The 83,322-nt window shown below is 53.2% G+C and carries 58 protein-coding genes and 1 pseudogene (1 of these 59 cut by a window edge); 30 read left to right on the top strand and 29 right to left on the bottom strand.

Translation table 11 applies throughout. From position 1 onward, the window contains the following. From G604_RS0106625 to G604_RS0106565, 11 genes are all read left to right on the top strand, one after another. Positions 1-337 (top strand): transposase (locus tag G604_RS0106625; protein ID WP_028909889.1); only part of this gene is annotated, 337 nt, incomplete at its 5' end. A gap of 142 nt (positions 338-479) precedes the next feature. After that, positions 480-2,687 carry a substrate-binding domain-containing protein gene (locus G604_RS0106615; protein WP_028909888.1) on the top strand — a complete coding sequence of 736 codons (2,208 nt, stop codon included), beginning with the start codon at positions 480-482 and terminating at the stop codon, positions 2,685-2,687. 158 nt (positions 2,688-2,845) lie between these two features. Beyond that, complete coding sequence (locus G604_RS0106610; RefSeq protein WP_028909887.1) at positions 2,846-4,033, top strand: MFS transporter; 1,188 nt, start codon at positions 2,846-2,848, stop codon at positions 4,031-4,033. A gap of 11 nt (positions 4,034-4,044) precedes the next feature. Beyond that, positions 4,045-4,926 (top strand): carbohydrate kinase family protein, encoded by an 882-nt coding sequence (locus G604_RS0106605; protein WP_028909886.1) that lies wholly within the window; start codon positions 4,045-4,047, stop codon positions 4,924-4,926. Between the two features lie 94 nt (positions 4,927-5,020). Further along, positions 5,021-8,215: a pectinesterase family protein gene (locus G604_RS14740; protein ID WP_081657687.1), complete on the top strand. Its 3,195-nt coding sequence runs from the start codon at positions 5,021-5,023 to the stop codon at positions 8,213-8,215. 148 nt (positions 8,216-8,363) lie between these two features. Next, positions 8,364-11,606, top strand: a complete 3,243-nt coding sequence (locus tag G604_RS0106595) for a SusC/RagA family TonB-linked outer membrane protein (protein WP_028909885.1) — start codon at positions 8,364-8,366, stop codon at positions 11,604-11,606. Positions 11,607-11,619: 13 nt separating this feature from the next. Next, on the top strand, positions 11,620-13,668 hold the full coding sequence (locus G604_RS0106590) for a RagB/SusD family nutrient uptake outer membrane protein (protein WP_036904782.1): 2,049 nt from the start codon (positions 11,620-11,622) through the stop codon (positions 13,666-13,668). 4 nt (positions 13,669-13,672) lie between these two features. Then, a complete protein-coding gene (locus tag G604_RS0106585; RefSeq protein WP_028909883.1) occupies positions 13,673-15,286 on the top strand; it encodes a DUF5123 domain-containing protein in 1,614 nt (537 codons plus the stop codon). Between the two features lie 148 nt (positions 15,287-15,434). Beyond that, positions 15,435-17,390 (top strand): glycoside hydrolase family 28 protein, encoded by a 1,956-nt coding sequence (locus G604_RS0106580; RefSeq protein ID WP_036904778.1) that lies wholly within the window; start codon positions 15,435-15,437, stop codon positions 17,388-17,390. A gap of 12 nt (positions 17,391-17,402) precedes the next feature. Continuing rightward, entirely contained in the window at positions 17,403-18,773 is a 1,371-nt protein-coding gene (locus G604_RS0106575) for a glycoside hydrolase family 28 protein (protein ID WP_081657684.1), read from the top strand. Between the two features lie 196 nt (positions 18,774-18,969). Further along, positions 18,970-19,560, top strand: a complete 591-nt coding sequence (locus G604_RS0106565) for a sigma-70 family RNA polymerase sigma factor (RefSeq protein WP_028909880.1) — start codon at positions 18,970-18,972, stop codon at positions 19,558-19,560. Positions 19,561-19,666: 106 nt separating this feature from the next. On the opposite strand, the gene rpe is transcribed toward G604_RS0106565, so the two are convergent. The 3 genes and pseudogenes from rpe to G604_RS15515 form a co-directional block, all read right to left on the bottom strand. Continuing rightward, entirely contained in the window at positions 19,667-20,323 is a 657-nt protein-coding gene (rpe, locus tag G604_RS0106560) for a ribulose-phosphate 3-epimerase (RefSeq protein ID WP_028909879.1), read from the bottom strand. A 928-nt stretch (positions 20,324-21,251) separates the two neighbouring features. After that, on the bottom strand, positions 21,252-22,268 hold the full coding sequence (locus G604_RS15520) for a glycoside hydrolase family 26 protein (protein WP_255347079.1): 1,017 nt from the start codon (positions 22,266-22,268) through the stop codon (positions 21,252-21,254). A gap of 36 nt (positions 22,269-22,304) precedes the next feature. Then, positions 22,305-23,549, bottom strand: a pseudogene (locus tag G604_RS15515) (glycoside hydrolase 5 family protein); the annotation flags it as partial. A 234-nt stretch (positions 23,550-23,783) separates the two neighbouring features. Here G604_RS15515 and G604_RS0106545 point away from each other — a divergent pair. The 6 genes from G604_RS0106545 to G604_RS0106520 are packed head-to-tail and all read left to right on the top strand — an operon-like array spanning position 23,784 to position 30,757. Beyond that, on the top strand, positions 23,784-26,291 hold the full coding sequence (locus tag G604_RS0106545) for a mechanosensitive ion channel family protein (RefSeq protein WP_028909877.1): 2,508 nt from the start codon (positions 23,784-23,786) through the stop codon (positions 26,289-26,291). Beyond that, entirely contained in the window at positions 26,284-27,042 is a 759-nt protein-coding gene (kdsA, locus tag G604_RS0106540) for a 3-deoxy-8-phosphooctulonate synthase (protein WP_081657683.1), read from the top strand. The genes G604_RS0106545 and kdsA overlap by 8 nt, the downstream gene beginning before the upstream one ends. After that, a complete protein-coding gene (locus tag G604_RS0106535) occupies positions 27,042-28,001 on the top strand; it encodes an SIS domain-containing protein (RefSeq protein ID WP_051220258.1) in 960 nt (319 codons plus the stop codon). The genes kdsA and G604_RS0106535 overlap by 1 nt, the downstream gene beginning before the upstream one ends. A 2-nt stretch (positions 28,002-28,003) precedes the next feature. After that, a complete protein-coding gene (locus G604_RS0106530) occupies positions 28,004-29,290 on the top strand; it encodes a phospholipase D-like domain-containing protein (RefSeq protein ID WP_081657690.1) in 1,287 nt (428 codons plus the stop codon). Position 29,291: 1 nt separating this feature from the next. Then, positions 29,292-29,888, top strand: a complete 597-nt coding sequence (locus tag G604_RS0106525) for a response regulator transcription factor (RefSeq protein WP_028909873.1) — start codon at positions 29,292-29,294, stop codon at positions 29,886-29,888. Positions 29,889-29,935: 47 nt separating this feature from the next. Beyond that, positions 29,936-30,757 (top strand): patatin-like phospholipase family protein, encoded by an 822-nt coding sequence (locus G604_RS0106520; protein ID WP_028909872.1) that lies wholly within the window; start codon positions 29,936-29,938, stop codon positions 30,755-30,757. A gap of 146 nt (positions 30,758-30,903) precedes the next feature. On the opposite strand, the gene G604_RS13725 is transcribed toward G604_RS0106520, so the two are convergent. The 3 genes from G604_RS13725 to G604_RS0106505 are packed head-to-tail and all read right to left on the bottom strand — an operon-like array spanning position 30,904 to position 35,570. After that, positions 30,904-32,061, bottom strand: coding sequence for a penicillin-binding transpeptidase domain-containing protein (locus G604_RS13725; protein ID WP_051220257.1), 1,158 nt, complete (start codon positions 32,059-32,061; stop codon positions 30,904-30,906). Continuing rightward, positions 32,048-34,879, bottom strand: coding sequence for an excinuclease ABC subunit UvrA (gene uvrA / locus G604_RS0106510; protein WP_028909871.1), 2,832 nt, complete (start codon positions 34,877-34,879; stop codon positions 32,048-32,050). Before uvrA ends, G604_RS13725 begins: the two co-directional genes overlap by 14 nt. Position 34,880: 1 nt before the next feature. Next, positions 34,881-35,570 carry a gliding motility-associated C-terminal domain-containing protein gene (locus G604_RS0106505; protein WP_036904769.1) on the bottom strand — a complete coding sequence of 230 codons (690 nt, stop codon included), beginning with the start codon at positions 35,568-35,570 and terminating at the stop codon, positions 34,881-34,883. Positions 35,571-35,692: 122 nt separating this feature from the next. Between G604_RS0106505 and G604_RS0106500 the strand changes: the two genes are divergently transcribed. After that, positions 35,693-37,087, top strand: a complete 1,395-nt coding sequence (locus G604_RS0106500) for a LysM peptidoglycan-binding domain-containing protein (protein ID WP_028909869.1) — start codon at positions 35,693-35,695, stop codon at positions 37,085-37,087. Between the two features lie 66 nt (positions 37,088-37,153). Further along, complete coding sequence (locus G604_RS0106495; protein ID WP_028909868.1) at positions 37,154-37,900, top strand: porin family protein; 747 nt, start codon at positions 37,154-37,156, stop codon at positions 37,898-37,900. Between the two features lie 109 nt (positions 37,901-38,009). Here the strand turns inward: G604_RS0106495 and G604_RS0106490 are convergent, their stop codons facing one another. Next, the gene (locus tag G604_RS0106490; protein ID WP_028909867.1) at positions 38,010-39,476 is read right to left on the bottom strand and encodes an alkaline phosphatase family protein; all 1,467 of its coding nucleotides are present in this window, start codon (positions 39,474-39,476) and stop codon (positions 38,010-38,012) included. A 115-nt stretch (positions 39,477-39,591) separates the two neighbouring features. Here G604_RS0106490 and G604_RS0106485 point away from each other — a divergent pair, with 115 nt between their 5' ends. Next, the gene (locus G604_RS0106485) at positions 39,592-41,127 is read left to right on the top strand and encodes a peptide MFS transporter (protein WP_028909866.1); all 1,536 of its coding nucleotides are present in this window, start codon (positions 39,592-39,594) and stop codon (positions 41,125-41,127) included. 300 nt (positions 41,128-41,427) lie between these two features. Then, the gene (locus G604_RS15630) at positions 41,428-41,553 is read left to right on the top strand and encodes a hypothetical protein (protein ID WP_255347078.1); all 126 of its coding nucleotides are present in this window, start codon (positions 41,428-41,430) and stop codon (positions 41,551-41,553) included. A gap of 113 nt (positions 41,554-41,666) precedes the next feature. On the opposite strand, the gene G604_RS0106475 is transcribed toward G604_RS15630, so the two are convergent. After that, complete coding sequence (locus G604_RS0106475) at positions 41,667-42,128, bottom strand: DUF805 domain-containing protein (protein WP_028909865.1); 462 nt, start codon at positions 42,126-42,128, stop codon at positions 41,667-41,669. Positions 42,129-42,186: 58 nt separating this feature from the next. Further along, a complete protein-coding gene (trmD, locus tag G604_RS0106470; RefSeq protein WP_028909864.1) occupies positions 42,187-42,864 on the bottom strand; it encodes a tRNA (guanosine(37)-N1)-methyltransferase TrmD in 678 nt (225 codons plus the stop codon). A 99-nt stretch (positions 42,865-42,963) separates the two neighbouring features. Between trmD and ligA the strand changes: the two genes are divergently transcribed. The 3 genes from ligA to G604_RS0106455 all read left to right on the top strand — a co-directional run bounded on the left by ligA (position 42,964) and on the right by G604_RS0106455 (position 47,024). After that, complete coding sequence (gene ligA, locus G604_RS0106465) at positions 42,964-45,030, top strand: NAD-dependent DNA ligase LigA (RefSeq protein ID WP_028909863.1); 2,067 nt, start codon at positions 42,964-42,966, stop codon at positions 45,028-45,030. Between the two features lie 35 nt (positions 45,031-45,065). Beyond that, a complete protein-coding gene (gene coaW / locus G604_RS0106460; RefSeq protein WP_036904765.1) occupies positions 45,066-45,908 on the top strand; it encodes a type II pantothenate kinase in 843 nt (280 codons plus the stop codon). Between the two features lie 90 nt (positions 45,909-45,998). Next, the gene (locus G604_RS0106455) at positions 45,999-47,024 is read left to right on the top strand and encodes a LacI family DNA-binding transcriptional regulator (protein ID WP_028909861.1); all 1,026 of its coding nucleotides are present in this window, start codon (positions 45,999-46,001) and stop codon (positions 47,022-47,024) included. A gap of 433 nt (positions 47,025-47,457) precedes the next feature. Here G604_RS0106455 and G604_RS0106450 read toward each other — a convergent pair whose 3' ends face one another. From G604_RS0106450 to hisG, 9 genes are all read right to left on the bottom strand, one after another. Beyond that, entirely contained in the window at positions 47,458-49,557 is a 2,100-nt protein-coding gene (locus G604_RS0106450) for a glycoside hydrolase family 3 C-terminal domain-containing protein (RefSeq protein ID WP_028909860.1), read from the bottom strand. A 128-nt stretch (positions 49,558-49,685) separates the two neighbouring features. After that, positions 49,686-51,035 carry an alanine/glycine:cation symporter family protein gene (locus tag G604_RS0106445; RefSeq protein WP_028909859.1) on the bottom strand — a complete coding sequence of 450 codons (1,350 nt, stop codon included), beginning with the start codon at positions 51,033-51,035 and terminating at the stop codon, positions 49,686-49,688. Between the two features lie 6 nt (positions 51,036-51,041). Next, positions 51,042-51,620 (bottom strand): DUF4230 domain-containing protein, encoded by a 579-nt coding sequence (locus tag G604_RS13720; protein WP_036904763.1) that lies wholly within the window; start codon positions 51,618-51,620, stop codon positions 51,042-51,044. Between the two features lie 6 nt (positions 51,621-51,626). Further along, positions 51,627-52,283, bottom strand: a complete 657-nt coding sequence (locus tag G604_RS0106435) for a DUF4230 domain-containing protein (RefSeq protein WP_028909858.1) — start codon at positions 52,281-52,283, stop codon at positions 51,627-51,629. 168 nt (positions 52,284-52,451) lie between these two features. Then, positions 52,452-53,738: a serine dehydratase subunit alpha family protein gene (locus tag G604_RS0106430; RefSeq protein ID WP_028909857.1), complete on the bottom strand. Its 1,287-nt coding sequence runs from the start codon at positions 53,736-53,738 to the stop codon at positions 52,452-52,454. A 171-nt stretch (positions 53,739-53,909) separates the two neighbouring features. Then, positions 53,910-56,006, bottom strand: a complete 2,097-nt coding sequence (locus tag G604_RS0106425; RefSeq protein ID WP_028909856.1) for a protein-disulfide reductase DsbD family protein — start codon at positions 56,004-56,006, stop codon at positions 53,910-53,912. Between the two features lie 261 nt (positions 56,007-56,267). After that, positions 56,268-57,305 (bottom strand): histidinol-phosphate transaminase, encoded by a 1,038-nt coding sequence (gene hisC / locus G604_RS0106420; protein ID WP_028909855.1) that lies wholly within the window; start codon positions 57,303-57,305, stop codon positions 56,268-56,270. Positions 57,306-57,372: 67 nt separating this feature from the next. Beyond that, positions 57,373-58,656 (bottom strand): histidinol dehydrogenase, encoded by a 1,284-nt coding sequence (gene hisD / locus G604_RS0106415; RefSeq protein WP_028909854.1) that lies wholly within the window; start codon positions 58,654-58,656, stop codon positions 57,373-57,375. Between the two features lie 3 nt (positions 58,657-58,659). Next, entirely contained in the window at positions 58,660-59,511 is an 852-nt protein-coding gene (hisG, locus tag G604_RS0106410) for an ATP phosphoribosyltransferase (protein ID WP_028909853.1), read from the bottom strand. Between the two features lie 94 nt (positions 59,512-59,605). Here hisG and G604_RS13715 point away from each other — a divergent pair, with 94 nt between their 5' ends. Next, the gene (locus G604_RS13715) at positions 59,606-60,724 is read left to right on the top strand and encodes a transglycosylase SLT domain-containing protein (protein WP_196801096.1); all 1,119 of its coding nucleotides are present in this window, start codon (positions 59,606-59,608) and stop codon (positions 60,722-60,724) included. A 103-nt stretch (positions 60,725-60,827) separates the two neighbouring features. On the opposite strand, the gene serB is transcribed toward G604_RS13715, so the two are convergent. Together serB and G604_RS0106395 are read right to left on the bottom strand one after the other, a co-directional pair. Further along, positions 60,828-62,054, bottom strand: coding sequence for a phosphoserine phosphatase SerB (serB, locus tag G604_RS0106400; protein ID WP_028909852.1), 1,227 nt, complete (start codon positions 62,052-62,054; stop codon positions 60,828-60,830). A gap of 3 nt (positions 62,055-62,057) precedes the next feature. Further along, positions 62,058-62,522, bottom strand: coding sequence for a MaoC family dehydratase (locus G604_RS0106395; protein ID WP_028909851.1), 465 nt, complete (start codon positions 62,520-62,522; stop codon positions 62,058-62,060). A 91-nt stretch (positions 62,523-62,613) separates the two neighbouring features. On the opposite strand from G604_RS0106395, the gene G604_RS15510 reads away from it, so the two are divergent. Continuing rightward, entirely contained in the window at positions 62,614-64,266 is a 1,653-nt protein-coding gene (locus tag G604_RS15510) for a GH25 family lysozyme (RefSeq protein ID WP_231376072.1), read from the top strand. A gap of 128 nt (positions 64,267-64,394) precedes the next feature. On the opposite strand, the gene G604_RS0106385 is transcribed toward G604_RS15510, so the two are convergent. The 4 genes from G604_RS0106385 to G604_RS0106370 are packed head-to-tail and all read right to left on the bottom strand — an operon-like array spanning position 64,395 to position 71,579. Beyond that, the gene (locus tag G604_RS0106385) at positions 64,395-65,798 is read right to left on the bottom strand and encodes an MFS transporter (RefSeq protein ID WP_028909849.1); all 1,404 of its coding nucleotides are present in this window, start codon (positions 65,796-65,798) and stop codon (positions 64,395-64,397) included. A 27-nt stretch (positions 65,799-65,825) separates the two neighbouring features. Next, the gene (locus G604_RS0106380) at positions 65,826-68,009 is read right to left on the bottom strand and encodes an alpha/beta hydrolase family protein (RefSeq protein ID WP_028909848.1); all 2,184 of its coding nucleotides are present in this window, start codon (positions 68,007-68,009) and stop codon (positions 65,826-65,828) included. Then, positions 68,010-69,944, bottom strand: coding sequence for a membrane protein insertase YidC (yidC, locus tag G604_RS0106375; RefSeq protein WP_028909847.1), 1,935 nt, complete (start codon positions 69,942-69,944; stop codon positions 68,010-68,012). Between the two features lie 24 nt (positions 69,945-69,968). After that, positions 69,969-71,579 carry a CTP synthase gene (locus G604_RS0106370; protein WP_028909846.1) on the bottom strand — a complete coding sequence of 537 codons (1,611 nt, stop codon included), beginning with the start codon at positions 71,577-71,579 and terminating at the stop codon, positions 69,969-69,971. A gap of 130 nt (positions 71,580-71,709) precedes the next feature. Here G604_RS0106370 and G604_RS13710 point away from each other — a divergent pair, with 130 nt between their 5' ends. After that, on the top strand, positions 71,710-72,966 hold the full coding sequence (locus G604_RS13710; RefSeq protein WP_051220255.1) for a DUF3078 domain-containing protein: 1,257 nt from the start codon (positions 71,710-71,712) through the stop codon (positions 72,964-72,966). Positions 72,967-73,033: 67 nt separating this feature from the next. Here the strand turns inward: G604_RS13710 and G604_RS0106360 are convergent, their stop codons facing one another. The 4 genes from G604_RS0106360 to proS form a co-directional block, all read right to left on the bottom strand. After that, positions 73,034-73,252 (bottom strand): hypothetical protein, encoded by a 219-nt coding sequence (locus tag G604_RS0106360; protein ID WP_028909845.1) that lies wholly within the window; start codon positions 73,250-73,252, stop codon positions 73,034-73,036. Positions 73,253-73,275: 23 nt separating this feature from the next. Next, positions 73,276-74,409, bottom strand: a complete 1,134-nt coding sequence (locus G604_RS0106355; RefSeq protein WP_028909844.1) for a porin — start codon at positions 74,407-74,409, stop codon at positions 73,276-73,278. 144 nt (positions 74,410-74,553) lie between these two features. Next, complete coding sequence (gene rpsA / locus G604_RS0106350) at positions 74,554-76,335, bottom strand: 30S ribosomal protein S1 (protein WP_028909843.1); 1,782 nt, start codon at positions 76,333-76,335, stop codon at positions 74,554-74,556. A 278-nt stretch (positions 76,336-76,613) separates the two neighbouring features. Continuing rightward, on the bottom strand, positions 76,614-78,098 hold the full coding sequence (gene proS / locus G604_RS0106345) for a proline--tRNA ligase (RefSeq protein WP_028909842.1): 1,485 nt from the start codon (positions 78,096-78,098) through the stop codon (positions 76,614-76,616). A gap of 192 nt (positions 78,099-78,290) precedes the next feature. On the opposite strand from proS, the gene G604_RS0106340 reads away from it, so the two are divergent. The 3 genes from G604_RS0106340 to G604_RS0106330 are packed head-to-tail and all read left to right on the top strand — an operon-like array spanning position 78,291 to position 82,227. After that, positions 78,291-78,980, top strand: a complete 690-nt coding sequence (locus G604_RS0106340; protein ID WP_028909841.1) for an OmpA family protein — start codon at positions 78,291-78,293, stop codon at positions 78,978-78,980. Continuing rightward, a complete protein-coding gene (gene mtgA, locus G604_RS0106335; RefSeq protein WP_028909840.1) occupies positions 78,980-79,711 on the top strand; it encodes a monofunctional biosynthetic peptidoglycan transglycosylase in 732 nt (243 codons plus the stop codon). Before G604_RS0106340 ends, mtgA begins: the two co-directional genes overlap by 1 nt. A 41-nt stretch (positions 79,712-79,752) precedes the next feature. Beyond that, positions 79,753-82,227, top strand: a complete 2,475-nt coding sequence (locus G604_RS0106330) for an ATP-dependent helicase (RefSeq protein WP_028909839.1) — start codon at positions 79,753-79,755, stop codon at positions 82,225-82,227. Positions 82,228-82,623: 396 nt separating this feature from the next. Here G604_RS0106330 and G604_RS0106320 read toward each other — a convergent pair whose 3' ends face one another. Continuing rightward, on the bottom strand, positions 82,624-83,322 hold the 3' portion of the coding sequence (locus G604_RS0106320; protein ID WP_036904758.1) for a M48 family metallopeptidase. It continues 36 nt past the right edge of the window; the window shows 699 of its 735 coding nt (coding positions 37-735); the start codon falls outside the window, past its right edge; it ends in the stop codon at positions 82,624-82,626.

Here is an 83,322-nt window from a genome sequence, read left to right as displayed (position 1 = left end):
GATCTTGTTCCGGCTTTTCCCGAAACTGAAGGAGGCGTATTGGCTGATAAACGATCTCCGAGCAATCTTTCGTACGAAGTCTAGCACCAAGGAGACTGCGAAGAAAGCGCTTGAAGGATGGTACAAGAAGGTCACCAAGTCTACCCTTAGAGAGATTAAATCCGTAAAACAGTCTATCCAGCACTACGAGGACGAGATACTCAATTACTTTATCAACAGAGACACTAATGCTTCTGCAGAATCGCTCAACTCCAAGATGAAAGCCTTTAGGTCATGCCTGAAGGGAATAAGGGATATACCCTTCTTTTTCTATAGATGTGTTACTGTCTTTGGTTAGGCAGCGGCATCTGCCCGCCACGGACAATCCCCCTTGGGCCACCTTTTTTTGAAAAAACTCAAGAAAAACATTTCTTGTTTTTTGTCAGTTTCCCCGTTTTTCACTATATTTGCAAACAGAACCATAAACCCTCTATTTGCATATGAAACCGACGACCTTATTTCGTTGCCTATTATTTCTCCTTATTTGCCTGTTGTCAGGCTGCTCGGGTGGTAAAGACTACCGGTGGCATATTGGTGTGTCCCAATGCGTAGGAGGTAAATGGCGGGATAAGGTGAATCAGGAGATGCTGACGGCCCAACACCTATATAATAAAGAGGTGAAGGTGGATATCGCGAATGCGGATAATGACTCCCGTAGGCAGATTCAGCAGATCGACAGCTTGGTAGCGTCTGGAATTGATCTTTTGATCGTAGCGCCGAACAGTTATGAGGAGATCTCGCCGGCTATCGACCGTGCCTACAGGGCCGGAGTTCCCGTGATCCTTTTCGACCGGAAGGCGCAGGGAAGTAACTATACGGCGTATATTGGTGGAGATAATGTGGAGGCCGGAAAAGCCATGGGCCATTATACCCTTTCTCTGCTTCGTGACCGCAGCTATGACCACCGCCCACGGATTCTGGAGATTACCGGGGGCACAGTCTCCTCGCCCGCTCGTGACCGTCATCATGGTTTTCAGTCGGTCATGCGCTCGCATACTGATATCGATTATTCCTTTGTCAATACCGATTGGACCAATGAAGCTGTCTATGCGGCGATGAAGCAATGGTTGAAAACGCATGATACGCCCGATTTCGTGTTCTGCCATAGTGACCTCGCCGCGTTTTGGGCCCGTCGTGCCGTCAAGGATGTCCGTGGGAATGTTGGCGACATCCGTTTCCTGGGCATTGACGGTTTGCCAGGACCCGGAGAAGGTATCGATGCCGTAGAGAAAGGAGAACTCGCCGGTACCTATATCTATCCCACCCATGGCGACCAGATCATCCGGCTGGCCCTCGACATTCTGCAGAAGAAGCCTTATCAGAAGACGACAATCATGAAGAGTGTCATTGTCACGCCCGATAATGCGCCCATCCTCATGCAGAGCAGTATGGAACTGCAACGGCAGACCAATGACTTGCTCGTGTTGCAGAATAAATTGGAGGATTATTTCGGCCTCTATCATACGCAGCGTATGGTGAGCATCACGGCCCTCATTGCCATCGTCCTGCTCGTCGTCGCTTTGATCTTGATCTGGCGTGCCGTCGTCCAGCTGCGTCGTGCCGGTAGGAAGATCAAGGAACTCAGTAGGGAGCAGACACTCTTTTATACCAATGCCCGTCATCAGTTGCGCACGCCGCTGACGTTGATAGAGGGCCCTTTGAGACAGCTCGCTGGCAGTGAGACACTGAAGGATGCAGATCGGCAATTGGTGGATATCCTTCAACGTAATGTCTCCCAGCTCAGCCGTATTGTATATGACGTGCTCAACTTCCGAAAGGAAGTGCCACCCACAGTCGATGACTATTCTGTCGCAATCCGGGAAGAAAGGCAGAACGTGGAGGACGCTGTACAGAAGGGTAGGGTGGAACTGCTGAAGAATGACCGTGAGGGGCTGGCGTCTATTCTCATCGTTGATGACAATGAGGATATGCGTAACTATCTCCATACGCTGCTCTGTGACCGCTATCATGTCGTGGAGGCTGCTGACGGGGAGAGCGGGCTGACACTGGCGCGGGAGAGCGTGCCCGATCTGATCGTCTCCGACGTGATGATGCCCGTGATGGATGGTCTGCAGTTCTGCAAGAAAATCAAGGAGAACGAGGTGACGAGCCATATCCCCGTCATCCTCCTCACGGCCCGCAGTACCGATGAGCAGCAGATGGAGGGACTGGGCTCCGGCGCTGATGCTTACATGACCAAGCCTTTCAATGCCTACCTCCTCCTGGCGCGCATCGATAATCTTCTCAAATCCCGCCGTCAGCTCCGCCGACTTTTCATGGCTCATTCCTTTGATTCCAAGGAGGAGGAGAAACAACTGAAGACGGTGGATAAGAGATTCATTAATCAGCTTCGTCAGACCATCCTCAAGAGAATGGGAGAGAGTGATCTGAAGATGGATGACCTGGGAACGGAGCTGGGCATGAGTCGTGTACAACTGTACCGGAAGGTGAAGGCGCTCACGGGACTGTCACCCGTGGAGCTGCTTCGGGAAATGCGGTTGCAACGGGCGCATAAGCTTCTGGAGACAACGGATCTCACCGTGTCGCAGGTGGCCTATGATGTCGGTTTCAGCACGCCGGGTTATTTCACTACTTGTTTCAAAAAGCAGTTTGGAAAGTATCCCACGGAGCTCAAGGAGAAAGCGTAGTCACACAAGACGGATGAAAAAAATCGTTCATTCTCTTTCACTATGGTTACATGAAACAACATTTGGATAGGATGAACTGAAAATAGACGTAAGAAATCAACAAATACAATAATTTTGCCCAGCGAAACAATTCAAGGACAAGTAAAAACCTAACCATAATGGACAATAAAAAAGTTAATGCGTTGGCACTGTCATCTGTGATGCTCTGCTTCTTTGCCATGGGATTCGTCGATCTCGTGGGTATCGCTTCCAACTACGTGAAGCATGACCTCGGACTCTCTGACTCCATGGCCAACTCACTGCCGGGACTCGTGTTCTTCTGGTTTCTGATCTTCTCCGTGCCTACGGGCGTGCTGATGAACAAGATCGGACGGAAGAAGACCGTGCTCCTCTCCCTCGTCGTCACCGTCTTCTCCCTGTTGCTGCCGATCTTCTCGGAGAACTTCTACGTGATGCTCATCTCTTTCTCACTCCTCGGTATCGGCAACGCCCTCATGCAGACCTCGCTGAACCCGTTGGTGTCTACCGTCGTGCAGGGCGGTCATCTCGCCTCCACGCTGACCTTCGGACAGTTCATCAAGGCCATCGCCTCTTTCATGGCACCGTATATCGCTATGTGGGGCTCCGTCAACGACATCCCGAACTTCGGCCTCGGATGGCGCGTCCTCTTCCCGATCTATATGATCATCGGTATCGCCGCCTCCCTCTTCCTCCTCTCCACGCCCATAGAGGAACCGGAGCTGAAGGAACATCGTCAACTGCCGAGTGTCGGTCATCAGTTCATCGCCTGCTTCAAGCTCCTCGGCACGCCGATCGTCCTGCTGAGTTTCATCGGCATCATGTGCCACGTCGGTATCGATGTCGGTACGAATACCACGGCACCGAAGATCCTCATGGAACGCCTGAGCATGACGCTCGACGAGGCCGCCTTTGCCACCTCTTTATATTTTATCTTCCGTACCATCGGCTGTTTCACCGGAACGATCATCCTGCGTGTCCTTAACAACCGGTTGTTCTTTGCCATTTCTATCCTCTTCATGGCTCTGTCGATGTGCGGCCTGTTCTTCGGACATGAGAAATGGATCCTTTATACGAGTATCGCCCTCGTGGGCTACGGCAACAGTAACGTCTTCTCCCTCGTCTTCGCCCAGGCGCTGAAGAGTGAGCCGGAGAAACAGAACGAGGTCAGCGGACTGATGATCATGGGCCTCTTCGGTGGTACCGTCTTCCCGATGGTCATGGGCTGGGCGACGGATGCCGCCCATACCGTTGCTGCCGCCGTTGCCGTCATGGCCGTCGGTGTCGTCTATTTGGCTACTTATATCGGAAAAATTAAAGAAAACTAAAAACTAACGATATGAATAAGATCATTGTAGGACTGGGAGAGGCACTGTGGGATTGCCTCCCCGAAGGAAAGAAATTAGGAGGTGCACCGGCAAACTTCGCATACCATGCCAGTCAGTTTGGTTTTGATGCCCGTGCCGTCAGTGCCGTAGGCAAGGATGCCCTCGGTGATGAGACGCTGAAGGAGTTTGACGCCAAAGGTTTGAAGTATGTCATGCCGCATGTCGACTTCCCCACGGGTACCGTAGCTGTCACGCTTGATGCAGAGGGCGTACCAACTTATGACATCAAGCAGAATGTAGCGTGGGATAATATCCCCTTCACCCCGGAGATCGAGGAGGCTGCCCATCACTGCGAGGCTGTCTGCTTCGGTTCTCTCGCTCAGCGTAGTGAAGTATCCCGGAAGACGATTTATCAGTTCCTCGACAGTACGCCGGCCAGTTGTCTGAAGATCTTCGACATCAACCTCCGTCAGAACTTCTATTCTAAGGAGGTCATCCAGGAAAGTCTGAAGCGTTGTGATATTCTGAAGATCAATGATGAGGAACTCGTGACTATCGGACGTATGTTCGGTTATCCCGGCTTGGATATCGAGAACAAGTGCTGGCTGATCCTCGGCAAATACAACCTCCGCATGCTCGTCCTCACCTGTGGCACGAATGGCAGTTATGTCTTCACCCCCGGCGAGTTGTCGTTCCAGGAGACACCGAAGGTGAAGGTCGCCGATACCGTCGGCGCCGGCGACAGTTTCACCGGCTCTTTCACGGCGGCAATCCTCAACGGAATGCCTGTGAAGAAAGCCCATGAGCTTGCCGTGAAGGTCAGTGCTTTCGTCTGCACGCAGGACGGCGCAATGCCGAAGTTGCCGGAGGAGTTCACGAAGAATAACCAGTAATTTTATTTTTTATAAAAAAAGTCCGATAGAAATTTTGTCTCTATCGGATTTTTTTGTATTTTTGCGGCGTTTTATACTAAAAACTAACACTACAATGAACAAATTATTCTACTTCTTAGGATTGTTGTGTATCCTCTTGTTGCCGCAACGCATGTCGGCACAGGATGTCACGGCACAATGGGATTTCCAGAACGGAATCCCGTCGACGATCACGTCAGTGGCCGTTCAGGGCAGGACGGGTGTTGTCGCTTCCGATGTTGACGGCATTTTACTTACGGTAGATGCCACAAATGGTAAATTGGCAGCCCGTTCTAATGGTGACGCACAGTTTAACAGTGGCACAATCATCCAGGTCCCTGTCAAGCATGCTAAGGATGAGGTGACTGTTGTCAGTGATGGTGCAGCTTATACAAACTACACCATTGGTGGCATTGAAGCCACGGAAGTAACGACGACCCATATCGCTACTGCTGCTGAGGCTAAAGCGGGTTATGTAGAGATCATCGGTACGGGCAGTTCCTATCTCCGACGTATCGTCGTTGTACAAAAGGACCCTCGTCAGGAGAAGGCGTTGTACACCACTGATTTCACCGACTGGCCGTCTATTGACCGCAAAGCCAATAATGAGACTCCCACGACGCAGTCCGTGACGACCCTTTACAGTAATGAGACGCTCACGTTTACCCTTTGTGGTGTCGGCGTCGATCCTGCCGGTAAGAATGACGCGAAATTCACGACTCCGACTTTCACGGGCTACATGCAGAGCGCGAAATATACAGCAGAGGTACAAGCCAATGAGCCTTATGCGATGATCTCTGCGATCAAGAATCTCACGAAGATTGTCTTCCATCAGGCAGCCACGGGTGGTAGACGTGGTTGGGCCGTTGCCGCACGAAAGGCCGGAACGACCGAATGGACCACCCTCTTCAACCAGTCCATCACCACGACAACGGGTGAGAACGACACCATCGCCATCCCTGCCGATCTGCAGGAAAATGTGGAGGTGAAGTTTTATAACTTTAATTTGAATCAGAACGCTTACATGTCCGACCTCGCCCTCTATGGTTTGGTCGATCTGAGTAATACCCCGATGTTGGAGTCTTTGACCGTCAATGGTCAGGCTTATTCCGCCATTGATATCTTCTCCGAGGCCAAGGATGGCAGTCAGACGGCTACCCTCGAAGTCAGCAAGAGCGCGAAGATGCCGAGTGCTGACAACCCTGTGACGGCTGTCGCTTCCAATGGTACTGTGGGTACGGTCACGTATACCACGAAGGATGATATGACGGTTGTCACGATCCCTGTCACCCTGAATGGTCTCACGACGAATTATATTGCTACCTTCGTTTGGAAACCCGACTACACCCTTACTTATTATGCTTCTGACGGCACGACGGTCCTTGGAACACAGACTGTAGAGAAGGATGCCGCCATCTCTTCTTTCGCTGTCGCTGATCCTTCTGTTGAAGACGGGTATAAGTTCCGTGGCTGGACGGCGCAGGCCGGAAAGGGTAAGAAATATACCACTTCCGACGTCGTCACTTCCGATCTCAGCCTCTATGCGCTTGTCACTGCTATCGAGACGGCCAATGATACGGCCCGTTACGACTATTCCCTCTGTGATGAGTTTTTCGATCCCGCCGATCATGAGGCCTTTACCGTCTCCGGCACTGGAAAGTTCCATGATGCGAACCATGGTTGGGTGTTCAACAATGGAGATAAGATTCAGTTGCTGCTGGGTGCGAAGGGTTATATCAAACTGACACTCTGCAAATATACCAATGTGGCATCCACAATTGACTTACTCGACAGTAAGGGAAATACGATTGCCACGACCCAGGCACAGAGTACTTCCGATGGTGATATCGCTATCCTGAACTATTCGGGTGAAGTGGGTACTTATACGCTCTCTTTCAATGGCAGTGCCTACCTCCATGCCCTCTCTATTGTCAATCTCGGTAAGGTGCCGTTCACGCAGACCGGCAACTGGTATGTCGTGAAGAGCGGTGATGCCACTGGATTGCTGACTGCTCTGGAGTGTGCCGGTACGAATACCGATGAGCGTAAATTCATCTTCCTGCCCAATGGCACTTATGACTTTGGCAATAAGGTCCTGAACCGTGTCAGTGGTAAGAATATCTCCCTCATCGGTGAGAGTGAGGATGGAGTTGTCCTCGTCAACAAGCCGGAAACGGAAGGTATCAATGTCACCGCCACCTTATATAATAAGTCCACGGGACTCTATCTGCAGGATCTGACGTTGAAGAACAACTATCCCTTCAACACCACTACAGGAGCTACGGGCCGTGCCGTCTGTCTCCAGGATGAGGGCACGCAGACGATCTGCAAGAATGTGAAGATGCTCTCTTTCCAGGATACTTACTATAGTCATAACAACAGTAAGGGCCAGTATTATTTCGAGAACAGTGAGATCCACGGTATTGTCGACTATCTCTGTGGTGATGGTGATGCTTATTTCAAGAATTGTGTCCTCTTCAACGAGGCCGGAAAGAGTGCCCATATCACGGCCAATGCCACGAGCAGTAACTACGGTTATGTCTTCGACGGCTGTACCGTGAAACTCGGCGGCGATGATCAGTATGACTTTGGTCGTGCCTGGAATGGTGCTGCCCGTGTGGCCTTCCTCAACACAACCCTCGCCGGTGCTGCTGCTACGAAGATCCGTGCTACCCGTTGGGAGCCGAATGGCATGAATGTGATGCCGCAGAACTTCTGGGAGTACAACAGTATGGATGAGAATGGTAATGTGATCTCTCCGGCATCGAATGTTGTGGACTTCACCTTTAACAACCAGACCTCTTCGAAGGAGACGATTCTCCCTGCCGATCAGGTGAGCAATTTCGCCCTCGACAAGGTCTTTACCAACTGGACACCGGCAGCCTTCACCCTACAGTGTGCCGCTCCCGTCGTCACACTGAACGGCGGCAGTCTGAGTTGGACGGCTGTTGACGGTGCCAGTACTTATCTCATCTTCCGCAATGGCAGCCTTGTCACGATCACAGAGGCTACAAGCTTTGACACCACCGCTGCTGCCACAACTTCTTCCGCCAAGGCAGCAACGACAACGCCAGACGTCTGGACCGTCCGTGCCGCCAATGTCATGGGCGGCCTCGGTACGGCAGGTACGGCTACGTTGGCAACGGCTATCCGTTCCATCACGGAGGACGGTAATCGGGCCGATACACCTTATTATAATATAGGTGGTCAGCGTGTGAGTCAAAATACATGTGGACTGTTGATACATAACGGTAAGAAAGTGATTAAATAAAAGAAGCGGCCGCAAGGCCGCTTCTTTTTTATCCTTTTACGTAAACGTTTGCGCAAGAAAATAGGAGAGGAGAGAGACGGATATAGAAAAAAATGCGTAACTTTGCGAAATCAAAGATAAATTTATCACTAATCTAAAAAGCAAATATATGTCTGGTTATTCGAAGAAGATGCGAATAGCGCTTATGGGCGGCATGATGCTCAGCGTCACGTCCCTCTCTGCGCAGACGGTCAAAGGAAATGTCACGGATGCCTCCGGCGAGCCCATTATTGGTGCTACCGTTATGGAGGACGGCACTGCCAGCAATGGTACAGTGACGGATATCGATGGTAATTTCTCCCTTGACCTGAAAGGATCGAAGAAGGTCCTGAAGATTACCTATGTAGGTATGAAGCCGAAGACCATCAAGGTCGGCGACAAGACCCAGTTTAAGGTTAAGATGGAGGATGATGCCAACAATCTCAATGATGTTGTCGTCATCGGTTATGGTACGGTCCGCAAGAAAGACTTGACGGGCTCCGTTGCCTCTATCGGCGCTGACAAGCTCGCTGATGTTCCTGTGAGCAATGTCGGTGAAGCTATGCAGGGTAAACTTGCCGGTGTGAACATCACGACGACCGAAGGTTCTCCCGATGCTGATGTGAAGATCCGTGTCCGTGGTGGTGGCTCTCTGTCGCAGGACAACTCTCCGTTGTATATCGTTGATGGCTTCCCCGTAAGTTCCATCAGTGATATCGCACCCTCCGAGATTGAGACGATCGATGTGTTGAAGGATGCTTCCTCCACGGCTATCTATGGTGCCCGTGGTGCCAATGGTGTCATCATCATCACGACGAAGAGCGGTAAGGAAGGCAAGACACAGGTCAGTATGAATGCCGCCTTGTCGTGGAAGAAGCTCACCAAGGAGATCAAAGTTATGGATCCCTATAACTATGTCGCTTATCAGCAGGAACTCGGTTCCACCGATTACGGTGACTATAGCGATATGGATATCTGGAAGAGCGTCAAGGGTGACGACTGGCAGGACGAGCTCTTCGGTCGTACGGGATTCCAGCAGCAGTACAACGCCAATGTCAGCGGTGGCTCGAAGGATATCAAGTACAATGTCAGCTTTGCCCATAATGACGAGAACAGCATCATGCGCAGTTCCGGTTACAAGAAAGACAATATCGGAACGAAGCTCAATGCTAAGCTGAACAAGTGGCTGAGCCTCGACTTCAATGCCCGTCTGGCTTACACGAAGATCGATGGTCTGAGTGGTGGCGCCGAGAGCAATCAGAGCAATGCCGCCAACTCTATCGTGGCCAATACCATCCGTTTCCGTCCCGTCGCTCCATTGACAGCCAATAGTGACGATGAGGAAAACAGCTCTTCAACATTGAAGGATCCGTTCGTCCGTCTGAATGCCACGAACCGTGTGCAGAAGCGTTTCCGTCAGGACTACAATGCCGGTTTGAACTGGAAGCCCTGGAAGCATGTCACCTTCCGCTCTGAGTTCGGCTACGGCTGGCGTTATGAGGATGACAACACCATCTGGCTCTCCGACGCTACCCAGAACTCCAAATATGGCTATAATGGTCAGCCGCAGCTCGACTATGAGCATACGGAGTATCAGAACTGGCGCAACGCGAATACGTTCACATACGACAACAACAAACTCTTCGGAGGCCGCGATCACATCAACTTCCTCTTGGGTCATGAGTGGAGCAGCACGAAGGAGACCACACATGAGAATACCGTCGTTGCCTTCCCGTCAACGATGAACTTCGAGGAGATCAAGAGTAATACGTCCGCAGGAACGGCACTGCCGTATCTGACGACGATTGCTGCCGATGATAACCTTCTCTCTTTCTTCACGCGTATCAACTATACGATGGCCGATAAGTATCTGGCTACCTTCACGCTTCGTGCCGATGGTTCCTCCAAGTTCGGTAAGGATCATCGTTGGGGCTATTTCCCCTCCCTGGCCCTCGCCTGGCGTATGAGTGAGGAGAACTGGCTGAAGAATGTGAAATGGCTCAGCAACCTCAAGGCACGTCTGAGCTTTGGTACCGCCGGTAACAACCGTATTCCTGCCGGTCAGTTGTATACCACTTACTCTATGGCCAGCAACGGCTCCAAGGCTCCGTTCTTCGATGAGACCCGTGGCTCACAGCTCGAGCGTGGCAGCTATCTTTATAATCCCGATTTGAAATGGGAGACCACGATCACCCGTAACTTCGGTATTGACTATGGCTTCCTCGGCGGACGTATCAACGGTACGTTGGATCTGTACTGGAACACGACAAAGGATCTGCTCATGCGTGCAGAGATTCCTTCCAATACCGGTTACAACTATCAGTATCAGAACTTCGGTAAGACCTCTAATAAGGGTATTGAGTTCACCCTCAACGGTGTCATTCTCGACAAGAAGGACTACTCCCTCAATGGTACGTTCAACATCTCCTGGAACCATAATAAGATTGACGAACTGAATAGTGACAATCCTTGGCAGAGCAGTAACTTCGCCGGTAGTACGATCTCTAAGTATGAGGACTTCGCTGTCGCTGAAGGTGGCCGCCTCGGTGAGGTATGGGGCTATAAGACCAATGGCTTCTTCACCGCTTATGATCCCGAGCTGAACCCCAATGGAGAGCTGATCTACAAGAGTGGTAAATGGGTGCTCCGTGATGGTCTGAAGGATAACAGTGCGACCCTTACCGGTGGTAAATATTATCCGGGTGGTTTGAAATATGTGGTTGACGAGAATGGCGATCCCATCAAGCAGAAGCTTGGCAATACCATTCCTACTGTCACCGGTGGTTTCGGCCTGAACGGTACATGGAAAGGTTTCGACTTCAATATCTTCTTTGATTACTCTTTGGGTAATAAGATTGTCAACGGTACGAAACTCGCCAATAGTTTCTATGCCGGCAGTGCGAAGGGTTACAACCTCGTTGCTGACTTCAATCTCAATAACCGTTATACATGGATTGATCCTGCTACAGGCGCCAACCTCGCCAATCCGAGTGCTGCCACGCTCGCCCAGTATGGTGGTACCGATGGTATCGCACATCGTCTCTGTGAGATCAACACGAACGCGAAGATCTACAATCCGGCCGGTGTCAGTACCATGTATATCAACGACTGGGCCGTGGAGGATGCTTCCTTCCTGCGTTTGAACACGCTGACCATTGGTTACACGCTGCCGAAGAACCTCGTCAAGAAGTTCTATCTCAACAGTCTGCGTGTCTACTTCACTGCTTACAACCTTGCGTGCATCACGAACTACAGTGGTTATGATCCCGAGGTGGATACGAGCAGTAAGAAGAACGCTATGTGCCCGGGCATCGATTATGCCGCTTATCCGAAGAGCCGTGCCTTCACCGCCGGTTTGAACATTACTTTTTAAGTAGAATAAAACAATGAAAAAGATATTATCTATTTGCGCCCTCGCTGCCGGACTGGTCTCCCTGACCTCCTGCTCTGATTTTCTGGACCAGCAGAGTCCGTCGGAGCAGAACGACGAGAGTGTATATCAGTCTATATATTATACTGGTCTCCGTGTCAACAAGATCTATGGCGACCTGACTTATGACGAGACCTATTCCCAGTATATGGGTATCGTATGGAACACGAACAGTGATATTGAGCTCATTGATGGTTTAGGTTCCGATGCCAATAATACCGGTAGTGAGCGTGGTAATATGAACTACAATCAGGATCCGGGATGGTCGAAGATCGCCAAACTCTGGGACCGCGCCTATAGCACCATTGAGGATGCCAATGACGTCGTCTCCGGTATAGAGAACTCGCCGTTGTTGACGAGTGGCAGTAAGAGCGATATAGCTACATTACGTCGTTATGAAGGTGAGGCGCTGACACTGCGTGCTATGGTCTATCTCGACATGGTTCGTTATTTCGGTGATATCCCCTTGAAGCTGGAGACTTCCAAGAGTGACCTGAGCAATGCTTATCTCACCAAGACGGACCGTGACTCTATCCTCGACAAGATGATGGATGACCTCGACAAGGCTATTGAATACTTGCCGTGGGCTGGTCAGAACAGCTACACCACCGAGCATGCCACGAAGGGTTATGCCCATGCCCTCTTGGCACAGATCGCGCTGACCCGTGCCGGCTATGCCATCCGCGAACAGGCTAAGGACGGTTATGAGACCGCCGCTTACAGTGATGCTACTTATCCTACCCAGCGCCCGGGTGCTGCAGAGCGCAAAGCGCTCTATGAGCGTGCGCTGAAGCATCTCTCTGCTGTTATCGAGAGCGGTCAGCACAGTCTGAACCCCTCTTTCTTCAACGAGTGGTATCTCGTCAACCAGCGTACCCTCGACACGCAGTATCGTGAGAACCTCTTTGAGGTACCGATGGGTCTGAGCACCGGTTCCGAGTTCGGTTATACCATCGGTGTCCGTATGAATGGTGTGACCTCTCTCTTCGGCTATGGTAACTCCTCCGGTAAGGTGAAGTTGACGGCTCCGTTCTTCTATAGCTATGACAAGAACGACCAGCGTCGCGACGTCACCTGCTCGAATATCCAATTCAAGGAGAATGACAACAAGTCTACCGATATGCAGATGCTCGGTAACACACCGTTCGGTATCTATGTAGGCAAATGGGATCCGCGTATGGAGAGTGGCATGGTCAACGATAAGAAGACCGCCATTGATATGACGAAGGCTCCTTCCGGTGACTGGTATACCGCTAATAAGGCTGCTTCTGCCAAGCAGCTCACGGGGATTAACTGCGTGAAGATGCGCTACAGTCAGGTACTCCTCATGTATGCTGAGGTGATGAATGAACTCGCCGGTCCTGATGGTCATTATACTGGTGATGCCGGTCTGACGGCCCGTCAGGCTCTTGCCCTCGTCCACAACCGTGCTTTCAGCAGTACGAACAAGAGTGAGGCAGAGACCTATATCAACAATATCGGCAGCAGCAAGGAAGCCATGTTCAATGCCATCGTCAATGAGGAAGGCTGGGAGCTCGCCGGTGAGGGTGTCCGCAAATGGGATCTCATCCGTTGGAACCTCCTTACCGAGAAGACGCTGGAGATGAAGCAGACCTATATCAACTATGTCAAGGAGGCAGAAGAGGCTCAGACGAACAAGACGACCTCTGCTCACTTCCAGAAGACCGTTTACTTCAACTATATTGATAAGGATCATCACTTCATCGATGAGAGTTCTATCACGTGGTATGGTCTGCCTGAGGGCAAGACAGCTGCCGACTATGCGGGAAGCGTTACTTCCTTCGGTGGCTCTAAGTGTGATGGCACCGATAAGCATGTCTACACCGAATTGCCGTCGATCTCCAACGGTCTTGTGGGTAATGCCCAGAGTCCTTCTGAGACACCGAATGTAACTGTGAAGAACCGTTATATCATGCCGATCGCTTCCACGACGATCTCCGCTTCCAACGGTCATTTGCATAATAGTTATGGATATAAGGATTAAAACAATGAAGAATTTCAAGAAAATAATAGGAACTGTCGGGTTGGCTGCCTTGACTCTGATGAGTCTGGCATCCTGTACCGATGATAACGACTGGACGGTGGACGAGCAGTATGACCGTCTGTTCCACTCCACGAGTTTCTCCGTAAGCCCACTTGATGACCGCGCCGCCATCAGTTTCACGAAGATGCCGAATACCGACTTCTATGTGGTGGAGTACTCAACGGACTCTCTGTATGATGACATCCCCATGGGCGGTACGGAGCACAGTGTCGTCGACTCGTCGTTCACCTCTTCCCCCGATACCATCTACAATCTCGAGGGTAGTACGAAATACTGGATCCGTATTAAGAGCCGTAACACTTCCGGAAAGGGCTCTACGTGGAAATATCTCGACGATTATAGTTTCACGACGAAGGCTGAGCAGATCATCACTGCTGTCACGCCGTACTCCCGTACTGCTGAAGTGACATTTACGAAGGGTAAGGCCCTCACGCAGGCCCGTGTCTATAAGGATGGCGACTCCATCGTACAGGATATCACGAAGGAGGAGATCGCTGCCGGTGCCCTGACGCTGAAGAACCTCACTCCGAACAGCAGCTATACGCTGAAACTATGGAATGGTAACAATGTCCGTGGTACGTATAAGTTCAAGACCACTGAGGCTTACCCCGACGGTTACAGTGTCATCACGCTCCAGGAAGGTGACGATCTGAATACGGTTCTGGCTAACGCCACTTCTGATAAGGTTGTCATCGTCTTCCCGCAGGGTATGAACTATGTTATGCCGAACAACGAGGAGAAAAACCCGAAGACACCTGTCATCCCGGCCAACATCAAGAGTGTCGTGTTCTGGGGCGCTGCTGGTGACTCGAAGCCTACCTTCCATGCCGTAGGTATGAATTTGGAGGCAAACACGCTCGATGTCGTGCGCTTCTACAACCTCAACCTCGTCAATGAGAGTTCGTCGGATAAGTACATTATGAATATCACCAATCCGGTGAATATCAACCAGCTGCAGATGGAGAAGTGTAACATCAGCAACACGCGTGGTGTTATCCGTTTCCAGTTGCTCACCGCTGCTTGTACGGTAAGCGAGGTAGACTTCACGAATGATGTCTTCACGAATATCGGCAGCTACGGTATCTTCAATGCCAAGGGACAGAAATTGCTCTCTACGAGTAAGATCAATGTCACCGACTGTACGCTGAACAATGTGGCCACTGCACAGAGTGCCGTGCTGAATACGAATCAGGCCGGTTGCGCCGTGACCTTCGACCACTGCACAATCTACAACATCATCATGGCCGGTAAGTCCATCGTTGATGTCAACAAACTTAAAGATGTCTCTGTAGCCTTCAACTCCTGCCTCATCGGTTACATCAACGGCTATGCTGACGGTGCTACCATCAAGGCCTGCAGCGAGAAGGGCCAGGCAACAGCTAGCAACACTTATATCACGAAGGATATGGGTTGGAGCAGTGGCTGTGAGGCTGGTGACCAGATAGAATATACCAGCGCAGAACTGTGGAAGAATCCCTCAAATGGCGACTTCACCATTCAGGATCTCTTGCAGAGCAAGTACGCTAGTCTCGGTGATCCGAGATGGATCGTACAATAAAGCCTCACCCCCTATCCCCTCCCCGAAAGGGGAGGGGAGTAATTACCGGGGCACGCCCTTTTTGACAATAAGACTATTTTAATATACAGGATTTTCATTTCTTATGCAATTAAGATATATGATTTGTAATGCCATGGTTGTTTCAGCCTTGGCATTTCCTATTTCTGCCCTCGCCGACAGTGACGTCACGGCAGAGACGGCGGCACAGAACACGCCGACGGGATGGACGGCAGTATCACTGCCCGTTATCCCCGCTATTACTTCTGACAATACTTTCAACATTACTGACTATGGCGCATTGACGACGGCGGACGACAACACCACGGCGATCCAGGCGGCCCTCAATGCCGTCCCCGCTACCGGTGGTATGGTCGTTATTCCTGCCGGCACGTGGCTCTGTGGTCCGTTGACGGTGAAGGCGAAGACCGTCCTTCATCTCGCAGCGGGCGCAACACTGAAGCTCTTGCCCTTTGGTACCTATCCCGGTACGACGGGGACGATCACATCATCGGTGACCCTCCAGGACTTTATCTCACCGAAGTCGAAGGCTGTAACCGACCTGATCATTGAGGGAGAGGACAAGAACACTTCCATCATTGACGGTCAGGGCCAGGACTGGTGGGAGTTGCGCGACAAGAGTAAAACCACGAAGACGATTTTCGATTATATCAAGCGTGGCGGTATTATCCGTTTCAACAACGGCTCTCGTTTCCTCGTCCGTAACCTGAAGATTCAGAATGCTCCCGGCACGAATATCACGGTAGGCCAGAGCGGCCGTGGCACGGACGTGACGATCCATGATGTCATCATCCGTGAGCCGGCATCGGAGATCAAGTACGATCCTGCCAACGGCAAGTATCCAAGTCATAACACTGATGGCATCCCTGTATGGTCCTCCCGCGTGAATATCTACAACTGTGATATCAGTAATGGCGACGATAATGTCGTCATTGATTCCAATGGCCAGTATGTCCATATCTGGGACTGCCAGTTTGGTACCGGTCATGGCGCTTCCGTAGGTAGTTTTACGGAGAATGTCAAACACGTTATCTTCGATAACATCACCATGAACGGCACTGCCGCCGGCGTACGCCTTAAGACGGGCATCAATTCTGACGGTACGCTCCGTGGCGGTGGCGAGGAGGACTTTACCTTCTCGAATATCACGATGACGAAGGTCGCCAATCCGTTCTCTATGGATTGCTATTATGATAAGCAATATACGACTCCCGAAACGGATAAAAAGAACGCCCGTACGCTCGACAGTACGACACCGACCTACAATGGTATCTTGTTGAAGAACATCAAGACGACGGATACGAGCAGTGGCTATGCCATCTTCCTCTATGGTCGTCCCGAGAGCCATATCAAGAATGTCACGTTGGATAACGTGCAGATCAGTGCCGCCAAGGGTATCTATACGGCTTTCGTCGACAACCTCGTCTTTAAGAATGACAGTAAGATTACTGTCTCCGGTGGGAATATTTGGGTGAAGAACTACGATACGACGTATTCTGACGAGTGCAATGCCACTTCATCGTCTACTGTCGTCACGGATGAAGGAACCTATACCCTTGATCCGTCTACCTTGAGTTCGACGACGGCAGGCAGTGGTATCTTCAGTAATGGCTTTACGATCACGAACGAGAAGAGCAAAACCTACGATAAGACTTCCGACGGCTATATCAAGTACAGTGCCATGCAGCATACGATCTCTATTCCTTCCGGGCTGAAGATCACGAAGATGGAGATCAAGGGCCGTAACAACTATACCGATGCTGCCGCCGGCATCTCCGAGGTGGGTGGCACGGAGGAGGATCCTACCGTCTATACCTTCCCCACGGACAAGAGTGCCGTGGACTATACGTTCCCGTTCTCCACACCCGTAGAGACATCACTGACGTTTACGGTGAAGGCGAAGCAGATTGCTGCCGACATCATTCTCTATACGTCTACGGCAACGGGCATCGAGTCGGTCGTCACGCTTCCTCTGTCCAAGGCTTCTGCTGTTTATGATCTCCAGGGCCGTCAGGTAGGTACCAGCCGGCAAGGACTTCCCGCAGGATTATATATTCAGGGAGGAAAGAAAATCATGGTCAAATAATCATTCCTTTTTATGCTGAACAAAACATTTTTTTCTGCTATACTCGCATTGACGGTTGCTGCTCCGGCGCTTGCCGACAGTGATGTTACGGCCGAGCGGGCAGCACAGAACACGCCCGAAGGATGGCCCGCCGTGGCCCTGCCGCAGATCGCTGCCATCACGAAGGCAAATACAATTGATATCACAGCGTATGGCGCGAAGACATCTTCCGCCGATAATACAAAAGCCATTCAGGCCGCCCTTGACGCTGTGCCTGATGGCGGAGGCATGGTCGTCGTGCCTGCCGGCACATGGCTCTGCGGACCGATCCGTATGAAATCGCATACCGTGCTCCATCTCGCCAAGGGTGCCATGCTGAAACTTCTGCCGATGGGACAGTATCCTGTAGACGAGAAAGGTAATGCCAACAAGAACTATTTCCTTAGTGGACAAAAGAATGCCACGGACCTGATCATTGAAGGTGAGGATAAGAACTGTTCTGTCATTGACGGACAAGGCGCTGCCTGGTGGGCAGCTGTCGACAGTGCCCGTGCCGTGAAGGAGAAAGGCCCGTCGCGTGCCCCGCTGATTCGTTTCGATGATGGCAGCCGTTTCCTCGTGCGTAATCTCACACTGCAGAACTCTCCCGGCGTGAACCTCACTATCGGCAGTGGCGGAAAGGGCAGTGACGGTACCGTCCATGACATCATTATCCGTGAGCCGTCGTCTTATCTGAAGACCGGCGCATCTCATAACACCGATGGCATCCCCATTTGGGCGCCGCGCGTGAATGTCTACAACTGTGACATCAGTAATGGTGATGATAATGTCGTCGTCGACTCCAACGGCCAGTACGTCCATGTGTGGAACTGCCAGTTTGGTGAAGGCCATGGCGCTTCCATCGGCAGTTATACCGTCAATGTCCATGATGTGCTGTGGGAGAACATCACCTTCAAAGGAACGGACAGTGGCTTCCGCCTGAAGAGTCAGCGAGGCCGCAGTGGCGACGTGTACAATATCACCATGCGCAACTGCACGATGACGGGCGTCCGCAATCCCGTGTATATCGAGTGCTGGTATGACAAGAGCAAGAAGCCGTTGCCGGAAGAGGCTGAGACAGCGCCTCTGGATGAGAAGACGCCGCGGTTCCATGACATCCTGATCCAGAATGTTCTCTCCGTCGGCACGAAGTATACGAAGAGCAAGAAGAATGGCTTCCCGATCTTTATCTATGGCTTGCCCGAGAGTCCGGTGAAGAATGTGACGCTCGACAATGTCCGCGTCTCAGCGGGCAAGGGCGCTTTCATGGCTTATTACGACAATGTGAAGTTCGTCAACGGTACGACGATCACAAATACCTCTGATCCTTCCAAGACTTTTGAGGTGAAGTATCCGGGGAAATAATCCATCATCGGGACATGAATATTCATGTCCCGATGTTGTTTTCCTTGTTAAATCTAAATTTTTTCCATGAAAAATTTGTTCGTTTCCAAGAAAAACATTACCTTTGTAGCATTATTTAACAAATTTGATACAATAAACGTAAATAAGAAAGCCTATCGGATAAAACATTTACTTCAAGAAACAAAATGATTAGAAAATGGAAATTCTCGAAGAAATGACTGACGAAGCGTTGGCCATGCGATATGTAGAGGGCAACGACCAGGCTTTCGACATTCTCCTCGAGCGTCATCAGGAGAAGGTTTATGCCTACATACTTTTTGTTGTCCATGACAGGGACAAGGCAGAAGATCTCTTTCAGGAGACCTTCGTACGCATTATCGTGAAAATGCGGCAACGTCATTATCAGCCTACCGGTACGTTCTCCGGTTGGTGTCTGCGTGTGGCCCATAATGTTGTCATGGATTGGTATCGTCGTTTGCGGGCCAGTAAGATCGTTGAACAGGAGAATGATAATGATCTGTCCCGGCTTGCTGGCGTGAATACCGAGCGGAACCGTGAGCATGAGCTCGTCAAGGAGCAGGTACTTGCTGACGTGAAGCGGATGATGTTTCTCCTGCCGCCGTCGCAGCGGGAGGTAGTCTATATGCGCTTCTATCAGGAGATGAGTTTTAAGGAGATCGCGGATGCTACGAATGTCAGTATCAATACCTCCCTCGGCCGTATGCGCTATGCCATCCTCAATCTCCGCCGGATGGCGAAGAAGAACGGTATCACGTTGGAATTATAACGACACCCTTGCAAGGGCCGCCGACTTTTAGGTCGGAGGTTGGGCATTTGCGCTTCTTTGCGCTTGCAAAGCGCAAGCACCCAACGGCAGGCCTTATCAAGCGGATCTATCCTTTCAGTTCTTTCAGTGCCGCAATGGTGCCTTTCGGGTCCGTACTCTTGAAGACGTAGGAGCCGGAGACGAGGACGTTGACGCCGGCCTTGACGAGGCGCGGCGCGGTCTCGGCCTGTACGCCACCGTCAACCTCGATGAGGGCATGGCTGTGGGCAGCATCGAGCATCTTCCTCAACCGTTGTACCTTGTCGATGGTGTGCTCAATGAATTTCTGTCCACCGAAGCCGGGGTTGACACTCATGATGAGCACCAAGTCGAGGTCCGTCAGCACGTCCTCTATCATACAGAGCGGCGTCGATGGGTTCAGGGCCACACCGGCTTTCATACCTGCGGCATGGATCTGCTGAAGTGTGCGGTGCAAGTGCGGACAGGTCTCCTGATGAACGGTCATCAGCATCGCGCCGGCATCAGCGGTATGCTGGATATAGCGTTCGGGGTGCTCGATCATGTAATGGACGTCGAGAGGCTTTTTGCAGTAGGCGCCGACGGCGTTGAGGACGGGGAAGCCGAACGAGATATTCGGCACGTAAGAGCCGTCCATGATATCCATGTGCAGCCAGTCGGCCTGACTGTCATTAATCATGTCGATCTCCTGCCGCAGGTCCAGGAAGTTGGCACTGAGCAGGGAAGGTGAAACGAGTGTTTTCATTTCTATGATTGTCCTTTCTTTCTTTTATTTTCGCGTTTTTCTAATTGAGATAGAGGTTTGAGGGTTGTCCTGCCTGGTCATAGGGGCGGTACAACCGAGCGAATTGTCTGATCAGCAGTAGGGTCTGTTCACTGGGACCTGACGGTACCATTTTTCTTACTGGGGTAAAAATTTTCATAGGCGTTTTCAATTTGTGTAAGGATAACGATTCCGGTTTGTGATTATTGTGAGAATCTGCGAAAAATTGATCTAGATCAAGAAAATACATACTGTTTGAAATTTTTGTTCTTCTCAAAGGTTGCACCTCCGTCTTTTTTCTTATATTTGTAACGTGTTTTTCATGGTATTAGATTATTAAGGTTTTTCAGCATTGGGAGTCGTGAGATTGCCAATGCTTTTTTTTAGTTAGTAGTTAGGAGATAGGAGTTAGGAGTTATCCGCGCACCATACGGAGGTAGTCAGAGCCTGACTGACACTTTTTTGCCCTAAGTATATGTTTATTTTCGGCACGGAAATCATCAAGTGGACAATTGGTCGCAAATTCGCGAAAAATGAAAGAGTTTTACATCTTATTGAAAATCAACGAGATAACATTTTGTGTGGCTTTCTGAACTTATTATTATGCATAAATAATCGCATAAAATCAGTATATAGGGGACAAAACTTAATGATTATGCAATTTTTGATCGTTGTTTTGGGGTCGTAAACATGGTATTTAGCCTCGTATCTTTCGTAGATAATTTTGTAAACACGATGTTTACTAAATTTTCTTTCGTGTTTTTCAGGATAATCGTCGTTTTTTGGAAAATTCTGCGCTAGAATTGAAGTTGAAACGCAATAAAAAAAGTGTCAAAAAACAGTCAGTAGGGACATGATTGATCATGTTCCGCCATTTCCCGTTTGCGGCGGAATATGATGAATCATGTCCCTACTTCAGGCAGCGCTTGTCGGCAAGGATCTTCTTGAAGTTCTCGGCGGCGGCAGAGCCGGGGACGGGACCGAAGTTCTCCTTCGGCTTGTCCCACGCGTTACGCCACAGCAGGACATAGGAGAGGGGATAGTTGCGGATCGTCGTCCACAGACTGTCATAGAACCAGTTGGCCTTCGGCGTGTTCTGATAGCCCGTCTCCGAGAAGCACATCAGTTTATGGTGCTGCTGCGCGACCTTCTTCACAACATCAAGGGTCGTCTTCACCTGATGGACATATTTCTCGGGACTCCAGGCATAGATATCCGTGCCGAGCATGGAGACATACTCGTCACCGGGATAGTATTTCATATAGTTCTCCACCGTCTCATCCTGATCGGCGACATTCGGAGAGTAACAGTAGAGGAGGTTGCGGACACCGAGCTCGGCGAACGTGTTGACCGTATACTGGAAGAGCTGTTTGTATTCACTCGGTGTGCAGTCGGTCTTTCCCCACCAGAACCAGCCACCGTTCATCTCATGCCAGGGGCGGAAGATGACGGGGATGGTCTGTCCCTGGGCCGTCTTCAGACTCTTCAGGAAGTTGGCCACGGTACCGAGCCACTCCTTGAACTTCTTATTCTGGGCACCGCCGGGGAGGATAGCCGTGACGGCATTGCCTTTGGCGTCCCACGCGTCGCCGCCGGTGACGGGGTTATGGGGATGCCACGAGAGGGTGACGATGCCACCGCGGGCCACCTGACGCTGGATCTCTTTAAACATCGTGGTAAAGGGGACACCGTCGATGTTATGATCCCAGCCGAGTTCCAGACCGCCGAGCTCACAGCCGAGGACAAGGGGTCGTACGCCGACGGCCTCAAGCATGTCACTGCGGCCCTCTTCAAATTTCCATGTCGTACCATAGAAGGGGTCGTCCTGATGGCCGATCATGATGCCCTGACGGCTGCGGGAGGCGAGGACGTTACGCAGCGCCCGGGGGGTTGTGGCGCGGAGGGCCTGACGTTTGAAGGGTGCCATCGTGGGCTGTGTGGGTTCGTTACCGATCTGTGCGAAGTTCTTCACTTCCTCTTTGACGATGGCAAGGGTTGTACTGTCAACGGCGAAGACACTGTTCAGTCCCTGCGCTTCCTGACTGGGGTCACCGCAATAGTCATCACCACGTTGCCACTGTTCATGGCGCGGCTTGGCGAAGCCGCCCCAGGCCCAGAAGTTACAACCGGCGAAGTAGCCGCCGTGGCGGGCATTGTCGGCCACGAGGGAGAACACATATTTATAATAGGTGTCACGGGCTGTCGTCGGTGAGCCCGGCGTATAGGTGAAGTTGTCACGGGGATAACCGAACTCTTCCATGACGAGGGGCTTATGGAGACGCTCGCAGATGGTGAGATGTTTGTCGATATAGTCTTTCGTATTCCGGCAGCTCCGGTCGATATCGTCGGAGAGATGGTCCTTACGCGCCCAGCCCCAGTTGTAAGGCCAGAGATGAATATTACAGTAATCGATGTTCTTGTCACTACAGATCTTCTCCCACGTGTCATAGGAGCCCTCGCAGCCCCAGGCGCCCTCGCTACCAACGGAGATGAGGTGGTTCGGATCAAGGCTGCGGATGAGCGCGGAGGCTTTGGCAAGCCATGTGGCGAAAGCGGGCAGTGCCTCTTTCTTGAAAGCCCGTGGCTCGTTGCCGATCTGCCAGCTCATGATGGCGGGATCATCCTTATAGGGACGGCCGGTATAACGGTTCGTACGGGAGAGGATGAAACGGACATGGTCGAAGAAGAGCTGCTGCGCTTTTTCATTCGTAGCAAACTGTGAGACATATTCCATGAATTTCGGATAACCGTCGACATCCGTCTGTGGTACCGGCCCACAGCCTGCCTGTTCGAGATAATAGCCGTAGCCGCCGCTCCATTCCCAGGAGTTGTTGAGATAGAGCACGGCAACCATGTCACGCTTGCCCATCTCAGCGAGGAGATAGTCTAGGCCGGCGAGGATGGTGTCGTTATACACTCCCGGTGCTAACTGCAGTGAGGGCTCCACTTTTGTGCGGATGCCCTCACGGCCGTCGGCACCGACAAGGATGCGCAGGTTATTGATACCATTGTGTTTCAGCAGGTCTAGTTCCCGACACAGACGGGCACGGTCACCGCCCCGCCCCTCACTACCGAGGATGGCGCCATACCACATGTTGGTACCGACAAAATAGTAGGGCTTTCCTCCCCGTTCGAAGTGTCCATTCTGGACACGAACGAGAGATGGCTGTGCGAAGATTTGGAACGGTGAGAACCATAAGGTTATCATCAGAGAGAGTATAAGAATAATTTTTTTCATTCCTATTGTTTTTGTGATTTTTTTACGGTTTCGTTAGTGAGTAAAACGGGTTCTGTATTTCCTTTTGCAAAGGTAGAGCGAAAATCTTGTTTTCATTACCTTTTTTTTGCTCAATACTTCTACAAATCTATAAAAAAAACAGGAGAATGGCCTACATACGGCGTTTTTTTCGTACTTTTGCAACGGAATTAGATGTTCACGACGATGAAGAAACGAATATTTTTGATCCTCATAGGTCTGTTGCTGGCTGTGCTGCCGTCGCATGGCGTGCTCAAGGAGGCCAATATCGATACTACCCTGTATATCCTTCGTGTGGAATTGACCAACTATCACCTTGACTTGGAGAAGCAGGCCAAGGCGCAGAAGGCGCAGAAGATGGCAATGATCACCGAGATCGGACAGATCATGAACCTGGCGAACCAGAATGCCGTCATGCTCTATTCCCAGCGCTCGGGGTATATCTTCGACCTCACCTATGCCTGTCATCAGGCCACGGAACAGTACAACCGTTTCCGTATGCGTACGGAGCCGTTCAAGCGGACCATCTACAACAAGCAGCTGGAGGTGGCGCGCTATGACTCCCTCATCGAAAACCTGACCTCTATGCCGACCATCTTCATGTCGAAGCGGGCGACAATAGACCGTAATGTCTGTCTGACTCTCGCCGTGAATATCCGTCGTCAGCTCAAGGAACAGCAGGAACAGCAACAGCAGTTCGTCAGATTCTATAATATGGCCGACGAACACCTGAAACATCTCAACGACTATGCCATCGCCCGGTATAATGATATTCAGAAGAGTCTCATCAGTAATGAGAATGGCAATTATTTCCGTACATTATTGAATCTTGGCAGTGATATCCATCAGGCCAAGGTCAGCGTGTCGGAGAAATACAAGCCTATCGGACGGCCGAACACGATCACCTCACAATGGGATGTGCGTATCATCTTCTTCCTTTTCTTCATCATCATCTTCTATGCCGTCATCGCCATGATTCTCAGTACGCTGAGCATCCGCGTCGTCCTCTCCTGGCTCTTCAAGAAAGGAAAGCTGAAACGCTTCTTCAGTGAGAACAACGGTCCGGCGACGCGTACCTTCAAGGCCATCCGCCCCTGTCTCGTCATGGTAGCCACGGTGGTGACCTTCGCGATCATCATCAATATCATCCGTATCACCGTGAGCCAAAACTTTATTGTCATGGCATCCTCTCTCCTGGCCAACTACGCCTGGCTGCTCGCCGTGATCCTCTTCTCGCTGATCCTGCGCTATACGAAACGGATCTACCGCCAGGAGCAGACCGTGGAACAGAAGGTGAAGAAGCGCGAGGGACTCGAGAACTTCTCCATCAAGGCGGCCTTTCAGATCTATACACCGCTGATCACGATGGGCTTCTTCGTCTTCACCGTACGTATCGTCCTCATTCCGAATGACCTCATCAACCTCATCTTCCCACCGCTGATGCTCCTCTGCTGGATCTGGCAGGGACGGGCGATCCATCGTCATAAGAAGGACGTGCTGCAGGAGGACAAGGTCTACGTGCGTGTCACCCTCGTCGTCTTCCTGGCCTCCGTCATCGCCTCCTGGCTTGGCTATACGCTCTTCTCCGTGGTGATGCTGATCTGGTGGATCATGCAGCTGAGTTGTATCCTCACCATCACCTGTGTCCGCGACTGGCTCGAGAGCTATGGCGAGCGCCGTAAGATGGATGAGCTGCCCCTGTCGAAGCGCTGGCTTTATTCCCTTGTGAAAGAGGTCCTCGTACCAACGGCTGCCGTGCTGACCATCCTCGTCTCCATCTATTGGGCCGCCGATGTCTTTAACCTCAGCGATACCGTATGGATGGTCTTCACCCACCACTATGTGGATATCAAGCAGATCTCCTTCTCACTCCTCGGCGTCTGCCAGGCCGTGATCCTCTATTTCCTCTTCTCCTTCATCAACCATACGGCGAAGGAGATGCTGAAACTCTACTACCTGAAGAAGGAGAGCGGTAACGGAAAGGTCATCAAGAAAGAACTCCTCCGGGAGAGCGCCTCGCGCAATGTCCTCGGCGCCAATGCCATCCAGGTCCTCGTCTGGGGCGTGTGGCTCCTCGTCGTCCTGGCCATGTTCCATGTCAGCAACTCGTGGATCCTCGTCATCTCCGGCGGTCTGTCTACCGGTGTCGGTTTCGCTATGAAGGATATCCTGGAGAATATCTACTATGGCATCTCACTGATGAGCGGTCGTGTGAAGATCGGCGACTATATCGTCTGTGACGGCATTCGTGGCCGTGTGAGCAATATCTCTTATACCTCTACGATGCTCGAGGCCATCGACGGTAGTGTCATCGCCTTCCAGAACTCGCAGCTCTTTACGAAGAACTATAAGAACATGACGAAGAACCACGGCTATGAGCTCGATATCCTTGATGTCGGCGTAGCCTATGGCACGAATATTAAAGCGGTGAAACAACTCCTCATCGATGCCATCCTCGCCATCCCCGATCTCGACGAGCACAGCATAGATCGCAAGAAGGGCGTGAATGTCGTGCTTAAGGAGTTTGGCGACAACAGTATCAACCTCAAGATCCTCGTGTGGGTCGACGTGCTGAAACAGTATTCCATCGACGGCCGTATCATGGAGTGTGTCTATGAGACGCTGAATAAGAACAACATCGAAATTCCATTCCCGCAGAGGGAAGTAACGATAAAGAATCAAAGCAATGAATGATTTGAAAATAATTGCCGGCCCCTGTGTCATTGAGAGCGCTGAATTGCTCGACACGGTGGCTCAGGAACTCGTGATGATCAACGCAGAACTTGGTACGGACATCATCTTCAAGGCCTCATTCGACAAGGCCAACCGTACGTCCATCCATTCCTTCCGTGGCCCCGGACTGGAGAAAGGCCTGCAGATGCTCGCCGACGTGAAAGAGAAATACGGCCTGCGCATCACCACCGATATCCATGAGTCCTGGCAGGCGAAGGCTGCCGGAGAAGTTTGTGATGTTCTGCAGATCCCCGCCTTCCTCTGCCGTCAGACGGACCTCCTCGTCGCTGCCGCGAAGACGGGGAAGATCGTGAATATCAAGAAGGCACAGTTTCTCTCCGGCCGTGATATGCGTTATCCTGTGGAGAAAGTCCTCGACAGTGGTGGCCAGGAGGTATGGCTCACGGAACGCGGCAACTGCTTCGGCTATAACAACCTCGTCGTCGACTTCCGCAATATCCCCGATATGAAGGAGATCGTGCCGACGGTGATTATGGACTGTACCCATAGTGTCCAGCGCCCCTCCGCCGGTGACGGTAAGACCGTCGGCGACCGGAAGTTCGTGCCCGCCATGGCCCTGGCAGCGAAAGCTTTCGGAGCAACGGGCTTTTTCTTTGAGGTACACCCCGATCCTGACCGTGGCCTCAGTGATGCGGCAAACATGTTGGCATTGAAAGATTTAAAACCATTGATCAAAAAAATATTAGCATAATGACAAACGAAGAGATTCTCGACTCTGCGAAACATAGTTTACAGGAGGAGGCACAGGCCGTCCTCGATCTGATCCCCCAGTTGGATGACAACTTCCCGCGTGCCGTGGAGATGATGTACCACTGTCATGGAAAGATTATCGTCACCGGCGTCGGTAAGTCGGGAAATGTCGGCGCGAAGATCGCCGCTACGCTCGCCTCTACGGGCACGCCGGCATTCTTCATCAATCCCCTCGATGTCTATCATGGCGATCTAGGCGTGATGACCTCTGATGATGTCGTGCTGGCCCTGAGCAACAGTGGGCAGACCGATGAGCTCCTGCGCTTCATCCCGATGGTGATCCACATGCATGTGCCGATCATCTCGTTGACGGGCAACGCACAGTCGTTACTCGCTAAATACAGTGATGTCCATATCACCGTGAAGGTGAAGAAGGAAGCCTGTCCGCTGAACCTCGCGCCGACGTCATCGACGACGGCAGCACTGGCCATGGGTGATGCCCTCGCCATTGCCTTGATGAAGGTCCGGGATTTCAAGCCCCGTGATTTCGCACAGTTCCATCCCGGTGGCGAACTCGGCAAACGGCTGCTGACGACGGCGGAGGATGTCATGCGGCGTGAGGATCTCCCCGTGATCCCGGAGGAGATGCATCTCGGTGAGGCCATCATCCATGTCAGTAAGGGGAAGCTCGGCCTCGGTGTCAGCCTCGATGGTGACGGCCGTGTGCAGGGACTCATCACCGATGGCGATATCCGTAGGGCCATGGAACACTGGCAGGCCGACTTCTTCAACCATACCGTCAGCGACATCATGACACGTACGCCGAAATGTGTGCTCCCGGAGACGAAGATCGCGGAAGTGCAGCGTATCATGAATGCCCATAAGATCCATAGTGTCCTCGTCGTCGACAGCAGCCGTCATCTCCTCGGTGTGGTAGACCATTATGCTTGTATGATTTAAACATGTTGCATTTGAAGAAAATAGCTACGCTCTTGCTCGGCTTCTTCCTCTTCCTGCCGCTGGCCCTCGGTGCGCAGACGGAGGAGGGCGCCGACAGTTGTATTGTACAAGTGCTGCGACAGAAAGGTATCCGCTTCTCCCATGACAACAGTGTGACACTGCTCATGAGTGGACAGGAGAAGTTCGACGACCTCTTCAAAGCCGTGGAACAGGCGAAGTCGTCGATCCACATGGAGTATTTCAATTTCCGCAATGACTCCATCAACCGGGAGCTGACACGGCGCCTGGCCGAGAAAGCTGCTGAGGGTGTGGAGGTGCGCTGTCTCTTCGACGGCTTCGGCAATGCCTCCAACAACCAGCCGATGCGCAAGGAGGATATCACGGCCATGCGGAGGATGGGCATACAGATCTATGAGTATAAGCCGATGCGGTTTCCATGGATCCATGACATCTTCAACCGTGACCACCGGAAGATTGTCGTCATCGACGGACGGGTCGCCTATACCGGTGGCATGAATGTCGCTGACTATTATATAAAAGGTACGCGCGAGGTCGGCTCGTGGCATGACATGCACTGTCGTATCGAGGGCTCGGAGGTGAATACGCTGCAGTGGATCTTCACGAGAATGTGGAAACGGGTCACGGGAGAGGAACTTCACGGACCGAAATACTATAGCGGCTCAACGAACACCGCTTATTTTAAGGGCTTGAAACCGGACACGACGGCAACGGCAGGCCATAAGATGGTGGGAATCATCAACCGCGAGCCCCATCGTACGCAGGATATTATCCGTACGTTCTATGTCCGTGCCATCGACTGTGCCCACGACAGTATCAAGATCATCAATCCCTATTTCACCCTCAGTCACAAACTGCTGAAGGCGCTGAAGAAGGCCGTGCGTCGTGGCGTGAAGGTGGATATCATGCTCTCCGTCCGTGGCGATGTGCCGTTCACGCCCGATGTCGGCTTCCATAATGCCCATAAACTCATGAAGGAAGGTTGTCATATCTGGCTTTTCAAGCCCGGCTTCCATCACACGAAGATCATCACCGTGGACGGGAAGTTCTGTACCGTCGGCAGCGCGAACCTTGACGGCCGCAGCCTCCGCTGGGATTATGAGTGTAATGCCGTCATCGTTGACGGACCGACAACGGCACAGCTCGACCGCTATTTCGCCATTAACCAGCGTGACTGTTTCCTCCTTACACCGGAGGAGTGGAAGAAATTCCGCAGTCCGTGGCAGAAATTCAAAGGGACGATAGGATCATTGATTAGAAATCTTCTTTAATATGGAACATAAAATACCACAGATTGCTATCTTGGACAACAACATGCTGGCGGCGTTAGGGCTGAAGCAGCTGTTGCAGACCGTCATGCCCGTGATGCAGGTCAGTATCTTTCATGACTTCAGTAGTTTTGAGGCTGCCGGACCGGATACGTTCTTCCATTATTTCGTCGCCGTCTCTATCGCCGTCTCTCATCGGGACTTCTTTTTGCGGTGGGTTCATAAGACGATCGTCCTCACGACGGCCGTTGATCCCAGTCAACAGCTCAGCGGGTTCCACTGTCTGAATCTGAACACATCGGAAGAGGAGCTTGTGCGTAATCTCCTCACGCTCGAGCAAATGGGACATAAGGGCGGCAAGAACTTCCCGGCATTGCCGAAGATCCTGTCGAAGAAAATCCTCTCCGACCGTGAGATAGAGGTGCTCAGTGAGGTGGCACAGGGAAAGATCAATAAAGAGATTGCTGCTGACCTGAATATCTCTATGACAACGGTCATCACCCACCGGAAGAATATCCAGGAGAAGTTGGGCTTGAAGACGGTCTCCGCCCTGACGATCTATGCCGTCATGCACGGTTACGTCGATATCAACAAGATATAATGTAGGGACATGATTTATCATGTTCCGCCGCACATGGATAAATGTTTATGAATATTCTGAATCTTTTCAAACATCATCAAAGAGAGGCGGAAACGCAGCCTCTGCCTCCGTCGAAGGATGTCGCCCTTGTCCTCGGTGGTGGCGGCGCCCGCGGCTATGCCCATATCGGAGCCATCCATGCCCTTGAGCAGGCGGGATATCATATCACGTCGGTCGCCGGCACATCAATGGGAGCCCTCGTCGGTGGCATCTATGCCGCCGGGAAACTGAAGATGTTGGAAGAGAAGGCACTGTCGCTCGACTGGCAGAAGACGCTGAAACTGCTGACGCCTAAGCCGGGACGTAACTTCCTGGCCAGTGGACATAACTTTCTGTCCCTCCTCGATGAGATTGTCGGTGATGAGAAGATAGAGGAATTGAACGTACCGTTCTGTTGTTGTGCCTCAGATGTCATCAGTGGTCAGGAGCATGTTTTTCATTCCGGTAGTCTGAAGACGGCCATCCGTTGCAGTGTCTCCATTCCCTGTGTCCTTGAACCCATAAAAATCGGTAACGCACAGTATGTTGACGGCAGTCTTCATAACACGCTGCCGTTGAACCGTGTGGCGCGCCATGCCGGCGATAAGCTCGTGGCGATCAATGTCAGTGGCAACTACCAGGCGGAGGCGCCGAAAGATAATCTCTGGTCGATGGCCGCCCGCTGTAACGAGATCATGGTCAGCGTGAACACGGATCTCAGCCTGCAACTCACGCCGCCCGATCTCTATCTCGAGATGCCGACGAATCTATGGTCGATCTTTGATTTTGACAAAGCGTCTGAGATCATCGACTGGGGCTTCCGACAGATGTTCAAGAAAATACACGCGTGATCCAATTGCAGGGGCCGTCCCTTGTGGCGGCCCGATGCCCGATAGGGCATTCTTAGAAGCAATGTGGATCATTCGGCGTTCCGCCGACGGGCCGCCACAAGGGACGGCCCCTGCAAAGGGGTGTCGGAACATAATAAATGATGTCCCTATAGGTCGTCGAAGTTGACGACCTGTTCTACCTTCGTAATCTTCACCGTTGTCTTCTCCCAGCCTCTCGCTCTGTATTCACTCTTCGCAGAGAGTTTGTGGTTGATAGCCTGTTCGATGATGAGACTAGCCAGGGGAGCAGCGAGATCAGCGCCGAAACCACCGTTCTCCACATAGACGGCGACGGCGACCTTCGGATAATCCATAGGAGCGAAACCCATGAAAATGCTGTGATCATGACCTTTGTTTTCTGCCGTTCCCGTCTTTCCACAAATCTTATACATCAGCGTGTTGATACTTTTGCACGTCCCGCTGAGCACGGCATTGCGCATCCCCTTGATGACGATAGGGTAGGCATCTGCATGCGCAAGGGCATGGTGCTTGACGAGATAGGTACTGTCGGGATGATTACTGACATGGGGAATATAATACCAGCCACGGTTGGCAATGATGGCGGCGAGGTTACAGAGTTGTAATGGGGTCGTACGTACCTCTCCTTGTCCCATGCCCACCCACATGATCGTTGTCCCGTTCCAGGCACCGTGGAGCTTGTCGAGCATGGCGGCATCGGGGATGCAGCCTGCGGCCTCTTCGGGGAGGTCGATGCCGAGCGGATGGCCGAGGCCGAGAGAACGCATAAAGCGCGCCCAGTCGTCGATGGCCGTACTCTTCACGGGGTATAACGTCCTGTCGTCGACAAACTCCTGGAAAGCTTTACAGAAATAGCTGTTACAGCTCTGTCCGATGGCTGGGATGAGGGTCAACGGCGAGTGATGGGGATGACAACCGATATGTACCTTATTATAATAGAAGCCCTTATGGCACGGATAGCTCTTCGTCATACTGAGGGCATGGAGCGACCAGAGGGTCAGCGTCTGTGCCGTCTTGAAGGTAGAGCCGGGGGAGTAGGTCATTGAGATGGCGCGGTTGATACCGTCGTCGACCTTATCCTTAGAGACCATACACAGCACCTTCCCGGTAGCGGGCTCAATGGCGATGATGCTGCCCTGCTTGTTGCGCAACAGTCGCTTGGCGAGGGTCTGCAGGTCGGCACGCAGCGTGGTGTGCTCGCCGGGCTCGGGGAATACCTGTGCGCTCACCGTGAGGGTGAGGAACAAACAGAGACATGCGCTTGCAAAGCGCTTAAGCTTTTCCATGGGCGAGCATCTTTTTGAGGAACTTCGGTGTGTAGCCGAGCGGGCTCTCCGCCACCTCTTCCGGCGTGCCCGTGGTGAGGATCTGGCCGCCGCCGCGTCCGCCCTCCGGGCCTACATCGATGATCCAGTCGGCGAGTTTGATGACGTCGAGGTTATGTTCGATGATGACGACGGTATTGCCGCGGTCGACAAGGGCCTGCAGGACATCCATGAGGATGCGGATATCCTCGAAATGAAGACCCGTCGTCGGCTCGTCGAGGATATAGAGCGTATGTCCCGTATCCTTCTTCGCCAGTTCCGTCGCCAGTTTCACACGCTGACTCTCTCCGCCGGAGAGTGTCGTCGAGCTCTGTCCGAGTTTGATATAGCCCAGTCCCACATTCTGCAGCGCCTTGATCTTCTGCAGGATCTGCGGCACATTCTCGAAGAACTCCACTGCCTGGTTGATGGTCATGTCGAGGACATCGGCAATGGACTTGCCACGGTAGCGTACCTCCAGCGTCTCGCGGTTGTACCGCTTGCCGTGGCAGACCTCACAAGGTACGTAGACATCGGGGAGGAAGTTCATCTCGATGGTCTTGTAGCCGTTGCCCTTACAAGCCTCGCAGCGGCCGCCTTTGACGTTAAAGGAGAAGCGGCCGGGCTTATAGCCGCGGATCTTCGCCTCCGGGAGTCCGACAAAGAGGTTTCGGATATCAGAGAAGACCCCTGTGTAGGTGGCAGGATTCGACCGTGGTGTCCGTCCGATAGGACTCTGGTCGACATTGACCACCTTATCTATATGATCTATTCCCTCGATTGACTCGTAGGGCATGGGCTTCTTCAGAGAACGGTAGAAATGGTGGGAGAGAATCGGCTGCAGTGTCTCGTTGATGAGTGTCGATTTGCCGGAGCCAGACACACCCGTGACGACGATGAGCTTGCCGAGTGGAAAGTCGACATCGACATGTTTGAGGTTGTTTCCCGTGCACCCGTGGAGGATGATATGCTTGCCGTTACCTTTGCGGCGGTGGGCGGGGATGGCAATCTCCCGTTCACCGTTGAGATATTGTGCCGTGAGGGTGTGCGTCTTCAGCATCTCCGCCGGCGTACCCTGAAAGACGACCTCGCCACCTTTGCGGCCGGCCTTCGGACCGATATCGATGATCCAGTCGGCGGCGCGCATCATATCCTCATCATGTTCGACGACGATAACGGTATTGCCAAGGTCACGGAGTTCTTTGAGCGAACGGATGAGACGGTCGTTGTCACGCTGGTGAAGACCGATGGACGGCTCGTCGAGAATATAGAGGACGTTGACGAGCTGGCTGCCGATCTGTGTGGCCAGACGAATACGCTGACTCTCACCACCGGAGAGGGTGGCACTCTGACGGTTCAGACAGAGATAATCGAGGCCGACCTCAAGGAGAAAGTCGACACGCGACCGCAGTTCTTTGACGATCTCATGGGCAATCTTCTGCTGTTGAGGCTCGAGATGTTCTTCGACATGGAGGAGCCATTCCTTCAGGTCGGTAATATCGAGGTTGGCAACTTCGGAGATATTCTTGTCCCAAATCTTATAGGACAACGACTCTTTCTTCAGTCGCTGGCCGTGGCATTCCGGACAGGTGACCTCGGCGAGAAACTGGTCAGCCCATTTCTTGCCGTCGGCGGAGTCATCATTTTCCATGACATCACGGAGATATTTCACCACACCGTCGAAGGCCACGAAGTAATCCCCACTCGTATGGACCTTCTCCTTCGGGATGCGTACCTTTTCCAGAGAGCCATAGAGAATCTCTCCCATGGCATCCTCGGGGATATCCTTGATGGGCGTCTTCAGCTTACAGTCGTATTTCTCCAGGATGGCCTCGATCTGCCAGAAGATCATCTGGTTCTTGTATTTCCCAAGGGGAACGATGCCGCCGTCATAGATTGTCGCCTCCTTCTTAGGCATGACCTTGTTGAGATCAATCTCATCGATGACGCCAAGGCCCTTACAGTGCGGACAGGCACCCTCGGGGGAGTTGAAAGAGAACATGTTTGGCGCGGGATCCTGGTAGGCGATACCCGTCACGGGATCCATGAGGCGCTTGGAGAAGGTACGCATTCCACCACTGTCCTTGTCAACGATGGCGATCATGCCGTCACCCTGACGCATGGCCGTGGCGACACTCTGCCGCAAACGGCTGTCTTCCTCACCATTGACGGCGAGCTTGTCGATGACGACTTCGATATTGTGGTTCTTATACCGGTCAACCTTCATGCCTTGCTTGATCTCCGTGATCTCACCATCGATGCGGATATAGAGATAGCCTTTACGGCGCATCGATTCGAAGAGTTCACGGTAGTGGCCTTTGCGTTGCCGCACGAGGGGGGCGAGGATGAAGATCCGCTTGCCGTTATATTCCGTGAGGATCATGGAGATGATTTGGTCCTCCGTATATTTCACCATCTTCTCGCCCGACCGGTAGCTGTAAGGCGTGGCGGCACGGGCATAGAGGAGGCGGAGATAATCGTAGATCTCCGTCGTCGTGCCCACGGTAGACCGTGGGTTCTTGTTCGTCGTCTTCTGTTCGATACTGATGACGGGGGAGAGACCTGTGATCTTGTCGACATCAGGACGTTCCATGTTCCCCAGGAAGTTGCGGGCATAGGCCGAGAAGGTCTCGATATAGCGGCGCTGACCTTCGGCGAAGATGGTGTCGAAAGCCAGGGAGGACTTACCGGAGCCCGAGAGACCGGTGATGACGGTCAGGGAGTTGCGGGGAATGGTGACATCGATATTCTTGAGGTTATGGACGCGGGCGCCATAGACCTCTATCTCATTTTTCTTCATTTTATTCTGTTGTCGTCGTACGCTCCGTATAGCCACGGAGGATATTTACGTCTTTTCGGATATTAAAGACCCGGCCGTCGGCACCTTTCGCCTTACAGAGGAGGAAATAGACACCGTCGGGTACCTGTTTGCCATGGGCCGTACCGTCCCAGCCACCGGCGGGGTTATCCCATTCATAGAGTTTCTGCCCCCACCGGTTGAAGATATAGGCGTGGAACTCCACGATACTTCTGTAGGTGGATTTGGCCTTATAGACATCATTGATACCGTCACCGTTGGGGGAGAAGGCGTTGGGAAACTCCAGGACACTCTCGGAGATGGAGACGGTGAAGGGATTGTCGGCATTATTATCAGTGATGACATCACCGTCCTTCGTGAATGTGGCATAGAGGATGATACGCCAGGTGCCGGCTTCGGAGAACGTGTAGTTGGTGTTCTCCTCATAGCGGATAATCTTCGGCACCGTATCGTTGTTGAGATAGAAGCGCCATTCGTAATGGGCACTGTAGCCGTCGGCATCACTGGGGTTGGCACTGTAGTTTGCCACCACGGGCGCTGATGCCGTGAGGTTCTCCTCTTCCGATGTCGTTCCGTCGGGCAGGGTATAGCTCACCGTCGGCGACACGCTCTGGGCGTGGAGCATCATGGTCCCCATGAATGCAAGTAGAATTGTTGAGAATATTTTGATCATTTTATCCTGTATTCTTAGTTGTGCAAAGTTACGGCAAAAAAAGGAAATCACAAAATTTCTTGATGTTGTTTTGCTAGGCTAATAGATTTTTTGTACTTTTGCCCTTGGAAAAAATAATCAGTATGAAAAAGATGCTTAGAGCAGTCCTGCTCCTCTGTGCGGCCCTGATGGTCTGTGGCGGAGCATGGGCTCAGTCGAATAAATGGCGGGATGTCTATAAGGCGAAGAAGAAGGACACCCTTTTCGGTATCGCCAACAAGTATGATATCTCCCTCCCGGAACTCATGGAGGCTAATCCGGAGATGAAGAAAGAAGGCTACACCCTTCAGCATAATGACTTTGTCTTTATTCCCTATACGAAGAACCATCCGTCACCGCAGGGTACGTGGCAGGTCAATCCTCCTGCCGCCGCTACAACGGCAGGTTCGGGCGTTCCGTCGGCACCGCAGCGCCGCAAGCAGAGCTCTACGTTGCGTGTCGGTGTGATGTTGCCCCTTCATGATGTTGATGGTGACGGTCGTCGTATGACGGAATATTACCGTGGAATCCTCATGGCCTGTGATGACTTGAAACGCAGCGGTTACAACATCGATATCCGTGCGTGGAACGTGCCCGTTGATGCCGATATCCGTAAGACACTCCTTGAACAGGGCGCCAACGACCGGGATATCATCTTTGGTCCGTTGTATACAAGTCAGGTGGCGCCGTTGGCTGATTTCTGTAAGGCCTACGACACGAAACTCGTCATCCCGTTCTCGATCTCCGGTGATGAGGTGGAGCGCAACAACCATATCTATCAGGTATACCAGAGCCCCTCAGCGTTGAACGACAAAGCCATCAATGCCTTTCTGGAGCGTTTCACCAATGTACATCCTGTATTTATCGATTGTAATGATACGACGTCACGGAAAGGTAATTTCACTTTTGGACTCCGAAAGAAACTCGAGGGGCGTGGCATCAAATATTCCATCACGAATGTGAAGAGTTCTGTCGCTGTACTGGCGAAGGCCTTCGACCGTTCCAAGCAGAATGTGGTCATCCTCAACACAGGCCGTTCTCCGCAGTTGAATGAGGTCATCACCAAGCTTGACGCGCTGACAGCCGCCAATCCCGGTATTGCGATCTCTCTCTATGGCTATAATGAGTGGCTGATGTATGCCCCTTATGATCTCGATAAGTTCTTCAAATATGATACTTATATTCCGACAAACTACTATGTCAACGAATCGAGTGCGAAGACCATCGACCTGCAGCGGGAGTACAAGCGATATTTTGGAAAGGATATGATCTATGCTCTGCCGCGTTTTGCCCTTACGGGTTACGACCAGGCGATGTTCTTCCTTCAGGGACTGAAGATGAAAGGGCAGACTTTCGACGGACAGAGAGGGCAGAGCAGTTATCAGCCCGTACAGACGCCGCTGAAATTCGTGAAGACGAAGAAGGGGGGCTATCGCAATGACAACTTCCAACTCATCCATTATACGCAGAATCGGAATATTGAGTCGATTGCTTACTAAAGCCTTACCCCCAACCCCTTCCGAAAGGGAGGGGAGTAATATGTCTGTTCCCATTTCTCCTATTTTATGAAAATGAAAATTCTTTTAGCAGCTTCCTTGTTGCTTCCTTCTATAACTGCCTCGGCGCAGATCGGCCAGCACCGGAACGTTTTTTCCGTCGGTGTCAACGGAGGCGTGTCGCTCTCGAAGATCGCTTTTCAGCCAGAGGTGACGCAGAGTCAGCACCTCGGCCCGACATTCGGTATTCTCTTCCGTTATACGCCGGAGAAATACTTCTCTACCATCTGTTCCATTCAGGCGGAAGTGAACTATACTGCTATGGGCTGGAAGGAACGCATCCTTGATGTCAACAATCAAGGAGTGCCTCTCTCCGATGGTTCCGGAATGCAGCACTATAGTCGTACGATCAGTTATGTCCAGGTACCGCTGCTGACGCATCTCGCCTGGGGTAAAGAGAAGAAAGGACTCCAGTTCTTCGTTAATCTTGGTCCTCAGTTCGGTTATAAGGTAGGGGAATCGACAGACTGCAACTTCAATGTCCGTGAAGAGATGCAGAAAGTGTCTACGGGAACGTCGTCACGTTCCAATGTCACGATGGCACAGGACACGATGTCCGTAGAACATGCCTTCGACTATGGTATTGCCGTCGGTGCCGGTTTCGAGTATGTCCATCCGAATATCGGTCGTTTCTTTATTGAGGGCCGTTATTATCTCGGTTTGGGAAATATCTACGGTTCTACAAAACGGGATTATTTCCAGCGCAGTGACTACAATAATATCTTGATAAAGGTAGGTTATATCAGGGATCTGTGAAAAAACAATCAGCCCTCTGTACAACGTCGTACAGAGGGCTGATCATTTTTCTCTATTCTACATTTTTGTTTTCTATTTTCCGTTATGATTTTGGAGCTATGCGCCAAAATCATCTCAGCGCTTCGCCTACACAGGAGTTCGGGCGCTGGATATGAAGCATGGCACAGACTGTTGGGGCGATATCTGTCATATACGTTGTGCGGTTCGTCTCTCCCGGCGTGATATGCCAGCCGAAGAAGATGCAGGGGATATGGGCATCATAGGGATTCCACTGTCCGTGCTGCGTACCCTTGTAGTTCGCACTCGTATCACTCGTTCCGAAATATTCGGCCCGGGGAATGATGGTGATCTCTCCACTGCGCTGACGGCAGTAGCCGTTGATGATCTTTGTCTTGATGGGCTCGGGGACGGTAGCTTCGGCGGCATGCTCGTTGTCGACGACGAAGAGGAAGTTGGGATCTTTCCGTAGTTCACTGATGGCATAGTCGACGACCTCCTGTTTCTTCACGCCATGGGCGGCGATGATACTGTCGTTGAGGAAGATCTGGTAGTTGTCCTCCGTGATGACGGGCTGGAAGCCGAACTTCTTCTGGATGGCAGTGCCGAGGTCCTCGGCGGTCTTGTTGTAGTCCCATCCTCCGGCGGCGATACGGTGAGCCTCAAGCTGGTTGAAGTTGTGAGCGGCACCGTGGTCAGCGGTGAGAAAGAGGAGATAGTTGCCTTTCCCGACTTTCGCGTCGAGATAGGAGAGGAAGGAGGCGAGTTCCTTGTCGAGCGTCATATAGACATCATGGTTCTCCTTACCACGTGTGGAGAACTTATGCCCGATGGCATCGGTGGAGGAGACACTGATGCAGAGCATGTCCGTCTGGTCATGCTGACCGAGTTGCTCACCGTCGATGGCGGCCTCGGCCATCTTGAAGGTATAGGTCACGCCGAGATTACTCGTCTTGATATTGAATTTCGATTTTGTATAATATTGTTTGTTGAAATCAGTGACCCATTTCGGCAAAGTCTGCATGTAGAATGTCGACGAGACGAAATGGCCCGCGTCAGTATCCCACCAGTAGGCGTCATCAGCACTGCGACCGGCGGGGAGAATGGCGGCACGGTCTTTCAGGGCCACGCCGATCACCTTACTCTTATAGTCGGTAGCGAGGTGCAACTGATCGCCGATGGTTGTGGCCCAGAGGTTCTTCGGACTCATCTGTCCGTCCTTGCCGTCTGAACCCACACTCTTCACGCTCGGGTCCGTACAGGCATAGACATACTTATCGTCGATACAGAAATAGTTACCGGCGATACCCGTCAAGGCTGGGACGGACCCCGTGTAGATACTGCTGTGGCCGACGGCGGTGACCGACGGGACATAGGGCAGCATACAATTCTGATAGTTGTAGCCTTCCTTGACGAGGCGTTTCAAGCCGCCTTCACCATACTCGTTCTCATAATAATAAAGGTAGTCCCAGCGCATCTGGTCTACGACGAGGCCGACGACGAGCTTCGGCCGTTCGGTCTGTGCCATTGCTGCCAGTGAGAGGCAGAACAGGAGGGCGAGAGAAAAGATTTTCTTCATAATCTGTTGAGTTGTTATTCTTCTGAGGTGCAAAAGTACGAAAATTGTTGCGAAGATTTTGCAATCTGACAAAAAATTCATAATTTTGCAACAATTATCAAAAAAAGATCTACTTATGTTTGAGAATCAACCAAAAGGACTTTACGCTTTGGCCCTCGCCAATACCGGTGAGCGCTTCGGTTATTACACGATGCTGGCTATCTTCGTGCTCTTCCTCCAGGCCAACTTCGGCTGGGGAGAAGGACTTGCCGGTACCGTTTATTCCACATTCCTCATGCTGGTCTATTTCCTGCCTATCGTCGGTGGCGCCGTCGCCGACAGGATCGGTTTCAGCAAGTGTGTCACCTTCGGCATCATCGTGATGTTCCTTGGCTACCTGCTCCTCGCCGTTCCTGCCGGAGCCGGTGCCTTTGCTATTGTCATGATGTCTGTCGCCTTGTTGCTCATCAGTGTCGGTACCTCTCTCTTCAAGGGTAACCTGCAGGTGATGGTCGGTAATCTCTATGATGATCCGAAATACAAGGATCAGCGTGATGCCGGCTTCTCCATCTTCTACATGGCTATCAACATCGGTGCCCTCTTCGCACCGACGGCAGCCACGAAACTTCACGCCTGGGCCATGAATTCCCTCGGCGCCTCTGAGGCTTCCGCCTATCATTATGCCTTCGGCGTGGCCTGTCTGTCGCTGGTCGTCTCCATGGCAATTTATTATGGTTTCAAATGGACCTTCAAACAGGTGATCACGGCCAAGAAGGAAACGGGAGCGGCCGCTGAGGCTACGACTGTAGAGGCCCATGAGGAGACGCCGGAGGAGAAGGCTGACACCCATAGTCGTCTTGTGGCCCTCTTCCTCGTCTTTGCTGTCGTGATTTTCTTCTGGATGGCGTTCCACCAGAATGGTCTGACGTTGACGTATTTCGCCCGTGACTTCACGCAGACGACGGCCCGGGGGCTTGTCGGCATGCTTTTCGACGTGACGAACCTCCTCGGTGTCATCGTCCTCGTCTATGCCCTCTTCGCCCTCTTCCAGGGAAAGACGGCCAAGGGAAAATCTATTGCTGGATTCGTTATTCTGGCATGCGCTGCCTTCCTCGGATATAAATATCAGGAGGCTGCCGGTCATGCGGTCAATGTCGACGTGCCCCTCTTCCAGCAGTTCAACCCTTGTTTCGTCGTGATGCTCACGCCGGTGAGCATGGCCCTCTTCGGCTGGCTGGCCAAGAAGCAGAAAGAGCCTTCCGCACCGCGGAAGATTGGCTATGGTATGCTCGTTGCCGGATTGGGCTATGTCATCATGATCGCCGCGTCTATCGGACTGAGCTATCATCTCAACGGTTATCCCGCCAATGATCCGCAGCGTGTCAGTCCTTTGTGGCTCGTCAGCACCTATCTCGTACTGACCTTCGCAGAGCTCCTCCTTTCGCCGATGGGTATCAGCTTTGTCAGTAAAGTAGCGCCGCAGAAATATCAGGGTGTGATGATGGGTTGCTGGTTCGGTGCCACGGCCATCGGTAACTTCCTCGTACAGATTCCCGCCTATCTGTGGAACAACATTCCGTTGGCCGGTGTGTGGGGCGTACTCGTCGGTCTCTGCCTCGCCTCCTTCATCTTCATCTTCTCCGTGATGAAGAAACTGGAGAAGGTTTGCTAGGACCGCACCCTACTGTCCGCTGTCGGTACGATTTGATGCATTTTATGCGAAGAAACAGATTATATCTCATCCTTATTGTCGTCGCCGTCTGTCTCATAGGCTTTCTCTTATGGGGCGGCCGGCGATGGTGGCATCTATCAGACAACTGACGAGGTCTATCCTTTCGAGAACCTCGATGCTGCGGCAGGGACGAGCTATGCTTACCATGTCTATTCCCTCCGTACCTATTATGACGAGCAGGCTGTCTCTGAGGCTTCCAACAAGATCAATGTTGACCTCACGGCAACGGGTATCGCCACGGTGAAGGATGATGAAGTTACCGGTACACGTGAGTGCTATGACCTCAGTGGTCGTCGTGTTGCTGCCAACGGGTATGGACTCTTTATCGTCCGTCAGAACGGAAAGGCTGTAAAAGTAATCAAGTAGGGAAATGATTCTTCATGTTCCGCTATGATATGAAAAAAGACAGAGTAACCGATTTTACATATACTGCGAAGTATAGGTTTGATCTGTTACCCTGTCTTTTTATGTGACCACAATTATTCTTTGCTACCCATGAGGCAGAAGATGAAGGTGGCGATGGATGTGATCGCGCAAATGGCGGCAGGAATAAAGAAAATGGGGAGTGCCATGATTGCTAGAAGTTCAGTCGGTGATGCCTGTCCGGAGGTGAAGAGCGCATAGTTGTCGGAGCTCATAATCCAGACATCGAGAAAGATGTTTGTCACGAAACTGATATATACCCACCAGGGGCTGTGACCGCCATCGTTGAGGCGGCGTGCGGTGACGGCAAGGAAGCACAGTGACCAGATGGTGTCGATCACCAAGCCCACAGTCGTTGAGGAGAACGGACTGAGGATGATACTTCCGATGATCATCACGAGGACGTTCCACCAGAACTCGCTCTTGTTGGCGCGGCCGGTGAAGTTTGTCAACTGGGTGAAGTTTCGTTTCACGGCCTCTGTGAAGCCGACGTAATGGTTGTTGTTGTTTTGTTCCATAGTAGTGATATTTGTTTATAGTGTGAAAAATCAAATGTGATCTTTTTACAGGGTGCGGCTATTTCTTCAGCAGGTCCGGTCTAAGGCGTTTCGTTCGCTCAATGGCTTGGTCGAGTTCCCACTGGCGGATTTTCGCCTCATTGCCCGAAAGGAGGATCTCCGGAACTTTCCAGCCTTTATAGTCGGCGGGCCGCGTATAGATTGGCGGGGCAAGGAGGTCGTCCTGGAAACAGTCGCTCAGCGCGCTCTGCTCGTCGCTGATACTCCCCGGGATGAGGCGGACAACAGCATCGGTGATGATGGCTGCGGGCAGTTCGCCACCCGTGAGGACATAGTCGCCGACGGAGATCTCGCGTGTGATGAGATGGTCGCGGACACGCTGGTCAATACCTTTATAATGTCCACAGAGGATAATCATATTCCCTTTCAGACTGAGGTCGTTGGCGATATGCTGGTCAAACTGTTCCCCGTCGGGAGAGACATAGATCACCTCGTCATAGTCACGCTCGGCCTTCAGAGCAGAGATGCAGCGGTCGATGGGCTCACACTGCATGACCATACCGGCGGAGCCGCCATAGGGGTAGTCGTCGACGCGCCGCCATTTGTCGAGGGTATAGTCACGGAGGTTATGGAGTTTGATCTCTACGAGGCCTTTTTTCTGTGCCCGTGCGAGGATACTCTCGTTGAGGAAGCCCTCAATCATCTCCGGCAGCACGGTGATAATATCTATTCTCATTGTCTTATTCTTGGTCTTATTCTCGTTGTTTTTTCTGATTACTGTTGCAAAGATACGCATTTTTTTGTATTTTTGCAAAAGTTTATTTGAAAATCAGATATGGCAAACGAGAAGATGAACGAGATGCGACAGATGGTTGACCAGCTCAACCGTGCTGCCGATGCCTATTATAATGGTCGTGGGGAACTCATGACTGACTTTGAATGGGATGCCCTCTTCGACCGGCTGAAACGGCTGGAGGCGGAGACTGGTGTTATCCTCGAAGACTCTCCGACGCATCATGTGTCGGCAGACACTGTCGTTGGTCAGAAGGAGCCCCATGAGTTTCCCGCGTTGTCCCTGGCAAAGACGAAGAACGTCGCTGATCTCGCCAAATGGTCTGAGGGACGTCCCGTATGGCTGTCGTGGAAACTCGATGGCCTGACGCTCGTCGTGACCTTTGATAACGGCCGACTGACGAAGGTCGTCACACGTGGTGACGGACATATCGGCACGAACATCACCCATCTTGCCGCTGCTATCGGCGGTATCCCACAGACGATCCCGTCGAAGGGACATATCGTCATCCGTGGCGAGTGTGTCATCTCCTACGCTGATTTTGAACAGTTCCTCCTGGAGAGTGACGAGGATTATGCCAATCCGCGTAACCTCGCCAGTGGTTCGTTGACATTGAAGGATATTGATGAGGTGCGTCAGCGCCATCTGCAGTGGATCCCCTTCACCCTCGTGCATGTCGATGAAGAAATCCCGACATGGGGCGTCCGCATGGACTTCATTAAGCAGAATGGCATGACGCCCGTGGAACATGAGTTGCTCACCGATCCTACCGTGGAGCATCTTCAGGAAGCTATCGACCGCTGGACGCTGCGTGTCACAGGCGGTAAGGACGGGCGGAAAGCCAAGGATCTCAATCCTTATCCCGTTGACGGCCTTGTCCTGGCTTACGACGACTATGCCTATTCACAGACGGGTTCCGTGACGGGCCATCATGCCACTCGTGCCGGTTATGCTTTCAAATGGGCCGACGAACAGGCGCCGACGACACTCGATCATGTGGAGTGGAGCTGTGCCGCCTCCACCATCTCCCCCGTGGCTGTCTTCAAGCCTGTGGATCTCGAAGGAACGGTGGTGAAGCGTGCCTCCCTGTGCAATATCTCCGAGTGTGAGCGCCTCGGCATCGGTGGCAAGGGCACTGAACTGCGTGTCATCAAGGCCAACAAGATCATTCCGAAGGTTATTGCCGTCACGCAGGCTGTCGGTGATTTGGATATACCCTCCGTTTGTCCCGTCTGCGGTGCGCCGACGAAGATCATGACGAGTGCTGTCAGTGGTACGAAAACCCTCCACTGTACCAACCCTGCATGTCCGGCGAAACAGTTGCGGAAGTTCACGCGTTTCGTTTCCAAGGCCGGCATGAATATCGACGGCATTAGTGAACAGACCATTGCCCGTTTCGTCAACTGCGGTTGGATCCGTGAGTATGCCGACTTCTACCGTCTGGGCAGTTACCGTCAGGAGATGGCGGCCATGGATGGTTTCGGTCAGAAGAGTGCGCTGAATATCCAGCGTGCCGTGGAGAAAAGCAGGGGAGAGGCGGAGGCCCGCCGTTTCCTCTATGCCTTGAATATCCCCCTCGTTGGTCAGGATGTCTGTAAGCGTCTCCTGGCACAGTATCCTCTTGAGAAACTCATCGCTATCGCTGCCGGACGCGCAGAAGAGAAGATGCCACAGTTGCAGTTTGAAGGATTGGAAGGTCATGAGGGTGTCTTTGCCACCATCCCCGGCATTGGTCCTGAGAAGAGTGCCGCTGTCGTCCGCTGGTTCTCCGATACCGACAACTACGCCATGGTGGAGCGCCTCGTGGAAGTTCTCGGCGGTTACGGCGCTATCAAGCAGGAGAGCGGGGAGCCGAAGGGGGCTCTTTGTCAAGGCCTTACCTTTGTTATCACGGGCGATGTCCATCATTACAGGAACCGCAATGCCTTGAAGGCTTATATTGAGTCGCAGGGCGGAAAATGTACGGGCAGCGTGTCGAAATCAACGTCTTTCTTGATTAATAATGATGTCAATTCTACATCAAGCAAGAATCAGAAAGCTCTTCAGTTGAATATACCTATTATTTCAGAGGATGAGTTCGTCCGCCGTTTTACGGAGGGACAGGAATAAATCCATATAATGAAACTTAAAACAGCATAGCAGTCATGAAAGCAGAACAAGTCCCGCATATCGTTATTGGTATCGACGTGGGCATCTCAACCACGAAGATCGTTGGCATCAGCCGTGCCGGGAAGGTGTTGTCACCATTCCGTATCCGTGCCACGGATCCTGTGACGTCGCTCTATGGCGCTTTTGGGAAATATCTCCACGACAACAGTATAGCCCTCTCCGAAGTCGATCATGTCGTTCTCACGGGAGTCGGGGCAGCCTATATCAACGAACCGATCTACGGTCTGCCGACGACGAAGGCTGAGGAGTTCCTCGCCGATGGTCTCGGAGCCCGTTATGAATCGCAGTTGGAACGGATGATCGTCGTCTCCATGGGAACGGGCACGAGTCTCGTATACTGTGACGGTGACGACATCCATCATATCGGTGGCATCGGTATCGGTGGCGGCACCCTCGCCGGTCTGGCCCGTATCATTCTTCAGACGGATGACATCAAGACCCTTGTCGGTCTGGCCATGAAGGGAGACGTGACGAATATCAACCTCCTCATCGGTGATATCAGTGCCAAGCCGCTGCCCGGTCTGCCGATGACGGCCACGGCATCGCTCTTCAGTAATGCCAAGGCCAATGCAAGCAGGGAGGATATCGCCATCGGGCTCATCCACATGGTCCTTCAGGCTATCGGGTCGGCGACGATCCTCAGCAGTAATGGCACGGGCATCCGTGACTTCGTCATGATCGGCAACCTCACGCTGTTGCCGCAGTGTCAGGAGGTATACCACTCGATGGAGAAGCTCTATCATGTGCGGTTCCATATTCCTAAATACAGTGAGTTCTGTACCGCCATCGGAGCGGCATTGACGGGAATCCACTCGTAGCGGCGCCCTTTACGGCGGCCCTAACGCCACGATTCCCCCGTTATGGCGGAACATGATGAATCATGTCCCTACAAGAAACAACAAAACAAAATGAAAGAGAAAAAACCACGGAAACGGACATCCTTAAAAGATCTGGCGGAGCGCCTCGGCGTGAGTATCGCCACGGTGTCGCGGGCACTGCGTAACAGCCACGAGGTCGGTGACGAACTCAAGGCGCGCGTGCAGGCCCTCGCTAAGGAACTCAACTATCGTCCGAATCCTTTTGCACAGAGTTTGCGTAAGGAAGCACCGCATATCATAGGTGTCATCGTGCCGAATCTCGTGACCCATTATTTCGCTGCCGTCCTCGATGGTATTGAGGACTATTGTCAGAACCTCGGCTATTCCGTGCTCAGCGCCAATAGTCATGAGAGTTATCTCAGGGAGTCTAAAGCGATCGACAATTTCATCGACATGCATGTAGAGGGTGTCATCTGTTGCTTGGCTCAGGATACCGTTGACTATACGCCCTTCGAGCATCTTCGTGAGATGGGGATCCCCCTCGTCTTCTTCGCCCGTACCTGTATGGAAGATGAATTTTCCCAGGTCGTTGGCAATGGGGATGTCGCCGCCCAGGAAGCCGTGCAGCATCTCATCGATGAGGGCGCCCGCCGTATCGCCTTCATCGGAGGACCGAACACGTTGAATATGGTCACGCGACGTAAGCATGGCTATCTCCAGGCGTTGCGGGATAACCGTATTCCCATTGATAGGAATCTCGTATGTTGTGATAAGATCGATTTCGACACGGCCCGAAACAACACCATCAAACTCCTGAAGAGTGAGCATCGGCCCGATGCCATACTAGCCTTCAATGATATCATCACCTATGCCGCCTTTGACGCCATCAAGGCATGTGGACTTCGTATACCCGATGATGTGGCCATCATTGGATTCACGGATGGTGACAGTGCGGCCTTTGTTACTCCACGACTCTCGGCGATCATGGACCAGGCCCGTGTACAGGGACTGAAGGCCGGGGAATTGCTTATGCGTGCCATCAACGGTGATCAGAAAGTCTATCGGGAGGTTGTTCCGATGATTCTCCGCACCCGTGAGAGCAGTGAGCGTGCGTAAACGTTTGCACATGTTGTGCAAACGTTTGCCTTTCTAAAAGTGCAAAAATCAGTATCTTTTTGCTTGAGGTATGAGATTCTTGTCGTACCTTTGCAACAGAAAACAAAAAGATATGACAATCGCGTCATAGATAGCCAATGCCTCTGAAACTTCAGTAGGTGTTAGTGCAAGTATAAAGGAAAAAGATTGTGACCTACATAGGTACAGTTCGCTAAGGTTAAGACAAGAAGATTGCTCAGGACGATAAATGGTTTTAAGATTTAGGTTTTAGGTTTTTAGATGTATTGTTAGTTTGTAGTTTGTGTTTTGGTATAAATGATTGTTAGGTAGAACAAAGGTCATAGAAAAAGATTTTAATTAGTTTTTGTTGATTTAGTGAGTATGAAAATCCCGGCTGCTGCTGAAGCACCCGGGATTTTTCGTATGTATTTGATCAATCATGTACCGACAACGGGAAAACGTTGTCACTCGACGTTCCTACGAAGAACTTGTAGGGTCCGGGCATCGGGCGCATGGTATTCGACTGTGGATCCCAAGAGGTGAAGGCATCGTCACTGAGGGGGATGGTGACGGTCTGGGTCTCTCCGGACTGCAGGGTGACACGGCGGAAGGCTTTCAGACTCTTGATAGGACCGTCGGTGTCGGCGGTGCGTTTCACGTAGACTTGGATGACCTCTGTACCTGCGCACTTGCCTGTATTGCTCACCATCACCCGGATATTACGGTCTTTGTATTCGGGTTTACTGAGACGGAACGTCGTGTAGCTCAGCCCGTGGCCGAAGGCGAAGAGAGGCTTTCCTTTGAAGTAGCGGTAGGTGCGGCCCTTCATGTGATAATCGGTGAAAGGGGGCAACTGACGGTCATCACGATAGAATGTCACGGGGAGTTTTCCGGAGGGATTGACCTTACCAAAGAGAATCTCTGCGACAGCACGTCCTCCTTCCTCACCGGGATACCAGGCCTGGAGGATGGCAGCACAGTGTTTACTCTCGGGAACGAGACCTACGGCACTGCCGGAGCAGTTGACGAGGATGACGGGTTTCCCCATGGCGGTGAGGCGGCGGATGGCGGCACGCTGAGCCTCGGGGAGTTCGATGGTCGTACGGTCACCGCCATTGAATCCCGGTGCGTTGACTTTCATCTCTTCGCCTTCGAGACGAGGAGAGAGGCCACCGACGAAGATGATGGCATCTGCATGCCGGGCTTCTTGACCGATAGCCTCCCAGGATGCGGAATCTTTCACGAGACCACAACCTCCGATGAAGACCGTCTGTGGAGCGAGGGATTGAATTCCTTGCAGTATCGTCGTGGTATGCGAGGGTATCCCGTTGTAGTTACCCCATTGCATCGTGGAGTCGGTGGCATTAGCCCCGACGACGAGGAACTGCTGCTGAGGATTGAGGGGAAGGATATTCTTTTTGTTTTGTAAGAGAACAATGGTCTCACGGGCCATCTGCAGGGCAAGCTCACGGTGTCCACGACTGTTGACGGTGGAGAAGGGAATCTGTCGCCAAGACACTTGTGCTGTCGTGTCGATATCTCCTAAGGAGAAGCGGGCCGTGAGGAGGCGGACAACACTGCTGTCCACCTTTGCTTCGGGGATAAGGCCGGCCTTCACTGCCTCGCCAAGATGCTTGTAGTTGCTGCCGCACTCCACGTCAGTGCCCGTACTCACGGCCTTCGCCGAGGCTGTGGCGGCATCAGGGGCGTAGCCATGTCGCCCCGGGCGCCAGAAGTCACCGATGGCGCCGCAATCACTGACGACGAGGCCTTTGAAATGCCATTCGTCGCGCAAAATCTGTTGCAGCAGTCGATTATTACCACAGCAGGGCTGTCCTTCAAAACGCTGATAGGCACACATCACCTCTGCCACATGCCCCTGTTCTACGAGGGTCTTGAAAGCAGGGAGATAGGTCTCCCAGAGATCCCGGGGCGGGAGATCCTCGATATCCATCTGATGGCGCAAGTTCTCGGGGCCGCTGTGAACGGCAAAATGCTTGGCACAGGCGAGGAGCTTGCGGTAAGGAGCATCCTCGGGACCTTGCAGACCACGGACGACAGCCAGGCCCATCTGACTGGTCAGATAAGGATCTTCACCGTAAGTCTCCTGTCCCCGTCCCCAGCGTGGGTCACGGAAGATATTGATGTTCGGAGTCCAGAACGACAGTCCCTGATAACGTTTGAACGATCCTTCCTGTCGGGCCTTCTCGGCCTTGGCACGGGCCTCATCGCTCACTGCTGTATAGACTTGTTGCAGTAAGGCGGGGTCAAAGGATGCTGCCATACCGATGGTCTGCGGAAAGACCGTGGCGAGGCCGTTACGGGCTACACCATGCAAGGCCTCGTTCCACCACTGGAAGGCGGGGATGCCGAGACGTGGAATGGCCGGGGAGTTGTCCATCATGAGAGATGTTTTCTCCTCAAGGGTCATTTCGTTGCAGAGCTTTTTTGCCCGTTGTTGGAATGTTGTGTTCTGGCTGTAAGCACAGACGGTCAGTCCGCAGAAGAGTAATGTAATAATTTTAGGTTTCATATATATGTAGTTTGTTTTTTTGTGAGAATGTCTTTTGGGCTGATCCTGCGCCTCCTTGCGCTTGCAAAGCGCAAGCACCGGACGGCAGGCCATCGGTGGGGCAGGACGGCCACAAGGGCCGCACCCTACTATTCGTAAGCGTCGAGGCGGTCTCTCCAGAGATATTTACGTGTCTCATGGACGATGATGCCGTTGAGACAGATGAGGGAGATGAGGTTCGGGATGGCCATGAAGGCGTTCATGCAGTCGGAGATGTTCCAGACCACGCCGAGGTCCATGACGGAACCGACAAAGATGGCGATGATATAGATGACACGGTATACGAGCATCCATTTGCGACCCTTGAGGTATTCCATAGCCCGTTCACCATAGTAACACCAGCCGAGGATGGTGGAGAAGGCGAAGGTCAACAGACCGAAGTTCAGCAACGGCTCCCCGATATACGGGATCTTTCCGAAGGCAACCTTTGTCAGTGTGGCGCCGTTCTCCCAGGTGATGTCGGGGTAGGCGAGGACGGAGCTGACAATGACGATGCCTGTGATGGCACAGATGACAACGGTGTCCCAGAAGGTTCCCGTAGAGGATACGAGGGCCTGACGTACGGGGTTACGCGTCTGTGCTGCAGCGGCGACGATCGGGGCTGAGCCGAGACCGGACTCATTGGAGAAGAGGCCGCGGGCGATACCATAACGGGCGGCGATGAGGACGGAGCCTCCTGCAAAACCGCCTCCGGCAGCCTCAGGGGTGAAGGCGGAGGTCACGATGAGTTTGATGGCCGGCCACACATACGGGGCGTTGACCCCGAGGATATACAGACAGCCGAGGACATAGAAGAGGGCCATGAAGGGCACGAGGATCTCACAGACTTTCGCGATGGCTTTTACGCCACCGAGGAGAACTGCGGCGGCAAAGCCACAGATGACGAGGCCGGAGATCCACGGTGCGATGCCATAGGTGTTCTGTGCCAGTGTGGCGATGGCGTTGGCTTGTACGGTATCGCCGATGCCGAAGGAGGCGAGGGTGGTGAAGATGGCGAAGAGGATGGCGAGCCATTTCCAGCCAAGACCTTTCTCCAGGGCGTACATCGGACCGCCGAGCATACGGCCGTCTGAGGTCTTCTCGCGGTATTTGATGGCCAGGAGACCCTCACTGTATTTCGTGGCAATGCCGAAGACACCCGTGAGCCAGCACCACAACACGGCGCCAGGTCCGCCGAGGGCCACTGCCGTGGCCACGCCGATGATATTTCCTGTTCCGATGGTGGCGGCGAGGGCTGTGGCGAGGGCACCGAACTGGCTGACGTCGCCCGATGCCTCCTTATCTTTCGTCACACTGAGTTTGATGGCCGTGAAGATCTTCCGTTGCGGAAAGCGCAGGCGGATGGTGAGGAAGATATGGGTACCGAGGAGCATGATGATCATCGGGACGCCCCAGATGAAATCGCTCAGGTTCTGAAAGAAGGTGGTTATAGTGTCCATATTCATTTATTTCATCACAATATTCTCAAATCCTAAAGCCCTTAACATTTTGTCCATTTGCGACTGCATGTTCTCGCGGGCCTGACGGAGATTTTCCTTCGTCAGGCAGCGGGCTTTCATCTTTTCGCAGGCCTTCCTATAGAGGGCCTGACGGTCAGCCTCTGTCCAGGATCCCGTCTCGTAGAAACTCTTCGTTCGTGCCTCATCGATGAAGTTGGGGTCGAGAAGATGGACTTGCGGGAGGTTGACAATTACCGTATCACCATTCTGGCGGATCCATCCCGCCTTAAGGTCATGGGTGTCGATGCCGATGTGCAGCGTACCATAGTAGATTCTTGCGAGATGACTGTCGCCCCAGAAACTCGTGCGGGTCGTGTCGACGAGTTCCTCATCACTGATGGAGAGAAACTCCCACTCACCGATATCCTCGATCTTCCCAATGATGGTGGGGGATAGGGTCGTCGTGGTCTCCGATGCCGTCTCTATATGATTGTCGCGGTTGATCCACCACAGCATACCGATGGCGGCGCAGACGGCGATGGCGATGGCTGTATATAATTGTAGGGTCTTCTTCACTTGCTTCATATGCTTTTATCCTTCCACGAGTCTGATGAGATCGGAGGCGTTAAAATCCTTGCGGAACGTGATCGTGATATCCTCATCCTTGAAGCCCATTTCCTCGAGCATCGGGACGAGGATACGGGCGGCATTCTCACGAGCCTGATTCGTGAGATTCAGGCGGGGCAGATCACTGAGGATGGCCTGACGGCCCTGTTGCTCGAGTTTAGCCCTCTCAGCATCGGAGAACTTGGAACGTGTCAGTCCGACATATTCTTGTACTTCTTCGTGGTCGATCCGTGTCGCCGTGAGTTCGATCTTCGGGTCGGGAAGGATGATCTCAATCTTTTGTCCCTGTCGACGGATATTACGCTTGCTGAAATCGTTGAAATCGATATAGGCTTTTACGGTGGCGTCGATGGGGATGGCGATCTTCCGCTGGCCTCCGGGGACATTAATTTTGAAGCTGTGACTCATCACGGAGCCTTGCCACTGCAGTTGGTCGTCAGAGGTGATGATTTTCCGCACATGGCATTCGGTGGTATACAGCCGTGAGCACTGTCGGATCTGCATGACCATCAGTGGTACCGTGTCCTGTTTCTGCTGAGTGGTTTCGCTATGGCGGTCCGTGCAGCATACTGTGAGGAGTACCAGAAAGAGTCCCGTGAGGATGGTTCTCGTCTGTTTCATTCGCTTATCTGCTTCTTCATGTTGCAAAATTAGCATTTTTTTAGCAGAAACATGACTTTTATTCAAAAAATCTTTGATTTATTAGCCGTTTGGGTGAAGTTGCGTTTTCGTGGGTGCGTGGCCGCAATAGGACGGCCACGCAAGGAAAATTAGAGAATGTAGGGTATATCAGCACCCTTTATGGGTCATGATGTTGAGAACCATATCGTCGGTGGAGCACATGGCTTCCTTGCCGATGTCGGTGAGGTTGTGGATGCTCTGGTCGACATCCTCGTCGATGATGCCCTCGGCGGCCGTGACATGCTTCCCTTCCATGGCCAGGAGGGCGGAGAGGAGGGCTGTGCTGACACCCGAGCAGATCTTCAGCGAACAACTCGGTTTAGCACCGTCACAGATCATTCCCGTGAGGTTCGCGATCATGTTCTTCACGGCATAGCAGACATGGGTGTAGTCGCCACCCATAAGGTAGGTGATGCCGCAACTACTGCCGATGCTCGCCACGACGCAACCACAGAGGGCACTGAGGCGTCCGAGGCTCTGCTTGATATAGATTGCCGTGAGGTGGCTCAGCGTGAGGGCGCGGATGAGCTCCTCCTCGGTATTCTCGTTCTCGATGGCATAGACGGCGACGGGGTTCGTGGCACAGATACCCTGGTTACCCGATCCGCTGTTGCTCATCACGGGGATCATGGCGCCACCCATACGGGCATCGCAGGCTGAGGCCGTTTTCGAGATGATCTGTGAGAAGATACTGTTGCCGAAGATGCCGTGGGCCAGCGGACGGTCCATGGTCTTGCCGAGGCAGTGGCCGTAGTTGTGTTTTATACTCTCTGCGGCGGCTTTGAGGTTATAGTCTTTCGTGGTGAGGATGAAGTAGATCTCATCGAGGGGTGTCGTTATGGCGAAGTCCCATACCATGCGGAGGTTCAGAGAGATCTCGTCATCGGCCTCGCCACCGTGCTGTTCCCGGCGCTTGTCGAAGGCGACTTTCCCGTCTTTCTCCTCCATGACGAAGTTCGTATGCGCGCCTTGGATGATCGTTGTGGCCTCATGGCTGCCAGCCTGTACCTGAACCTCGATATAGAGTTTCTCAGTGGTGTCTTTGAGCTGGATGGAGATGGGGTTCGTACGGATATAGCTCTTGCCGTCTTCGAGGCTGTCGGGCGTGAGGTCCTTGATGACCTCGAGCTGGTATTCTGACTTGCCGATGAGAGCGCCGAGGGCGACGGCGATGGGCAGACCGATCATCCCCGTGCCGGGGATGCCGACCCCCATCGCATTCTTCAGCATGTTTCCACTGAGCCATACCGTGATCTTCTCCGGCCGGCCCCCGAGGAGTTCCGTGGCACGGGCCGTACAGAGGGCCACGGCCATGGGCTCGGTACACCCCACCGCCGGGACGACTTCCCGGTGGATGAGGCTGATAATCTTTTTTCTCGTATTTTGGTCTAGCATAGAATTATTTGTTGTGTCGGGCGGATTATGATGAATCGTCCCGACTTGATCCAATTGCAGGGGCCGTCCCTTGTGGCGGCCCGATGCCCGTCAGGGCATTCTTTATGGAAAAATTAATGTATTCGGCGTACCTCCGACGGGCCGCCACAAGGGACGGCCCCTGCAAAGGGATTATTTGTTGCGGTATTTCTCCAGTCCGGCGTTGAGGAAGTCGAGGTAGTCGTTGATGTCCTCCTTATAGGAACGGGAGGCGGTGAGGGGATTGCCCTCGTTGTCTACGGCGACATAGAACGGCTGGGCGTTGGCACCGAACTTATGACTCTGGAGGTAGCTCCACTTGTCACCGATGGTGCGCAGCGTGCGCTGCTGACCGTTGTCGTTGACAACCATCGGCTTAGCCAGCGGTGTCTTGTCATCGACGAAGAGAGAGATGAGGACATAGTCCTTTGTCAGCTTTTCGGCGACGCGTGGATCAGTCCATACGGCAGCCTCCATCTTACGGCAGTTGACGCAGCCGAAGCCCGTGAAGTCGAGCAATACCGGCTTGCCCTGGGCCTTGGCGGCAGCCATTCCCTCCTCATAGTTCGTATACTGGGCCTGGACGGTCTTCGTGTTGAGGTTGAAGTCTTGGGTGTTCATTGGCGGGGCGAAGGCGCTGACGGCCTTACAGGGAGCGCCCCAGAGGCCGGGGACCATATAGATGGCGAAGGCGATGGAGCAGAGGCCGAGCATGATGGCGGGCACGGGCATCGGATGGTTGATGTCGCCGCCGATCTCGTCGGCGCGGAATTTCAGCCAGCCCACGAGGTAGCAGCCGAGGGCGAGGAAGATGACGATCCAGAGGCAGAGGAAGGTCTCACGGTCGAGGATATGCCAGCCGTAGGCGAGGTCGGCTACAGAGAGGAACTTCAGCGAGAAGGCGAGCTCGACGAAGCCGAGGACGACCTTGATTTGTGTCATCCACGAGCCGCTCTTCGGACTCTTCTTCATCAGTGTGGGGAACATGGCGAAGAGGGAGAAGGGGATGGCCAGGGCGAGAGCGAAACCAAACATGCCGACGGCCGGGCCGAGCCAGTTGCCGGAGGTCAGCGTCTCCACGAGAAGCAGGCCGACGATGGGCGCTGTACAAGAGAAGGAGACGAGGACGAGGGTGAAGGCCATGAGGAAGATGGAAAGGAATCCCGTGGCCTGGGAGGCCTTGCTGTCGACCTTGTTGCCCCAACTGTCGGGGAGTTTGATCTCGAACCATCCGAAGAAGGAGAGGGCGAAGACGACGAGGAGGAGGAACAGGAAGATGTTGAATCCGGCACTCGTAGCCAGGGCGTTGAGGGCTGAGGAGCCGAAGCAGGCCGTGACGATGATGCCCAGGGCAAGGAAGATGACGATGATGGAGATGCCGTAGGTGATAGCGTCACGTACGCCCTTGCCCTTGTTGTCTTTCGACCGCTTGAGGAAGAAAGACACCGTCATCGGGATGATCGGCCAGATACACGGCATGACGAGGGCGAGGAGACCGCCAAGGAAACCCATGACGAAAAGGTAGAGGATGCCGTGGCCGGCCATGTTGCTGTTGCCACCATAAGCTTTCAGCTGGTCGATGACGGGCTTCCACAGTTGGTCCTCATCAGCCTTGGAGAGGGAGGCTGTGGCAGCACTGTCAACGCGGGCGGCACTGTCAGTCTTCAAGGCTGCCAACGAGTCGGCCTTGGCTTTGGCCAGAAGGGCCTGGGCCTGTGGGTCACCGGCGGCAGCAGCGAGGGCGGCATCGGAGCCGTTGGGCATCGTGGCGTCAGCAGCGGCGGCACCGTCGACTTTCGGGCTCTTGCCCGACTTGTTGATCGTCACGTCCGACGGTGGCATACAGTTCTCATCATTGCAGGCACCGTAGGTGAGGTAAGCGTCGATATGATAATTGGGTTTGGTGAACCTCACTTTCTGTACGAAGGTCACGTTATGCTCGAAATAGCGCAGTTTCATGCCGAAGATCTTATCAAAGGTGGAGATCTCATGGCCGCGTGGCTGCAGTTTGCCGACGAGGGTGACACCATCGAGCTTGTTGACGGTGAGCGTGGCGGAGGTGGGGCCGTCATTGCCCAGTCCGGTGGAGTAGACATGCCATCCGGGCTTGATACTACCTGTAAAGATGATCTCAGCTTCAGCGCTGCCGTTGGTCTTCAGTTGTGAGGAGAACTTCACGGGTTGAAGCATCTGAGCGCTGGCCAAGAGGGTCATCATCATGACCAGAAGAAAGGAAAGTAATCTTTTCATTTTGCTAATACGTATTTTTTTTCTCTTCTCTAAGTAATTGATTGCAAAATTACAACTTTTTTGTTGATTAGATTGCATTATCTAAGAAAAATACGTTTTTTATGCGAAAGAAGGTACTAGGTTTAACAGAAATTATCAATGTAGGGATACTATTTATGATGTTCCGCCTCCTTGTGCTTGCAAAGCGCAAGCACACAACGGGCAAGCCCTATTAGTGGAATAGACATTTTTTCCCCTCCCCTTTGGGGAAGGGGTGGGGCTTTACATGTTTCTCAGCGCGGCGAGGAGTTCCTGGTTCTCACTGCGTTTGCCGATGGTGATACGCAGACAATTACCGCAGAGGCGCACACGGGAGCGGTTGCGGACGATAATGCCCTTGGCAACGAGATAGTCGTAGACTCCCTGAGCGTCGTCCATACGGGTGAGGAAGAAGTTGGCATCAGTGGGGAAGACCTCCTGCACGAAGGGCAGATCGGCGAAGGCCTCCATGACACGTGTCCGTTCCTGGAGGATGATGCTGATCCATTTGTCCACTTGGTATGGGTCTTTCAGCGCTTCCATGGCCTGCTGTTGTGTGAGGAGGTTGACATTATAGGGATATTTCACCTTATTATATAATGCGATGATCTCCTTTGACGCGAAAGCCATACCGAGGCGGATGGCGGCGCAGCCCCAGGCCTTGCTCATCGTGTTGAGGACGACGAGATTCGGATGGTCGAGGATGGTTTTCCGTAGGGATTCCGTTTCTTTTGCGAAGTCGATATAGGCCTCGTCGACGATGACGATACCCTGGAAGCGCTTGATGACATCGAGGATGGCTTCACGGTTGATGAGATTTCCCGTAGGGTTGTTCGGCGAACAGATCCAGATGACCTTCGTGTGGTCGTCGCAGGCAGCGAGGAGCTTGTCGGCGGTGATCTGATAATGGTCGTCGAGGAGGACGGGCCGGTATTCCACGTCATTGATGTCAGCACAGACCTTATACATGCCATAGGTCGGCTCGATGGCTACGACATTATCGATGCCCGGCCGACAGAACACGCGGTAGGGGAGGTCGATGGCCTCGTCACTACCGTTGCCAAGGAAGATATTCTCCGCCGGTACCCCCTTGACTTCACTGAGGCGTGCCTTCAGATCACGCTGCAGGGGATCGGGGTAGCGGTTATAGGGTTGGTTATAAGGATTCTCATTGGCGTCGAGGAACACGTGCGCCTCATGGCCGCTGTATTCATCACGGGCAGAGGAGTAGGGTGCCAGCCGCCAGATGTTCGGCCTTACCAATTCTTGCAGATTCTTCATATCATTGGGAAATTAACCCCATTACAGGGAGCTACCACAAGGGACGGCCTCTGCAATGGGATGTTGGTTATTTCAGGCTCTTCAGGCGCAGGCGCATGGCGTTGGCATGGGCCTCGAGCTGTTCGTTTTCCGCCATACAGACCACAGCATTGCCAATGGAGCGGATGCCATCTTCGGAGAGATGCTGGAAGGTGACCTTCCGGACATAACTGTCGAGGTTTACGCCGTTGTAGGCGAGGGCATAGCGGTGTGTGGGGAGCGTGTGGTTTGTGCCACTGGCATAATCGCCGGCACTCTCACAGGCATATCTGCCGAGGAAGACGCTGCCGGCATTGACGACCTTGGCAGCGAGATCCTCATAGTCCTTTGTGGCGATGATGAGATGCTCGGGTGCATAGCTGTTGCTCAGGTCGATAGCCTCCTGCGTGTCGTGGACAAGGACGAACTGCGAGTTCTCCAGTGTCTTTGCGGCAATCTCATGGCGCGGCAGCTGCGGCAGCTGGCGCTCCACCTCTTCCTTCACTTTCGAGAGCATTTCCTCGGAGGTCGTGATGAGGAACACCTGAGAGTCGACACCATGCTCAGCCTGAGAGAGGAGATCGGCGGCAACGAAGACGGGATAGCTCGTCTCGTCGGCGATGACACAGACCTCGGAAGGACCGGCGGGCATATCGATGGCGACATCATGGAGGCTGACCTGTTGCTTGGCAGCCATGACAAACTGGTTGCCGGGGCCGAAGACCTTATAGACCTTCGGCACGGATTCCGTACCATAAGCCATGGCACCGATGGCCTGGACGCCACCGGCCTTGAAGATCTTGCTCACGCCGGCGATGGAGGCAGCGGCGAGGATGGCGGGATTTACCTTGCCTTCCTTGTTTGGTGGGGTACAGAGGACGATCTCCTTACAGCCCGCGATCTTCGCAGGGGTGGCGAGCATGAGGACGGTGGAGAAGAGGGGTGCCGTACCGCCGGGGATATAGAGGCCGACTTTCTCGATGGCGACGGCCTTCTGCCAGCAGACGACACCGCGGCAGGTCTCTACCTTCTCGCCGTGGAAGACCTCGGAACGGTGGAACTTCTCAATATTGCTGTGGGCCAGCCGCAACGACTGCAGCAACTGCGGAGACACCTCATGGAGGGCCTCCTGAATCTCCTCGTCGGTGACGGCGAGGCTCTGGAGACTGACATGGTCAAATTTCTCCTCGTAGCGCTTCACGGCATCATCACCATGGGCGCGCACATCATCGAGGACGCCTTTGACGGTGGCGTTGAGCTGGGAGACATCGAGGTGCGGACGCTCCACGATCTTCTCCCATTCCTCCCTTGCGGGGTATTTGAGTATGTGCATAGTTTACAGAATCATTTTCTCGATCGGCGTGACGAGGATACCCTGTGCGCCGAGCTCTTTCAGTTTACCAATAATCTCCCAGAACCGCTTCTCGTCGAGGACGGTATGGATGGAGCACCATTTCTCGTCGGCCAAGGGGATGATCGTCGGACTCTTGATACCCGGCAGCACATCCGTGATCTCCTTGACCTTATCCTTCGGGGCGTTCATCATGACATATTTTTTGTCCTGAGCGCTGCGGACGGCCTCAAAGCGGAAGAGCATCTCGTTGAGCACCTTGTGCTTCTCCTCATCCATGTTCCAGTTGCCGATGAGGACGGCCTCACTCTTCATCACCACTTCCACCTCCTTGAGGTTGTTGCTGATCAGGGTGGAGCCACTGGAGACGATATCGAAGATACCGTCGGCCAGGCCGATGCCCGGACTGATCTCCACGGAGCCCGTGATGACATGGATATCGGTGTTGATGCCGTTTTTCTTCATGAAGTTGTCGAGGATATACGGATAGGAGGTAGCCACTTTCTTACCCTCAAACCACTGAAGACCGTTGTATTCGATTTCCTTGGGGATGGCCAGGGAGAGACGACACTTGCTGAAGCCCAGACGTGAGATCACCTGGGCATGCTCGTGTCGCTCAACAAACTCATTCTCACCGACGATACCGATATCGGCAACGCCGTTGGCGACGCTCTGAGGGATATCATCATCCCGGAGATAGAGCACCTCCAGTGGGAAGTTGGAAGACTGAACGAGGAGCGTGCGCTTGCTGGAGCTCACCTTGATGTCTGCTTCTGAGAGCAGATTCATCGTGTCGTCAAAAAGCCGACCTTTTGACTGGACTGCAATTCTTAACATAAAAAACTTGGTTTGTTAAATAAAATCATTGCAAAATTACTCGTTTTCGTTGATATATGCAACATTTTTTGTAATTTTGTGCGGTAAAAACATGATGAAAGAATATTTATCGATAATATTTGCAATTTTTCTCCTCTCTTCTTGTACATCAAAAAAGGAGAAGATCACGACGCCATGGGGTACGACACTGAATACGGATGGTACCCAGGTGGTGTCGCCCTCGGATCATTTCTCCCTTGACGACCTCATCAGTAATGGTGAGATCATCATGCTCACGCTCTCCGGTCCCGATACCTATTATGATTATCATGGTCGTGGCATGGGTCTGCAGTATATGCTCGGTGAGCGGTTTGCCAAGAGTCTTGGTGTCTCCCTTCGCGTGGAGGTCTGTGCAGACACGACAGAGATGATCCGTAAGCTCGAGGATGGCGAGGGCGACATCATTGGTGTGCCGTTGCCCAGGCATGGCAGGGAAAAAGGTATCGGTGGACTGCTGTTCTGTGGTGCCACGATGTCGGAAGGTACGTTGCAGTGGGCTGTAAAAAAAGGCAGTGGAGAACTTGCCGAGGCCCTTGACCATTGGTTCACCCCCGATCTGGTGTCGAAGGTGAAGGCGGAGGAGAAGTTCATCCTCTCTACGGGCGGTGTCGTCCGTCATGTCTATGCGCCGATCCTCAATGCCGGCCGTGGGCTGATCTCCCGTTATGATACCTATTTCCGTATGTATTCCCCGATGGCCGGCGTCGACTGGAAGCTGCTGGCGGCGCAGTGCTATCAGGAGAGTTGTTTCGATCCTAATGCCCATTCTTGGGCCGGTGCCATGGGACTGATGCAGATCATGCCGGCCACAGCGGCCCATCTGGGGTTACCGATGGAGATGATCCATGACCCGCAGTCGAATATCGCCGCAGCCGCCCGTTTCATGGCGGAGCTGCAGGGGAAGTTTGCCGATGTTGATCCATCCCAGCGTGTCTTCTTCGCCCTGGCCTGTTATAACGGTGGCTACTGGCATATCCGTGATGCCATGGCGCTGGCGCGGAAATATGGCCGTAATCCCGGCTCATGGGCTGACGTCAGTGAGTTTGTTCTTAAGTTGAGTATTCCCGAGTTCTATCAGGATCCCGTCGTCAAGCATGGTTATATGCGTGGCCGTGAGACCGTAGATTATGTTGAGCGCATCCGGCAACGGTGGATGCAATACAGGGGGATGTAATAAAAGTAAAGAAGTAAAAAAGTAAAGAAGTAAAAAAGTAAACATAGGGAGATATCCCTTGTGGAGCTTTACTTTTTTACTTCTTTACTTTTTTACTTTTATCTTATCCTTGATCCCCGAGATAGCTGTCTTTGAACCCGAGGAAATAGAGGATGGCGTCGAGACCGAGGGTGTTGATGCTCTGTTCGGCATTGGCGACGACACGGGGCTTGGCATGGAAGGCTATACCAAGGCCGGCCTCAGAGATCATCGGCAGGTCGTTGGCACCATCACCGACGGCGATCGTCTGTGCGAGGTTTACATGTTCCACCTGAGCGATGAGTTTCAGCAGCTCGGCTTTACGATGTCCGTCGACGATCTCACCGACATACCGTCCCGTGAGTTTCCCGTCGTCACCGATCTCGAGCTCGTTGGCATAGACATAGTCGATGCTGTAGCGCTTGCGGAGATATTCCCCGAAATAGGTGAAGCCGCCACTGAGGATGGCGATCTTATAGCCGCAGCGTTTCAGTACGGCCATCAGACGGTCTGTACCCTCCGTGATCGGCAGATGTTCGGCGATATCTTTCATCACACTGACATCGAGACCTTTGAGCAGGGCCACGCGGCGTGTGAAACTCTCCTTGAAATCGATCTCACCACGCATGGCACTCGCCGTGATGGCCTTCACCTGATCACCGACACCGGCACGCTCGGCGAGTTCGTCAATACACTCCGTCTGGATGAGCGTGGAGTCCATATCGAAACAGATCAGGCGACGCATGCGACGGTACATATCATCTTTTTGGAAAGAAAAGTCGATGGCGTTCTCCTTTGACATCCGCATGAGTTCCCCCTGCATCTTCGCACGGTCCTCGGGCTCACCACGAAGGGAGAGCTCGATGCACGACCGTCGCTTGTTCTCTTCGGGATGGCGGATACTCACACGACCTGTCAGACGGAGGATAGAGTCGATGTTCAGTCCTTGTGAGGCGATGATCTTCGTGGCACCGGCAATCTGTGAGGCGGTGAGTGTACGTCCCATGACGGTAAGGATATAGCGGTTCTTACCCTGTTGGCCGACCCAGTCCTCATAAGCATCGTCGGAGACAGCCTGGAAACTGATGTTCACGCTGAGCTCGTTGGCTTTGAAGAGACATTCTTTCATGACCTGCCCGCTTTGACGCTCCTCCACACGGATCAAGACACCGAGGGAGAGTGTGGAATGGATATCGGCCTGGCCGATATCGAGAATATTCGCGTCATGACGGGCAAAGATCTCCATGAACGAGGCTGTCAGACCCGGACGGTCCTGTCCCGTGATGGAGATGAGAATCTGTTCCTTCCGCATAATTTATTTGAAATAATACAGGAACGTGGCCAAGCCCTGCAAAGCCGGCTTCCGCTCCCCTTCTATCTCTATCTTGAAATCAATGCCTGCCTTGCAGATACCGCGGAGGTTCTCAATGCTGGCGAGCTTCGTGACGAGGCGTACACGGGAACCGACGAGGACGGGCTTGCCGAAGCGCATCTTGTCCATGCCGTAGTTGACCATCATCGAGACATTGTTGACCTTGAGGATCTGTCCCCAGAAATGCGGCAACAGACTAAGGGTGAGGTAGCCGTGGGCGATGGTGCTCTTGTAAGGACTCTCCTTCTTCGCACGCTCCACGTCGACATGGATCCACTGGTGATCCAGCGTGGCGTCGGCAAAGGCGTTGATGCGCGCCTGGTCCACCTGCAGCCATTCACTCGTTCCTAACTCCTTGCCCTCGTACGTGGCAAACTCTTCGTAACTATTGATTACTAATTGTTCCATGATGTTTTTGAAAAATGATAGTGCAAAGGTAAAAAATAAAACTGAGATCATGAACGCTTTTCATAAAAACTTGCTAACTTTGCGACGAATTATGAGAAATTGGATTATTACACATCGCAGACTGGCCTTGCGGCTTGCCCTTGTCCTCGTCGTCTCCCTCTTGGCCGTTACGGCATGGTACTGTCTCGTCAGTCGTCAGCATATCAATCAGAATGACCTCAGCAATTACCGTGTCAGCATCCGTCGTGCCACTTCTTATTCCCTCTATGCCGACGGGAAGAAGATCATCGATTTTGATCCTGACACGACGGCACTCGACGGTTGTTGGGAGGATCGTTTCACCCTCGTGCCGAGTTCCTTCGGTCGGATTCTTGTCATCGACGATACGAAGGCGAGGAAGTACCGCTTCCGTGGTATTGATCTCCGCCAATGGCTGGAGGAGAAGAATGACTCCATAGAAAAACTCCTCAAGGATGAAGACGGGATGCTCGATGAGATGCGTTATTATCTGCGGGTCCACAGCGTCCGTGACGAGGGCTTCTCCACCGTCGCCGACCTCTATACGGTGACGAGAACGAAATATGACAGTCTGAAACTTATCTATGACTCTGTCTGTCATCATACGAACAAAAAGAGTAAACTAACCATCCGTTACAATTGCCATTATTATTATGGTAAGGAACGCCTGAAGGTTCTGCCGTCGATCCACCAAGGCTATGTCCTGTTGCAGTCAGTCCACATGCCCTTCCGTGCCATCGGACGTCCGAGACTCGTGGCTCGTCTGTTGGCCTCTTTCTTCTACCGTTCCCGTCCCCTCGATATCGATTGGAGCCTCTTCCCCGACAGCCTGGGGAATATCTACAGTGGCGAGGTCGACAGTCTTGGACGTTATGACGGCTACGGTTGTCTGAAGGAGAAAGACGGCAGCTACTACGACGGGCAGTGGCGTCACGGCAAGCGCAACGGTTTCGGATTCTCCCTCCGTCCCGGTAAGGCCATGCGTGTCGGGGAATGGAAAGAGGATAGCTATCAGGGTGAACGTCTCGTTTACAACAAAGATCGTATCTATGGCATTGATATCTCCAAATACCAGCATATCATGCACAAGAAACGCTATGCCATCGACTGGGCCCATCTGCGCATCACGTCGTTGGGGAGTATGAGTCAGAAGGAGGTGCATGGCACCATTGACTATCCCATCTCCTTCATCTTCATCAAGAACACGGAGGGCCGTACCGTCTTCAATCCTTATTATGCTCGTGACTACAAGGCTGCGAAGGCGCACGGCTATAAGATTGGCACCTATCATTATTTCACCACACGTTCATCAGGCTATCAGCAGGCTATGTTTTTCCTTCGTCATAGCCATGTATCGGCCAATGACCTGCCGCCGGTCCTCGATGTAGAACCGTTGCCGAGTCAGATCCGTAAGATGGGCGGTGTGGCCGCCATGTTCCGGGAGATCCGTACCTGGCTGCGCATCGTAGAGAATCACACGGGCAAGCGGCCGATCCTATATATCAGTCAGATCTTCGTTAACCGTTATCTTGACCGTGCGCCGGATCTCAAACATAACTATCCTGTATGGATCGCCCGTTATGGGCAGTATAAGCCTGATATCCGATTGGTTATCTGGCAGCTGAGTCCAGACGGTCATGTTCGTGGCATTGTCGGTCATACTGACATCAACGTCTTCAATGGCTATCGAAACGAATTTGAACGGTGGGCAATGGGAAATAAGTAGGGACATGATTTATCATGTTCCGTCAAGACAAGGATAAAATAAAAGACAAAGTAACAAATTCTACATATTCTGCAAAGATATGTATAATCTGTTACTCTGTCTTTTTTAGTGGCTGGGTGAGGCTTCTTTTATTTCTTGATGTTTGCCTCCTGCAGTCCGTAGTGCTTCTTCTTGTCAATAATGATGAGGAGGAGACTGAGGACGACGGCAATGACGCCGAAAGTGCAGAAGACACTCATACTCGTTGTGTATGTCGGATCGACACTGTTGAGCTTTCCTATCCACATCGGCACGAGACTCAGACCGATGTTCTGGATATAGAAGATGATGGCATAGGCACTTCCGAGGAGCTTCATCGGGATGATCTTCGGCACACTCGGCCACATGGCGGAGGGTACTAGGGAGAAGGCCACGCCGAGGAGGATCATGATGATCACGGCAAACCAGCCATAAGGGAGGATATGGATGGCGAAGATGAAGTGGATGGCGGCGAGCATTGTTGAGCCGATGAGCATCAGGGTAGCGCCTTTTCCGATCTTGTCATAGAGAGAGCCGAAGAGCGGTGTCAGCAGAATCGTGCCGAAGGGGATAAGGCCCGGGATGATACCGGCGACATTCTCGTTCACGCCGTAGTTAGCGATCATCAGTTTCGTGGCGAACTTCAGGAACGGGAACACGCCGCTGTAGAAGAGCAGGCACAGCAGACAAATGCACCAGAAGCCGGGATTGGTAAAGATCAGGGCGAGGTCACGGAAATGGAATTCCTCATCCTCGTCTTTCTTCTCCTCGTCAGCTTCCTCCTGCTTCAGCGTCTCACCCTTGGCTTCAGCGATACTCTTGTCGAGGCGCTTGTCCATGACGCAGTAGACGCAGAAGGCCAGGAAGCCGATGATCAGTAGCACCATGCCGAGGCAGACGGGAGCGCTGACCTTTCCGCCGAAGGCCTTGGCGAAAGGCAGAGACCCCATGAGGGCGCCTGCCGTGCCGAGACGGGCGAGAGCCACCTGGATACCCATGGCAAGGGCCAGCTCATGTCCCGTGAACCATTTCGTGATGATCTTCGATACTGTGATACCGCAGATCTCGCAGCCTGTACCGAAGATGGCGAAGCCCAGGGAGGCCACGGCTGCCGACATCGGGATATTGCCCTTGTAAATCAGGATGTTCATATAGAAATGGCTGTCGCCGAAGTCATGGCTGACACCGAAGAACTTGATGCATACACCGATGACCATCAGGGCGCAGGCCAGGATACCCGTGAAGCGGATGCCCATCTTGTCGAGGATGATACCTCCGAAGAAGAGCATAAAGAGGAACACGTTGATCAGGCCATAGCTGCCGGAGAAGAAACCATAATCTGTGGAGGTCCATCCGAGGCCGCCGGCGGCGCGGCTTGTCTCTATCAGACTCTCCAGAGGAGACATCACATCGGTGATGAAGTAGCCCATCATCATGGTGAAGGCTACGATGAAGAGCGCGGTCCACCGCGCTCCCTTGCTGTCGCTCAGCAAGTGTTGAATTTTCTCAGTCATAATATTTATTTCTCGTATTTGTGTTGATTATTTTTTCAGCCATTTGTCCAGCCAGTTGAAGAAGGTACGCTGCCAGAGGATACCGTTCTGCGGCTTTAATACCCAGTGGTTCTCATCGGGGAAGATGAGGAGTTCGGCGGGGATGCCACGCATACGTGCGGCATTGAAAGCGCCCATGCCCTGGTTGGCATTGATGCGGTAGTCCTTCTCGCCATGGATGCAGAGGATCGGCGTGTCCCACTGTCCTACAAACTTATGGGGACTGTTCTCGTAGGTCTTCTTGGCGTTGGCCGTCATGTCCTTGTTCCAGTAAGCGTCATCATACTCCCAGTTGGAGAACCAGGCCTCTTCGGTATCAGTATACATTGACTCGAGGTTGAAGGCACCGTCGTGGGCGATGAAGCACTTGAAACGCTTGTTGTGATGGCCGGCGAGGTAATAGACGCTGAAACCGCCGAAAGAAGCACCGACACAGCCGAGTTTGTCCTTGTCGACATACGGCAGGTTGTTGGCGGCATCATCAATGGCGGAGAGGTAGTCGTTCATGCACTGACCTGTCCAGTCGCCGCTGATCTCCTCGTTCCACGCGCTGCCGAAGCCCGGGAGGCCGCGACGGTTCGGGGCAACGATGACATAGCCGTGGGCAGCCATGATGAAGAAGTTCCAACGGTAGCTCCAGAACTGGGATACCGGACTCTGCGGGCCACCCTCACAATATAATAAGGTGGGATATTTCTTATTTTTGTCGAAATGCGGCGGTAGGATGATCCATACGAGTTCCTGCTTGCCGTCGGTCGTCTTCACCCAGCGTTGCTGGATCGTCGGCTTGGCGAGCTGGCTGAGGATATCGGCATTCTCCGTCGTCACCTGTGTGAGTTTTCCGCTTTTTGCCTTACCGGCGGTGAGGAGGTAGAGGTCATCGGGGGCGATCATGGAGTGACGGCTGACGAGGAGCGTGCGGCTCTTGGCATCATTGCCGAGCATCTGCAGACTGCCGTAGTCGTTCCACTGCTCCGGACTGACCTGCATGACCTTGCGGCCGAGGGTGACGTCGTAGACATTCACGCAGGCGTGCCAGCAACCGAGGAAATAGACACTCTTGCTGTCGTTGGCCCAGCAGTAGTCGTCGACATTGGAGTCGAAATTGTCCTTGTTGACAACATAGGTCTTCTTACCTGTAGCGATGTCCATGACACAGAGGCGGTTGAGATCACTCTCGTAGCCGTCATGTTCCATACTCTGCCAAGCGATATACTTACCGTCGGGGGAGAATTTCGGATTGACATCATAACCGACCATCCTATCACCCTTCTGGTGGTTGACGGTCTGGTTGCGCATTGACTTCGTGTAGTCGATGGCCGGCTCCTGGTAGCCCTCGGGCTTGCAGAGGTTACGGGTTGTCTTCGTGGCGATATCATAGAGGTAGATATCAGCATCGGTGGAGTTGGCATAAGCCACACCCTCCTTCTTACGACACGTATAGGCGATGCTGCGGCTGTCGGGACTCCAGGCAAGCTGTTCTATTCCGCCGAAGGGAGCCATCGGACATTCGTAAGGTTCGCTCTGCAGGATATCTGTACCTTCAGTGATGGTACCGTCAGCGTTGACAGTAGCCAGGAAGGGATGCTCGATACTCTCCACGTAATGATCCCAGTGGCGGTAGTTCATATCCGTCACGAGACGGCCCGTGGCCTTTGGCAGGTCAGAGGGGTTCTGCTGGATGGAACCATGATAGGGGATACTCTTGATGAGGATCACCTGCTTGCCGTCGGGACTGAAGCGGAAGCCGTCGATGTCCGTCTTGTCGTGGGTGAGCTGCTGGCGGCCGGTGCCGTCGGCATTCATCATCCACAGTTGACCGCCACGGAGGAAGGCGATCTTCCGGCCGCCGTCGATCCAGGCGGCATCGGTCTCGCTCTCGGCGTCTTTCGTCAGCGAGATCTTGTTACGGCCGTTGGCATCGGAGACGAAGAGCATCTGGTGGCCTTTGTTCTCCTGAATACTGTAGTAGCCCACTTGGTAAACGATTTTCTTGCCGTCGGGGGAGGCCTGAGCGCCACCGATACGGCCCATGGCCCAGAGCGCTTCCGGAGTCATCAGGTCGCTCTGGAGCTTGATCTCATTCTTCTGAATCATCGTCTGGGCGTTTAACGAAATACTGCCGCAGGCCAGCATCGTGGCTGCGGCAGCAATAGTGAGTGATTTGTTCATTTATAGTTCTCTTTTTTTCTCGTCAAGTTCAGCCTGTTTGCGCTTGAGCTCCTGCTGCTGGCGCTCCTGCATCTCCTGGAGGGCTTGGAGGCGTGCCATCATGCCGCCGGCTTTCTTCGGGTTGGCCTTGTTGGCCTTATAGCGGGACTCAAGGATAGCCAGGAGTTTCTCGTCATTCGTCGTCTTCCGCAGCAGCCACATGATGGCGGCGGAGAAGAAGAGGGAGACGAAGTAGTAGAAGTTCAGACCGGAGGAGTAGTCGTTGAAGACGAAGAAGAAGAACAGCGGCATGAGATACATCATCCACTGCATCATCTTCATCTGGTCTGCTTGCTGTCCGACCATCTGGTCTTTCTGCTGCTGCATGGTGAACCAGGAGTAGAGGAGCTGTGCGGCGCAGAAGAGGATACAGGTCAGCGAAAGATGGTCACCGATGAGCCAGAGGTTCTTGCTCCATTCGAAGATGGGGTCATAGGTGCTGAGGTCCTTCATCCACAGGAAACTCTGTCCGCGGAGCTGGATAGCGTTCGGCACGAAGTTGAACATGGCGATCCAGATCGGCATCTGGATGAGCATCGGCAGACAGCCGGAGAGGGGACTGACACCATATTTGGCATATTCCGCCATCATCGCCTGCTGTTTCTGCATCTGGTCCTCGGGCTTGTTATACTGTGCCGTGGCGGCATCGAGCTTCGGTTTGAGGACACGCATCTTCGCGGAACTCATATAGCTCTTCTTCACCATCGGATAGGTGATGAGTTTCAGCAACAGCGTGATCATGATCAGCACGACACCCATGGGGAAGACCTTGCTGAGCCAGTCGAAGACATAGATCGTGAACCAGCGGTTGATGATCCGGAAGAGTGGCCAGCCGAGGTATACGAGGCGCTGCATCTGCAGGTCTTTGCCTTGACCATTCTCTTTCTCTACCTTCTGCAGCAGGCGGAAGTCGTTGGGACCGAAATAGAAGTCAAATGTCGACGCGTTCTTTCCCGTAGGATCGAAGGCCGTCTTCAGTTTGGCTTGGTATTGTTTGAGATATTTGGACTCTTTGGCCTGTGGGATACTCGTCAAGAGGGCATCCTGCTGGAAACCGTTGTTAGCGATCATCACGGCGGAGAAGAACTGGTTCTTGAAGGCGACCCAGTTGATGGGGTCGTCGATCTTCTCGTCGATCTTCTCACTCGTCTCACTGAGATAGTCAGTGCCACCATCGGTATAGTGATAGGTCAGCGTGGCGTAACGGTTCTCAAAGGTATAGCCGCGCTCCTGCTGCCGGCAGTGGTCCTGCCAGTTGATATCCATACTATTGGTATTCGGCGCAAAGAGACCAGCCATACCATTGACGCGCAGGCTCATGTGGAGCATATAGTCACGTCCGAGGCGGTAGGAGAGCACGAGACTCTTGCCCGCACCGGCATTGGCGGTCATAGTGACGGTGCTGTCGGTGACCTGGCTGGGCTGGAAATAGAGGTCCCCGGTCATGATGTTGGCCTCTTTGGCGGCGAGCATGAAGTTCAGCTGCTGGTCCTTCCGGTCGAAGAGCGTCACGTTGGGCTGGTCCTTACTGCCGTCTTTGACGGCGATGTTATGACCGACATAACCCTTGATGACGGCTTTCTCCACCGTACCGCCTTTTGTGCTGAGCGTCAGGGCGACTTTGTTATTCTGAAGAACAATCTCCTGGGCCTTCTGAGCCTTCAGGGCTTCATGGAAGAGGGCCGTAGTGTCGGCTTCTATCTGTGCTTTCGCGGCAGCCTGGCGCTTGTCAGCGGCAAACTTCGCTGCTTTCTCGGCCTCTTTGCGCTTGGCGGTAAGGATGGAGTCCTTGACGAACTGGGCGCGCTGCTCCTCTTTCGACGGCTGGCTCCACCAGCTGAAGCCGATGAGGAGGAGGGCGATGAGCACAAAGCCGGTAATCGTATTCTTATCCATTTACTTTTTTACTTCTTTACTTTTTTACTTCTTCTTCTGGTTCTCGATGGCGGTCTTCACGAAGTTCATGAAGAGGGGATGGGGCTTGAGGACCGTCGACTGATATTCGGGATGGAACTGTGTGCCGATATACCATTTCAGACTCGGGATCTCGACGATCTCCACGAGGTTGCTCTCGGGGTTCTTGCCGACACACATCATGCCGTTCTTCTCGTACTCTTTCTCATATTCGTTGTTGAACTCATAACGGTGGCGGTGGCGCTCCTGGATATTCTCCTTCTTATAAATATCGAAGACACGGCTGCCCTGCTTGAGGACGCACTCATAGGCACCGAGGCGCATGGTACCACCCATATTGGTGATGTTTTTCTGCTCCTCCATGATGTCGATGACGTTATGCTGTGTTTTCTCGTCCATCTCACGGCTGTTGGCGTCAGCATAGCCGAGGACGTTACGGGCGAACTCGATGACCATCATCTGCATGCCGAGGCAAATACCGAAGGTCGGCACGTCATGGGTGCGGCAGTAATGAGCGGCGACGATCTTGCCTTCGATACCACGCTGTCCGAAGCCCGGGCAGATCACGATACCATCCTGTCCCTTGAGTTTCTCAGCGACATTGTCTTCGGTGATATTCTCGGAGTTGATGAACGTGATGTTGACCTTATGGTCATTATAGGTAGCGGCATGGGAGAGACTCTCGCGGATGGACTTGTAGGCATCCTGCAGGTCGTACTTGCCGACGAGGCCGATGTTGACGATCTCCGTGGCATTCTTGCGGCGCTCGAGGAAGGCCTTCCACGGACCGAGCTCCGGCGTGGGACCCACGGGCGTGCCGGTCTTGCGGAGGATAGCGGCGTCGAGGCCCTGGTTCTGCATGTTCACGGGCACCTCATAGATACTCGGCAGGTCCTCGCTCTGGATGACACAGTCGAGGTCGACATTACAGAAGGCGGCGACCTTCTTGCGGATGCCGTCGCTGAGGTGCTTCTCGGTACGGAGGACGAGGATATCGGGCTGGATACCGACGCTCTGCAGTTCTTTTACGGAGTGCTGTGTCGGCTTCGTCTTCAGTTCGCCGGCAGCACGGAGGTAGGGGACATAGGTGAGGTGTACGCAAACGGCATTCTTTCCGAGCTCCCATTTCAGCTGACGGATGGCCTCGAGGAACGGGGCACTCTCGATGTCACCGATGGTACCGCCGATCTCAGTGATGACGAAGTCATAATGGTATTTCTGTCCGAGGAGCTTGACGTTACGCTTAATCTCATCGGTGATATGGGGCACCACCTGGATCGTCTTGCCGAGGTAGTCGCCGCGGCGCTCTTTGTCGATGACGGCCTTGTAGATACGCCCCGTCGTCAGGGAGTTGGCCTTGGTGGTCTGGATACCGGTGAAGCGCTCGTAATGACCGAGGTCGAGGTCGGTCTCCATACCGTCGACGGTGACATAGCACTCGCCGTGCTCATAGGGGTTGAGCGTACCGGGATCGATGTTGATGTAGGGGTCGAATTTCTGGATAGTGATGTTATACCCCCTTGCTTGAAGGAGCTTACCAATAGACGAAGAAATGATTCCTTTACCAAGAGAAGAAACCACACCGCCAGTGACGAAGATATATTTTGTTTCAGCCACGATGATAAAAAGTTAAATTTTATTTTGTAATTACAAGGTGCAAAGTTAGCGCTTTTTTGGCAAAGATGCAAAATATTCCTATTCTTTTTATTACCTTTGCACAGAAAAAGAACAAGAAAGCGTATAAACGATGAAACTAAAATATTTTTCTTTCCTTTTTGTAACCTTGTTTTTCGGACCGATGCCGGTGTCTGCCGATAGTGCCGTCGGGCAGCGTCAGCCTGTTGTTTTGCCGACAGCCCTTGACAGTACGCGTACGGCGGAGCTGCGGCGGGAGGTGGAGCAGGGAAGTGCTCCGTTGTTTCTGCCGATGACGTTCTACCGCGGTCCCGTGCAACAGGCGTTCTCTCTGCAGAAGGGTGCGACGTCACCGTTGACGGCCTATGTCGACAGTCTCCTTCTGTCGGTCTATGTCAATCATCCCGACCTCGTGGAGGTAAGTGAGCGGCAGCTGGACCGCATCAGCGCCCCTGTGAAGGAGCGTGAGCAGGACCGTGAGCCTTTGGAGTCGCATCCGGACATCGTTGACATTGTCTCTCCCGGTGGTATCAGTGAACCGGAGTTCACGCCGCAGGGTCTCCTTATCCGTCGTCCGAATTTCTGGACGTTCTCGGGAGACTATTACCTGCAGTTCATGCAGAACTACGTCTCGACGAACTGGTATAAAGGTGGTGAGAGCAACTACAGCATGCTTGGCTCTGCGGTCATGCAGGCCAACTTCAACAACAAGCAGAAGCTGCGTTGGGACAACAAACTTGAGATGCGCCTCGGCATGCAGACGTCGAAGGGTGACAGCATCCACAGCCTGTTGACGACAGAGGATCTGCTGCGTCTGACGAGTAAGGTCGGTCTCCAGGCGCATAAGCGGTGGTATTACACCCTACAGATGATTGCCACGACGCAGTTCACCCATACCTACAAAGCCAACGACCCGAAGGTCTATGCCTCTTTCTTCTCCCCGTTCACCCTCAACGCCTCTCTCGGTATGGACTATACCATTGAGGCCTTCCACAAGAAGCTCGCGGGAACGGCCCATCTGGCACCTATCGCCGTCAACTATAAGTTTGTCAACCGCGGTGAACTGGCCACGCGCTATGGTATCGATGCGGGGAAGCATTCCTTGTGGGACTATGGTTCGGAGTGTACGGTTGATGTGAAATGGCTTCTCAGCGACCGTATCAACTGGAAGAGCCGCCTCTTCGCCTATACTACCTATAAAAGGACAGAACTGGAATGGGAAAACACGTTCTCATTCCAGTTCAATAAGTGGATCTCTTCCAATCTCTTCATTTATCCGCGTTTCGATGATGGTGTCGAGCGCATCGGCGAGCATAGTTACTGGCAGTTGAAAGAGTATCTCAGCATCGGTTTTTCGTATAATTTTTAACGAATAATATGCATGCCGTTTCAGCATCGGGCCGCCACAAGGGCCGGCCCCTGCAAGCGGATGGGGATCAATTCGGAGCAGCATAGAGCCATGCGACGTAAAGGATGATGAGGATGGCGAGGACCGTCATCGTCAGCAAGGTCACGCGGCGCAGGCTCTTACGCAGTTTTCTGCGGTTGAGGATCTTCCGTTTCATGATTTCGGAGTCATCAGCACGGTGGTGATGATGCCGGTGGTGGTGATGACCATCCGCTCCGATATATAAGTCATTATTGTCTGTACTCATAAATTTCTTGATCGGTTGTTATTTTAAAATTTGAAGTTGACAGCGACTTCGGCAACACTATAGTCCTTGTCGGCAGCGCCGCGGTTGTGGATATACCCATACTCGGCACTGATCTGGAAATTCTTATGGAAGTTATAGTCCATGCCGAACTCATAGCCATTATACTGTCGGGAGCAGTCACCCGTAGGCTGGTACATGTCGTAACGGACCTTCGCATGGAGTTTCTTCTTGATGATCGGCGCGATGACGAGGGCGTAGACGGCCTGGCTCTTGTTGCCTAAAGCCTCGTTGACGGTGCAGTCCTTGCTGCTGGCGTCATTGGTGTTGACGAGGGCCTCCTGGAAAGCATAGCCATAGGAATGGGCATACTCGGAACGGAATGTCCAGTCGTCGACGACATACTCGCCGGAGAAGGCGTAACGCTCCTGGTCGAGGCTGCGGACCTCATTGGTGTGCTCCTTGCCGTTCTCGTCGGTCCAGTTGCCTTTGCGGGCATAGCTGCCGGTCCATCCGAAAGCACCGAGGCGCATGCCGGCGACGGGCATGACCCACAGACCGCCGATGACATTCTTCCGCTGGTCGACATCACTGACGTTGATGCCCTGACCGTTGAAGACACCCACCTGGTAGTGGAGGAGGTTACGGCCACTGGCATTCTTCAGGAAGTCACCCTGGAGTTGCAGACCGATGTCACGACCGTTGCTGGAATGCTTGCCGCTACGGTCGGAGAAGCCGGCGAACTTCAATACGGCTTGTGAATAGGAGCGGAAACCCTGGTCGATGGGGTTCATGGGGTTCTCGAAGAGGAACGGGTTCTTGAACTGACCGATCTTCACGCGCAGGAAATCGTATTTCTGCCATTCGGCAAAGAGGTCGACGACACGCGGTGAGGAGCCGAGGGTTGACGTGTTACCATTGAACTGGATCTGTGTCTTCCAGTAGAAGTCCTGCGCGATGCGGCCTTCCAGAGAGACACGGAGCATACGCAGTTCGAAACTGTTTGACTTTGCCGTTTCCTGACCGTTATACGCATAACGGATCATGCCATAACCCGAGAGCTTCACTTGTGAGAGCCAAGAGGGCAGTTTCACCTCGGCATGGACAGGCATTCCCATGAGTGTGCTCAGGAGTGCCACTGAGATAATCCCCTTTTTCATATTCTTTTCTTGAACGATAATTGTCTTTAGTGGTGCAAAAATACGAAAAAATATTGGGGTATGAGCGTAAAAGACAAAAAAAATCCCAAAAGCATGAGCTTTTGGGATCTTTTCTGATATTTTTTACCCCCGTAGGGGCGGCTTTTACTTACCCTTCTTCTCGAGCTGAGCCTTCAGCTTAGCCAGAGCGTCGAGGTCACCGAGCGTTGTGCTGGCAGCGACATTGTTGATCTGCGGAGTCTCAGCAGCCTTCTTGTTGCCACCATTGTGACGACGGGCGGGCTTGTAGTCATCCTTCAGATCCTCGAAGGTACGGGCATGAGAGAGGATGATACGACGGCTGTCCTTGTTGAATTCGAGAACAACCCAGTCGAGCTCCTCGCCGACCTTTGCCTGAGAACCATCCTGCTTAGCGAGATGTTTGACAGTGCAGAAGCCCTCACCACCCTCGTCGAGGGTAACGACAGCGCCGCGGTCCATCATCTCGGAAACCTTACCCTTATGGGTAGAACCGATGGTGTAGATCTGCTCCCAGTTGTCCCAAGGATTCTCCTCGAGCTGCTTGTGGCCGAGGCTCAGACGGCGGTTCTCCTTGTCGATGTCGAGGACGACGACGTCGATGTCGGCACCAACGGTGGTGAACTCAGAAGGATGCTTAACCTTCTTCGTCCAGCTGAGGTCGCTGATATGGATCAGACCGTCAACACCCTCTTCGAGCTCAACGAAGATACCGAAGTTGGTGAAGTTGCGGACCTTAGCGGTATGCTTGCTGCCAACGGGATATTTCACCTCGATGGTCTCCCAAGGATCTTCCTTGAGCTGCTTCAGGCCAAGGCTCATCTTGCGCTCCTCGCGGTCGAGGGTGAGGATGACAGCCTCTACTTCGTCGCCGACCTTCAGGAAATCCTGAGCGCTGCGCAGGTGCTGGCTCCAGGACATCTCACTGACGTGGATGAGGCCCTCGACACCCGGCTGGATCTCTACGAAAGCACCGTAGTCAGCCATGACGACGACCTTACCATGAACATGATCACCTACCTTCAGGTTCGGATCGAGCGAATCCCAAGGATGCGGGGTGAGCTGCTTCAGGCCGAGCGCGATACGCTTCTTCTCCTCGTCGAAGTCAAGGATGACGACATTGATCTTCTGATCGAGGGAGACAACCTCATGGGGATCACTGACGCGGCCCCAGGAGAGGTCTGTGATATGGATGAGTCCGTCGACACCACCGAGGTCAACGAAGACACCATAGGAAGTAATGTTCTTGACGGTACCCTCGAGGATCTGACCTTTCTCGAGTTTGGAGATAATCTCCTTACGCTGCTGCTCGAGCTCTGCCTCGATGAGTGCCTTGTGGGAGACAACGACGTTGCGGAACTCCTGGTTGATCTTGACAACCTTGAACTCCATGGTCTTGCCGACGAAGACGTCGTAGTCGCGTATAGGATGAACGTCGATCTGGCTGCCCGGCAGGAAAGCCTCGATGCCGAAGACATCCACGATCATACCGCCCTTGGTACGGCTCTTGATATAACCCTGGATGATCTCATCCTTCTCAAGAGCCTCATTGATCTTCTCCCAGCTCTTAGCCAGGCGTGCCTTCTTGTGGGAGAGTACGAGCTGACCGCGCTTGTCTTCCTGACTCTCGACGTAAACCTCTACCTTGTCGCCGACCTTCAGATCGGGATTGTAGCGGAATTCAGAAGCGGGGATGATACCGTCGCTCTTGTAGCCGATGTTGACAACGACCTCTTTCTTGTCGATAGAGATCACGGTGCCTTCAACGACCTGATCGTCCTGAATCTTGTTCAGGGTTTCATCATACGCCTTGGTAAGGTCTTCCTTGCTGACGCTTGTACTCGTGCCATTCTCAAACTCGTCCCAGTTGAAGTCTGCGAGCGGCTGTACGTTCTTAAAATCTGACATAAAAATAAATAAAAAAATTAATAATTAATAAAGTTGGACTTTATGTTGAATATTTTGTTCGGGCACATGTTACCCAAAACGGCTGCAAAATTACAAATTTTCAACGGGTTATGTTTGGTTAAAAGCAAATTATTAAGATTATTTAACGACATTATCCTCTTGCAGGGGCCGTCCCTTGTGGCGGCCCGATGTCCGAAGGGCATTCCGCACGCGGATATCGATTCGGCGTTCCGCCGACGGGCCGCCACAAGGGACGGCCCCTGCAAGTGGATCCGTCCTTAATAGCTTCTGGCGATGATGACCTTACAGGTAGCGGGCTTGCCGCTGACCATGTCGGTGCCGGGGTTAGACTGGTCGAAGCCGTAAGGGACGCAGCGGATGGTAGCCTGCGTGTCCTCCTTGATCTTCGCCTCTGTCTCGGCAGTGCCGTCCCAGGGGCAGAGGAAGAAGCCACCGTCGACGATGCGCTTCTTGAACTCGTCGTAGTCGTTGCACTCATAGATACGGCTGTCGCGGTATTTCTTCGCTTTCTCGAAGAGGGCCTTCTGCATGTCCTCGAGGGTGTCCTTTACGCGCTGTGCGATACCGTCGAAGGAGACGCTCTCCTTCTCCAGGGTGTCACGGCGCATGATCTCGATGGTACCGTTCTCAATGTCACGGGCACCGAGGACGAGGCGTACGGGGACGCCCTTGAGCTCGTAGTCGGCGAACTTGAATCCCGGACGCTTGTTGTCGGCGTCATCATATTTCACGCTGATGCCGGCGGCCTCGAGCTCGTTGATGACGGGCTGGATCTTCTCCGTGATGGCGGCGAGCTGCTCGGCATTCTTGCTGATGGGCACGATGACGACCTGGATCGGCGCGAGCTTCGGCGGCAGCACAAGACCGTTGTCGTCGGAGTGGACCATGATGAGGGCACCCATGAGACGGGTGGAGACACCCCAGGACGTAGCCCATACATATTCCGGCTTATTCTCTTTATTTAAATAGGTGACATCGAAACTCTTGGCGAAGTTCTGACCGAGGAAGTGGCTCGTACCACTCTGCAGAGCCTTGCCGTCCTGCATCATGGCCTCGATGGTGTAGGTGTCGAGGGCACCGGCGAAGCGCTCCGTGGCACTCTTCACGCCCTGGATGACGGGCACGGCCATGAAGCCCTCCACGAAGTTGGCATAGACATGGAGCATCTCCTTAGCCTTGGCCTCAGCCTCCTCACGGGTAGCATGGGCGGTATGTCCCTCCTGCCAGAGGAATTCGGAGGTACGGAGGAACGGACGTGTACGCATCTCCCAGCGCATGACGTTACACCACTGGTTGCACATGATCGGCAGGTCGCGCCAGCTGTGGATCCATCCCTTGTAAGTGTTCCAGATGATCGTCTCCGAAGTAGGCCGGATGATGAGGGGCTCATCGAGCTTGGCGGCGGGGTCGACGACGATGTCGCTACCGTCATCGCTGACCTTCAGACGGTAGTGGGTGACAACGGCACACTCCTTGGCAAAGCCCTTGACATGCTCGGCCTCACGGGCGAAGAAGCTCTTCGGGATGAGGAGGGGGAAATAGGCGTTCTTCACGCCCGTCTTCTTGAACTCCCGGTCGAGTTCCTGTTGCATCTTCTCCCAGATAGCATAGCCATAGGGCTTGATAATCATACAGCCACGCACGGGAGCCTGTTCGGCGAGGTCTGCCTTGGCCACCAGGTCGTTGTACCACTGACTGTAGTTGTCAGCACGCTTGGTGAGTTGTTTGAGTTCTTTAGCCATTTCTTTATTTCTTATTGTTTTTACTGACGTTGAATGGGGAAATCCCCCGGGCAAATAGGTGTTTCCCCCTTGTCCGGAAACGGAGAATCCCGTAACTTTGGGGCAAAATTACAAAAAAATGTTCACAAAACCGCTTAGTTGCGGAAAAAAGAATTATCTTTGCAAAATAAAACTTATAGAAAGGAATTTAACATGAAAAATCTGAAAGTAGCTGTAGCAGGCATGTCCCTGCTCCTTTTGGTAGGTTGTCAAACCAACACACAGACGGGTGCTGCCGTCGGTGCCGGTGCTGGTGGCGCTCTCGGTGCCCTCATCGGCGGACTGCTGAACAACTCCCATCGTGGCACGGGTGCCCTCGTTGGTGCAGCCATCGGCGCTGCCGTTGGTGGCGGTGTCGGTACGGCTATCGGCAACCACATGGATAAGGTGAAGAAAGAGGTGGAGCAGAATGTCACCAATGCCAAGGTTGACGAGGTGACGGATGCCAACGGTCTGAAGGCCGTGAAGGTTACCTTTGACAGTGGTCTGCAGTTCGATCTTGGCAAGTCGACGCTCCGTGCTGCCAGCAAGAAGGACCTGCAGAAGTTCGCCCAGGTGCTGAAGAAGGACAATACCCTCGATGTTGATATCCAGGGCTATACCGATGCTACGGGTGGTGATAAGATCAACCAGCCGCTGAGTGAGCAGCGTGCCGCCACCGTCGGCGCTTACCTCATCCAGCAGGGTGTCAGCCGCAGCCAGTTCAAGAATGTGGCCGGTTATGGCAGTCAGAATCCTATTGTGAATGCCACCGTGGCCCCGCAGAACCGTCGTGTGGAGGTTTATCTCTATGCTTCCAAGCAGATGGTGAAGGATGCCCAGAATGGTAAATTGGATGATTAATGGGTAAAATCAAGAAAATTTTAAGATGGATGGTGGTGCTGTTTTTCAGTTCCACCATCCTTTCTGTTATAGTCTACCGCTTCCTGCCGGTATATATCACGCCGCTGATGGTCATCCGCTGCATCCAGCAGGCGGGAAGGGGAGAGAGTATCACGCTCCATCACCACTGGGTGTCGCTCGACGAGATCTCGCCCCATATGCCCGTGGCCGTCATGGCCAGTGAGGACCAGCGCTTCCTCCTCCATCACGGCTTCGACTATAACGCCATCGAGAAAGCCGCCGTCCATAACCTCAATGGCGGCAAGAAGCGTGGCGCGAGCACCATCTCCCAGCAGACGGCGAAGAACGTGTTCCTCTGGCCTGGCCGTTCCTGGGTCCGTAAGGGCTTTGAGACCTATTTCACGTTCCTCATCGAACTGATGTGGAGCAAGCAGCGCATCATGGAGGTCTATCTCAACAGTATCGAGATGGGCGACGGCATCTATGGTGTCGACGCCGTGGCGGAATATCATTTCGACAAGAAAGCCAAGGACCTCTTCCGTGGGGAGTGTGCGCTCATCGCCGCCTCCCTGCCCAATCCGCTGAAGATGGACAGTGGCCATCCGTCGGCTTATATGCGCAAGCGTCAGCGGGAGATCGAGCATGAGATGCTCTTCGTCCCCGCCTTCCCCGAGGAAGGCGAGGATGTCAACCCCGGTACCGTCGTCGGCGGGGCATATAAACACAGGTAAACCAACAGATAAACCAACAGATAAACAAGCAAAGATAAGACATGTCGGAAGAAGAACTCCTCTCTCAACTCAACCCCGCCCAGCGTGCCGCCGTAGAATATATCGACGGCCCGTCGCTCGTCATCGCCGGTGCCGGCTCGGGCAAGACCCGTGTACTGACCTATAAGATCGCCTACCTCCTGCAGAAAGGCCTGCAACCGTGGTCGATCCTCGCCCTGACGTTTACCAATAAGGCTGCCAACGAGATGAAGGAGCGCATCGGCCGCCTCGTCGACCCGCAGCGTGCCCGCCAGTTGCACATGGGCACGTTCCATTCCATCTTTGCCCGTATCCTCCGTGTTGAGGCGTTGCATATCGGTTATAAGCAGAACTTCACGATCTATGACGAGGCCGACAGCCGTTCGTTGTTGAAAGCCATCATCAAGGAACTCGGCCTCGACGACAAGAAATACAAGCCCGCCACCGTCCACAACCGGATCTCCATGGCGAAGAACCGCCTCTGTCTCCCCGACAGTTATCTCAGCGACAGTGACCAGCGCATGCAGGACCAGCGGCAGCAGATCCCCGAGGTGGGGCGGATCTACGGCCTTTACTGTGAGCGCTGCCGCCAGGCCAACGCGATGGATTTCGACGACCTCCTCGTCAACACCTATCTTCTCTTCAAGGACCACGAGGATATCCGACAGAAATACTCCCTTCATTTCCGGTATGTCCTCGTCGATGAGTACCAGGACACCAACTGGGTGCAGCAGATGATCACCCTTCAGCTGACGAAGGAACAGCAGCGTCTCTGTGTCGTCGGTGATGACTCGCAGAGCATCTACTCCTTCCGTGGCGCGAATATCGATAATATTCTCGGCTTTCAGAAACAATATCCCGGTACGAAACTCTTCAAACTCGAACAGAACTACCGGTCAACACAGCGCATCGTCGCTGCCGCCAACAGTCTCATCCGCCATAACCAGCGGCAGATCCCCAAGGAGGTGTTCTCTGAGAATGCTGAGGGCGACAAGCTCCACCTGCGGCCTGCCTACAGTGACCGTGAGGAGGCCGCCATCGTCTGTAAGGAGATGCGGCGCCTGCACAGCGGTGAAGACAGCCGGTGGAGCGACTTCGCCATCCTCTACCGTACGAACGCGCAGAGCCGCAGCTTCGAGGAGGAGCTGCGGCGTCAGGAGATCCCTTACCGGATCTTCGGTGGACTGAGTTTCTATCAGCGGAAGGAGATCAAGGATATCATCGCCTATTTCCGCCTCGTCGCCAACACCGATGACGAGGAGGCCTTCAAACGCATCATCAACTATCCCGCCCGGGGCATCGGCAACACCACCGTGGGCCGTATCGCCGCCGCTGCCGCCGCTGCCGGCGTGAGCTTCTGGACGGTCATCAACGAGCCCGCCCGTTGCCAGCTCAATGTCAACCGCGGCGCACTGGCGAAACTCATGGCCTTCCGTGATCTCATCGCCGCTTTCCAGCAGCGCCTCGCCGTCGATGATGCCTATACACTTGGAAAGGATATCATCGAGAAGAGCGGTATCTCGAAGGATATCTATACGGGCACGGATGCCGATGCCCTCAGCCGGCAGGAGAACCTCGAGGAGTTCCTCAACAGTCTGCAGGCTTTTGTCGCCGATCAGGAGGAGACGGAAGGGGAGGGACATGCCCGGCTTACCGATTTCCTCCAACAGGTGTCGCTGCTCACCGATCTCGACAGTGATGACGGTGATGACGGCGACCGTGTCACGCTGATGACGATCCATGCCGCCAAGGGTCTCGAGTTCCCCACGGTCTTCGTCGTTGGTATGGAGGAGAATATCTTCCCATCCTTGATGTCCCTCGACAGTCCCCGTCAGCTCGAGGAGGAGCGCCGTCTTCTTTATGTCGCCATCACAAGAGCTGAGCGCCACTGTTACCTCACCTATGCCCGTAACCGCTGGCGCTATGGCACGATGCAGGTCGACGAGCCGAGCCGGTTCCTCCGGGATATCGACGGTCGTTATGTCGATGAGGGCGCGGAGACCGCGGCGTCCTCTGCCGCCACCTCCCGTCGGCTGCCGTGGGAGGACGACTATGAGCCGAACAAACCGTATGTCAGCAACCCCGAATATCAGCGGGGCGTGCCGCGGTATAACAGCCGTATGCAGAACAGCCGTCCCGTGGCCTCTCAGTTCATGGCCGATCCGAAACCGAAGATCACGCGTCCCCGTCGCCCTGAGGCTGCTGTCGATCCCTTCTCTGAGGGCTTCAAGCGCAAGCTCGTGGAGCATGGTGGCAGTCTGCGCCGTCTCAACGACGCGATGACGAATGGCGGACGGGCCGTAGCAGCCCCCTCGTCCTCCAAGGTCTCCGCCGCCGCCCTTTCCCCCGGCACGAAGGTGGAGCACCAGCGCTTCGGCATCGGTACCGTCATCAAGGTTGAGGGGACGGGAGAGAACGAGAAAGCGACGATCGACTTCGACAACAGCGGGAGGAAGCAGCTCCTGCTGAAGTTCGCCCGCCTCAGCGTCATCGGGTAGGGACATAATTCATTATGTTCCGCCATTTGTCAAAATATTTTACTAAAAAGGGTGTCGTATCCAACTTCGGTTCTAGCGTGGCGATGGGCTTTTCCGAGCCCGCTTTCGCCTTTTCGCTGCTCTGCACGTACCAGAATTTTTTCTCTTTCGTGCAGAATTTTCTAAACATCGTGTTTACGAGCCTATCTATGGGAGATCCATGCGCCGTTTTCGTGTATAATCGACTGTATAAAACGGAAATAAACCTGTGTTTTTAATGGTTTTATGCGAATAATTATGCAATATTCGGTTGCTTGAATTTTACTATACTGATTATCAGGTGTTTACAACTCGCTTATTTCTGAAATATTTCCGTCCTGTCGTCCGCTTGCTTCCCTCCATGTCCTCCAAAATCCTTTACTTGTCAAGATTTTTTACCAAAAGGGGTTCACTGTCCAGCCGGTCCTTCCTCGTTCGCCAGTCGGGAAGATACCTGTCCATTAAGGCCCAGAAGGTGTCGTTGTGGAGGCGGACTTTCGTATGGATCAGCTCATGTACGACGACATATTCGATGCAGGTCCGTGGCTTCTTGGCGAGCTGTAGGTTGAAGAGCAACCGCTTGGTTCGGTAGTTGCAACTGCCCCATCGCGTCTGCATGTCCTGGATCTGCCAGTCGTAGTAGGTTGTATTCATCGTCGTCGTCCATTGCTCGATCATGGGGCCGAGCACCTTGGCGAGCTCGGCGCGGTACCAGTCGTTCATCAGCGTCTGCCGTTGCGCCTTCGTCGTGCCGGGCTTCACGGTCATGAGGATGAACTGCTTGTTCTTCACGGCGACATGCGGCGGCATGCAATGGGTCTCGACCAGCAGACGGTAACGCGCCCCGAGGAAGTAATGGTCTTCTCCGGAGACATATTCGCGGTCGCTCTGTCGCGGTTGCTCACTGATCTCCCGCTGTTTGGCATGGATCCAGCCGATACGGGAGATGACGAAGAGCTTCACCGACTCGTCATCCATCGTGTCGGGCGCAGAGACATGCACGCGCCCGTCAGGCGGATAAACGGTGAGGTGGATATTCTTGATCGGTTTGAAGTCGACAGCCACAGCGGTCTCGTC

It is taken from the genome of Prevotella sp. AGR2160 (genome assembly GCF_000424185.1).
GTDB lineage: Bacteria > Bacteroidota > Bacteroidia > Bacteroidales > Bacteroidaceae > Prevotella.
The sequence above is the reverse complement of the archived record's forward strand: the minus strand, read 5'-3'. Positions and strand labels throughout refer to the sequence as shown.

Coding starts and splice junctions, on each gene's coding strand:
- G604_RS0106615 (WP_028909888.1), top strand. CDS start 480: ATGAAACCGACGACCTTATTTCGTTGCCTATTATTTCTCCTTATTTGC.
- G604_RS0106610 (WP_028909887.1), top strand. CDS start 2,846: ATGGACAATAAAAAAGTTAATGCGTTGGCACTGTCATCTGTGATGCTC.
- G604_RS0106605 (WP_028909886.1), top strand. CDS start 4,045: ATGAATAAGATCATTGTAGGACTGGGAGAGGCACTGTGGGATTGCCTC.
- G604_RS14740 (WP_081657687.1), top strand. CDS start 5,021: ATGAACAAATTATTCTACTTCTTAGGATTGTTGTGTATCCTCTTGTTG.
- G604_RS0106595 (WP_028909885.1), top strand. CDS start 8,364: ATGTCTGGTTATTCGAAGAAGATGCGAATAGCGCTTATGGGCGGCATG.
- G604_RS0106590 (WP_036904782.1), top strand. CDS start 11,620: ATGAAAAAGATATTATCTATTTGCGCCCTCGCTGCCGGACTGGTCTCC.
- G604_RS0106585 (WP_028909883.1), top strand. CDS start 13,673: ATGAAGAATTTCAAGAAAATAATAGGAACTGTCGGGTTGGCTGCCTTG.
- G604_RS0106575 (WP_081657684.1), top strand. CDS start 17,403: ATGCTGAACAAAACATTTTTTTCTGCTATACTCGCATTGACGGTTGCT.
- G604_RS0106565 (WP_028909880.1), top strand. CDS start 18,970: ATGGAAATTCTCGAAGAAATGACTGACGAAGCGTTGGCCATGCGATAT.
- rpe (WP_028909879.1), bottom strand. CDS start 20,323: ATGAAAACACTCGTTTCACCTTCCCTGCTCAGTGCCAACTTCCTGGAC.
- G604_RS15520 (WP_255347079.1), bottom strand. CDS start 22,268: ATGGCACCCTTCAAACGTCAGGCCCTCCGCGCCACAACCCCCCGGGCG.
- G604_RS0106545 (WP_028909877.1), top strand. CDS start 23,784: ATGAAGAAACGAATATTTTTGATCCTCATAGGTCTGTTGCTGGCTGTG.
- kdsA (WP_081657683.1), top strand. CDS start 26,284: ATGAATGATTTGAAAATAATTGCCGGCCCCTGTGTCATTGAGAGCGCT.
- G604_RS0106535 (WP_051220258.1), top strand. CDS start 27,042: ATGACAAACGAAGAGATTCTCGACTCTGCGAAACATAGTTTACAGGAG.
- G604_RS0106530 (WP_081657690.1), top strand. CDS start 28,004: ATGTTGCATTTGAAGAAAATAGCTACGCTCTTGCTCGGCTTCTTCCTC.
- G604_RS0106525 (WP_028909873.1), top strand. CDS start 29,292: ATGGAACATAAAATACCACAGATTGCTATCTTGGACAACAACATGCTG.
- G604_RS0106520 (WP_028909872.1), top strand. CDS start 29,936: ATGAATATTCTGAATCTTTTCAAACATCATCAAAGAGAGGCGGAAACG.
- G604_RS13725 (WP_051220257.1), bottom strand. CDS start 32,061: ATGGAAAAGCTTAAGCGCTTTGCAAGCGCATGTCTCTGTTTGTTCCTC.
- uvrA (WP_028909871.1), bottom strand. CDS start 34,879: ATGAAGAAAAATGAGATAGAGGTCTATGGCGCCCGCGTCCATAACCTC.
- G604_RS0106505 (WP_036904769.1), bottom strand. CDS start 35,570: ATGATCAAAATATTCTCAACAATTCTACTTGCATTCATGGGGACCATG.
- G604_RS0106500 (WP_028909869.1), top strand. CDS start 35,693: ATGAAAAAGATGCTTAGAGCAGTCCTGCTCCTCTGTGCGGCCCTGATG.
- G604_RS0106495 (WP_028909868.1), top strand. CDS start 37,154: ATGAAAATGAAAATTCTTTTAGCAGCTTCCTTGTTGCTTCCTTCTATA.
- G604_RS0106490 (WP_028909867.1), bottom strand. CDS start 39,476: ATGAAGAAAATCTTTTCTCTCGCCCTCCTGTTCTGCCTCTCACTGGCA.
- G604_RS0106485 (WP_028909866.1), top strand. CDS start 39,592: ATGTTTGAGAATCAACCAAAAGGACTTTACGCTTTGGCCCTCGCCAAT.
- G604_RS0106475 (WP_028909865.1), bottom strand. CDS start 42,128: ATGGAACAAAACAACAACAACCATTACGTCGGCTTCACAGAGGCCGTG.
- trmD (WP_028909864.1), bottom strand. CDS start 42,864: ATGAGAATAGATATTATCACCGTGCTGCCGGAGATGATTGAGGGCTTC.
- ligA (WP_028909863.1), top strand. CDS start 42,964: ATGGCAAACGAGAAGATGAACGAGATGCGACAGATGGTTGACCAGCTC.
- coaW (WP_036904765.1), top strand. CDS start 45,066: ATGAAAGCAGAACAAGTCCCGCATATCGTTATTGGTATCGACGTGGGC.
- G604_RS0106455 (WP_028909861.1), top strand. CDS start 45,999: ATGAAAGAGAAAAAACCACGGAAACGGACATCCTTAAAAGATCTGGCG.
- G604_RS0106450 (WP_028909860.1), bottom strand. CDS start 49,557: ATGAAACCTAAAATTATTACATTACTCTTCTGCGGACTGACCGTCTGT.
- G604_RS0106445 (WP_028909859.1), bottom strand. CDS start 51,035: ATGGACACTATAACCACCTTCTTTCAGAACCTGAGCGATTTCATCTGG.
- G604_RS13720 (WP_036904763.1), bottom strand. CDS start 51,620: ATGAAGCAAGTGAAGAAGACCCTACAATTATATACAGCCATCGCCATC.
- G604_RS0106435 (WP_028909858.1), bottom strand. CDS start 52,283: ATGAAACAGACGAGAACCATCCTCACGGGACTCTTTCTGGTACTCCTC.
- G604_RS0106430 (WP_028909857.1), bottom strand. CDS start 53,738: ATGCTAGACCAAAATACGAGAAAAAAGATTATCAGCCTCATCCACCGG.
- G604_RS0106425 (WP_028909856.1), bottom strand. CDS start 56,006: ATGAAAAGATTACTTTCCTTTCTTCTGGTCATGATGATGACCCTCTTG.
- hisC (WP_028909855.1), bottom strand. CDS start 57,305: ATGAAGAATCTGCAAGAATTGGTAAGGCCGAACATCTGGCGGCTGGCA.
- hisD (WP_028909854.1), bottom strand. CDS start 58,656: ATGCACATACTCAAATACCCCGCAAGGGAGGAATGGGAGAAGATCGTG.
- hisG (WP_028909853.1), bottom strand. CDS start 59,511: ATGTTAAGAATTGCAGTCCAGTCAAAAGGTCGGCTTTTTGACGACACG.
- G604_RS13715 (WP_196801096.1), top strand. CDS start 59,606: ATGAAAGAATATTTATCGATAATATTTGCAATTTTTCTCCTCTCTTCT.
- serB (WP_028909852.1), bottom strand. CDS start 62,054: ATGCGGAAGGAACAGATTCTCATCTCCATCACGGGACAGGACCGTCCG.
- G604_RS0106395 (WP_028909851.1), bottom strand. CDS start 62,522: ATGGAACAATTAGTAATCAATAGTTACGAAGAGTTTGCCACGTACGAG.
- G604_RS15510 (WP_231376072.1), top strand. CDS start 62,614: ATGAGAAATTGGATTATTACACATCGCAGACTGGCCTTGCGGCTTGCC.
- G604_RS0106385 (WP_028909849.1), bottom strand. CDS start 65,798: ATGACTGAGAAAATTCAACACTTGCTGAGCGACAGCAAGGGAGCGCGG.
- G604_RS0106380 (WP_028909848.1), bottom strand. CDS start 68,009: ATGAACAAATCACTCACTATTGCTGCCGCAGCCACGATGCTGGCCTGC.
- yidC (WP_028909847.1), bottom strand. CDS start 69,944: ATGGATAAGAATACGATTACCGGCTTTGTGCTCATCGCCCTCCTCCTC.
- G604_RS13710 (WP_051220255.1), top strand. CDS start 71,710: ATGAAACTAAAATATTTTTCTTTCCTTTTTGTAACCTTGTTTTTCGGA.
- G604_RS0106360 (WP_028909845.1), bottom strand. CDS start 73,252: ATGAGTACAGACAATAATGACTTATATATCGGAGCGGATGGTCATCAC.
- G604_RS0106355 (WP_028909844.1), bottom strand. CDS start 74,409: ATGAAAAAGGGGATTATCTCAGTGGCACTCCTGAGCACACTCATGGGA.
- rpsA (WP_028909843.1), bottom strand. CDS start 76,335: ATGTCAGATTTTAAGAACGTACAGCCGCTCGCAGACTTCAACTGGGAC.
- proS (WP_028909842.1), bottom strand. CDS start 78,098: ATGGCTAAAGAACTCAAACAACTCACCAAGCGTGCTGACAACTACAGT.
- G604_RS0106340 (WP_028909841.1), top strand. CDS start 78,291: ATGAAAAATCTGAAAGTAGCTGTAGCAGGCATGTCCCTGCTCCTTTTG.
- mtgA (WP_028909840.1), top strand. CDS start 78,980: ATGGGTAAAATCAAGAAAATTTTAAGATGGATGGTGGTGCTGTTTTTC.
- G604_RS0106330 (WP_028909839.1), top strand. CDS start 79,753: ATGTCGGAAGAAGAACTCCTCTCTCAACTCAACCCCGCCCAGCGTGCC.